The following is an 84,504-nucleotide window of genomic DNA, read 5'->3' as shown; positions in this document are numbered from 1 at the left end:
CAGGGTATACGGTCGGAGCTCCTCCGAACAATGCTGCGACGGTGACGATAACGAGCGAGGATAATACAATTTCGATAGTCTCAGATATAACCCTTGATGAAGGAGATTCTGGACCAACAGCTTTTGTATTTACAATAAATCGTACGGGTAATTTGACAAATGCTTCGACCGTTGATTATACTGTTGCTGGAAGCGGAACTTCGCTTACGGACGATTCTGATTTTGTTGGTGGAGTTTCTCCAAGCGGAACAATCTCTTTTGCAGCCAATGAAGCAAGTACCACAGTTGCTATTAATGTAAATGGGGATACAGATTTTGAGCCTGATGAAACTTTTACGATTACATTAAGTAATCCAAGTGCAGGTTCCACGATAGGTACTGCAACAGCTATAGGTACAATCACTAATGATGATAATGGAATAGTTAGTATAGTTAATACTACTAATGGCTTAGAAAATGGAGCTGGTTCAGTTATCAATGGGGTTTTAACAGTTTCTCAGACAATTGCTACAACTTCAAATACTGTAATTACATATAGCGTTACAGCAACTGCAACTGAAGGGGTTGATTTTTCAACTTTAAGTAGAACGGCAACAATAATTGCAGGTCAAATGTCCACTGAGATAATAGTGCCAATACTTGAAGATACCATTGTTGAAGGTAATGAAAGTGTAATAATAACATTGACGGCCATTACATCTGGTGGTGCATTAGAATTGGATGCTACACCAGCTAACCGTACGGCAACCAATACTATTATTGATGATGATACAGCCACGATTACTATTGCAGATGTGAGTGGTCTAGAAAATACAGGTACAATAACGATAAATGCTAGTTTAGATAATGCTGTGGTTGGTGGCTTTCAGGTACGAGTTACAACTACAGATGGCACTGCAACAGTAGCAAATAATGACTATAATGCAATTACGAATCAGCCATTAAATTTTTTAGGTAATGCAAATGAATTAAGAACAATAACATTGACTACACAAGCTGACGCAGTTATAGAAGCTGATGAAGTTTTAACTATTTCAATGAGTAACTTGTTGCCCAATTCTTTGCCAGTGGATATTTCTGATACAGCTACAATTACCATTTTGAACGATGATTCTTGCCTTGCAGGAGGAACAGCTCCAGTTTTAGATGCTACTGAAGAAACTGCCTTTTGTGATAGTTTCAATAAAGATCTCGATGATTATACAACAAGCACACCTCCGGTTGGTTCAGAGTTAAGGTGGAGTACCAGTAACGTTGGATTGGATGATGACTCCACTCATTTAAGCACGAGTGTAGTAAATGTTGCAAACACCTATTTTGGATTCTTTTATGATACGGTAAATAATTGTGCTAGTCCTGCCCTACAAATAACAATTACTACAAATACCACACCTTCTCCTGGTACTGCAACAAATGTAGCTGCTTGTAGCATTCCTGCAAATGGAGTTTCAATAATAAATTTGGATGACCAGCTAGCAGGAGCTGATGCCGGAACTTGGTCATTGGTTACCGCGCCTGGAGGAAGTGCCACTACTATTAATGGGGCTAACGAAGTAAATTTTACAGGTCAACCAGATGGTACTTATATATTTAGGTACACTACAACTGATGCAGACCCACCATGTTCAAATCAAATAGAAGATTTAACGATAACAGTTTCTCAATGTATATTACCATGTGACGCTGGGAATACAGCTCCTGCCTTAGATACTGCTCAGCCAATAGATTTTTGTGATACTATCAATGTTGATTTGGATAATTATGTAACAAACACTGCACCAGCAGGTAGTACGTTAACATGGAGCACAAATGCTGACCCATTACAAGAAAGTGCGCATAGAAGCAGCGTTGTAAACGCTCCGGGCACCTATTATGGATTTTTCTATGATGATGTAAATAATTGTGCAAGCCCTACATTGGAAATCCCATTAACCATTAATATTACGCCAACAATAAATAGTTCGGTTGGCGGTGTGCGTTGCGGACCTGGAATTGTGACCTTAACTGCATCTTCAAATCAAACAAGTGCTTCCTTAAATTGGTATAATGTTCCTACTGGTGGTGCAATTTTAGGTACTGGGGGTACATTTGTTACTCCAAGTATATCAACCACAACTTCCTTTTATGTAGAGGCAACTTCAAATGGTTGTGCATCTGTAAGAACAGAGGTAATTGCTACAGTTAACGATCAACCATCTGCAGGTACTGCCACAAATACTACTGCTTGTAACTCAACTGGCAATGGAGGAGTCACTACAGTGGATTTGGACACCACTTTAAGTGGTCAAGATGCCGGAAATTGGATTTTTACATCTGGTCCTACAGGCGGTTCTCCTATAATTGGAGGTGATAATGTAGTAGATTTTAATGGGCTTCCTTTGGGGGATTATATATTTACGTATACTACAAATACTGCTGCGTCTCCGTGCACCAATGAATCAATTGATGTGACTGTTACTGTGATAGAATGTGTTTTTGATGCTGATGCTGATGGTTTGACCGATGAAGAAGAAGCTACTATTGGAACCGATCCCAATAATCCAGATACAGACGGTGATGGAATTTTAGATGGTCAAGAAGTGAACACCGATAATACGAACCCACTTGATGATTGTGATTCGGTAGGAGGAATGCCATTAGGGACCAGTGATTGTGATAATGATGGATTGACCACAGACGAAGAAACTGATTTAGGCACTAATCCTAATGATGCAGATTCTGATGGTGATGGTTTAACTGATGGTGAAGAAGTTCTTGTGGTAGATGATCCATCTACAGCAGAAGTACCTGAAAATGCTTCTGACCCTTTAGATCCATGTGATCCATTTTTAACTCCTGATTGTAATCCAGAACCCATTGATTTATTGATAGAGAAAAGTGTTGATAATGATAGACCACTATTGGGGGATAACGTTACGTTTACAATTTCTGCAACCAACCTGACTATGGACCGTGTTCTGGATATTACAATTACTGATATACTTGTGGCTGGATTTGTCTATGTTTCAGATACAGCCTCAAAAGGGTCATATGATATCACTACGGGTATATGGACAATTGATGAACTAGTTGCGGAAGAAGTGATTACTTTAGAAATCATTGTTACTGTTGTTGCCTCAGGTCCTCTGGAAAATACGGCAACCTTGACCAACTCTTTCCCTGTGGACAATATTAATGTCGATAATAATGAAGCTACGGTCACAGTACAGGCGGTGACCAGCCCATGCAGCGATTGTGGTACAATTTGTAATATGTTTTCTCCAAATCAAGATGGAACCAATGATTTCTTGATTTTAAATTGTTTTAATACTTACCCTAACAATTCGTTGCAGATTTTCGATAGGTATGGTAATAACGTATTTGAAGCGGCACCTTATGACAATTCTTGGGATGGAACATATAAGAACGGTGAATTGCCAAAAGGAACCTATTTTTATTTACTGGATTTAGGAGATGGTACCGAAGTTACTAAAGGTTGGATTCAAATAATTAGGTAAGATATGTTGAGGAAAACCTATTTTAGATATACACTCCATTTTATTGTTTTTGCATTTTGGTGCATAAGCTCTACAGCTCAAAGGGAACCGCAATACACTCAATATATGTATAATATTGGCAGTTTTAATCCTGCCTATGTGGGTTCAGTGGAATCTTCAGAATTTTCCGCTCTATATAGAGCGCAATGGATAGACATTCCTGGAGCTCCAAAAACACTAAGATTTGGAGCTAACATACCTATGTCAAACGAAAAAATGGGGGTTGGTTTTAATGTGGTAAGCGATCAATTAGGACCTTCTTCGCAAACTTACATAGATGTTGCGTATTCCTATCAGGTTAATCTTAGTCCAGATTCTTGGTTGTCTTTTGGTCTTGATGCAGGAGGTTCTTTTTTAAATTTGAACTATTCTGATGGGAATTTCCAAAATCCTTCTGAACCTTTGATAGGTGGAGATAACTTTAATCAGTTTTACCCAATTGTGGGAGGTGGATTGTTCATGTATGGTGAAAATTGGTATACAGGCATTTCTACACCAAATTTCCTTACCCTTGGTATTTATGATCAAGAGCTGGAATCTGTTATTGATAATAATATACAATTGGATTTTATTTCAGGTTATGTTTTTGATATATCAGACAATACAAAATTTAAACCAGCAGCTTTAATTAACTATATTGATCAAGGACCGGTAACTGTTAATTTGTCAGCCAATTTTTTGTTTTTAGATGCTTTTACGCTAGGAGCATCTTATCGTTTTGATAATGCGGTCAGTGGTTTGGCTGGTTTCCAAATATCAAATACAATGTTTTTAGGGTATTCGTATGATTACAATACCAATGGTTTGGGAGAGTTCACAAACGGATCCCATGAAGCCATTTTAAAATTTCACCTTGGAAGAGGTGGAGGGTCACGTAGTAAAACCAAACAGAAAAATAATAAGTTAAAAGGAAAACCAAAGCAAGTTGATTCACCAAGATTTTTTTAATTTCATTTAGATGAGAACAACTTTTATTTTATTCTTTATTTCTTGTTCGATTTGTTTTTCACAAAAAAGACAATCCAAGGGTGACCAGTTTTTCTTTCAATATGCGTACAAGAAAGCAATAGTAGCATATGAAGAAGATTTGTCTAAAGGATATTTAAATGCTATACAATACTTAAACTTAGCAGATTCTTACTATCAAATTGGTGAATATGAAAAAGCAAATGATGCTTATCTAAGTGTTTTTTCGGATGATAATTATCTAGACTCTATAATGAGTACAAATCGTTTCAATAAGATGCTTCAAAGCTTAGGGAAAACAGGTGAAACGATTATGATTGATAACTTTCTAAAGTCAAATCAAGACGTTTTTTCAAATGAATTGTTGGAAAACTCCAAGTTTAATAAAGAATTATTAAGTTCTGCAGTAACAAATAGCGGCTTAGATTATAAGATTTTTAATTTAAACAGTAATAGCGACCAAGGAGATTTTTCGCCTGCGTTTTATCAAGATAAATTGTTGTTCACTAGTGGAAGGCCTAAGACTAAAAAGCAAATTTTTTCTCCGTCTGGACAAGTTTACTTGGATATTTTTGAAGGTACGCCCGATTCCGAAGGTCAATTATCCAATGCAACCAAGTTCATTGGTATAAAAGATTCAGATTTTCATAAAGCAACACCATACTTTGCTCAGGAACTAAATAGTCTTATTTATGTTTTGTCAAATACTAGTGAAGGCGAACTTTTATTCGATGATAATGGTAAAAATGCATTGGCAATAGGTATGAAACCCGAGAATGGAGAATTCCGATTTCTATTGAGGGATTTAAGCACTTCTTTTTATTATCCGTTTTACGATGCGGATAGTGGTAAGCTCTTTTTTTCCGCAAAATTTGATGATGGGTATGGAGGTACGGATATCTATTTTGTTTATACCAATAATGGACAAATTATGTCCGCCCCAATCAATTTAGGCCCTCGGATTAACTCACCTGGAAATGAAATAGCTCCTTATGTTTTTGAAAATAGCCTATATTTTTCTTCGGATGTCTTCTATGGCATTGGGGGAATGGACATTTATAAATCCAATTTTGAGTCCGAAGATAGCTTTAGCATACCTGTCAATTTAGGCAAAGAAATCAATTCCGAAAAAGATGATTTTGGGTTTATTATAAAAAATAGAGGAAATGGCCTTCTAGGTTATTTTTCTTCTAATAGAGAAGGTGGTAAAGGCGATGATGATATTTATGGGTTTTTAGTTGACCAAAAGCCTGGGCTAAAAACATTAACGCTACGCGGCAAGGTAATTGAGCCTTACGGTAATAGAAAAGTTATCGCTAATAGTACTGTAAGGCTTTTAAACAGTGACGGTAGTATTATTAGTGAGGTTACTTCAAATGAAGATGGAATGTATCGTTTTGAGATTCCATGGAGAGAAGATGTAATTCTTCAAGCTTCAAAAGAAAGATATTCTTTGTACACTAAAAAGATGGTTGTGGTAACCGGTGATGAGCAGGAAACTACTTTTGATGTAGATGTTGAATTGTCTTTATATGATGATTTAGTTGAAGAAAAAGAAGAGCAAACGGTTATTAAGCTAAGAAAATTCTTTTTTGAAAAAGGGAAAACCACTATCACACCTGAAATTGCCATCGAATTGGACAAAGTAGTCGCGGCAGTTAGCTCTTTTCCAAATATTCAACTTAGGATAGAGACCCATACAGATAGTAGGGGAGGAAGTAGCACAAATTTTAGACTCACGCAAAAAAGATCAGATGCTATTAAAAAATACCTCTTGGACAATGGGGTTTCTGGCACCAATATATTGTATTCCATAGGCTATGGTGAGGATAAGATTATAAATAACTGTACAAATGGAGTATTTTGTCTGGAAATGCTACATAAGCAAAATCAACGTTCTCTTATCGTGGTCTTAAATGATAACGTACTTTTTCAGTAATGAACCAACTATTTCATATCTGGTTTAGAAAATAACAATCCAACAGTAATAAATAGAAAAAAAAGCTAAAAAAATCATGCCTATATAGGAAAGTGATTTTAATGCTTTACTAGGTTGAAATTGTGCACTTATATCTTTCCCAGTTACAGTTTTCAAGTTCATCCAACCAATTATGGGTGCCATAACAAAAGAAACAAAAGTTGCGAGAGCCACTAGATTGGACATATTTCCACTAAAAGCTGCAATTACAATCCAGTTTATTAACGCCAAGAATATCACGACAAAGGCAAAAGATGATTTTTTAGTGAACAATTTATTGGAAGGATATAATTTATTAATAACATCCAAACTAACCCTAGAGACTGCATCATGTGCCGTCATACAAGTACTGAACATGGTAGCAAATGCCGCAACTGCAATTAAAAAGTAGGCCCAATTACCTATGTGAGATGTAAAAAGGGTAACAACTTGATCAGCAAAAGTTACGGCATTTCCGCTTAATTCAATTCCAGTTCCATACAGTGTCATACAACCTATCACTAAAAACAAAACAGCTAACAATGCTGTAAGAAAGTATCCCAAGTTAAATTCGCCCAATGCTTCTTTTAAACTCGGTTTGTCATCCATGGAATTTAATTTTTCCATACTCCACATACTTACCCATCCAGATGCTTCAACAGCGGTTGGCATCCAACCAACCAAGCCAATTAAAAATAAGACTCCAACTTCATTAAAAATCCCTGGACTTTTAAAATTGGAAATGGGAGAAACAGGACCTTTGCTTATTACCAAAATTGTGGTAACCACTAAGGCTATAAATAATATGGAAACTACCAATTTTAAAGAAATTTCTAAAAAGCGATAGCGTCCAAGAATTAAAATTGTGCTAATAAAAATGAAAATACCAAGCGCAATCATACTTACGTTCGCATTGGGGATTTTAAATAGGTTTATGAAAAGTCCTGCAGTCACCACGTACAGTGCTGCTAAAATGGTAAATATGCTTACTAAGGTTATTACTGCATATAGCCAAAGATATTTTCTCCCCATGTTTAAATAACCTTCTATCAAGCTTTTTTTTGTGACGTTGGTATAACGTACACCAAACTCAAAAAAAGGATATTTTAGAATATTAGCCAGTATAATTGGGACAATCATTACCCAGCCATATTGTGCCCCCGCTTTTGTTGATAGCACAAGATGGGAGGTGCCAATGGCCATACTGGCAAACAAAAGACCAGGACCGAGGTTTTTAAGAAGAGCTTTGACTTTAGTCATAATTACATATTGGTCAATAATTAACTAAAATAGTTTTTTTGATGGATTAAAGAAATGTTATATTTCTTGTATGAAGATGATATCAAAAATTCTTAAGGTTCTGGCAATATTAATTGCAGTATTAGTTTTGGTTTATTTTTTGGGTCCTAAAGTAGAAGAACCAGATTTGAATACAGATTTACCAGAAATAACTTCGGATTTGGTGAAATTAGAAGCCAACATTAATAATAGGGAGCTTGAGATAAAAAATATCCGTCCGGATAATCAGGCTAGGATTATTTGGTATGATAGTATCCCAAAAAAGACTAAATATAGTATTGTTTATCTGCATGGCTGGTCTGCAAGCCAAGAAGAAGGAGACCCAATTCATGCGGAAACCGCAAAACGATATGGATGTAATCTATACTTGCCAAGATTAGCTGGACATGGTTTAAAAGAGGAAGAACCCATGCTAAACCTTACAGCTGACCAAGTAATAAATTCTGCAAAAGAGGCAATTGCCGTGGGAGAACAGTTAGGTGAAAAAGTAATTTTAATGGCAACTTCTACAGGAGGTACTTTGGCTTTGCATTTAGCCAGTGGAAATCCTGATATTGCTGCGTTGCTTTTATATTCACCCAATATTGAAATTTTTGATTCCAATGCCAAACTATTAACTAAGCCATGGGGATTGCAATTGGCAAAAATGGTTAAAGACTCGGATTATCATGAGTTTGATACCGATATAGAATTGAAGAACCAATATTGGACCACTAAGTATAGATTGGAAGCACTTACACATTTACAGGTCATGATGGATTATACCATGGTTCCTGAAACTTTTGAAAAAGTTACGCAACCAACATTCTTGGGATATTTTTATAAAAATGACTCTATACAGGATAATGTAGTGTCAGTTTCAGCAATGCAACAAATGTTTGATCAGTTGGGGACACCTGAAAAGAAGAAAAGGAAAATTGCTTTTCCAAACGTTGGCGACCATGTTATGACATCATATATCACATCTAAAGATTTAGAATCTGTTCAAAAAGAAACCAATAAGTTTTTTGAGGAAATCTTAAGCATAAAACCAAAAAATTCTTGGGAGTAAATTGTCAATTTACAAAGCTCATTTAATCGTTAATTTCTGCTTCATCTCATTAAAATTTCTGAAAGGACTAAAATTTTTGTAATATTCCAATCAGGAATATGGAAATTACAATTACTTCGTGAAACTAGCCAACTTTGTAAAAAAGCTAGAAGAAATTAATTCTCTATCTAAGCATGAACAGCTTGTGTTGGGGATTATTGATGCTATTGATTCTGGACATCTAACCGTTGGAAATCAACTGCCATCCATAAATGTAATGGTTGATGAGGTTGGTTTTGCAAGAAAAACAATTGTTAAGGCATATGAGGAATTAAAGGACAGAGGTCTTGTTGAGTCAAAGAAAACCAAAGGATACTTTGTTGTAAGCAATAAAACAAGGGTTTTTTTGAAAATTGCTTTAATAATGTACTCATTTCAGCGTTTTCAGCAAGAATTTTACAACGCATTACGGAATGAGCTTGGAGAGAAAGTGCAAATAGATGTTTTCTTTCATCATAATAATGAAGAAGTATTCCAAACTGTTTTTATGAATATTAGGGCCAAATATGGAATGTATGTTGTTGCTCCAATAGAAAGTGATAGCGTTAAAGAGCTTTTAAAAACATTAAGTCCAGAAAAACTGATAATTGTAGACCGCTTTTTAAATATAGGTAGCGAGTATACCTACATTACCCAAGAATTTGAACAAAGTACTTATACTAACTTAACCAATCTTTTGCCTAAGATAGAGAAGTACAAAGAACTGGTATTGTTCTTCAGAAATGATTTGGACTACCCAAAAGGGATTCTGTCATCTTATCTTAGATTTTTAAAGGACTTCAAAATAAAAGGAAGGGTCGAGGAAAATTATAAGGGTAATAGTGTTAAAAAAGATGTTCTTTATCTTTTTATTAGTGATGCCGACCTGTGGCCACTTCTTAAAGACTGTCGCAATGCTGATTTAAGGGTAGGTAGGGACGTCGGTGTTTTATCTTTCAACGATCATGTAGTAAAAGAGATAGTTTTTGGAGGAATTACTACAATATCCACTGATTTTAACGAAATGGCTGCTTTGACGGCAAACAATCTAAAAAGCTTGCATTATACCAAATCTATTGTGCCAACAAACCTCATAGATAGAGAATCTCTTTAAAAAGGCATATTTTGGATATGCCAATTATTCATTAATATTTTTAATATAATAACATTTTACTATCAATATATTTTGATATTAACAAAACTTTCATATTTTTGTTTAATAGCATAGACTATCATAGCATATAAACTAATCTAAACTCAATCTTTATGAAAAAAAGCCATCTTAAAAAACTTTTGGTTTTGTTGGTCTTTATTTATGCAAATATGGCATTTGCACAACAGACCATTACAGGGACGGTATCTGCTTCAGATGGGCCTTTACCTGGAGTTAACATTATTGAAAAAGGTACTGCCAATGGAGTAACTACCGATTTTGATGGAAATTATACCATCACAGTCGGTGATGATGCAACGCTGGTTTTTAGCTACATTGGTTTTAAAACGCAAGAAGTCGTTGTTACAGGTCAAACTACATTAAATGTATTGCTCGAAGAAGATTCGGCATTATTGGATGAAGTTGTTGTCGTTGGTTTTGGATCACAAGCAAAAGTAGATGTAACGGGAGCAATTTCTCAAATTAAACAAGAAGAAATTAAACAGATTGTAAGTGCAGATCCTACCAATGCCCTACAAGGAAGACTAGCGGGTGTACAAGTTGAAAGTGGAGGCGGGCAGCCAGGTGCTCCTACCAATGTAATCGTAAGAGGTATTAGCTCATTAACAAACACGTTCCCGCTATATGTAGTAGATGGAGCTATCGTAGACGATATAACTTTTTTAAACCCTAAGGATATTATTGATATTCAAGTATTAAAAGATGCTACTTCTGCGGCTATATATGGAACTAGAGCGGCAAATGGGGTTATCATTGTTTCGACAAACAGAGGTGCTTCTAATTCTGCTCCAAAAGTATCCGTAGACATACGTGGTGGTGCTAATACTGTTGCAAGAACGCTAGACTTTTTAGACGGGCCTGAGTTTGTACAATTCTTAAATCAAAGAAGTGCTAATGAAGGGCTACCAGCTAACATAGTAGATAACGGTGTAAATACAGATTTTCAAGATTTATCTCTAAACTCTGGATCAATCCAAGATTTTGGATTTAATATATCTGGTGGAGGTGAAGGCTCATCGTATTATTTTTCTTCTAATTATTATGACGAGGAAGGTATTGTGACGAGTGCTGATTTTCAACGTATTAATATTCGTTTGAATAGCCGTTTCAGTTTTGGTAAATGGAGTATTGAAGAATCTCTTTCTTACAACCAACGAGACTTAAACCAGAATCCATTTTTTGGAAGCGGTACATTTACTGCACCTGTAGTTAGGGCTTCAGCACCTGAAAGACTAGGTGGGTTTGAGGCTATAGACTCTAACTTATTTGGTGGTTCAGGAGGTACTAACAATTATGCGTTGGCACAATTAGTAGATGACCAAACTACGCAGCGTAATGTTCTAGGTAACTTTAAAGTAAAGTACGAAGTGATTGATGGTCTTACACTTGGTTTAAACTATGGTGTAGATTATCGTAATACATATTCAAATTTTAGACGACCTCGTTTTGATATGAGCCCAACGGACGCTCAGGTTAATTTAAACGCTCTAAATGATTTGACAGAAGTACGTGGTGAAATTTTATCCACTAACATCGAACCAACTATCAACTATAAAAATAGCTTTGGTAAGCATGATATAGATGTACTACTTGGGGGTGCTAGACAACAGATAGACAATAATTCTATTGCAATACAAGCTGAGGGCTTGCCTTCTGATGACATTACTAATATAGCAGGCTTTACAGATGCTATTGTGAATTCTGGAGGAGGAAGATTTTTATCAAGAATTTTCTCAGTCTTTGGAAGGGTAAATTATAAATTCGATGATAAATATATCTTTAACGCTATAGTTAGACGAGATGCTTCTTCACGATTCTCGGCGGATGGTGATTTCAACAACATTGTTTTACCAGCTTTCTCTGCAGGTTGGGTAATTAGTAATGAAGATTTCTGGCCTGAAGATTCAGTTTTTAATTTATTGAAGTTTAGAGCAGGTTATGGAGAGTTAGCCTCTCAGAATATTGGCGATTACTTATTTCAATCAGTACTTAACCCGGCATCTAACGTAAGTTTTAATAACACGACTGCAGGTGGTTTTGCTATTACTTCACTGGTAGACCCCAATATTTCATTCGAAACTGCGGAATCTACAAGTTTTGGTTTGGACGCTATTTTATTTGATAATAAACTTTCTGTAGGCATGGACTACTACGTAAGAAACAATAATGATGTTCTTGCTGCAGTTGCTGTACCTTCTACTACAGGGTCAGCTACAGCGGTAACGCAAAATGCCGCGTCCATTAAAAACTCTGGGTTTGAATTGCAAGCCAATTACGACCATGATAACGGAGGGGATTTTAAATTTAATGTTGGTCTAACCTTTGCTACCTTAAGTAATGAGTTAACAGCTTTACCTAATCCGCTAGTTGGCCCATCTATAGATGAAGAAGGTAATACACCTAATAGATTTGAAGTTGGTCAACCTATTGGATTCTTCTTTGGTTTCCAAAATGATGGATTATATAGAAGTCAGGCAGAAATTGATAGTGACCCTGCCTTAGCTAATGATCCGGAAAGAAGAGCTATTCTTCAGCCTGGTGACTTTAGAAGGGTAGATATTAATGGAGATGGTCAAATTAATAACGACGATAGAACTAATTTAGGATCTCCAATACCTGACTTTACTTACGGTATTAATTTTAATGGGACTTACAAGAACTGGGACTTTGGATTGAATTTTAATGGAGTTCAAGGAAATGAAATTTACAATGCACAACTATTCACAGGTACCTTTTTCTTGGATGGTAATAAATTTGGTTTCTTAAGGGATGCATTTGGATCCCCAGGAGCGGATAATGCTACTACAAATATTCCTAGAGCTTCTTTGCCAAATGCAGCTGGTAACCAATTACCATCAGACTTCTTTGTAGAAGATGGCTCTTATTTAAGATTAAGATCTATTGAGATAGGTTATGATTTGACACAGGTAATCGATTTACCATGGGTGAGTAGCGCTCGTGTCTTCTATAACATGCAAAACGTTTTCACAATTACAGGATATAGTGGTTATGATCCTGAAATTGGTTCAACTTTAGTAGGTACTGGAGGCGGATTCTTTGGTTTCCCGAATAATACACCACCAATTCTTGGTAGAGGTATTGATCTAGGTGCGCAACCTAGGCCTAGAACATTTATCTTAGGATTACAGGTATCTTTTTAAATTGTTTATGAATAATTAGAAAATTGACAAAATGAAACTAAAAACGAATAAATTTATGATTGTTACGCTATTGGCAGCCATGCTGGTTCCGCTGAATAGCTGTAATGAGGATGAGCTTAAAATATCCAATCCAAATACAGTATCACAATTAGCTTTCTTTAATAATGAAGAAGATTTTAGAGTTGCTGTAAATGGAATGATACACCCAATTACTGCGGTATTTTTCTGGGGTAGGGTTGTACATACAGGCCCAACCCTAAGGTCAGATGCATTCAACGTAGTACCTTTTGCAAACAATACCACCATGTCTACACTACAAGGTGTTCCTGGTGTTAGTAGATGGTCTGTTGATATGTTCCCGCAATTGTATCAAACTGTATTTAGAGCAAATACTATTTTAGAGGAAGCAAATGATGAAAACTTACCTGCAGGTAATGGAAGGGATGAAGTGCTGGGACAGGCTTATTTTATGCGAGCGTTTGCAAATTGGTATTTGGCGGCTTTTTGGGGTAATGTACCTTTGGTTCTTAGTACACCTGAAAATCAAGAGGAATTTTTTCCATCTCCAGCGACTCAAACAGAAATCTTTAATTCGGTCTTATCGGATTTAGCTATGGCTGCAAGTATGTTGCCAGCGACATGGTCTGATAATGATTTGGGAAGACCAACTTCTGGGTCAGCATTGGCACTAAGAGGGAAGACGAATTTATATATGGGCAACTTTTCGGAAGCTGCAACAGACTTAAGAGCTGTGGTGACCAGTGGAGTATACAGTTTGCTTCCTGCTGAGCAGTACGGAGATAATTTTAATGTGGTAGGTGAAAATAATTCAGAATCTGTTTTTGAGTTGCAATTTGCTGCGCAAGATAATTTTGTATGGGGATCAGATATACCACTTACAGGGTCTCAAAGTAACTATATTATTGATTATGCACCTCCGACTTACAGTTTAGATAGAGGGCACTATATTAATCCCCATATATTACAAGCGTTTGTGGATAATGGAGATACAGTTAGAAGAAATGAAACAATAGCGTTTGATTATCCAGGTGCTACTGGGTATGGTGGAACTCCATTCTTGGAAGACTTTGCGGGAGACATTGAAGCAGCACAAGTAGCAGGCGTTGATCCGTTGTTTACCCGTAAATATGCTATGCTGTTTGCAGGTACTCGTGATCAGATTTCACCGTTTGGAGAAAATATTGGATTGAATTGGAGAATAATTAGATACGCTGATGTGCTTTTAATGTTAGCAGAAGCGGAAAATGAAAATGGAAACACTCCAGAAGCAATCGCATTGGTTAACCAAGTAAGACAACGAGCGGAAATAGCTGACTTACCAAATACATTAAGCAGCACTGAAGTTTTTGATGCGATAGTTGAAGAGCGCATCATGGAGCTTACTGGCGAGGGTCACCGTTATTTGGATTTAGTGCGTTGGGGATTAGCTGAAGAAGTATTAGGAGCAGGTTCAACCATAGCGGGAGGTAGACATCCAAAATCTCTAGCTGGAGAAAGTGCAGTATTCACACCAGGGCGTGACGAGCTAATTTGGATTCCGGTTCCAGAATTGAATGCTAATCCAAATCTGAACCAAAATCCTGGTTATAGTAATTAACACAACCTTTGATTATAAATTTTATAGTTTGATTTAGTTTAAGTTCAGTAGTTATTAAGAGCCAAGTGATGTATTATTGCTTGGCTTTTAATTTAAAAGAACCTCTTCCAATAATGAAAATAAGTGTTCAAATAATATTTTATAGCTGTGTAGTCCTTATGGTTTCTTGCAGTGATTTGCACCAAACAAAAATGTTTGAATACTTAGACTCTGAACAGACTAATGTTGATTTTGAAAACACTATAACCATTGATGAAGAGATTAATGTGATAGATTTTCAATATTGTTATAATGGAGGTGGGGTTGGAATAGGTGATTTTAACAATGACCAGCTACCAGACATAGTTTTTACTGGAAACCAAGTACCTTCAAAAGTCTATTTAAATCAAGGAGAACTAAGTTTTCTAGATATTACCAGTGCTTCTAAATTTCACACCAAAGGTTGGATTACTGGCGTTGCAATTGTAGATATTAATGTAGATGGTTTGGATGATATCTACCTTAATGTTGGCGGTCCAAATTGTAATGATGATTGCAATAACCTATTATATATCAATCAAGGAGTAAATAAAAATGGTATTCCGGAATTTGTTGAGAAAGCAAAAGAATATGCTTTGGATGATGATAAATACTCACAACAAACTGTTTTCTTTGATTATGATTTGGATGGTGATTTAGATGCCTATATTGTTAGAAACGGTAATGTAAAATTTGATAAGAATTCTCCAATACCTAAACGTTATTTTCCAGAACATTTGAGTGATGTGCTTCTAAGAAATGATAAGGTGGAGAATTACGGGCATCCTGTTTTCACAGATGTTTCTAAAGAATTAGAAGGTGCGGAAAAAGGTTTTGGACTTGGTGTTGGCATTAATGATTTCAATAATGATGGTCTAATAGACATCTATGTTGCAAATGATTTTATAACTAATGATCTTTTATATATAAACTCAAGGTTGAAAGATAGTGTTACTTCTAGTTTCAGGGAATCAGCATCAAGCTTATTGGCACATCAAACCTATAATGCAATGGGTGTGGATATCGCTGATATTAATAATGATAGCTATCCAGATATAATGGTTTTGGATATGCTTCCAAAAAGTTATGGTAGATTAAAAACTATGGTAGGGTCAATGAATTACGATAAGTATGAACTTTCCTTAAGAAATGGATATTCTCCACAGTATATGCGAAATACGCTACAACTAAATAATGGATATACAAATGAGAAAGAATCCAAATTCACCGAGGTATCCTTTTTGACTAAACTTGCCCAAACAGATTGGAGTTGGGCTCCGTTACTGATTGATTTAGATGTGGATGGTGATAAAGATATATTTATTACAAATGGTTATGGTTTGGATATTACAAACCTTGATTTTATTAATTACACTCAGCAGAGTAACGCATTCGGTACACCAGAGTCACGTGACAAAAAGATAAAAGAAATAGTGGCCAAGCAAAAATCAATACCGCTTCAAAATTACTTTTTCCAAAATAATGGAGCTTTAAGCTTCAAGGACGTTTCTACAGAATGGGGTAATGAAAAGATCTCATTGTCCAATGGTGCAGCCTATTCCGATTTGGATTTAGATGGGGATTTGGACTTAATAGTAAATAACATTAATGAAAAGGCTTTTGTTCTAAAAAATAATGCTTCATCAAAAGAGAACTTCAACTATTTAAAAATAAAACTTTTAGGAACCGAGAAAAATAAGGATGCAATAGGTGCAAAGGTTATTTTATGGGACGATGGTAATTCGCAAACACATTTTCAATCTGTAATTAGAGGTTACCTCTCCTCTGTAGACCCAACCGTGTTCTTTGGATTAAAAGATAATAAGATTGATTCTTTACAAGTCACATGGCCTAATGGGGACCAAACAAAACTTGTGAATGTTACATCAAATCAAACTTTAGAAATTGATATTTCAAATGCTAAAAGGGAAGATGAAATCAATTTTCAAAAAAATCACACACTATTTGTACATAATGAAAGTGCTTTACAATACATTCATAAAGAGAATTTTTCCAATGATTACCTATCACAGCCTCTGTTGTTGACACAACATTCAAAGTCAGGTCCAAGTATTGCAAAGGCGAACATAGATGATGTGGTCGGGGATGAATTATTTATAGGAGGTAGTAAAGGTAACCCAGGAACTATGTGGGCTTTTAATGAGAATAATCAGTATGAACTTATCCAAAAATTTGACTCTGTTTATGAAGATACGGATGCTTCTTTTTTTGATTATGATTCTGATGGGGATTTGGATTTATACATAGCGAGTGGAAGTAACGAATTCAATGAATCCCATGATAATTTGGTGGATAGACTTTATGAAAACACAGGTGGTTATACTTTTAAACTTACAGAGAATATACTCCCTATTAAGAAAGTCGCGAGTAGTTGTGTAAGACCCTTGGATTTTGATAAAGATGGAGATGTTGATGTTTTTGTAGGGGCTAACATTGTGCCAAACAGCTATCCAGAAACACCAGAAAGTTATTTACTGACCAATAATGATGGTGTGTTTGCTGAAAAGGCAACTGATGGACTGTCTAGTATTGGTATGGTCAAAGATGCGGCTTGGGTAGATGTTGATGGAGACAATTGGGAAGATTTAATTTTAGTTGGGGATTGGATGCCGATTATAATTTTTAAGAATGATTCTGGAACCTTAAAAAAGATGGATGTCCAAATTCAAGATAAACTGGGAAAAAAAATCATTTCCAATGGTTGGTGGCGCTCATTGGCAAGCGGTGATTTTGATAAGGATGGGGATATAGATTTTGTATTGGGAAATCAAGGACATAACAATTTTATTAATCCAACTCAGGATTACCCAGCATATATTATGAATGCTGATTATGATAATAATGGGAGCATAGATCCATTGATTGCTACTTATTACGATACTGTTGAAGGAAAAACGCTAATGCCGTTGCATATGCGGGATGATATAATGAAGCAATTGGTGGTATTAAAAGACAAGTATCAAACTTATGAGCAGTTTGCCAATACAGATTTTAGAAAATTGCTGTCTTTAAATAGTGTAGACAGTGTTTCTTTAAAAGTTGCTGTTTCATCAAGTTCCTATTTGGAGAACTTAGGAAGTGGCAAGTTTGAACTTGTTCCCTTACCTGTAGAGTGCCAAGTAGCACCAATTAATACTTTATTAGTTAAAGATTTTAATAAGGACGGGAACATGGATGTTATAGTGGGTGGTAATGATTTTTATGCAGAAACACACTTTGGAAGGTATGATGGCCTTATGGGGGTTTTTCTAAAAGGGAATGGCACCGGAACTTTTGAAGTAATAAGCTCAAGAGAAAGCGGATTGTATATACCAAACCAAACAAGCAAGTTGCTTGAATTGAAAGATTTAAGAAATAATAGTTTGATTGTTGCTGGACAAAACAATATGGATGCAAAGGTATTTGAGTGGACTAAAAATTAGATGATGAGCAATATTCTTAATAAAGCTAGAGAAGATATCAGAGTTGCAATAAATGAGAATAGCGCTGAATGTAGTCTGCGCATTGTTTCTGAGGAAGATGATTTGGTAATTTATAGATTGGACTTGCAATCCAAAGAGAAGTTTGTACCTGAACCAATTGTTTTAGAGTGGAAAATACCAGCTTTAAATGTAAAAGGCTTGTGGAAACCCACTTCGGATTTTTCAAAACGAATTGAAGCTGATTGGGAATTGGAAAACCATGAATCTAGAATTTCCATAGACTCTCCTGTTTTAGGTTTATTTGGAAATAAGGATGAAAATATAATGTGCTTTTCCTGCTCAAATGCAATCAATAAGGTTGAACTTGGAGCAAAGTATAGAGAAGAGGACGATTATATCTACTGCAAGATCGTTCTTTTTACAGAGTGTAAATATTCTATTTCAAGCTTTAGTATTGATATACGAGTGGATTATAAAAACACCCACTTTTCAAATGCTTTAAAAGAAACATCTAAATGGTGGGAAAGCTTTTCTGCTTTAAAGCCGTGTAATGTGCCAGAGATTGCAAAAAAACCACTTTATTCAACTTGGTATCAGTTTCATCAAAACCTTGATGAAGATTTGTTGCTTAAGGAATGTAGTGTGGCAAAAGATTTAGGGTTTGAGGCTATAATTATTGACGATGGTTGGCAAACAAAGGACAACAACCGTGGATATGATTATACAGGTGATTGGAAATCTGAACGTTTCCAAGATTTTGGTGGCTTAGTGAAGAATATACAAGATTTAGGAATGAAGGTCGGTCTATGGTTTTCAGTTCCCTTTTGCGGTTTTAAATCTAAAGCCTATCAAAAGTTTAAAGGTAAGTTTTTAACAGAAAACCATAGATGGGCACCAGTTTTTGACCCAAGATATCCAGAGATAAGGAATTATTTGGTTGGTATTTATGTAGCAGCAGCTAGGGATTGGGGATTGGATGGATTTAAATTGGATTTTATAGATGATTTCAAGACATACCCAGATACCTGCTTTGAAAAAGACCCGGAAAGGGACTTCTTGTCTATCAATGATGCGGTAGATGCTTTGTTAACCCAAGTAATCAATGAGGTTAAGAAGGTAAATCCAGATATATTTATAGAGTTCAGACAAAAATATACTGGTCCGGCTATGCGTAAATATGGTAATATGCTACGCGCTTTTGATTGTCCTGGCGATTACACAATGAATCGTGTAAGAATTGCAGACATCAAAATGCTATGCGGCAATACAGCTGTACATTCAGATATGGTTACCTGGCATTTTGATGAGAGTGTAGAAAATGCAGCCTTGCATTATGTGAATACAATGTTTGGGGTACCACAAATTTCCGTTATGCTAAATGAGGCACCGATATCGCATTTAAATATGATTAGGTTTTATACAGATTATTGGAATAAAAATTCAGAACTGTTATTACAGGGTGATTTTACACCAATCTCACCTATGGCCAACTATCCTATCAAAAAAGTTGAATCAAATAAGAATGCTATCATTGGAGTTTTTGAAAATTCTTTTGTAGAAATCAAATCGCTCTATGATGATATTCATATTATAAACGCTAAAGCTTCGGAAGAAGTAATCATAAATGCCTCACATCTTCTGGGAAGATTCCATGTTAAAGTTTATGATTGTCAAGGAAATCTAATTGATGATGAAACTAAACTTTTTGGAGAAGGGATAACATTTATGAGAGTGCCTATTTCTGGGCTGGTACAAATGAGACGTGTAACTGATGCCTAATTCTTTTTGAAAATTATCTTTTGTGAATTGGAAAATAACTTATAGAGAGAGTGATGTGGTCATTGAATCTCCGGGCAGAATAAATTTAATAGGTGAGCACATAGATTATAATGGTGGTTTGGTTTTGCCGGCGGCTATTGATAAAAAAGTAACACTCTACTTTAAAAAATCAATTAATAAAAAATGTAGGGTTCATTCGAAAAGTTTTGATGATGATTTTGTGATTGATTTAAATAAAATTAAAGTCAGTGATAAAGAATGGCATAATTATTTTTTAGGCGTAATCTATTTTATACAACAGAAATTCCCAAATAGTATCAATGGCTTCGACTGTGTAGTGGAAAGTGATTTGCCAATAGGTTCAGGGGTAAGTTCTTCAGCAGCCTTGGAATGTGGTATTGCCAAGGGACTCAGTGAACTTTTTGATATTGGTTTGAGTAATGAGGAAATTATTATAATTTCTAGAGATGCGGAACATCATTTTGTGGGTACAAAGTGTGGAATAATGGACCAATTTGCCGTTGTAATGGGGCAGAAAGAAAAGCTGATTAAGTTAGATTGTGAAAATCTATCTTTTGAGTACATACCAGCTTCCATGAAAGATTTCAAAATTGTATTATTAAATTCAAATGTCTCACACAATCTAGCAACCAGCGAATACAATCTTAGAAGAAAAGAATGTGAAATAGGTCTTAAGAAAATTCAAAAGAAATATCCTAAATATAATTCTTTGGCCAAAGTTCCCCTTAAAATTATAGATGAATTCAAAGAAGCTGTTAGTGCTGTTAATTACAATCGATTAAGTTATGTGAGTGAAGAAAATACAAGAACGATTAAGGCTAGCAAGGCTTTGATAGATGGCAGTATAGAAAAATTTGGTTCATATTTATTCGAATCGCATGATGGACTCAAAAACAAATATCAAGTGAGCTGTGATGAACTTGATTTTTTAGTTGGGATAGGGAAAGGTTTTGATGGTGTAGTTGGAGCTAGGATGATGGGTGGGGGTTTTGGAGGTTGTACTATAAACATCGTTCAAGAAAATAAAGTGGAAGCGTATATAGAAGAAGCTTCCAAAAAGTATCATACGAAATTTGGAATAAGTTTGAGTCCATTTATCGTAGGTATTGGGAATGGAGTTCAACGTACAGATTAAATAGTTAAAATGTTATCAGAAAAGCCACATAGGAGATATAATATTCTAACAGGAGAGTGGATTTTAGTGTCTCCCCACAGGACTAAAAGACCATGGCAAGGTAAAAAAGAAAACTTACCAGACGTTAATTTGCCTAGCTATGACCCCGATTGTTATTTGTGTCCTACTAACACAAGAGCAGGAGGGCAGCTTAATGAGGACTACTCCTCCACATTTTCTTTTGTCAATGACTTTGGAGCTTTATTGTACGAGAATGAAACTGAAAACTTTGAGCAAGGACTTTTAAAAGCGGAAACGGAAAAAGGAATCTGTAAAGTAATTTGCTTCTCTCCAGATCATAGCTTAACCTTACCCTTAATGGATGTATCTGCAATTGTCGGTGTAGTGCAGCTTTGGAAAAAAGAGTATAAGGAGTTGGGTGATATTCAAGACATTAATCATGTTCAAATATTTGAGAACAAAGGCCAGATAATGGGTTGTAGTAACCCCCACCCGCATGGTCAAATATGGGCCCAGTCAACTATACCTGGTGAGTGTTTAAAAAAGGGAATGCAACAAAAAGAATATCATAGAAAAAATAATAGAAGTCTATTAGATAATTACCTAGAACAAGAATTAGAAAATAAGGAACGGATTGTTTATGCCAATGATTATTTTGTTGCTTTAGTGCCTTTTTGGGCCACATGGCCCTATGAAGTAATGATTGTTCCCAAAAAGCAATATGCCCATATAGGGCAGCTGGATAGTAAAGAGGAAGTTGCTTTTGCAGAAGCTATCAAGAATGTAACTACAAAATACGATAACCTTTTTAAAACATCATTTCCATATTCATCTGGCATTCACCAGGCACCAACGGATGGTCTTGAACATCCAGAATGGCATTTTCATATGTCTTTTTACCCACCATTGTTAAGGTCTGCAACGGTAAAGAAATTTATGGTTGGTTATGAAATGTTTGCAAATCCACAACGGGATATTACAGCCGAGATGGCTGCAGTAAGATTACGTGAACTATCCAGCGTACATTATAGCAAAGTAGATTAAGTAGTTTGTTGTCCAGGTTAAAGTCGCTTTGCCTTATTTAAAAATTGTATTTTATGCATTAATAAATTATATTCAGCATCTTGTTTGCTAAAAGAGTGGGCAAGTCCTGTAAAATTATAAAGAACGACCAAACCAACTAAAATAAAATACTTATGGGAGCATTGTCCATTATTTCTTTTCTTGGATTTACATTATTAGTAGCGGGGGTAGCATGGTATGCTACTAGAAAGACTAATGAAAAATCTGCTGATGGGTTCTATCTGGGAGGAAGAAGTTTAGGGGCAATCACCATTGCAGGATCATTATTATTGACCAACCTTTCTGCCGAACAAATTGTTGGTTTAAATGGTCAAGCATTTAGTGAAGGTATACTTGTAATGGCTTGGGAAACACTTGCGGCAATTGCCATGGTGATTACGGCTGTCTGGTTTTTGCCTAAGTATATGAAAAAAGGTATTACTACAATACCAGAATTTATCCAAGGCCGTTTTGATGAAAATACTAAGGCAATTTTATCTGTACTCTTTTTAATTGCCTTTGGCATTGTGTTATTGCCTACCATACTTTATGCAGGATCAAAGGCATTTATAACTATGTTTCAATTACCAGAATTGTTGGGTATATCTGAGACTGCGTGCTATTGGGTTTGTGTTTGGAGTATAGGAATTATAGGGATTATTTATGCAATATATGGTGGATTAAAAGCCGTGGCAGTTTCAGATTTGGTTAATGCAGTCGGCCTACTGATTGGAGGTTTGCTTATTCCTTATTTTGGATTGACTATGATTAGTGATGATGGAAGCATAGCTGGAGGTCTATCTAAACTATGGTCTGAAAATCAGGATAAATTTGATGTAACCGGAGATATAACCTCATCAATTCCGGTAGGAACAATATTTACAGGAATGATGATAGCCCAAATGTATTATTGGGGAACCAATCAATCTATTTTGCAACGTGTATTTGGAGCGAAAAGCTTAAAAGAGGGCCAAAAAGGAGTTCTGTTAGCAGCTTTTGTCAAATTCTTAATTCCAGTAATAGTAGTTTTGCCTGGTATTATTGCTTTTAATATGTTTGGGTCGGAATTGAACGATGCAGACGCCTCTTATCCTGAACTGGTTAGACGGGTTTTGCCCGGTAGTTTATTAGGTTTTTTTGCGGCGGTTTTGTTTGGAGCTATTTTAAGCTCATTTAATAGCTTGTTAAATAGCAGTGCTACATTATTTGGGTTTGATTTGTACAAAAAGTTTTTCAGTAAAGATGCTACAGAAATCCAAACTGTAAAAGCAGGAAAGCGTTTTGGATTAGGTCTTGCTATTATTTCTATGTCCATCGCACCATTTATTAGATACGCACCAGATGGCTTATTTTCCTATATCCAGCAAGCATTGGGTAGTTTAAGTGTCCCAATTTTAGCAGTTGTTATAGTAGGAATTGTCACTAAAAAGGTGCCTGCTATTGGAGCAAAAATTGTATTAATTGGAGGCGTATTAATGTATTTGATAAGTCTATTGCTTCTTGGACCAAATATAGTGGAGAATGCACTAGTTAACGCTAAGGTTAACGGTATTACAGACGCAGCACAATTGGCTGTAATTAAAGCGGAGGCATATCCTCATTTTTTACATATAATGGGAATCCTTTTTGTGGTGAATATCATTATAATGCTAGTAGTAGGTCTCATAAAGCCCAAAACTGATGTTTATGTACCTAAGGTCACAGATGTAATTGATACTACACCATGGAAATATGCATGGATTGTGGGTGGTTTAATAACGCTATTGGTTTTAAGTACCTATCTAATTTTCTAAACGTAATAATATAAACCGAAGTTAAGACTTCGGTTTATTTTTACATTAAAATGTAAAGTATATTTGTCATTAAGTAAAATTTATTATACTTTTGGACCTTTAAACTTTACTTTTAGTATTATGAAGGATATATGTGAGTCAGAACGTAATAAGTTGCAGCGTTGGGGTAAATTTCAATTACCAAATAAGTATAAGAAAATAGGATGGAGCATTATCATTGGGGCATTTTTATTAATGATAGCAAAGAAATTTGTGGATGAACCTACATGGGTTAAACCTGTATTACGTAATGTTATGATTCTAGGTTTTTTAATGGTTTCTATCTCAAAAGAAAAGATAGAAGATGAGCTTATGGCTAGTCTGAGGGCAACCTCTTATCGTTTGGCATTGATAATTGGGGTATTGTATGCTTTAGTACAACCTTATATAACCTATGGTATTGAATCTTTAATAGACCCTGGGAATGCTGAATTGGATAATGGATATTTTCAAGTTTTATTGTACATTTTATTGATTCAGATTCTGTTCTTTAATGCGCTAAAACGTACTTCTTAGGTATGAAGAATAACTTAAAGGTACAACGTGCCATAAAAGACTTAACACAAGAAGATTTGGCCAAATTGCTTGGAGTTTCTAGGCAAACCATTAATTCTATTGAAAAGAACCGTTATGTGCCTTCAACCGTACTGGCATTAAAACTCTCTAAAGTCTTTGGAATAACTGTCAACGAGATTTTTGAACTAGAAGATGGCAATTAGAATGGTTAAGTATCTACTTTCTTTAATCATCTTACCCAATTGGATAATACTTTTTAAACCTATAAGATTTTTAAAATATCGATTAACACTATTTTTAAATTAGGCATTGGAAATTTAAACTTTAAAATATTGATCTAACTTCCATAAGTTGTAAAATTCCTCACCAAAAAATTTAGCTCCTTGTATACATAACTTCAAATATTCCTCGTTCCTTGGAGCGTTATTGTTTGTAAGCTTCTGTTTCATATATACTCTGTTGGTAGATGTTAAAGTGTAAGCTTTAAAAATCTTAAAATCACTATCTAATCCTTGACATGTAATTGGCCGCAATGCATAGCCTTTTTCATCATTTTCTAGCTTAATGAAACTTTTCCTACTTAATTCAACGATAATACCAAAAGACTCATTGGCACAAGATCCTGTGTAATCAATATTTAGAATTGCTTTTCCATCCGAAAAAATATCACTTTCTAAATACTGAGTATGCTTTGGTAAAACATGATTACATTTTTTTACTAGACCAAAAGCTTTAACTGGTAGAGGTTTGTTTATAGGATTATATAGCTTTAAATAGTTTTCATTCATTAAAATGCCATAAGCAAAGATTTTCACGGTATCTGTTGGATTAAAGTATTTCCATTGATTTTCGTTTTGGTCTGCATAATATTCATAAGCGCCTTCTTTTTGATTGTCAATGTTATGTTGTATTATTCTTAAGTTATTTTCAATAGTTTGACTTTTAATTAGTTTGCTCATGATTAACGAAATATCTTTTTCTTTTATGTCATCTAGCCCATAGTCAAATAATTCAATCATCTTTTTATTTAAATATTGAATATCTTTTTGTAGTACATAGGTTTGAACTTTAATTTCGACTAATATATAGTTACAGTATAGGTCAAGTGCAGTATATAAGGCTTCGATGAATTCCATATTTTCATGACCTATCTTAATTTTTTCAAGGGTCATTAAAAGCGTTATTGTATTGGAAAAATAACGCACACTTCTGACTGCACCGATTTTTTTATGAAGACTTAAAGCTTCATTTACTATTGCATAGCTTTTATTAAAATCATACTTATCTTCTAGTTCTTTATTAAGGTAAAACCGAGCTAAATCGCCTTTAAGCCAAGATATATTCTCTGGATAACCGATTTCTTCTGATAATTTGACAGCAGTAATTAAGTTTTCTTCGGCACCCACATAATCGGCTATATCTATATTATTTCTTCTCATAAGAGCTCTTCCTTTTCCTCCATATGTCACAGACTGCCATGCTTTTCTACCAGAGATTCTGTGGGTACTAATGTTATCATTAAATGCATCTAATGCTTCATTGAAATTATTGATATCGATCTGAGCTAACGCTTTATTAGTATTGTAAGCTGCTTCCCAAGTTTCATTTTTTAATTCTTGTGCAATCTTTATAGCTTTATCGAATGCCTTAATGCTCTCATTAATGTTTGAGTGATGCCATTCTTTAAGCCCTATTCTACTATAAAGTTGAGCCATTTCATTACTACTTTTTTTATAGCTTAATGCCTTTGCAGTTGTATTAAATTTTGTGAGTTCTCCTAACTGATCAAATACATTTAATTGATTGGAATTGTAAGTAACAATAACACTCTCATCCTGAAAACTATTTTCATTAAGTATCAATGAACAATCATTAAAAAGTTTTAGGGATTCTTTAAGAAAGCCTCGTTCTTTAAATATTTTTCCAAGCTTTAGGTAAGACCTTGCTTTCAGTAAACTATTATTATCTGCATAATATATTGACTTTTTTGCATATGACTCTGCTTTAATCCAATCTCCTAAAGCAAAGTAAATTTCAGATAATCTTAAGCCCAATTTTACCTTTGTCTGGTTAGATTCGTCAGGAAATGGTTCGTAAGAAATCTTAATTAACTTTTCTCTAATACCAGAATCTCCTTTCGCCTCAATGGCTTTGTCTAGTGATAATGTTAAATCTGCAGCTTTATCAACTTCGGAATATCCAATCAAAAACTCTTGAGCTTTAATATAGTTTCCAATTTCCTCTCTAATTTTTTCCTTAGAACTAGTTTTTACCTTATTGGCATAATAATCTGAAAACCTTTTGGTTAAATTGTTGTAATCGACGATTCCGAACTCTTTAAGTTTTTTTTCTCCAAATTCTTTGACATGAATGAAGAGGCTGTAATAACCTTCTTTACCAGCACGTAAAAAAGAATGATTAGTTAACTCTTCAAAGAGAATATCTTTATCCAGTTCTGATTGAACAATACTATGAAAATCGTTAAGATTAAAATCACTATTAAAGATACAGGTCTGAATGAATATCTTTTGCACTTCAGGGTGCATTTCAGCATAACTTCTCTCAAAAAAAAGTTCAATAGTTTTATATAAATTATCTTTTGGGGTAACTATGGTTTTTACAGATTTGGCAAGCTCAGGCAAAGAGTAGTTTTTAGTTTTAAAAATCCCAGCAACAGCATTTATACACCACGGAATACCTTCAGTTTTTTTTGTAATTTCAAATAAAGCAGAATTATTTTCATTTGACTCATCATAAATCCAGCCATCTTTTATTGATTCTAGTTTCTTAATCAAAACTGTGCAGGCTTCGGTTTTTTTATCCTTAGCACTTTTTCTATATAAAAGCGGTTCTAATTCAAATACGCAGTTAATTATTTCTTTATGGCTCAGTCTACTAGTTAAAATAAATCGAATGTTGCTATCTAAATTTTGAGACCATGCCACAACAGTTTCATCTAAATCTTTATTTTCGATTTGTTCTGTATTATCTAATACTATAAGAACATCCCTCATGTCTTTTAACTGGGTGCCAACTTGTGTAACATATGAAACTTGATCATCATGGCCATTCATGAATGCCTTTAGCATTTGCTTTGCAATGTATTCTTGTACACTATTTTCATCTGTCTCAGAAGCTTTTGAATTTTCTAATTTAACAAAATGTGTTTCACTGAATTTAGCTTTCGTTTTTTTATCTCTAACAAGATATTGGGCAAGTGTAGATTTACCTAAACCAGGACATCCTTTTAGTACAACTATTGGGTTATTCTTAAGTAAATCTAGAATATCTTCTATTTCATCATCTCTACCTACAAATATACCATCTGTATTTACCGCGGTGTCAGAAGCTATTAATTTGGAATTTTCTTTTTTACTATTTAGATTTTTGGTGGAAGGCTTATCTTCTTTTTCTTTACAGAAAATTAGAAGTAGAGTTAAAATAACACCAAAAAATACATCGCATATAATTATAAGTATTAGCGTTGTTTTATTATTTCTTATTTCTAAGCTTAAGGGTGAAAGGAGTAAGCCTGTAAAAATGGTTGCAATTATACCGACAATATGACTGTAATTTTTAATTTCCATTATTCAATATAAATAGCATTAAAAATTGTACTAGGTATAAGTGTACACAGTTGCTCATCTATTTCATAGGCATTAGGACAGTAAACATGAGGTCTTCGGGCATAGATACGATCGTTTGCCCAGTATTTATTCCAGTTTGTGGTAGAAGTTATAAATTGCTCAGAAAACCTTTCTTCTTTTGCTTTGTCAAATTCTGTTTCAATTTCATAACAACCAGATATACATAAATCAACATAAGATTGTATTATTGGAAACTCTTTATTTGGCAAAGAGTTAAGGAATTCATTTTCATCATTAAACTCATTGGTATATACCCAAACGGATATTTCTTTGGGCAATTCACTTTGGTAAGGTTCTATATCATTATATTCTATTTTTGTTCTAATATATCGTTTCTCTCTTTTATCTAGAATTGGAAGCTCATCTTTGTTTACCTCATAAAGGACACCATTCACGAAAGGTGATTTAGTATTTTCATTTAAAAAATCTGAGTCATTTCTTAGACATCCCAAAAAAGTAGTAGATAAACCTTTTACTCCTGTACGCGCAAACCAACCTCGTGTATGATTTTTCACTTTTACCGGAATTGCAGAAAAAGCTGAAGGGCTTGTTCCTTGCCTTGACTTTTTATTTATTAGTGAGCCATATCCAAAAATAAAATGTTTTTCCATATACCTAAATTTGACTATTAAAATATAGTTTTTCTTGTTAATAATCATTTTTTATAATTGTGTAATTATATTATAATGCTAAACTTTAGTTTACACTAAAATTAATTGTGGTATAAGACTTTGTTTGGGTAAAGCAAAAGTTTTATTATATCGGTAAAATGAGATTTTTGAGTTACAACAAGAAGATTGAAAATAAAAAAGCCGAAACATTTGTTTCGGCTTTTTCTGTACTCGAGGCGGGACTTGAACCCGCACGGCCACAATGGCCATTGGATTTTAAGTCCAACGTGTCTACCAATTCCACCACTCGAGCCTGATATTGGTATCAGAATAAAAAAAACGCTGACAAGCAGCGTTCTTTTGAGCGAAAAACGGGATTTGAACCCGCGACCTCCACCTTGGCAAGGTGATGCTCTACCAGCTGAGCTATTTTCGCATAATAATGAACGTACACTTTTAATAAGTGCGGATGCAAATTTAAAACAATTCTTTAAATTTGAAAGATTTTTAATTGAAAAGATTAAACATCCCTTTCTTAAAAGACATGCTCATTTTTATGAGCTTGCCTTTTTCTTTTTACTTAATAAACGCTTAATTTCATTAAGCTTCATTAGTGCTTCTACTGGGGTTAGCGTATCAATATCCAAATGGAGAATTTCCTCTTTTATTTCTTCCAACAAGGGGTCATCCAAATTAAAAAAACTTAATTGCATTTCGTTTTGAGCAGCATCAAGATTAGTGGCTAATTCCTCACTTGAATGTGATTTTTCCAGCTTTTTAAGCATTTTGGAAGCTTTTTGAACCACTTGTTGGGGCATTCCCGCCATTTTGGCTACATGTATTCCAAAACTATGCTCGCTGCCTCCAGGAACCAATTTTCTTAAAAACAGTACATTGTCCTTTAATTCCTTGACCGATACATTATAATTTTTAATTCGGCTAAATGTACTGGTCATTTCATTAAGCTCATGGTAATGGGTGGCAAAAAGTGTTTTTGCCCTAGAAGGATGTTCATGTAAGTATTCAGAAATTGCCCATGCAATTGAAATTCCGTCATAAGTGCTCGTACCACGCCCAATTTCATCCAATAGCACCAGACTACGCTCAGAGAGGTTATTTAGGATAGAGGCTGTCTCGTTCATTTCTACCATAAAAGTAGATTCGCCCATAGAAATGTTGTCACTGGCACCAACACGGGTAAATATTTTATCTACAACTCCAATTTTTGCTGAAGCTGCTGGAACAAAACTCCCCATTTGTGCCAAGAGAACTATTAAGGCGGTTTGCCGTAAAATTGCCGATTTACCACTCATATTTGGTCCAGTAATCATGATGATTTGTTGGTCATCCCTGTTCAATATAACATCATTGGTGATGTAACTTTCTCCTAAAGGAAGTTGTTTTTCTATTACCGGATGTCTACCGTCTTTAATCTCAAGAGCATTGGAATCATCTATTTCTGGTAAAATATAGTTGTTGTCTTTCGCAAGTTGCGCAAAACCGCAAAGACAATCCAGCTTAGCAATTAGTTGTGCATTTTTTTGGACTTCTACTATATGGGCTTGCATCCAAACCAACAACTGTTCAAACAATTGTTGTTCTAAACTTAGAATTCGCTCTTCGGCTCCTAATATCTTTGCTTCATATTCTTTGAGTTCCTCAGTGATATAACGCTCTGCACTTACCAAAGTTTGTTTTCGTATCCATGTTTCGGGTACTTTATCCTTATGGGTATTCCTAACCTCAATATAATATCCAAAAACGTTATTTGAAGCAATTTTAAGCGATGTAATACCAGTAGCTTCGGTTTCACGCTCCAGCATTTTATTTAAATAATCTTTTCCAGAAAATGCTAGATTCCTTAATTCATCTAATTCTTCAGAATACCCTTTTGCTATAGTACTTCCTTTTGTAATATTTATAGGAGCTTCTTCATTAAGCATCTCTTTTATTTTGCTCCGTAAAGCTTCACAAGAGAATAATTTTTCTCCAATGTTTTTGAGCGAAAGGTTTGGACTTTCTTGAGCTAGTTGCTTAATAGGGATAACAGCTTCTAACGAATTTTTGAGCTGAACCACTTCTTTGGGATTGATTTTACCTGTGGCCACCTTAGAAATCAATCGCTCTAAATCTCCCATTTGCTTTATCCAGTGTTGGATTTTTTGCAATTGGGTTTCTTCATCTTTCAAAAAAGAAACTACTTGATGCCGCTGTTGTATCTTTTCTTTGTCCTTTAGTGGGAGTGCCAACCATCTTTTTAACAAACGCCCACCCATGGGTGAAATGGTTTTGTCAATAATTTGGAGTAAGGTTACCGCGTTTAAATTGGTAGATTGGTATAACTCTAGATTACGAATGGTAAAGCGGTCCATCCAAATATATTCCTCTTCGGCAATACGTTGTAGGGTATTAATATGCTGTAATTGGCGGTGTTGTGTCTCAGATAAGTAATGTAAAATTGCACCTGAAGCGATTACCCCATGTTGCAAATGCGATACACCAAAACCTTGTAAAGTTTTAGTTTTAAAATGATTGGTTAAACTTTCGTTGGCATAATCTTCTTGAAAAATCCAATCCTCCAGAAAAAAGGAATGTAACTGATTGTCAAAAACCTCTAGAAACTCTTTTTTATGCGCTTTTGAAACCAAAATTTCGTTGGGTCCAAAGTTTTGGAGCAATTTATCTACTTGTTCTGCAGAACCTTCCGAAGTTAAAAATTCCCCTGTTGAAATATCTAAAAAGGAAACTCCTAACTTATTCCGGCCAAAATGAACAGCAGCTAAAAAATTATTGGTCTTAGCATTTAAAATATCATCGTTTAATGCGACACCTGGAGTTACTAATTCCGTAACACCACGCTTAACTATACTTTTTGTTTGTTTTGGGTCTTCCAGTTGGTCACAAATAGCTACACGTTGTCCAGCTTTAACCAGTTTTGGTAAATAGGTATTTAACGAATGATGAGGAAAACCAGCAAGCTCTGTTTTGTCACCTCCGTTGTTTCGGTGCGTTAAAACAATGCCCAAAATCTGTGCAGCCTTAATGGCATCTTCACCAAAAGTTTCATAAAAATCACCCACACGAAAAAGTAATAAGGCATCAGGATGTTTGGTCTTGATGGCATTATACTGTTGCATTAAAGGGGTGACCTTTTTCTTTTTTGTTGAACTTGCCAATGCTGAAAAGTTTAATTTTACCGAAAATAGGTACTAAGCAAGGTTTCTAAAACCATTGTTGATATTATAAGGCTAAAAGTGGATAAATTTATGCGTAAGCTTGCTAATGACGAATTGGAAAGACTGGATATTGAAGAGTTTAAAAATGCTGTAAAAACACCTTTAATACTTATTCTGGATAATATTCGAAGCCTAAATAACATAGGCTCGGTGTTTAGAACGGCAGATGCTTTTTTGATTGAAAAAATTTACTTGTGCGGTATTACGGCAAAACCACCCCATAAGGACATTCATAAAACCGCTTTGGGCGCAACAGATAGTGTGGATTGGGAGTACAGGGAAAGCACTCATGAGCTGATAAAAGAACTTAAGACCGATGGTATTAAAGTAATTGCTGTAGAGCAGACTGAAAATGCCACTATGCTCAATAATTTTAAAGTTGTTAAACATGAAACTTATGCTTTGGTTTTTGGCAATGAAGTAAAAGGGGTTTCTCAGGACGTGGTTTCGGATAGTGATTTGGTTATTGAAATTCCACAGTTTGGAACCAAACATTCTTTAAATATATCAGTAAGTACTGGGGTTGTCGTTTGGGATTTTTGGTCCAAACTAAACAGCTAACTCTCAATTCGAACGGAGTAGAAAATAAAAAACCCCCAACTTGTAAGTCAGGGGCATAACATATAGTTTGAGTTAGTTAGTTTCTGTCTAAGCAGAGTGCTAATAAAATAAAACCTTTCGTTATATCCAAATATTTTCCAAAAATTATCTTAAGACTTTAACTCAATAATACGAGTTTCCAACTGTTCCAAGATAGCCTCATAATCATCTAAATTATCAACAAAATCAAGGGTTTTGAGGTCAATAAGAAGCGTATTCTGTTGTGGATGGCTCTTAATAAAATCTAAATATCCACGATTTATCTTTTCTAGATAATCTGGGCTTATATTCTGTTCATATTCACGTCCACGTTTCTTAATATTAGCTAAAAGCCGTTCTGTGTTTTGGTATAAGTATACATAAATATCAGGTTTTTTTACCTCATTGTACATAAAACTAAACACCTTTTTGTACAACTCAAACTCTTCTTTCTGCAAAGTGACTTTAGCAAAAATCAAGGATTTAAAAATATCATAGTCGCTTACCATAAACTTCTTGAACAAGTCAAATTGAGAAGTATCATCTGTGAATTGCTGGTAACGATCTGCTAAAAAGGACATTTCTAGAGGAAATGCATATCGTGCTTGATCTTCATAGAATTTTGGTAAAAAGGCATTGTCTGCAAATCGTTCCAGGACTAGTTTAGCATTAAAATCTTCAGCTATTTTTTTTGCCAAGGTACTTTTCCCGGCACCAATATTACCTTCAATTGCCAAAAACTGTAATTGTGAAAATAGCTCGGTTCTATCTTTATAAAATTGATAAACGGTCTTCGTTAATTTATTTTTGTCCTTGCACTCTTGGAGAAGATTACGGGTATCTTTTCTGAAAACAGGATGGTAAAATTGTGGAGCAATATCAGCAAGAGGCTTTAAAACAAAATTACGCTCCACCATTCTTGGATGGGGTATGGATAGCCCTGCTCCGTTTGTAATTAAATCGTCAAAATAGAGAATATCCAAATCTAAATTACGAGATGCATAGCCTTCGCCTTCATTCTTTTTTCTTCCAAAGCCTAATTCAATTTGTTTTAGTTGTTTTAATAGCTCAGAAGGGGATAAATGGGTTTCTAATAATACACAAGCATTTAAAAAATCATCACCATTAAATCCTACAGCTCCATTTTCGTAAATGGAAGAAGTTTTTAGGACAACACCAGCCTTTTTAGCAATTAGCAATAGTGCTTTTTGTAGATTTAAGTATCTATTGCCTAAGTTGCTGCCAATGGATAAATATACTTGATTCAAGTTCTTCATATTGCGTTTGGCAAAATAACTAAAACATTTGAACAGATTGGTAAATTTTAATTGTAACATATGGCTAATTGAGTAGACATATGGACAATGGTTATCTTTGTGACCGATTAAATTTATTTGAATGAAATTTTTAAGAAATCTACTAGCAGCTATTATGGGTTGCCTGATTGCATTTGGTATTCTATTTTTTATGTTTTTTGTCTTTGCTGCTTTGGTAGGTAGTGGTGATGATGGAGTCGTAGTTAAAGAAAACTCAATTCTGGAACTAAGTTTAAACCAACCAATAAGCGATTATGAGGGAACTAATGATTCTGACCCTTTTGCCTCATTGTTTGAAGAAGGACAAGGACTTGATAAGATACTACATGCCATTCAAGTAGCAAAGAATGATGATAAAATAAAAGGGATTAGTATGACCACTGGTTTTCTTATGACCGGATTGGCACAAACACAGGAAATCCGTTCTGCTTTAAACGATTTTAAATCTGAAGGAAAATTTATTTTTTCTCATGCTGATTTTTACACTCAAAAGAATTATTATTTGGCTAGTGTTGCCGATGAACTTTATTTAAACCCACAAGGAGCAATGGATTTTAAAGGTTTGGCTTCTGAGGTTTTGTACTATAAAGATTTACAAGAAAAGACTGGTGTTAAAATGGAGGTGATACGCCATGGTAAATATAAAAGTGCCGTGGAACCCTATTTGTCCAACACAATGAGTGAAGCTAACCGTTCACAAATTAAAGAATTGATAACTTCTTTATGGAACAGCATGTTGACAGATATTTCTTCCTCTAGAAATATTGATGTTGCCAGTTTAAATATAATTGCGGACACTTTAGGAGGCCGTACACCGGAATATGCTGTAAAATCTGGCTTAGTAGATGGAAATATTTATTTTGATGAATATGAAGGTTTCTTAAGGGAAAAACTAGATTTTGAAGAGGATAAAGAGTTGAATTATGTGGATTTTGATGACTATATAAAAGTAGCGAGTAAGAAAACGTTAAAAACAGGAGTTGATAAGATTGCGGTTATCTATGCGCAAGGGGAGATTTTCTATGGAGAAGGCAGTAAGGAAATTATAGGTCAAGGGGTTATTAACCGAGCTTTGAATAAGGCAAGGGATAACGAAAATATAAAGGCGATTGTACTAAGGGTTAATTCTCCTGGGGGAAGTGCCTTGGTATCGGATATTATTTGGCGTGAGATTGAATTAACAAAAAAAGTAAAGCCAGTAGTAGTTTCTTTTGGAAATGTAGCTGCTTCGGGCGGATATTATATTGCTGCCGGTGCAGACAAAATTTTTGCTGAGCCAACCACTATTACAGGATCTATTGGGGTTTTTGGGACAATACCAAATATTAATGAGTTAGCTGCCGATATAGGAATAAACGCAGAACAGGTGGGCACCAATAAAAACTCTGTTGACTATTCTTTGTTCGAACCTATGACCGATACCTTTAGAAACCAGGTCCAAGAAGGTATTGAGCAGACCTATGAAACCTTTTTACAACGTGTGGCTGATGGAAGAAAAATGTCCGTTGAACAAGTTAATGAAATTGCTCAAGGTCGTGTATGGAGTGGGGTAGACGCAAAAGCCTTAGGTCTTGTGGATGAAATTGGTAATTTGGATGACGCCATTGCCGCAGCTGCTGAGATGGTAAATTTAGAAAGCTATGGAATCAGAAAATATCCAAAATATAAATCCGATTTTGAACGCTTAATGGAAGATTTAGGTGGCGCAAAAGCAAAATTTGGAGAAAGTATCATCAAAGAAGAATTGGGTAATGAGGCTTTTCAGATTTTAAAAGAAGTAAAACAACTTTCCAGTCAAAAAGGAATCCAAGCAAGGATGCTGTTTACGCTAAAAATTAATTAACTTAACTTTTTAATTTTCTAAAGTGTAAAACTTCAGCTCGAGTGTTTTCTACTTTTCAAAGTAGAAAATGTATCGAGATCAATTTGAAACTTAAAAATCCTATTCTCGATACGTTCACTTGTAGTGAACACTCGAATTGACGAATTTTTTCTTCTATGACCCAAAAAGACAAAAGAGTAGCCTTTCAAATTTACTTATACCTAGGGGCTTTGTTCATTACTTCATTAGTGGTTTCTAACCTCATTTTTCAAAAATTCTTTTATTGGAATCCATTTGGAGAGGTCACTATTTTTGGAGCTTCATTATTTGAAATTTCGGTCGGAATATTGCCTTATCCGATTACTTTTTTGATAACCGATTTAATCTCAGAAATCTTCGGAAAACGAAAAGCGAATCAAGTGGTTATCGCAGGTATTTTTGCCTCCTTCTTCTCCTTGGCAATTGTCTATACTGCTTCTGCAGTTCCTGCAACGGAATGGTCTCCGGTTTCCAATTCCATGTTTTCAGAAGTTTTTGGAAACACTATTGTTGCAGTCTTTGCCTCAATGATGGCCTACTTACTGGCTCAATTTGTGGATATTCAGATATATCACTTTTGGAAAAAATTGACCAAAGGCAAGTATTTATGGCTTCGAAATAACTTTTCAACCTTCTCTTCACAGTTTATAGACACCTTTACTGTAGTATTGCTTCTTTGTGCTTTTGGAGAGATTCCATGGGAGCTTTTTTATGGCTTGGTCATTAGTGGTTTTATTTTTAAGATTTTTATAGCATTTCTCGACACCCCTTTGCTTTATCTTTTCGTATATCTATTGCGAAAAAGATTTAACTTAAAAATAGGAGAGGAAATACAACTAGATTAAATCAGCTTCTTATTTTACTTTAAAGCATAAAAAACATGAAGAAAAAGAAAGTCCTCAAGATTTTTGGAATTATATTTTTAATACTGTTGGGCGTACTCATTGCCATCCCCTTTTTCTTGGAGGGCAAGATTGCAACCATTGTAAAGAATAAAGTTAACCAGAATGTAAATGCAACTTTAGATTTTGAAGATGCGGACTTAAGCCTGATTAAAAGTTTTCCAAATGCTTATGTAGACCTAACAAATACTTCGTTGGTGAATAAAGCGCCTTTTGAAGGTGACACGCTTTTTTCTTCAGGAACTGTTGCTCTAAAAATGTCTATTAAGGAATTATTTAAAAGCGCTGATGATCCTATTGCTATAAAAAGCCTAGCCTTAGACAATGCTAAGCTTCATATTAAAGTTGATATAGAAGGTAATGCAAACTATGATATTGCAAAGGAGACCGAAGGTGATCAACCACAAAATACTTCAGCAGAAGGTTCTAATAACTTTACACTGGCTTTAGAATCGTATGAAATAACAAGTACGGAAATTATTTACGACGATTTTGCAAGCGGGATGCATTTGGTGGTCTCAGAAATGAATCATACGGGGACTGGGGATTTATCATTGGAAAGTTCTGAATTGCAGACCAAGACAGATGCATTAGTCTCTTTAGAATTGGATAGCACGAAATACTTAAATAACAATAAAGTTTCTTTAGATGCGCTTATCGGGATAGATTTGAAAGAGAACAAATACTCATTTTTAGACAATAAAGCATTAGTAAATCAATTGCCCTTGGTGTTTGATGGTTATGTAAAAGTGAATGAAGAAAACCAAGAAGTGGATATTAGTTTCAAAACCCCATCATCTGACTTTAAAAATTTCTTAGCGGTAATTCCAGAGGAGTATTCCAAGAACATAGAAAATGTAAAAACTACAGGCAATTTTGAGGTAGATGGGCAATTTAAAGGCATTGTTGATGAAGAACACATTCCCACTTTTGCTATCAATATAAATTCCGAAAATGCCTCTTTCAAATACCCTGATTTACCAAAAGCGGTAAAGAATGTGTTCATAGATACGCAAATAAATAACGAAACTGGTATTACAGAAGACACCTATGTAAACATTAATAAATTGTCTTTTCAGATAGATGAAGACCGTTTTAATGTAAATGCTAAGATTAAGGATTTACTGGGTAATACGAAGGTAAATGCTCATGCGGATGGTAAAATGAATCTGGCCAATATCTCAAAAGCCTATCCGGTGCCTACTAGTTTGGATTTGTCTGGTTTGTTAGCTGCTGATGTTACTACTGCATTTGATATGGCATCTCTGGAGAACAAAAAGTATGAGAATACCAAGACCAGCGGTAAAATGGACGTAAAAGATTTTAGGTATAATTCGGAGGAATTAAAGAATCCAGTTGCAATAAATACCGCAGCAGTAACTTTTAATCCAGGAACAGTTTCTCTTAATTCTTTTGATGGAAAAACAGGCCAGACCGACTTTAATGCAACAGGGACTATAAATAATCTATTAGGTTTTCTGTTTAATGAGGAAAATGTAGAAGGTAATTTTAAACTACTATCCAACACTTTTGCTTTGAATGATTTTATGGTGGATGAAGCCGTTGCAGAAGAAACAACTACAGAAAACCCAACTGCAACGGAGCGTATAAAAATACCATCTTTTTTAGATGCAACGATAGACGCCACTGCAACCAATGTGCTTTACGATAATTTGAATCTTAAGAATGTTACGGGGAGATTAAAGATAAAAGACGAAACGGCAACACTTCAAAATTTAACTTCAGATTTGTTTGATGGGAAACTAAGCGTAAACGGCTCCGTTTCTACAAAGAGTGAAATCTCCACTTTTGATATGGCTTTGGGGATGGAAAGATTTAAAATTGGGGAGTCTTTTAAAGCATTGGATATGTTTAAAGTTTTGGCGCCAGTTGCGAATGCTTTACAAGGAAAACTGAATTCTACCATAAAACTCTCTGGTAACCTAAAAGATGATATGACGCCTAATCTCGGCGCATTGACAGGAGATGTTTTAGCAGAAATTTTATCTACGAATCTAGACACTAAGAATGCCCCATTGTTAAAAGCGTTGGATACCAAGCTAGGCTTTCTGGATTTAGAAGCGATTGATTTAAAAGGATTAAAAACAGCCTTGTCTTTTGATAATGGAACAGTAAAAGTAAAGCCTTTCTCTTTACAATATAAAGACATTGCCATTAATGTAGATGGTAGCCATTCGTTTGACAGACAATTACAATACAAAGCAACTTTGGATGTGCCTGCTAAGTATTTAGGTGCTGAGGTGAATAACCTAATTGCCAAAATAGATGATAGCAGCCTTAAAGATTTAACCATACCGGTTATAGCTAATATTGGGGGTAATTATTCCAGCCCTAATGTAACCACAGATTTAACTTCTGGAGTTTCTAAGTTGACCCAACAACTGGTAGAAATACAAAAACAGAAACTGCTTAATCAAGGAAAAGACAAAGCCAAGGATTTATTAGGTGGACTTTTAGGCGGTAAAGATTCTACTAAAACCGATTCCACCAAAACTACTACAGCTGATGTTTTAGGTGGTTTATTGGGGAATAAAAAGAAGGACTCCACAAAAACAGATTCTACCGCTAAAAAAGATGCCGTTAAAGATGCAGCTGGCTCAATTCTGGGTGGGCTTTTGGGTAAAAAGAAGAAAAAGGATACGGTGAATTAATTACTCAAACCTTACTAGGCAATACGCCAAACTTTTCCTTAAAGCTTTTTGTGAAATAAGACATGTTGGAGTATCCTACAGAATAGGCTACTTCTGAAACAGAACCCACTTTTTGGGTAAGCATGGTTTTGGCATTGTTCAAACGTATTTCATTCACCAGTTGACCAGCTGATTTATTGGTCAGCGCTTTGAGTTTACGGTGCAATTGTGCCCGGCTAAAACCAACTTTTGAGGCGATGTCTTCAACAGAAAGAAATTCATTATCAATATTATCGTTAATTGTTTTTATCACTTTTTGTAAAAAAGTATCATCGACAGAACTAAGTTGTAAATCCGATACTGCACTTAGGTCTAGGGACTTAAAATGTTCCCAAAACTTTTTGCGGGCAGCAATTAGGTTTTTAGCAAGCAGCAGAAGTTCTTCGGCATCAAATGGTTTGGTCAAATAGGCATCAGCACCTTGAGTTAGTCCAGCTATTTTACTAGATTGGCCAGCTTTAGCTGTCAGCATCATTAGAGGGATGTGACTGGTCTTTACATTGTTCTTTAAAGCACTGCATAGTTCATAGCCGTCTTTTTTTGGCATCATCACATCACTGATAACTAAATCAGGAATATGTTCAAACGCCATTCGTTCGCCTTGCAGACCGTCATTGGCTGTCAATACTTTATAATAGGGGCTCAAAATTTCTGATATAAAATCTTGAAGGTCATGATTGTCTTCAACTAGTAGCACTACTTCTTCATGATTTTGAATTTCAATACCTTTTTCATTACTTTTCTGTATGGGTTCTGAGTTTTCATGTTCTGTTTTTGGCGAAGACTCTGTTTCTTTTGATACCTGAATCGATTCTGGAAGTTCTTCCAATAAAATTGGAAGTCTCACTTTAAATTTAGTGCCTCTATTTTTCTCGCTATGTACACTTATCTGGCCATTGTGTAAGGTAACTAGTTCTTTGGTTAGTGCTAGACCAATACCAGACCCTTTTTCCTCTGTCCCTTCCACTCTGTAAAATCGGTCAAAAATGCGATCAATATCTTTTTTGTGCATCCCTTTGCCAGTATCGCTTATTTCAAGCACTAGATTTTTTTCTGAGTGATTTACGTTTACACTCACGGCTCCTCCTTGTGGTGTATATTTAAAGGCGTTAGATAAAAGATTGTTCAAAATCTTTTCAAGTTTATCCTTATCGTAATATGCTTTATCCAGCTCTGCGGGAAAATGTGTATTAAGACTTATATTTTGGCGTTCCGCTGTACTCTCGAACGAAAAAACGTGTGATCGAAGAAATTGAATCAATCCTCCTTGACTCAAGTTGAGATACAGCTTGCCACTCTCTATTTTAGAAATATCCAACAATTGGTTTACTAATAATTGTAAGCGTTTTGTATTTTTCTTGACAACGGAATACGTTTTATCAGATAATTGGACATGTTGGCTTTTTTCTCTTTCTGCAAGTTTTTTAGCCTGTTGCAAAGGTCCTTCAATTAAAGATAGCGGAGTTCTAAATTCATGGCTAATATTAGCAAAGAATCGTGTCTTTACTTCATCCAAATCCTTCATTCGTTGTATTTCAGCCATCGAGCGTTCACCTTCTATACGCTTCAACTGATTTTGTTCGCTAATCTTTCGACTTCGATAGGCAATCCCGAAGGAATAAATAACAATTTGTAGAAACATTCCTGTTGCATACGGGTCTATTCCAAAAGGAGGTCGTAAAATAGCCATGGACCACAGGGTTCCAAAAATGAAAAATATACTCGCAATCATAGATCCTACGCCAAAATACCGCGCGAAAAGATCTTTCTTCAAGATTAATAAAATAGACACAATCAAACTACCAAAGGCATAAATGTTCAGGAATAGATAATGAAGGCTATGTGGTGCGGTAAAATAGGCATCAGGATTAAAAAGCACTACATAAAGAGCCGTAAGTAGTGTTTCCGTTAAAATAAAAAATGCAAGACCTTTAATGAATTTATCAAGAACTGGAAACTTCTGTTTGGACCCAATAAATGAACGTCCAAAAAACCAAAAAATAAAGAATTGTCCGTTTGCAGCTAATATCCATACAGGATACCTTAATGTTGATAACGAACCAACAATCAATCCAATAGTCATGGAATTGGTTATCATGCAGAAAAAAAGCCACAGCGAAAACCAAAAATATATCTGTTCCTTCAAATAGATAAATTGCAAAAAGAAATATAAAAAAATGATAAAGGTGACCCCAAACATAAAAGCATTGAAAGTTCTGTGATATTGATAGGGGGAATGGTAAAACGATTGTTCTGGACTCCTGGCACTAAGATTAAAATAGGCGGGATATCCAAAACTATTTCCTCTAGCTCGTATAATTAAAGTAACTAAGGTATTGGGAGGAATTTCTTCTAGATTGATACTGTTAAGGACCCAATGGTCATTGGTTGTACGCTCATCTTTTGGATACTCCACGCCAGTTTTCTGATGGAACAACAATTTGTCGTTTGCATAACCGTAAACATCTACCTTACCGTTGCTTTTGGTCCAGGCAGGCGGTCCAATCATAATATCTTCAAATTGGAGCGTCCAGCCAATTAATGAGTCCGTAGCTTTTAGCTGAAGCTTTCCCCAATAGGTAAGGCTGGTCTGTAATAATTTAGGCAGCTTATCTCCTTGAATGAATGAAAGTGTGCTGTCTTTTAAAAGTTTTTGAGCAGAAAGTTGGTTTGTACTATCGGCATAAACTTTTAAAAAGGGATTAACATCATGAACTGGATATTTTGGATCTAACTCATAGACCTCTTGCCCTGATATAGAATAAAGGACCAATAGACAAATCGTAAAGAGATGTAATTTAAGTTTCATGTTATGCATTAAAAGGTACTGAATTTTCTTGTTGTACCTACTGCCACAAAGTTCGATGCTAATGGAGTTTAGTCCTAATAAACATGTTTCATGAAATAACACATTTGTTTCATCGTATCAATTTTGCAACAAAACAGCCAAACCCTGCAACCTTACCAACATTTTTAATTCACCTACTCAAATAGTTTTGTCCTCAAGTAATCTAAAATAAAATACCATGGACAGAAAACGATTTTTAACTCAATTGGGAGGAACAAGTTTGGTGGCCTTGTTCCCTTTAAGTTCTGCAAAAGCATTTTTTAAAAGCAACCCACTATCAAAGTTTTGGTCAAAAGCAAAGATTGTTCGCAAAGAAGAGGGCACGCAACTGCGAGTTTTTGGCAATCCACAATGGCATAAAGTAGTTGGTGCAGATACAGAAAATCAAGTGTTTGAATGGGTAGATGATTTAGCACCAGGTTCTGGAATACCACTCCACATACATACAAAGGAAGATGAGGTTTTTAGGGTTTTGGAAGGTGAAGTGGAAATTATGGTAGGTGAAAACACAACTATTTTAAAGAAGGGAGACATGGCTTTTGCACCTAAAAACTTGATGCATTCTTGGAAAGTTGTAGGCAAACAAAAAGCTAAAATGTGGGTAAGTGCTTTCCCTTCGGGAATGGAGCATATGTTTCATGAATTACATGCTATGCCTCAAGGCCCACCTGATTTAAAGAAGGTAGCGGATATATGTAAAACTTATGGAATTCAATTTGTGTAATAATTAATTTAAAATATGTGAATCATGAAAAAAGGAAAACAACTTTTAAAGAATTTAGTTTGGGTTATCCCATTTATGATGTTAGGTGTTAGCTGCAGCGATGATGAAAATGATGACATGGCATTAACACCATTGGAAATTGAAATAAATCAATTAAAGGCAGCTACTGCAAAGTACGCTGATATTGAGGTGGCGACCAATGAAGGTTTTTTTGATGTTTCTGGATTTGTTCCCAATATGGGACACCATTATTTACTACCACCACGTGTAGACCAAACTTTTGTGTTGGAGGAGCCAGAGATAATATTATATGCGCCCGATGAAAATGGGGTTATGCAGTTTGTTGCTGTGGAATATGTAGCGCCTATTGAAGATTTGGATAACCCTGGAACTCCCCCTGAAGGCTTTACTGGAGAAGAGGATGAATGGGAAATCAACCCAAATCTAAGCCAATGGCAATTGCATGTGTGGATTGTTAAGGAAAATCCTGACGGAATTTTTTCTCCAACAAATTCTACTGTTGGAAATGGTAGTTAATTTGAATTAGTATTAAATAGTGTTTTAAAAACGTTCAAGATTCCCTTGGGCGTTTTTTTAGTATAAAGAAGAAAAAGGATAAGGTAAATTGACTCGAACGGAATTGTGTATGGTCTGTTTTTGGTTGAATCGAGGCTTTCTGAGCGAGACAGTTTTGCTTTTGCAGAATAGCGAAGCAAGCCGAATCCAGTTTCAATTTAAGTAAATTATTGTTGGTTCATTGGTCAAGCAGCGAATGTTTCAGCAAAATAAACTGTACACGGTGTGGTAGCACGTTATTTGTTTTTTAGGATTCTTGGGTCTCCATCAAATTCTTTATTATTCGTTAATCGGGTTTGATTTTCAGTATCAAAATCATAAACATAAATTTCCCAATTGTCATCTTTATTAGTCCCGAAGTACATTTTCCTTCCATCACTTGAAAAACGTGCAATGAGTTCCATTCCTGGGTTTTTCGATAAATTCTTAATATCTCCACTTTCTAAATCTTTAAAAACAATATCTTGGTTTCCTTTCTCAAAATAGTCAGAACTATAAACTAATAATTTTCTGTTTGGCGAAAGCTCGCCTCTTTCATTATTTGAATTGGAATCGGTTAACTGAAGTGTTTTCTTTGAATCAACTTCATATTCGAAAAGTTGATTTGTTCCTAAATGATTACTTGTAAATATTAGACTTTTTCCATCGTGACTCCAGCTTGGATAATTTGCTGCTCCTTCTATATTATCTGTAATATTAATAGTTTGATTTGTTGAAGAGTTGAATATGAAAATATCATTTTTACAAGTATATAATTCTAATTTGTCTGAATAGAGAACATTTTTGTCATCTAATATGCAGTTTTCAGGATGTTTAAGTTTAGTTTCTTTTTTCGTTTTTAAGTTCAGCTTTACTCTAAAAATAGAATCTTCAGTTTGTCTTAAAAAACTAATCTCATCTTTGTTAATCCAAGTTGGTCCCCATTCTTCGAAATCAGTTTGAGTTAGTGCTTTTTTATTTTCTCCATCAGCATCCATAATAAAAACATCCGAATTTCCATTTCGACTTGATGAGAAAAGAAGATGCTCCTTTTTTTGAGAACAACTTGAAATAAGTAGAATTGAGAATGATAAAATGGTGTATTGTTTAATCATTGTGTAATGTTTCTAGTAATGTGTTACAACGGACTTGTGTATGAAACGTAGCGTGCAAGAAGACACTAATTTTTCGGGTCAACACAGAGCCGAATTTTTATATTTTGTTTTTAATTTTTCTATTCTAAAAGCCAAATTAGAAATTTGGCGGTCTTAATAAATAGGCAACAATCTTTCGATTTTCCACTTATCAGCTATGTTTTATACACCGTGTTGGCTTGAGTATATTTTATTTCTGTTTCTCAAATAAAACATTTCTTGCTCTTCCATTTGAAATTCTAATTCCAGTAATTACATTTTCAGCATCGCGAACCACATTTATTAATGCAAAACTTGGAATCTCCAAGACGTCTATACTTAGAAGTTTCATTGGGAAATCACCGTGTCTCCCGTGATGACCAATCAATTGATCTTCTTTAAGATTAATATCTAAAGTGCTTTCAAGTTCAGGACTATAGAATCTGCCTAGATAGTCACTTAAAGAGATACTTGATAAATCTTTTTCTACAAATCTTTTGGCATCAGTTTTTCTACCATTTTGATTTAGGCTAAGGAGTTGTGTTTCATTATCCTTTAACTCAGAAAACGTAAACTGAATGTTAGCTTCTTTTGGAATTTGATATGTGTTATCTTTAGTATTATAAATATTATATTCAGAATTATTCCATTCTTGTAAAACATGTAAAGAGTCATTTTCTATTGTAATATTCGCAATAACTCCCGATTGGATTTCATATTTTCCGGTTAGCTGTTCTAGTGGAAAGCTAATTACACTTTTTGAGATTTCTGGCTTAGCCATTTCAGGAGTTGCTTTCGATTTGTCTTTTAGTAATATGTTGGCAATATTACGTTCAATACCTCCAGAGTTGGAGGACGAAAAATTAGTCAATATGGCAATACTAAGCTGTTCCTCAGGATAAGAGCTCGCAAAAGCTCTAAAGCCACCTATTGCACCTCCATGCTGGACTCTTTTATAACCTTTAACTTCATCAAGACTTACGCCAAAGGCATAGTTGTTTTCACTTCCATCATTAAGTTCATCGGTCGTTTTAAGTAATTCAAAAGCCGAACTCCACTCTGAGGATGGTGTACTAAAGTTACTTAACCAAGTCAATAAATCATTTGTTGTTGAATGTACATTTCCAGAGCCCACGTAACCCCAATATTCTACCGCTCTAAAAAAATCATCTTTTGCGCCATAATAGGAGGTGGCATTATTTGGAACTATACGATCATACCTGTCTTCTACATATGTATTTGACATTCCTAAAGCTTCAAAAACATTGGCTTTCATCCATTGAGGAAACTTTTCTTTGGTTACATTTTCAATAATATTAACCATCAGCATATAACCTGTATTACAATACAAATATTCATCACCAGGAATAAAATTTAGCTCTTTCTGGTTTAGCATAAATCTATACAAATCTTCATTAGTTCTAGAATCGTCGTCTCGCCATCCAGCTAATCCAAGCATTGCATGTAAACTGCGCATGCCACTTGTATGATGTAGCATATGGCGTATGGTAATGGTATGTCCAAAATCTGGCATTTCTGGTAAATGTTTACGAATATCATCATCTATTGATAATAACCCTTTTTCTTGCAGTAATACAATTCCCATAGCAGTAAACTGCTTTGAAACTGAACCTACATTAAATATAGTTTCCGTTGTGTTTGGTACTTGATATTCTAAACTAGCCAAACCAAATGCTTTTGAGTAAATAACTTCCCCGTTTTGCATTATACCAACGGCACCTCCTGGATGATTAGTTTCTGTCCATTCATTAAATAGGCTATCAATTTTTTGAGATTTAACTTCACTCAATTGACCTTGTACAGAAACTAAACTAAAATAGGTTAGTAAAAAAAGTAGGTGTTTTAGTTTCATCTTATTCTGTTTTAGTTTTAATATTTGTAAATATTCAAGCCAACAATTGGCTAAACGTACCTTGGTACGTTTATTTCTATTTTGTAATTACTGTTTTATTTATTTAAAGCACCATAAACGATTTCTTCCAACTTGCCATCAATCTCTTGGTTGTAGGGAGACGATAATACTTGTCGCAATTGAATTACGATTAAGTTATTGGTTGGGTCTATCCAAAAAGTAGTGCTAAAAGCGCCGCCCCAGCTATAAGTTCCATCCGGTCTTGTGGGATGGGCATTGGCTACATCAAAACCAAAACCAAACCCAGCAGTACCCCAAGGATACGTAATGGTATCCAATTGGTTTTTATGCATAGCCTGTGCAGTCTCTGGTTTTAGTAGTTGAGCACCACCTAGTTTTCCATCATTTAGCATAGCTTGGCAAAACAAAAAATAATTTCTAGCAGTTCCCGTCATCCCACTTCCACCAGATAAATAGGTTTTTGCGCCTTCTGTAGGGTAGTTAGGAATATAAAAAGGACCCATATTCTCAGGTGCTTGCACAATGGCACCATCTTGCCCAGTTAAAAATACCTTGGTAAGTTTTTGGGTTAGCGAATCATTAAAATAGAAGTCAAGCTTTTCTACCCCAATAGGTTTGGTAATGTTTTCACGGATATAATCATCTAATTTCATCCCTGAGGCTACTTCTACCACGCGCCCCAAGACATCTGTGTTAAGCCCATACATCCATTTTGCGCCAGGTTCATGCATTAGTGGTAAATCTCCTAATTTATTCGCTGCCTCTTCTATGGTCATTGGCAAATGTGTGCTCAAATCGGGGATTCCATGTTTCGCTAAGATTGCCCCATTCACTTGTGGATTCATAAATCCGTAAGGAACACCAGCTGTTTGAGTCAATAGTTGCTTTACCGTTGGAGTACTAACAGTTGTAGTGCTAGTCCAGGTTGTATCCGCGGGATTAAAATCTGTAAGCATCTCCGTTTCCATAAAAGAAGGAATGTATTTCCCCACAGGGTCATCCAATTTTAATTTTCCGGCCTCAACTAATTGCATTGCGGCAACAGAAACAATTGGTTTGGTCATGGAAGCCATACGAAACAGATGGTCTTTGCGATAAGGTTCTGTTCTAGTGGAATCTGACCAACCCACTTCAGATTCATAAATAATTTTACCATTTTTAGCGATGAGTGTTACAGCTCCTGGATATTTTTTGGCTTCAACATACTCCATGACCATTTCGTCAATTTTTGCTAGGCTGTCAGCAGACATCCCAACTTCTTCAGGAGTTGTAAATTGGAATTTCTCTACTTTAACGATTTCTTTTTTCTCTGTTCTACAAGAAGTGAAAACAAGAATTGTAAGTAGTATTAGTAATGTGTTAAATGGCTTCATTTTTTGGTTGTTTAGTAAGTTAATTAATATCAATTCCAACATAATACCCTTCACTACCACGAACATTAAAAACGGTATTATCTTCAAAAATGAGGTACTGTCCTTTTATGCCTTTAAGTACTCCTTTATAATTTGGGGATTTATCCAAATTCAAGCTTTTTACTTTTTCAGGGTACTGTAACACCGGAAATTCTAAATTGGTTTCCGTGTTAGAGTTGATAAAATACTCAGCAGCTTCTTCAGGTATATGTTTTTTTAGCTTATCCCGCCATTCCACTAAATCCAAGTCTTCAATATCGTTTTGCAACATTTTGCGCCAATTGGTCTTATCACCCACATGGTCTTTTAAAGCTACTTCGGTGATTCCTGCCAAATAACGGTTGGGGACTTCAACAATTTCTATGGCCTCATGGGCACCTTGATCTATCCATCGAGTCGGCACCTGCGCTTTTCGGGTCACTCCCACTTTTACATTACTTGAGTTTGCCAAGTATACAATGTGTGGTTGTAATTGCATCTTTTTTTCATATTCCAAGTCTCGGTCTTCTTTTCCCAAATGTGCTGTACTTAATTCTGGTTTCATAATCCAATCTCCAGCGGCAGGGGTTTCATAAAAACAAGTTTTGCAAAAACCTTGTCGGTAAATAGGCTTGTCCTTTCCACAGTTCAAACATTGGAATTTTATTAATTCTATGTTCAGGGTTTTATCCAAAGCTTGATTAAAATTGATGAAATCATCTTCAAAGATTAAAAAGTACTGGATTGGATTTCCTATTTCGGTTCGCATTTTACGTAAAACACCTTCGTATAACATCAGTTTGGGTTAGATTAAAAGATTTTGAAAATAAAAGCTATTTTAGCTATAAGACCAAGCAAAATTTAAAAGACTAAATATACCTAAAATGCCAATACCTTTATTTAATTCTATTGCATCTTGGCTATTGAAAAAGCGTTATCACCAGATAGAACTTTTTCTTAAATATCCTGCGGATGTACAAGATGAGGTTAGGCAACAGCTGTTATCCTATTCCAGCGAAACAGTTTTAGGGAAAAAGTATGGTTTTGATTCCATTAAAACGTACAAAGAGTTTTCGGAACGAGTCCCAATAGTTAATTACGAACAATTTGCAGACCTCATAGAACGCACAAGAAAAGGGGAACAAAACCTATTTTGGCCAACCAATATCAAGTGGTTTGCAAAAAGCAGTGGTACCACCAATGCCAAAAGCAAGTTTATTCCTGTAAGTTCTGAAGCATTGGAGGATTGCCATTACAAATCGGGCAAGGATTTATTATGCTTGTATTTGAACAATAATGAGAATTCACAGCTTTTTAATGGTAAAAGCTTACGCCTTGGGGGTAGTAAAGAACTATATGAAGATAATGGAAGCTTTTTTGGCGACCTCTCTGCTATTCTAATTGACAATATGCCACTTTGGGCAGAATACAGTAGTACGCCAAGCAATAAGGTTTCGCTAATGAGCGAATGGGAGACCAAGTTAGAGGCTATTATTGAGGAAAGCATAAAAGAAAATGTAACCAGTTTGGCAGGAGTACCGTCTTGGATGTTGGTTTTATTAAATAATGTTCTTGAAAAAACAGGTAAGAACCACCTTTTTGAGATTTGGGAAAATCTTGAGGTGTATTTTCATGGGGGAGTAAGTTTTGCACCTTATCGCGAACAGTACAGAAAACTACTTCCTCGAAAAAAATTTAATTATTACGAGACGTACAATGCTTCAGAAGGTTTCTTTGGTATACAAGACCGTAATAATTCAGAGGATTTGTTATTGATGCTGGACTATGGGATTTTCTACGAATTTATTCCTATGGATTCTTACGGTAAAGAGACACAAACTACTATTCCAATTTGGGAAGTAAAAACTGGAGTGAATTACGCTATCGTAATTACTACCAATGGCGGGCTTTGGCGCTATAAAATTGGGGACACGGTTAGATTTACTTCAACAAATCCTTACCGTATCCGGATTACGGGAAGAACCAAGCACCATATTAATGCATTTGGTGAAGAATTGATTATCGAGAATGCCGAAGAGGCTTTGGAACGTGTCTGCAAAAAAACAAGCTCTGAGATAAAAGACTATACTGCTGCTCCCATATTTATGAAAGAAAATGAAAAAGGGGCCCATGAGTGGATAATTGAGTTTAGAAAAGCTCCTGAGGATATCTATTATTTTACCGAGTTTTTGGACAATGCCCTAAAATCCCTTAATTCCGATTACGAAGCAAAGCGTTATAATAACATTACCCTAAAAATGCCTAAGGTGCATATAGCGCGGGAAAATTTGTTTTATGACTGGCTTAAATCCAAAGATAAATTAGGTGGGCAACACAAAATTCCACGACTATCCAATGAACGTGGTTATGTTGATGAGTTACTGATAATCAACAAAAAATAACGAAAAAAATACCACTGATACATTTTTAGCCAAATCAACGAAAACGTTTTCGTAGGTTTGTGCCGTTCATCGAACAAAATTTTATGTTGAACTAATAAATATAGATTTCCATCGTTATTGGTTGAAGTTTGTTCTAAGATAATTCCCCAATCTTAAAACATAAACCAAACAAAAAATTAAAGTTATGGCTGAAAAACTACTAATTATTTCTGATATGTGGGGAGTCAAAAAGGGGTTATGGATTACCTCTTATTTTGGATATCTACAACAGTATTATGACATTACATTTTATGATTGCCAGCAACTGGCAAACATAGATGAGCTAATCAACACCAAAGAGAATTTGCATAAAGCTTTTGTGGAAGGTGGAATTGATACCGCTGTAGCCCACTTGCTTAAAAAAGAAACTGAAGCTAGCCATGTTTTGGCGTTTAGCACTGGTGGAACAATTGCATGGAAAGCTGCTTTAAAAGGCTTTCCAATGAAATCCCTTACAGCAATCTCAGCTACTAGAATCCGAATGGAAGAAGCTAGTCCTCAAGTAGAGATGAATCTTATTTTTGGGGAATGTGACAAATTTAAACCAGAGATGAAATGGGCTAAAGAAATAGGGGTGGATTTAAACGTTATTCCTAGTTTTGGCCACGAATTATATTCTGATGAAAAAATCATCAGCGAAGTTTGTATGGGACTTTTGCATAAAGTTACCCGAAAGGCAGTTTAAGAACTGAAAATCCAAAAAAATAAAAAAAGAGGCTTTCCAGCCTCTTTTTTATTTAAATGGTTTTGTAACTAACTATGAGACAGCTTTAAGTTTTTTTATGGTTTCATGGGAAAGCTTTTCCTCTGCATAAGCTTTTGTTACCTTAAATTCTTTTTCTTCACTACTAGGTAAACTAAACATCGCATCTGTAAAAACAGCTTCACATAGAGATCGTAATCCCCTTGCACCCAGTTTATATTCCACAGCCTTATCAACCAAATAATTTAACGCCTGCTCTGTGATGCTAAATTGAATCCCATCCATGGTAAACAATTTTTCATACTGTTTGATAATGGCATTCTTTGGCTCCGTAAGAATAGCTCTTAAGGTCTTTTTATCCAACGGATTCATATGGGTCAAAACAGGAAGACGACCAATAATTTCAGGAATCAATCCAAATTCTTTTAAATCCTTGGGAATAATATATTGTAAAATATTTTCATGGTCCAGGTTGTCATCGGCCTTAGAAGCACTATAACCTACAGCCTGCATATTTAAACGCTTGGTAATAATACGTTCTATACCATCAAAAGCACCGCCAGCAACAAACAGGATATTTTCAGTATTTACTTCTATAAATTTTTGATCAGGGTGTTTTCTTCCTCCTTTTGGTGGAACATTTACCATGGTGCCTTCTAAAAGTTTTAAGAGGCCTTGTTGTACACCTTCACCCGAAACATCCCGTGTAATGGATGGGTTATCGCTCTTACGGGCAATTTTATCTATCTCATCTATAAAAACGATTCCTCGTTCTGCTTTCTCTAAATTATAGTCTGCAGCTTGTAACAACCGCGTAAGAATACTTTCTACATCTTCACCAACATAACCAGCTTCGGTTAAAACAGTAGCATCAACAATGGCCAAAGGAACATTCAGCATTCTTGCAATAGTTTTTGCCATTAATGTTTTTCCCGTTCCAGTTTGACCAACCATGACGATATTACTTTTCTGTATTTCTATATCGTCTTCTTTACTTTTAGGTTGTAACAATCTTTTATAATGATTGTAAACGGCAACGGACATCACTTTTTTAGTGCGTTCTTGCCCAATTACAAATGTGTCCAAAAAGTCTTTGATTTCCATTGGTTTTTTTAGGACCAATTCTGAAGAGAGATCATTGTTTTTGGATTGCTTGGATTCTTCGGCAACAATACTGTAAGCCTGCTCAATACACCTGTCGCAGATATGGGCATCTAAACCAGCAATCAAAAGATTGGTTTCTGGTTTTTTTCTCCCGCAAAATGAGCATTCTAGGTTTTCCTTTGCCATAAATTGTATTAAAGTTGATAGTATACTAACGGTAAAAGGTTAATTATGGTTCTTTTTACCGCAAGCATTTGGTCGAAATTATGATTTTTCCCTTACCAAGATTTCATCGATCATACCATATTTCTTAGCTTCATCAGCTTTCATCCAATAGTCACGATCACTATCTTCATAAACTTTATCAAATTTTTGTCCGGAGTGGTTGGCAATGATATGATATAGTTCATCTTTTATTTTCAAAACTTCCTTTGCAGCGATTTCTATATCACTGGCTTGACCTTGTGCACCAGATAATGGCTGATGAATCATTACCCTCGAATGTGTTAAACCACTTCTTTTTCCAGACTCTCCAGCACACAACAATACGGCTGCCATTGATGCGGCAATACCTGTGCAAATAGTAGCCACATCTGGCTTAATAAACTGCATCGTATCGTAAATACCAAGACCGGCATAAACACTTCCGCCTGGCGAATTAATGTAAATTGAAATATCTTTGCTTGCATCTGTACTTTCCAAAAATAATAATTGTGCTTGAACAATGTTGGCCACTTGGTCATTAATCCCAGTTCCCATAAATATGATACGATCCATCATTAACCTAGAGAAAACATCAAAAACAGCAATGTTCATTTGACGTTCTTCAATAATGTTTGGAGTCATATTAGTGGGATACATACTACTTATAATCTGGTCGTAGTACATACTGTTTACACCTTGATGTTGTGTGGCGTATTTTTTAAATTCTTTTCCGTAATCCATAGAATTTTTTGTAGCTGATTTAAATAAAAAACGGTTCTGAAAACCCGAGTTTTCAGAACCGTAAAGATACATATTATTTAGAATGCTATTTGTAAGCCTCTTTTATAAAGTTATCGTAACTAACTTCTTTTACTTTAAAGTTTACCTTCTCTTTGTAAAGGTCCAATAATTTTTGGCTCATTAATTGCTCGGACATTCTTTTTACCTCTTCTTGATTGCCCATTACCCTTGTGGCTACATTTTCCAACTCTTCTTCAGTAGGATTTAAATGTCCGTATTGTGCCATTTGAGATTTAATGAAACCTTTTGCAAATTCTTTCAACTCGTCAAATTGAACCTGAAGGTTGTTTTCATTGATGATTCTACCTTCAATTAATTGATACCGAAGTCCTTTTTCTGACTTTTCATATTCCTCAGTAGCTTCATCTTCGGATAGTGGATTTTCGCCACTAACCTGAATCCATTTTTTAAGAAACTCGGATGGAAGCTTAAACTTTGTTTCTTCTATCAATCTTTCGGTTATATCGTTAAGTAATTTCTGGTCTGCCTGTTGTTCAAACTGTTTTTCAGAATCTGCTTTTATACGATCTTTTAACTCTTTTTCAGATTTGATAGTACCTTCCCCAAAAAGTTTGTCAAAAAGTTCTTGGTTCAACTCCGCTGATTCTCTTTCGTTTATTTCTTCTATAGTGAAAGAAACTTCAATGTTTAATTTATCAGCTTTGTCCTTTGCTAACCCTAAGGCAGATTGTAACAAGTAGTCTTCTTTGAATAAACCTTTGGTTTTTAGCGTAACTACATCACCAACTTTTTTCCCAACTAAAGCATCAATAGCCTTTTTGCTTTTGATTTTATCTAGCTCAATCGTAGTTTTGTTATCAACCTCTTCGGCTTCGTTTTTAAATACACCGGAAACCTCATCAGTTTTTCCAACTTCGGCTTTAGAAATTAGTTTTCCGTATTGTTTTTGAATACGCACTACCTGCTCGTCCACCATTTTCTTGTCCGCAACAATTTTATATTGCGTGATAGCTTTTTTAGTCTTAAGATTTACTTTGAAATCCGGGGCTAATCCCAACTCAAATTCAAAAGCAAATTCTTCATTGTCCCAATCAAAACTTTCTTGTTGTTTTGGTAATGGATTTCCTAAAACATCAAGCTTTTCTTCGGTGAGGTATTTGTTTAAATTGTCTTGTAACAATTTGTTTACTTCATCAACTAAAACGGCTTTTCCATATTGTTTTTTGATAAGCCCCATTGGAACCTGACCTTTTCTAAAACCTGGGATGTTTGCCTGCTTTCTGTAGTCTTTAAGTATGGTATCTACTTTTTCTTGATAGTCATCTTTTGTGATGGCTACTTTTACTACTGCATTTAAATCGTCTATCTGTTCTTTTGTAATATTCATCTATAGTAAACTATTTGCTTTTCTAAAATGGGTGGCAAAAATACTATATTTTGGATTGGCGGACAACTTTTTAAGTGGTTGAAAACCAAAGTATAACTTACTTTTTCTTATCCTCTTTTAAAATAGAAAACAAAATTGACTGCAATAAGGAAAGTAATAGACTAAAAATGATGGCCCATAACACTCCATTTACTGTAAAACCAGCAATAAAGTTGCTTGCCAATAAAATTATAATGGCATTTATAACCAATAAAAACAGTCCAAATGTAACTATGGTTACAGGTAGTGTTAATATGACCAAGATGGGTTTTACTATAAAGTTCAAAAGACTCAAAACAATTGCAACAATTATGGCAGTACCATAGGTGTCTACGCTCACATTAGGCAATACTTTAGAAAGTATTACCACAGCTAATGCACTCAGTAAAATTCGTAGGATTAATTTCATAATCAAGTGTTTCTGTAAAATTACAATTTATGATTTTAATCTTTGTAATAGTACGGGCTAACTAGTTGATTAAGATTTCATCTACAAAAAGCCAGCTTTTGCCTCCAGGGGATTGATGCCAAGAAGGATTCTTTAAAATACTTTCTACCTGAATACGAACATACTTTGTTGAAACTTTCGGCAACTCAATATCAAAGAAATCAATACTGCTGTTGGAAGACGGTTCTTGCTCTGGAAGTTTTACAGAATGCCAGCGTTTAAAATTTTGTCCATTATCTGAAATCCAAATTTTAAACCCTCTTGGGTGAAATATCCAATTAGTGGGATTGGATAGTGCTCCAACAGATATTGATGAGATTTCTTTTTTCTCTTTTAATTTAAAAGTAGCGTTAAAGTGAGAACCCTCGTAGCCTAACCATTTTCCATCTACAAACCGCTCACTCCCCCTTTCTAAATCAATTAGTGTTTCTACTCCTTTTCCTTGGTATTTCTCACTTGGCGGTTTGTTCAAGGCAACATCGTCATAGTCTATGGTGCTCCTTTTAAAATTGGTTGTCACAACCTCGCTTTTGCCCCAACCTTCTTTATAGCTTATAGCTTTTACTGTTGTTGTTTCTTTTAAAATAAATGGTTCTGAATACTTTGTAGAAGTAGTATCTGGTTCTGAATTGTCCGTAGTGTAAAAAATACTAGCATTTTCAAATGAAGTCACCATCTCCACTGAGAGTGAGTCTTTAATGAAATTTGATGCCATAATAAACAGGGGAGGCATTATAGCAGATGCTGAGAATATATCCTTGTTCACTTGATGTGCAACAAGAGTTGGATTGCTTTCTTTTAATTGGGCAATTCCTTCGTCTGTAATATCAGTTTGCCAGAGGTAAAGGTCTTTTAGATTAGGTAGTTTATTAAGTATGCTTATAGCTTCATTAGATACAGATGTGCCATAAAGGTTTAAAGATTCGAGTTTATCTAATTTTTGAATTTTGTCCAGTGTCTTATCTGTAATAGTCGTGTTCTGTAATTGTAGTTTGGTAAGGTTCTCAAAAATTGAAATTGAACTAGCTAATGAATCTTGAAAATTTGAATATCCTAAGTTGAGTTCTACAATATTATCCGAATATTTTTTAAACTTTTTAAAACTATCTTCTGATAAATCTTTTCTATTTGCAAGGTTGAGAACGTAAAGAGGACTTTCTTCTTCCAAAGGGTAGAGAGAAATACCAGCTTGTTTGACCGAATTTAGCCAATCTTCATCTGCAGGTCCTAAATCTTTTGCTAGTAAAGCCCTGATAGAAGTATCTTCTTCCAATTCATTCAAATAACCTTGAATTTTTTTATTCCTTTCTAAGTCTGAAGTAACACAATCAAAACAATTATCATTTTCTATCCACCAATGTAAAAGTGCAATTTCATTTGCTGTTAACTGTACTTTTCCTTTGGGAGGCATATGTTCTTCATCATCCAGAGGTAATTGGACTCTATGCAAAAGTAGCGGAGGTTCTTGAGCTTCAGTATCTAAGAGACTTCCAGATTCTCCTCCCAATAGTAACTCTTGTTGGGTAGTTAATAGTAGCTTTCCTTCGGTTTTTTTAGCATTGTGGCAACTTACACACTTGTTATCTAAAATGGGTTGTATAATATCATTGTAAACCAAAGCTTTGTTTACATCTTCAATTACAACTTTATTTGATGCAATATCTTTAGTTAAAAACCCTTCGCCATGTGTCATGTTACCGCCCCAGTGTCCTGCTATCGTCAGCATTATCATTACTGCCACAAACATAGGAAGGTATAGTTTTGATACAATTTTATTTTTGCCATCTTTAGCAAAAAACAATAGCACAGCTATGACGGTCATGCCAATACCCATCCATTTATGCCTAAAGAGTGCATCCTCATCATATGAACCACTATCTTCTAGAAATAGGCCGGTTATAATTGACCCTATGGCACTCAACACCCCAATAGCAATGGCAAATTTTATAATGTTACTGATATCTTCTTTAGGTCTAAAGCGTTGATATATTTCTAAAAGAAATGCAAAAATCAAGATACCTATTGGTAAGTGCACCAAAATGGGATGAAAATTGCCAATATTTATAGCCATATATGTCATTGATTTATTCTACTAATATTTCATCTATAAAAAAGAATGGAACTGTTCCTTTACCTTGATGCCATTCGGGAATATTCTCCATGGTTAATTGTAAGTCTATTTCTGAATAAACTCCTTTCTCCAAGGGGATTTCAATAAACTCTAATTGTGTTGGTTGTACGCTATCTGGACTTTTTAATTTCAAAACTCCAATATTTTTAGAATTAGAAGCAACCGCAATGGATTTTGGAGAGAAAATCCAAGAATTATGATCTTTTAAAGTGCTTAATACAATTTTAGAGATTGCCAGCTCCCTTTTAAAATTGAGTTGAATTGTTGTTGTAGGTGATAAAAAGCCCAACCAGAAAAATCCATTTCTAAATTGAGTGCTACCTTTTTTTAAGTCTGTTAAGGAATTGGTTCCATTCCCTGCATAGTTAGCGTGGGGCAGTGGCGATGTAATTACCTCAGCTTCTGAAATACTTTGCTTTATCTTAATGACCGCAATTGATACTTGTTCGCTTGCCTGGTAATCTGGATGAAATACCTTGAAATTGTATTTTCCAGATTTATTTATCAGCAATGGTTCTTCATAATTTTTTGAGCTTTCGCCAACATTACTGCCATCGTTTGTATAATGAATTTTTGCTCCATCAACTTCAAAATCTACTGCTATTCTTGCAGAATTTTTAAAAATGGTAGAGTCAATATTAACTCTTGGCGGTGCAAGTTCAAACACTTCATTTTTAGCATATTTTGGTTCGGTGCTTTGTTTACATGACCAAAAACTTAAGCTAAATACAAGCAGTACTATGAAATTGATTTTATATTTCATTAAACTCGGTACAATTTTATGGGATAGGTTTTCCCAGAATTCCATTGCGCAACATATAGATTTTCATCATCATCCACACAGACATCATGTGGGTGTTGAAATACTTTTAGGGTTTGATACATTGGACTTAATTGCTCTCCATCATACTTTGGTTTGCAACCCCCTGGGGCAGAAATAAGCTGGTTTTCTTCATTTAAAATACTAATAAACCCAGTTCCTTCAGAACCGTTTCCAGACCATATTGTAGCTAGGTAGACATTTTTATTATGAATTACTGGCCTGCAAATATAGGCTCCCGGTAAATCAGTGGTACTTAGATATTCCCCATCTAAACTGAAACGTTTTAACTTATTTTGTTGGCGTGCAGTAATAAGTAAAGTGGGTTTTGAGGCATCGCGGTCATCTATACAAATACCGTGTGCATTGTTAAATAGATGGTTTTCTTCGCCTCTGCCGCCAAATACATTCAATAATTCTCCCTTGGCATTATAGTGCATGATATATTGCTCACCGTAGCCATCAGCTACGTATACATCTCCATTTGTTGCAACTGCAGTCTCGGTCGGAATATAACTTTCTTTTTTATCATATTTTCCAGATTCTTTGGGATATGGGAAAACCTGAATAACTTTTCCATCTATCGTGGTTTTTATAACTTCATGACGATTGTTGTCGGCTATATATAGTACGTCTTCCCCGTTTTCAACGTTCAGCGTTAATCCATGCGCGCCAGGATAATCTGTGCCCCATACTTCTAGCAATTTACCTGAACGGTCATAAACAATAATGTTGTTTTTGGTATGATTGGTAAGTAAAATTATTCTTCCTTTAGAATCTTGAACCATTTCATGGCAATCGTTTACGGGGTAAAAGTTGGAGTTAAGGGCACCCCATTGTAAATCTATTTTATACCGATGCGAGTTGTGACCGATTATGGCATCCTTATACGATAAATAGTGACTTGCATTCAATAGTCCAGAAGTTAAACCAGCAGTTACTAAACTGCTATTTCTAATAAAATTTCTTCTTTTCATTAAGCAAGTAAATCATTCATGATATGCCCCTCAACATCGGTCAATCTAAATCTTCTACCTTGGTATTTGTAGGTAAGTTTTTCATGGTCAATTCCTAACAAATGAAGCATGGTCGCTTGAAAGTCATGTACGTGAACAGGGTCTTTAACGATGTTATATCCAAATTCATCTGTTTCACCATAAACCATTCCTGGTTTAATGCCTCCACCTGCCATCCACATGGTAAAACACCTGGGATGATGATCACGACCATAATTTGTATCGGTAAGCAATCCTTGCGAATAATTTGTTCTACCAAACTCCCCACCCCAAATAACAAGTGTGTCTTCTAATAGCCCCCGTTGTTTTAAATCGGCAACAAGCGCTGCCGAAGCTTGATCTACGTCTTTGGCTTGTTTTTCAATAGCATTGGGCAAGTTATCATGTTGGTCCCAACCCATGTGGTATAACTGTATAAAACGAACATCCTTTTCTGCTAATTTTCTAGCTAATAGACAATTGGCAGCATAAGTGCCAGGGATTTTTGCATCCGCACCATACATTTGATAGATGTAATCAGGCTCATCATCAGTATTCATAACATCTGGTACAGATGTTTGCATCTTATAGGCCATTTCGTACTGTGCTATTCTACTCTGAATTTCTGGATCGCCAAATTCATCATACTGCTTATCGTTTAACTCAGCTATTTTGTCAAGAATATCACGCTTACTTTCTTTAGTGATTCCTTTGGGGTCGTTTAAATATAAAACAGGGTCTTTTGCGGCTCTAAACTGAACACCTTGATGTAGTGAATGTAAAAACCCGTTACCCCATAACCTAGTATATAAAGGCTGACCATTAGGTCGCCCAGAACCTCTTGATAAGAGTACTGTAAATGCAGGGAGATTTTTATTTTCACTACCTAGCCCGTAGCTTAACCAAGAACCCATGCTAGGTCTTCCCGGCTGTTGCGAGCCCGTCTGGAAAAATGTAACTGCAGGGTCATGATTTATAGCTTCCGTAAACATTGATTTTACTATACAAAGCTCATCAACCATTTTAGCGGTATAGGGTAATAAATCACTTACCCAAGTTCCATTTTTACCATATTGTTTAAAATCAAAAACTGATCCTGCCAAAGGAAAACTATCCTGTCCCGAAGTCATTCCCGTTAAGCGTTGACCATTTCTGATAGACTCAGGAAGCTCTTCGCCTCTTCTTTTGACTAATGTTGGTTTATAATCGAACAGCTCCAATTGTGAAGGACCTCCACTTTGAAATAAATAAATTACTCTTTTTGCTTTTGCGGCATGGTGCAATACATCTAAGGTTCCCTGATTGCTACCAAAGCTAGACTCTTTAGTAAGTATGCCATTTTCGTCCTTTCTAAAAAAGGAACAGCCCATTAATGTACTTAATGCTGCGCCACCAACACCGAGTGCAGATTTTCCTAAAAAAGACCTTCTATTCAGTAATAGTGAACGTTCATGTATGATTTTCTTCTCACTCATATTATCCTCGTGTAATGGTTTCGTCTAGATTTAAAATGGTGTGTGTAACTAGGGACAAGGCTGCAAGTTTGTCTTGTGGAATATTTTCATCTACTACAAAATCTCCAATTGTCACATATTCAGATGCTATAATTTCATTTAAATTAATTTTAGTCATTATATCATCATAATGTTCCAAAAGCATATTCATTTCTTCGGAATCAGGTAGTCGAGAGGTAGCTTTTTGAAAAATGTGCGATATCTGCTCATTATTTCCTTTTAGCCGTAACTTTATAGTATTGGCGGCCAAAACTCGTGATGCCTCAATCAACTGCGGGTCATTTAATAGTACCAATGCTTGGAGCGGCGTATTAGTTTCTTGTCTTTTTACAGTGCATAAATCCCTAGAAGCTGCATCAAACGTCATCATGCTGGGTGGAGGTACTGTACGTTTCCAAAAAGTATATAAACTTTTTCGGTATAGGTCTTTTCCAGTACTCTGTACATATTGAGCTGTGGTTCCACCTCCACCGCCAGTAGTTTCTTCCCAAATACCTTCAGGTTGATATGGCTTAACACTTGGACCGCCTACTTCTTTGTTTAACAATCCGCTTATAGCAAGTGCCTGATCTCGTATCATTTCAGCAGACAAACGAAGTCTTGGGGCTCTGGCCAAAAATGTATTTTCTGGATCTTTTTCCAATGCCTCAGGGCTTATTTTAGAGCTTTGTTGGTAGGTTGATGATAGTGCGATATATTTCAACATCTTTTTAATGTCCCAGTCATCTTTTTGGAGTTTTAGTGCCAAGTAGTCCAATAATTCTGGATGGGACGGTAGTGCTCCTTGGTTACCAAAATCGTAAGATGAACTTACCAATCCGGTTCCAAACATTCTTTGCCAAAGACGGTTTACGGTAACTCTCGCAGTAAGGGGGTTTTCTGCATCAAACAGCCATTTGGAAAGTCCTAATCTATTCTTTGGTAAGTTTTCCGGAAAGGATAAAACTGATTCTGGAGTATTTGGATATACCTCATCGGTTGGTTGGTCATATACACCTCTATTTAAAATAAATGCTGGTTTTGCTTCTTCCCTTTCGTACATCACCATTACTGGGATCTCTTTTTTCTGGGATTTTTCAAGATTTATAAAATCCAATACACCATCAACTTCTTTTTGTGTAATGGTAATGTAGGGTTCAGGAGTTGTTCCGATAGTTGGAACTTCAATTTTTTCTTTGTTGTTATTAAAGAAACTAAAAAGTTCAAAATGTTCTTTTTGGCTTATAGGATCATATTTATGGTCATGGCATCTTGCACACTCAAAAGTCAATCCCAAGAAAGCAGTACCAAATGTTGTCAGTCTATCTTCAACATATTCCACATGATATTCCTCAGGGATTATACCACCTTCAAAAGTAATTTTATGATTTCTATTAAAACCAGTGGCAAGTATTTGTTCTAAGTTTCTTTCAGGTAATAAGTCGCCCGCTAATTGGTAGGTCACAAATTCGTCATAGGGCATATTCTTGTTAAAAGCATGAATGACCCAATCACGCCATGGCCACATAGTACGTTCAAAGTCATCTTGATAACCATGTGTATCAGCGTATCTGCTTATATCCATCCATTCTGCAGCCATGTGTTCTGCATAATCAATAGTATTTAAAAGTGAGTCTATTAATTTTTCATAAGAATTGGATGAACTACTATCTTTTACAAATGTATTTACTTGTTCTGGGCTTGGAGGAAGACCTGTTAAATCAAAGAAAACTCTGCGAACCAGTTTTTCCCTGCTTTCTTTCTTTGAAGGAGACAATCCGTTGCGCTCCATTTTGGAAAGGACGAATTTATCTATTTCATTAGTTGCCCAATTATTCTCCTTGATTGTGGGAACTTCTTGTGTCTGAGGTGGAATAAATGCCCAATGCTCTTTGTATTCTGCCCCTTGTTCTATCCATTTTTTTAGGATAGCTTTTTCCTTTTCAGATAGTTCCAAATTGGATTCAGGTGGAGGCATCAATAAGTTAGGGTCTTCACTATAAATACGATTTATTAAAGTGCTCTCTTCTGGCTTATTGGGAACAATTGCATAATGGTCTTTCAATTTACCCAATGCCTTGTATGCATCTTCTGGAGTGTTCAGGGAAAGGTCACCTTCAATAGCGTTTTTGTCAGGACCATGGCATTTAAAACAACGATCAGAAATAATTGGCTTCACATCAAAAGTGAAGTCAATTTTTTCAGGAATGCCCTCTAAATCGACTTTAGCAACAACTTTTTCATTAGTTGAACTGGGCTCTTTACACCCAATAGCTAACATCAATAGAAAGGATAAGTGATAATATTTAAAAGTTCCGATAAAAGTATTAATGGTCATTTTCTCGAAAAATAGTTTCATGTAACTAAAAAAGCTTAACTAAATTATACTCCAATTTAGAGATAATTAGCTAAGCTTCTAAATATTTTTCGACTAATGACTATTGGATTAACACCAATGTATTCAATGTCCTAATTTATGTAGAGTCCAGTAAAATTGAGTGGATTTACCCCCGGTAAATTAGATCCATACTTTGTGTTGATAGCTTCGACAAATGCATTGGCTAGAATTGCATAACCTCTTGGTGAAGGATGGACACCATCTAAGGAGAATCCACCACCTGTACCAAAAGTAGCATTTACAACACTACCGTCTGCTAAAGTGAATCCACTTGTTCCCAATTCTACCAATAGAGAATTTGCATCCACAAAAGCAATATCATATTGCGTGGCTAAAGCTTCAATTGCTTGATTGAATGCAGTAACAGCGTTGTTCGCAGTTTCTTGCTCTTCTGGAGTTAATACCCATTGATCGTCCAAAGGCCATGTAACACCATTAATTGCTAATTGTGCTGCACTTGCGGCTGGCAAACCTAAACCTTGTAACGTAGCGATAGCATTTTCATTAGGTTGCGCTATAATTCCACTACTTGTCAATACCAATAAGTCATTAGCATTAGCCTGTCTTGCTTGACCATAAACAAAACCAGTGACTGTTGCAGTTGCTGCATCAACACCAAACATTTGAAGAGCTCCTGTTATTTGAGCGGACAAATCTGTAAGATTTTCATCCTTGATGATTACTGCACTGGCTGCATCTGAAGAAAATACAATTTGCCTTTCTGGGACATTTAATGCAGCAAATACTTGATTTAAACCTGCAAATTGTGCATTAAGAGTTGGTATTTGTGGACCAAAAGCAGGATTGGTTGGGTCTAAGGGATTGTAAGGTACCGTTGTTAAAAATGGTATTGTAGTTACATCTGGAATGTTTGCAATTACACCCTCAGCGTTGTTGGCCGTCATAGTTTGCAATATTCCATCTATTGTACCAGCTACAACATTAGGGTCTGATATATCCGAACCTCCATAAGTGCTTGGGTCTATATTGCCCGTTTGGTCAACACCTGCGCCTCCAGCTGTTACATAGCCGAGTACATCATTATTTCCAATCCATAGTGAGAAGAAAGTAGCACTTTGTGCAGCTGCATCACCTAGAATGGTGGCATCTGGAGCTGAAGCAAAACGTGCAAAGTATGGATTGGCTAAACCAGCTTGTACTCCAGCAACATTACCGTAGCCAGGAGCCAACAAGTGATAGCTTTTTGCTCCAGGAACACCCATATTGTTGAATGGGCCAGATAAAACATTAGATACTTCGGTTGAACCTTGACCTTGAACAGGAACTGGTGTAGGTGAACCTGATTCGAAAGAAAGGATTAGGCGATTACCTGCAATTGGAGTTCCTCCTAGTGTGAGCCCACCTAAATCATCGGTCATTAAAGGAATATTGAACTCTCCTCCTCCTGCTAGTGCAAAGTTTGTTGCCAACATATTAGGAAAAGATGCTGCTTGTCCAGACTGGAAAAGGGCTGCATCTGAGAAACCTGCAGTTAGCGAATTACCTAAAGATACATATTTAGTGAAATCGGCAGAACCACTTGTATAAGTTATTGGATCTGGAGTTGGATCTGGTGTGGTGGTTACAGTGTCATCATCTGAACAGGACACCATTAAAAGCCCAAACATCGCAATAAGGGCAAGGAACTTCTTCATATCAAAAAAATTAAGTTAGTTTAAGTAAATTTTGCGTTAACCGCTTGTTTCCAAAACTATATGAAAATTGTTATCTACACAATTAATTGACTAAAAAAATTATGCATGCATAATAAATTGATGTTAAATTTAACGATTTAGAAATTCTAAAGTCTTAGAAAAGAATTCTTTGGGGTTTTCTGCATGTAACCAATGCCCTGCTTTAGATACAGTTTCTATTTGAGCTAACGGAAAATGTCTTTTGATGGTATCAAAGTCATTTTGGAGAATGTATTCTGACCTATCCCCTCTTACAAACAGTGTTTTTCCAGAAAAAGTGGCTGTAGAACTTATATTTTCGCCTATTTCTTCCATTTTATATTGTAAAACATCTAAATTGAACCTAAAGTCTAGTCTTCCTTTTTCTATCCAATACAGATTCTTTAGCAAAAACTGTCGTATTCCAATTTCTGCAATATGCTTTGACAATTCTTTGTCAGCTTCGCTTCTTGTTTTTATTTGTTCAAAATCTAAGGCCGTTAGACCATTTATGATGGTATCATGATGGGGTGGATAGTATTTAGGTGCAATATCTGCAACAATTAGTTTTTCGACTAGTTCTGGATTGGAACAGCCAAATTGCATTATTGTTTTTCCACCCATGGAATGCCCAATGAGAGCAGTTTTTATAATGCCATGATGTGCCATGTAATTCTTTAAATCACCAGCTAATATTTCATAATCAAAATTCTCTGAATGGAAACTTTTACCATGATTACGCTGGTCGATAAGGTGTACTTGAAAACCATTTTCTGCAAACTGATTTCCAAGTGTTTTCCAATTATCGGACATTCCAAGAAACCCATGTAATATCAATAATGGTTTGCCTTCTCCAAGAATTTTAGAATGTAAAACTTCCATTAATTTAATCGATGTAAATACATGTTGATTACATTTTCCAAACCAAGATAAAGCGACTCGCAGATAAGGGCATGCCCTATGGATACTTCAAGCAGGTTGGGAATGTTCTTTTTAAAATATTTTATATTATCAAGATTTAAATCGTGACCTGCATTGATGCCTAACCCTAGTTCATGTGCTATTTTTGCAGCTTTTGTAAAAGGAATCACCCCTTCTTTATTGCCATCTGAAAAAGCCTTAGCAAAACTCTCAGTGTACAATTCAATACGATCTGTTCCAGTTTTTGCTGCTCCTTCAATCATTTTTTCTTTAGGGTCAACAAAAATTGAGGTACGAATACCATTTTGCTTAAATGTATTGATAATATCAACTAAAAATTTTTGATTTCTAATAGTATCCCAACCGGCATTGGAAGTTATTGCATCCACAGCATCCGGAACTAATGTCACTTGAGTGGGTTTAATAGCCAGGACCAAATCAATAAACTTAGGAATGGGATTACCCTCTATATTATACTCTGTAGATACAACATTCTTTAAATCGTAGGCATCTTGATATTTAATATGCCTTTCATCTGGCCTTGGATGAATTGTAATTCCTTGGGCTCCAAAAGATTCAATGTCTTTTGCTGATTTCAAAAGATTTGGCATATTGCCTCCTCGTGAGTTTCTAAGAGTAGCAAGCTTATTGATATTAACACTAAGTTTTGTCATAAATGGATGTTGTTGAAGTATGCAAAAATACAAATTGGGCACGCCTTTTGCAGTTTAAAATTAGTATTTTGCGCAAGATTTAAGGGAATGGAACTACAGCAACAATTATTAGATACCTTACCGGTTTTTGACATTTCGGAAAACATGGAAAATGTGATAGGTTTTTTTGACCAGACCACTTGTTCCCATGTTGCTGTTATGGAGAACAACGTTTTTGTTGGGGTATTACCGGAGAATGATTTGGCGTGTTTTGAAACTAGCAAAACCATTCAAGATTATCGTCATAATTTGGAACATTTCTTTGTGACCAATGAAACATCGTGGTTGGATGTACTTGAGATTTTTGCAAGAAATGAGGCAAACATAGTTCCAGTACTTGATATGGATAAACATATATTGGGATATTATGATTTGACCGATATTGTTGGGGTGTTTATAGAAACACCTTTCTTTACTGAGCCTGGGGGTATTTTAATCGTGGAAAAAGGTATGAAGGACTATTCCATGAGTGAAATAGGTCAGATTGTTGAAAGTAACAATGCCAAGGTCTTAGGTGCTTTTATTACAGATAGTCAAAATGATGTGGTGCAAATAACGCTTAAAATTAGTTCCACTAGTTTGAACGAAATAACACAAACTTTTAGGAGGTATAATTACAATATTATTTTTGGGAATAGCGATGACCAATTCCTAGAAGATTTGAAGAAACGATCGGCATATTTGGATAAATACCTTAATGTCTAGCATAAATCTTACCTTTTAAGTACCTAAAATATAAACGTGTGAAAGTTGCTATTTACGGTCAGTCTTATATTGGAAATGACATCACTTGTGTCATAGAGCTGTTGGATGAACTGGAAAAAGTTAATGCATCAATCTCAATTGAGTTGGACTTTGCGGATTTAATATCCCAGACACATGCTTTAAAGGTTTATAAAACTTTTACCCTTACTGAAGGTTTGGATGGCTCTTTTGATATGTTCGTGAGTTTTGGAGGTGATGGAACCATGCTGCGTGCTGTAACTTATGTAAGGGATTTAAATATACCGATTGTAGGAGTTAATACTGGTCGTTTAGGTTTTCTGTCCACTTTTAAAAAAGAAGATGTACGAAAAGTGGTTACGGAATTTGTAGCTGACAGTTTTTCTATTGAAGAACGAAGCTTGGTCGAGATTTGCTTAGATCATGACGTGGAGGAGTTTGGGAGTCTAAACTTTGCACTAAATGAAATAACGATCAGTAGAAAAGACACCACTTCAATGATTACTGTGGAAACCTATCTAAATGGAGAGTACTTAACTTCTTATTGGGCAGATGGCCTAATTGTTTCCACGCCTACAGGTTCTACCGGATATTCTTTAAGTTGTGGTGGACCGGTAATAGCTCCATCGACCAAATCATTTGTTTTAACACCGATAGCTCCCCATAATCTTAATGCTAGGCCTTTTGTGATTCCTGATGATACAGAAATTAGGTTAAAAGTCTACGGTAGGGAAGAAAATCATCTGGTTTCTCTAGATTCAAGGATAGCCACAATACCTAATGAAAAAGAAATTGTGGTTAGAAAATCAAACTTTACCATAAAGATGATTGAATATAAATCTGAAAGTTTTCTTAAAACATTGCGTAATAAAATGCTTTGGGGCGAGGACAAACGCAATTGAACCTTCTGCAACAATAAAAAACCTCAAAAACTGTTTTAAAAGAGAACATTATATGGCGGTGAAGCAAGTCTTCTTGTTAATACTCGTTATGACAATAACTTTTGTTTTTTTATGAGGGTATTTTTTTTAGTCTTTTTATTGGCTATGGGTGCTTTGAGTGCACAGACCTATGAAGTGGGTATTTTTGTTGGTGGTGCCAATGTTATTGGTGATGTTGGTAGGACCAACTATATCTATCCTTCAGGTTTGTCTTACGGTGCGTTGTTCAAATGGAATAAAAGTAAACGTTATGCGTGGAGAGCAAGCGTGTTGCGCGGCTCTTTCACAGCGGACGATACCAAATCAAATTTAGCATCAAGGGTGCAGCGTGCGTATGTTGTTGATAACTCGGTTACTGAGTTTTCTGTGGGACTGGAATTTAATTTTGTCGAATATAACTTACATAAACTGGGACCGGCCTTTACGCCATATTTATATACAGGTTTTACTTATTTCAGATATGACTTTAACTATATAGATGCGCTTCAGGTCCAAGATATTAATCAAAAAGATGGAAGTTTTGCAATCCCAATGACTGTTGGTGCAAAATACCGTATAAGTCAGTTTTTTATCATAGGTGCTGAGATAGGTGCCAGATATACATTTACTGACAATCTGGATGCTAGCAATCCTGAAGGTTCAAATTTTGAACAGCTGAGATTCGGAAATATTTTAAGCGATGACTGGTATGTCTTTTCTGGTATCACATTTACTTATACCTTTGGGCGCAAACCATGTCAAGATTGTTTTGAGTGATAATACGAATTCTTTAGCGGATATTAATCCAGATAAATTACCCAGACACATAGCTATGATTATGGATGGCAATGGCAGATGGGCAAAACAACGGGGCAAACTACGCGTGTTTGGGCACCAGAATGGGGTGGAAGCTGTGCGCAAAACCGTAGAAAATTGCGCCAAACTTAAAATTGATTTCCTTACACTTTACGCATTTTCTACCGAAAATTGGAACCGACCTAAAGCTGAGGTTCAGACTCTAATGAAACTTTTAGTGGCTTCTTTACGAAAAGAGCTGAAAACATTAAACAAGAACAATATTCGATTAAACGCAATCGGAAATATAGATTCCCTGCCCAAAAAGGCACATACTGAATTACAAGAAGTAATTTCAAAAACTGAAAAAAATTCAGGAATGACACTCACTTTAGCTCTCAGCTATGGGTCACGGGAAGAGCTGAAAACAGCTGTAAAAGCTATAAGTATCAAAGTTAAAAATAATATAATTTCTCCTGAAAATATTGATGAAACAATTATTAATACTCATCTTTACACGCATGATTTGCCAGATGTGGACCTATTAATACGTACTAGTGGGGAACATAGAATAAGTAATTTTTTACTTTGGCAAATTGCATATGCGGAATTATATTTTATTGACGTATTTTGGCCCGATTTTAGTGAACATCATTTGGTAAGTGCGATAATGAATTACCAAAATAGAGAAAGACGATTTGGAAAGACTAGCGAACAACTCAATTAAAAGGATAACAAAAATCACTTCCTATAATAAATTATTACTCCTCTTACTTTTAACCACCTCAGTAACTTTTTCACAACAAACTTCTTTTGAAGATGGTAAAAAGTATATTCTTGGCGGATTAGAAGTTACTGGACTCCAGAGCTATAATGAGCAAACAGTTAAAACTTATACAGGTCTAAGAGTAGGACAATCCATTACCATACCTGGCGATGAGGTTAGTGCTGTAATAAAAAAGTTATGGAGCTTAGAGCTTTTTAGTGACGTTTCCATGTACCAAACCAAGATAGAAGGGGATAAAATCTTTCTAGAGCTCAATATTTTGGAGAGACCTACGCTATCAAAAGTAACCGTATATGGGGTCAAAAAGCGAAAAATAGATGAAATTATTGATGATACAGACCTTAAAAAAGGCAAAAAAATTACTGAGAGTTTAATTGCGAACACCAAGGGCTACCTAGAAAATAAATACAGAAAACAAGGCTATCTAAATGCCAATGTAAATATCGCAACTGCTAAAGATACTACTGGGACCAATACGGAAAGTATGGTGGTCAATGTAAAAAAAGGGGATAAGGTTAAAATTTCAAGTATCACTTTTGAGGGTAATGAAAAGGTAAAAGCAAAGCGCTTAAGAAAAGCACTTGGTAAAGCAAAAATTAGGAAAAAGAAATTGGGCGCTTTCTGGCAACGTTCCAAATATATGGACGAAGAATTTAAAGAAGGTCTCAAAAATGTTGTTGATGCTTATGCAGAAAAGGGATACCGTGATGCCAGAGTATTGTCTGATACTTTTATAAAAGTCAATGAAAATAATATCGCTCTTAAAATAAAGGTCGAAGAAGGGAATAAATATTATTTTGGAAATATAGATTTTGTGGGCAATTCAGTGTATACAGATCGCCAGCTTAGTCAAGTTTTGGGTATTAAGAAAGGTGATACTTATAATGGGGTGCTTCTTAAAGAACGTATCGCTGATGACTCCAAACCAGATGCCATTGATCTTACTAATCAATATCAAAATTACGGTTATCTCTTTTCACAGATTAATCCAGTTGAAGTTTCTGCCGTTAATGATACCATTGACTTTGAAATTAGAATTATTGAGGGTAAAGAAACATTTTTGGACCATGTTACCGTTACCGGCAATGATAAAACCAATGATCATGTAATCTATAGAGAACTGCGTACCAGACCTGGACAAAGGTATAGTAAGGACAACATTGTTAGGAGTATTAGGGAATTGGGTCAATTGGGCTTTTTTGATGCGGAACAGATTGTACCGGATGTCCAAAATGCAGACCCTAACGCTGGTACTGTGGATATTAAGTATAGCCTAGTAGAATCGGGTTCTAGCCAAATAGAATTGCAAGGAGGCTACGGTGGTGGTGGATTTATCGGTACTTTGGGGCTTTCCTTTAGTAACTTCTCTTTACAGAATATTTTCAATGGCGAAGCATATAAGCCTGTGCCAATGGGTGATGGTCAAACTTTTGCATTACGCTTGCAAGCAAGTAGGACTTTTAGGGTTTATAGTTTAAATTTTGCGGAACCTTGGTTGGGTGGTAGAAAACCGGTACGTTTCAATCTTTCATTCTCAAGAACCCAACAATTTTCTTCAAATTTTAATAATCAAGGTCAAATAGACGTAGATAAAGATCGTGGATTCTCTATAACTGGAATTTCTGCTGGTTTGGCTAAAAGAGTGCAATGGCCAGATGATTTCTTTACTATTTCCCATTCATTGGGCTATCAATTGTATGATTTTAAAGACTACAACATTGGGCTGTTTAACTTTGGAAATGGTACTTCAAATTCTTTTGCATACACTTTTGGGCTATCTAGAAGTTCTCAGGGACCAAGTAGAATTTTTCCATTGAGTGGTTCAAATTTTGAGATTACTGCTAAATTGACTCCACCATACTCATTATTGTCAGGTAAGGATTTTAAGAGTTTAAAAATTAGAAGTGATGAAATTGCTGCATCTGCCAATGATGGTACGCCACTAACCACGGCAGAAACCAATGAATTACAATCCATAGAAGAGGAACGATTTAAGTGGTTGGAATATTACAAAATAAAATTTAAAGGTGATTGGTACACGCGTTTGGCTGGTAAATTGGTCCTTAGAACTAATGCAGAGTTTGGTTTCTTGGGAAGCTATAATAATGACATAGGAGATGTGCCTTTTGAACGCTTTTTTGTTGGTGGTGATGGTCTAGGTAATTTTACCTTAGATGGTAGGGATGTTATACAGTTAAGAGGTTATGAGAACAGTTCGTTAACACCTTTTAGTGTAAACCCCATAACCGGTAGGCAAGAACAAGATGGAGGTACAATTTATAATAAGTTTTCGTTGGAATTGCGCTACCCGCTAACCTTAAAACCTTCTGCATCTATTTATGCATTGTCATTTTTAGAAGCAGGTAATTCTTTTGGCAATTTTAATGAATTTAATCCGTTTGAATTAAAGAGATCTGCTGGAGTGGGGCTACGTATTTTTATGCCAGCATTTGGTCTCTTGGGCATTGATTTTGGTTATGGATTTGATACCGATGCTAATCCACAGTCAGTTGGTCCAAGTGGCTGGCAAACACACTTCATTATTGGTCAACAGTTTTAATCAAAAGAAAATAAGTCAATTAGAAAGAGTTAAAACTCTCATTTTAAATTATTTAGTAATTTTGGCACGATATTTTCTATGTAAAAAGCGGAAGTAAAAATGAAGTTAAAAGTTCTTTTTTCCATAGCTATCACATTATGTTCCTTATATGGATTTTCCCAAAGGGGAGTTCGAATTGGATACGTAGATATGGAATATATTTTGGAAAATGTTGAGGAGTATCGTGATGCATCAGCACAATTAAATGCTAAAGCCCAAAAGTGGAAGCAGGAAATTGAGTTAAAACAAAGTACGGTTGAGCAAATGAAGAAAGATTTAATGGCAGAAAAAGTGTTATTGACAGATGAACTCATTACGGAACGGGAAGAAGAAATACAAATTTTGGAAACTGAATTATTGGACTATCAACAAGACCGTTTTGGCCCTCAGGGAGACTTGGTTTTACAGAAAAGATTGTTGATTCAGCCAATTCAAGACCAAGTATTTAACGAGGTGCAAAAAATAGGTACTAACAAAAAGTACGATTTTATTTTTGATAAATCTGCGGATGTTGTAATGTTGTACTCCCAAAAAAGACACGATGTAAGTGACTTGGTTTTAAGGGAGATAGGTAGAACAAGAAAAATAAGTGCCTCTAAGAAAGATCAAAAGCTTAAAAACAGATTAAAAGAGTTTGAAGCGGAAGAAGCTGAGGAGAATGAAGAAATTAGTGATGCACTAAAAGAAAGACAGGAAAAAGCTGCCAATACAAAAGAAGCGAGGGCAAAGGCTTTTGAAGCCAAGAAGGCAGAACAGCTTAAAATTAGAGAACAACGTAAAAAAGCATACGAGGAGCGAAGAAAGAAGTTATTAGAAGAAAGAGAAGCTAAGCGTAAAGCGAAAGAAGAAAAAGACAATAAAGAAAAAGATTCAAAAGATGAATCTAAAAGTTAAACACTAAAATTAAATTAACACTCGAATTAAAGTTACTCAGAATTATGAAAAATGTTAAGAAGATTGCTGTAGCACTAGTATTATTTGTTGCAGCTACGGGATTTGTAAACGCACAAAGCAAGGTTGCTCACATTAATGTGCAACAACTATTGTCTGAAATGCCCGAAATGATTGCTGCACAGGCTGAGCTTAAAAAATTACAGGAAACGTACAGAGCGGATTTAGAAGGCTCTATGAAAGAAATGCAGAATAAGTACACGCAATATCAAAATGAGGCTGCGTCTAAATCTGCTGAGGAAAATGAAAAGCGTGCTATTGAGCTTCAAGGCTATGATAAAAATATCAAGCAGGCAGAACAACAAGCAATGCAAGAGATGCAGAAAAAACAACAAGAATTGTTTGCGCCAATATCAGATAAAGCAAAAAATGCAATTGACAAAGTTGCTGCAGCACTTGGTTATGATTATGTAATTGATGCAAGCCCAGGATTAAGCCTTATTGTTTCTAAAGGAAAAGACTTGCTCCCAGAAGTAAAGCAGGAATTAGGATTCTAATTTTTTAGAAGAATAAAACTAAAAACCATCTTGATGACTAAATCAAGGTGGTTTTTTTATTTTTGAATATGCACAAACCCATTGGTATTTTTGATTCTGGTGTAGGAGGCACTTCTATTTGGAAAGAACTACACCATCTTATGCCAAATGAAAGCACTATATATCTAGCAGATAGTAAAAATGCTCCCTATGGTGAAAAACCAAAAGAAGAAATACTCCGGTTGAGTATTAAAAAAACGGAGCTTTTATTGGAAATGGGAGCTAAGATTATTGTGGTGGCATGTAATACTGCTACCACAAATGCTATAGAACATCTTAGAAAAAACTATAATGTTCCGTTCATAGGTATTGAGCCGGCAATTAAACCTGCGGCATTGCAAACAAAGACCAAAAAAGTAGGCGTACTTGCCACTAAGGGAACTCTGTCCAGTAGTCTATTTCATAACACTTCAAAACTGTATACATCTGGTATTGAAGTATATGAACAGGAGGGTAAGGGGTTAGTAGAATTAATTGAATCTGGTTTGCAAAATCCAATTGAAGTAAAAAATTTACTTGAAAAAATTTTGGAACCAATACTGTTAGAGGAAGTTGACTGCTTGGTTTTAGGCTGTACGCATTATCCATACTTAATCCCTATACTTAAAGATATACTTCCAAAAGATATAAACATTGTAGATTCTGGAGCAGCTGTTGCCCAACAGACCAAGAATGTGCTAAAAAAAAATGGGTTGTTGAATTTTGAAAAGAAGATTAAGTTGACCTATAGATTCTACTCAAACTCTGATATTGGGGTGCTAAAAAAACTCATCAATAACAATCAGGTAACAGTAAGTTATTTGGACTTTTAATTTTTTCGGGTGTAGGTCAAATAGGTGAAATCAAACTTATGTTTTTCGTCTTTAGGATGATATTCCTCTTTTACTAATTCCCAATTATCAGTATTTATTTCAGGAAAAAAAGTATCCGCATCAAAATTTGAGTGAACTCTGGTCAACTCAATATCTGTAGCAAAATCAAGAGCTAGTTTATATATCTCTCCTCCACCAATAATATAGGCTTGTTCTTCTTTTTTAGTCAGTTCTATTGCAGCTTCAATAGAATTTACAATGGTGCTTTTAAACTTGGGCTGGTAATTTTTGTCCCTTGTAATTACTATATGTTCTCTATTTGGGAGGGCCTTTGGGAAGCTTTCCAATGTTTTTCTGCCCATAATAATTTTATGGCCAGTGGTCAATTGTTTAAATCTCTTAAAATCATCTGGTAAATGCCAGGGTAGGTCATTGTTAATCCCTAGGGCATTATTCTCAGCTGCAGCAGCAATAATAATGAGTTTGCTCACTCTTCTTTTTTTTTATTGAAGTTTGATATTGGAAAATTTGTTTCAATCTCCTTTTGAAGTTCTGCAATCTTTGCTTTTTGCTTTGCTACCAGTTTTTCACGTTGTTTTCTCTCCCAAGTTGTTCCCATAAATTTATGGGTGACAAAAACGTTAAAGGCATGAATTACAAATAGAAAAGCCCATACGGATATGGCTAAAATATACCAGTCATAAGATTCCCACTGTTTAAATATCTTATTGATAAGTACAATGAAAACACTGCCAATTAGGAAGATAACAAAATGAGAAAACAGTCTTTTCTTCTGTTTTATCCTTTTTTGCGCATTTTCAAGCAATTCATGTTGCTCAATATCAACATCGCCCTTTTGCTTATTTTTTGAAAACATCTTACCTAATTTATGACGTGATTATTTCTGAATAGTTTTAAAAACTTGTGCCAAAAGCACGCTATCTTTAATGACAAAGATAACCGATTTAAGATTTCAAAAATTTGAAGATGGAGCAAATCAGAAAACAGTTTCCTTTATTAAATCATTCTATATATGCCAATACTGCGGCAACAGGTCTATTGTATGATGATTTGTTGGAATGGCGACAAGAACATGATTTAGATTACTTGATTGGTGGGAGTAATATGAAGGGGCAATCTAACAAGATGCACTCCAAAACCAGAAAAGTAGTTGGTACGTTCTTTAACTGTGAACCAGACAATGTTGCCCTTGTTCCCAATTTTACTATTGGACTAAATTTTTTAGTAGAGGGATTGTCCAAAACAGAAAAAGTTTTGCTTTTGGAAAGCGATTACCCTTCACTTAATTGGCCGTTTGAGAGCAGGGGATTTATGATAGATTTTGTTTCTGGCACAGATAACCTAGAAGAACGAATATATAATACCTTAAAAGAGAAAAACATTACGGTTCTTGCTTTGAGCATTGTACAATGGCTAGATGGTATCATGATGGACATGTCTTTTTTAAAGTGTTTAAAAGATGATTTTAAAGATTTGATGATAATTTCCGACGGTACACAATTTTTAGGAACAAGGGATTTCAATTTTTCTGAATCATCTATAGATATCATAGGGGCCAGTGCCTATAAATGGTTATTATCTGGTTATGGTAACGGATTTTTATTAATAAAGGATGAAATTAAGCATCGATTTTCATTAGTTGCAAAAGGTTATGGTTCTGGGAGAAATAGCAAAGAATTTCACCATAAGCGAACCTTTTGTAAACATTTGGAACCAGGCCATTTGGATTCATTGAATTTTGGAAGTTTGCAATTCTCCTTAGATTTTTTAAAGAGAATAGGAACAAATAAAATACACGAGCAGAATGAACAATTAAGTAAAAAAGCAAAGGTGGCTTTCACAGATCTAGGCTTGTTGGATGATGTGGTAGTGAATAGAAAAGTACACAGTACAATATTTAATATTAAGGCTAGCAAACAAGTATTTGATAAACTTTTACAGAATGATGTCGTTTGTGTTCAGAGAGGCGAGGGAATTCGACTTAGTTTTCACTTTTACAATACTTTAGAAGAGATAGATAAAATCATAAGAATTCTTAAAAAGTAAGATGAAGTTGTCTTTTTTGATAAAAACAATCAATGAATTTATCAAAATGAACAACTCGTCAAGTTAATTTTATCAAATTGATAAATCGTACGTAACCTATTGACTTATAACAGTTTTATATATTGCTTTGTCCTTTAATTTAACAAGTAAATTAGATTACCATGGCAATAAAAAAACAGTATTTAAAAAGCAAGCCAGTTTGTAAAGTAACTTTTACAGTACCTGCTGAAGAGGCAAAAAAAGTAGCTGTTGTTGGGGATTTCAACAATTGGAACCCAAAAGGCAGCACGCTTAAGAAATTAAAGAACGGAACTTTTAAAGGAACCTTTGATCTTCCAAAAGAAAATTCTTATGAATTCCGTTATTTAGTAGACAATGACTATGTGAATGACAACGAAGCTGATCGTTACCAATGGAATGACTACGCTGGAACTGAAAATGCAGTTTTAGAAGTATAGTAGGCATAAATTCTCCACAAAATAAGAAACCCAAAGCATTTGCATTGGGTTTTTAAGTTTAAGAAACTTATTTATTTTTCTATGGTAACTCCTTTCCAAAAAGCTACCCTTCCTTTAATTTGTTTGGCTAACTCACTAGTTTCTGGGTAATACCAAGCTGCATCTTCGTTGATTTTTCCATCAACCTCAAGGGAATAATAAGAAGCAACACCTTTCCACGGACACGTAGTGTGGGTTTCACTCGATTTAAAATATTCCTTTTTAATGCTATCAGCAGGGAAATAGTGATTGTTCTCAATCACCAAGGTATCATTACTTTCCGCTATAACTTTATCGTTCCAAATAGCTTTCATTTTTACTTCTTTTTAAAAATATAGTTCTTGTATAAGTCGTAATCATCACTAAACTGATGAGCGATTTCAAGTCCAGCTTCCTGGGCTAACCAAGAAACTACGTCATCATCATATTTTTGCGATATTTCAGTATGTATGGTCTCCCAGGCTTTAAAATTAATTTCCAAATCTAGGCTGCTGACCCTAACAATTTGCTGTTCTTTAGAAACCAAGTAACTCTTAGCAGTACCAGTTTCAGGGTCATAAACCTCCCAATGTAAGAATTTTTCCAAATCAAAATCTCCGCCCATTTCTTTATTGATTCGAGTCAAAATATTTTTATTGAAAGCTTCAGTGATACCAGCTTTATCATTGTAGGCATCTAAGATAGTCTGCGGATTTTTCTTTTGGTCAAAGCCCATAAAAATTAAATCGTCCTCATTAAGTATGTCCTTCATATTTTTTAAAAAGGAAATGGCTTGTGGATGTAATAGGTTGCCAATGTTAGATCCTAAAAACAAGATTATTTTTCGCTTACCATTACTTTCTGCAATGTTGGCTAAAGTGTCAAAATAAGTTCCTTGTAAGGTGTTGATTTCAACTTTTGGCAATTCATTGGTAACAGAATTTTCTAATTGGTCAAGTGCATTTTGGCTGATATCTATGGGTCTATAGTCAAAATCGACTTCTTTTTCAGTAAAATGCTTTAAAAGAACTTTGGTCTTTTTACCATCCCCGGCACCCAATTCAAAAAGACTAAAGGGCTTATCGTTTTTAGTAAAAACTTCAGCTATCTTTTCTTTGTGCTTTTCCAAGATATCAAACTCACAATCGGTTAGATAGTACTCTGGCATCGCCATTATATCTTGGAATAGCTTATCACCAATTTCATCATAAAAATACTTGGAGGATAAATATTTTGGGTGTGCTGTTAAACCATCATAGACTTCTTGCTCAAAAGCTGAGGTTAATACGGTAGATTTCTCTTGCATCTGTTCTTTGTCGTGATTATTTGGCTAACCTTAACCCGGTAAATTGCCATCTTAGATTGGGGTGAAAAAAGTTTCGGTATGTGGGTCTAGTATGTTTTTCTGGAGTTGCTACAGAACCTCCGCGTAACACTTTTTGACTGACCATGAATTTACCGTTGTATTCTCCCAATGCACCATCTGCTTTTTGATAGTTTGGATACGGTAAATAGGAACTCTCTGTCCATTCCCAACGTTTCCCCCACGGAAAATAATTTTGTGCAGCTTCCCATTCAAATTCTGTAGGCAATCGGAGCCCTTTCCATTGGGCGTAAGCAAAGGCTTCAAAGTAGGAAATATGGGTTACAGGCGTATTGGAATTTATTTTTTTAAGTCCAGAATAGGAGTAATGATACCATTCTCCTTCAATTTTATACCAGTATAAGGGAGCGGTTATTTTATTTTGATTTACCCAATCCCAACCTTCGGCGTGCCACAAATCAAATTGATGATATCCATTGGCTTCTATAAACTCGATAAACTCTTTGTTAGTAACCAGTTTGTTTGAAATTTTATAGCCATTCAAATACACTTTATGCCTCCCCAGCTCATTGTCATAACAAAATCCTTCCGAATTGTGACCAATTTCATAAACACCTTCATCAATACTTAGCCAGTCTTGTTGATGTTCTTCCTCTGGATGCTCTTGTAAAGCTTTAGAATAGGCTGGAACCAATGGATTATTACCCAATATATATTTAATATCAGTTAATAATAACTCTTGGTGTTGTTTTTCGTGATGGATGCCAATTTCCAGTAAATCATTTACTGTTGATGATTGTTCAGACTCAAATAGTTTGTTGATTGCCTCAGTTACATACTTCCTGTACTCATACACTTTTTGAACTGATGGCCTACTCATATTTCCACGGTCAGAACGTATTACACGTTTACCAACTGTTTCGTAATAGCTATTGAAAACAAAAGAAAAATCGTCGTTGAAGACTTTATAGTTTCCCCCGTGTGGTTTAAGGATAAATTCCTCAAAAAACCAGGTAGTATGTCCCAAATGCCATTTTGGAGGGCTTACATCAACCACAGGTTGTACCACATAATCTTCAGTCTCAAGAGGTTTACAAATTAGTTCTGAATGTTCTCTGGTTTCTAGAAAAAAATCTAGAAGGGAATCAGTGGCAATCATGTAAGCGATTTTACCTTAAAGATAAAGAAATGTCTCTAGGCGAAACATCATAAAACAAATTTTTTATGCCATTTGATAAATAGGTAAACTAAAACTAAAAGAAGTACCTTCATTTGGCTTACTTAATACCTTTATACTTGCATTGTGCAACTCCATGATTTTCTTAACAATTGCCAAGCCTAGCCCAGCACCTTCTTTTTGTTGACCAGTTTTTGTTTGTCGATAGCGTTCAAAAATTAAGGCTTGATTCTCCTGTTTTATTCCAGGTCCAGAGTCTTTGATTGTAATTTCTACATCGTCATCATTAGGAGTTATTTGCATAATAATATGACCATTCTCTGGGGTAAATTTTAGGGCGTTATCCATTAAATTTTGAATAGCTCTTTCCACCAAAGAAATATCGGCGAATACAAGAGGGGTTCCTTTGCCCATTTCCAATTTTAACTTTATGCTTTTTTGCTCTGCTAAAACATTGTAATTTCTATGAATATCGTTAGCGAGCTCACTTATTAAAAAGGGTTCTTTTTGAGGTTCAATCTGATTGGCTTCTAATTTTGAATATTCGAACAGTTGTGCAATTAATTTAGAAAGCCGTTCACCACTGGAATTAATAGTTTTTAAATACTCAATTCGTTGCACTTTGGACAATTCAGAATCCTTCATTTGAAGCGTTTCAATATACCCTTGTATTACAGCCAATGGTGTACGCAGATCATGTGAAATATTTGCTATTAATTCTCTTCTTAGCTTTTCAACCGATTTGATTTTGTCCATATCTTGTAGAATGGTTTCGGCCATATCATTATACGTTGTAGTAACACCGGCCAAATCACTTTTTTCTGCATCTTTTATTCGATATTCCAAGTCGCCCTGCTGAAAACGTTTTGCAGCAAAAACCAATTCTCGTAGATTTTTAGTGAGATACCAAACAGAAAGAACTCCCAAAATTGCAGCAAAAAACAAAGTTAATATAGAAGTTTCCAGGCCTAGTTTAAGCACATAACTTTTAAACAAATTATCTCTTGTAGTGAGATAATCTTCACCAGCCAAAATAATATAAACATATCCTTCTTTCCCACCTTTGTTAAACTTGGCAGCGGAAAATACTTTTTGGGCTTCACTATTTTTTGGATCATCACCCAAAATATAGTTTTGACCTTTATTTTTTATAAACTCTTTGATTGGTGCCAAAGAGATTTTTTTCTGATTGGTCTTTGGTGCATCATGATCCAATACTACGGAATATTGAACATGGCCATCCATATCCAATAAATATACTTCAATGGCCCTGTTTACTGCCATCATATCATGCATGATATCTCCAAAGAGGGCTTTATTTATTCCGCCAGTACTGTCTATTGGGCTAGCATCCACAAATTTTTCATCAATTAGGTCTTGTGCTAGATTGGCATGTAACCGCTGTGTGGTTTCGTAAAAATATTGATTGGATAGATAAATGGTGGCAATAGTATACCCTAGACCTGCCAGCAATAGAATCGCTAAGAAAGAGAAGGTTAATTTTTTTACCAGCTTGTTAGAAAGTATGTTATCGCTCATAATTCTTCATTGAATTTATAGCCTACTCCCCAAGTGGTGAGAATAAATTTAGGGTTGGCCATATCTGGTTCTATTTTGGAACGTAATCTGTTAATATGGGAATTTACTGTATGCTCGTATCCTTTAAAGTCGTACCCCCATATTAGATTGAGCAGTTTGGTGCGGTCATAACTTTTTCCGGGGTTAGAAGATAGGAAAACCAGTAGCTCGAACTCCTTAGGAGAAAGCTCGATCTTAATTCCATCAATAATCACTTTTCGCAGTTCCACATCAATGGATAAATCACCAAAATGCATCATTTTCTCACCAGATGCACCTACCTCTTTTTTGGTTGACATTTTCTGTCTTCTAAAAATTGCTTTTACGCGTGCTATAAATTCCCGAACACTAAAAGGTTTGGTCAGGTAATCGTCTGCACCAACTTCCAAGCCCAATACCTTATCAATTTCTTCCGATCGTGCAGTGAGCATCATTATTGGAGATTTAACGTCATTTGCCCTAATCTTTTGGCAAACCTCAATACCATCCATTTCGGGAAGCATCACATCAAGAATTATTAAGTCAGGAACTTCTTCGATAGCTTTTCGCAAACCATCATCTCCACGTGTTGCAGCAGTAACAAGGCATCCCAAATCTTTCAAGTGTATTTCTAACAAATGAATGATTTCAGAATCATCTTCAATAATCAATACATTTTTCATGCACAACGAATTAAAGGGTAAAATCTCACGGAAAGTTCACAGTTTCAAATTAAAAACTATAAATCCCGATTATTAGAGTCGGTCTACTAACACATTTCTTGCACTAAACTGCTAAAAAATATGTAAAGCGTTAAAAATGAGAGGATAATAAAAGTTGAATTTTACGTGATACTTCTGTTATAGGTTCAGAGTTTCTTTGAATAAAATTTTAAACACTAGAAATGATGAACAACTTAAAAACAATTATCGGTGTACTTTCTTTGGGCATAATGCTTATTGGATGTGAGGCTAATGATGAAAACAATGGAGCGGTAACTTTAGATGCGGGAACCTTATCTGGAGGTCCCTTTACATTTACTGTAGATGGTGAGCCAGATATGGTAAGTGACATTACCTTGGATGATACCAATCTAACAGGGAGTATCCAAAACTATGTGATTACGGATGATTCTAAAAACATTTTAGGATTACCTCCGACCTTAATGGCAGTTGAGGGAGTTAACTTTGATGAAGCTGGTGCTGGTTCTTGTTACATTTACCATTTAACCTATGAAGAAGGATTGACTGGATTAGCAGCGGGAGAAAATTTAGATGATTTGGCAGGAGATTTTGATCTTTCCAATTTTATCACAGTTAACCGTAATTCTTTGAATGCTGGGGTTTTATCTGGTGGTCCGTTTGAGTTTGCTGTTGATGGCGTTCCTGATATGGTAAGTGGAATAATACTGGATGACTCAGAATTAAATGGCGATGTCCAAACTTATGTGATTACCGATGACTCCAAGAATGTTTTAGGGCTACCCCCAACTTTAGAGGCTGTGGAGGGAGTGGATTTTGATGGTGCAGGAGTTGGTTCTTGCTATATCTACCACTTGACCTATTCTGGAGAGTTAACCGGACTGGAAGGAGGAAATAATTTAGAAGATATAACGGGGAATTTTAATCTTTCTAATTTCATAATGGTCAATAGAAGTGCGCTAAATGCAGGAGTTTTATCAGGTGGCCCTTATGAATTTGTTGTGGATGGAATTCCAGACATGGTCAGTGAAATTTCTTTGGATGATTCGGAATTGAATGGTGATAAGCAAACTTATGTAATCACAGATGATTCCAAGAACATACTGGGTATTCCGCCAACATTGGAAGCTGTAAAAGGGATAGATTTTGATGGGGCTAGTGTAGGCTCATGTTACATTTATCATTTAACCTATTCTGCTGAGATTGAAGGCTTGGAAGCTGGAAACAATTTAGATGGACTTGAAGGTAATTTTGGACTTTCCAATTTTGTTGTGGTCAACCGAAATACATTAAATGCTGGTACATTAAATGGTGGACCGTATGAATTTGTAGTTGATGGTATTCCAGATATGGTTAGTGGAATCTCATTGGACGCTACAGATTTAAACGGCGGCAAACAAACGTATGTAATTACAGATGATTCCAAGAATATTTTAGGTATTCCACCAACATTGGAAGCTGTTGAAGGAGTGGATTTTGACGGTGCAGGTGTAGGTTCTTGCTATATATATCATCTAACCTATTCAACTGATTTAACAGGTTTGGAAGCTGGTAATAATTTGAATGGCTTAGCTGGAGAGTTTAATCTTTCAAATTTTGTGGTAGTTAACCGTAATGCTTTAAATGCAGGTAAATTAAAAGGAGGGCCTTATAATTTTATAGTTGATGGAACTCCGGATATGGTCAGCGGTATCTATTTAGATGATTCAGAATTGAATGGCGATAAGCAGACCTATGTAATTACGGATGATTCAAAAAATATCCTAGGAATTCCGCCAACACTGGATGCAGTTAAAGGAGTAGACTTTGATGGAGCAGGTGTGGGTTCTTGTTATATCTATCATCTTACATATTCAACAGGACTAGAAAGATTAGAAGCTGGTAATAATTTGGATGGACTATCTGGACAGTTTGATCTTTCCAATTTTATTGTGGTCAATAGAAGAGCTGCATTAAATGCAGGAACATTATCAGGCGGACCATTTGATTTTATGATTGATGGGATTCCAGATATGGTCAGCGGTATCTATTTAGATGATAGCGAACTAACAGGCAGTAATCAAACTTATGTAATTACTGATGACTCAGGTAACATTTTGGGATTACCACCTACTATAGCGGCGGTTGAAGGTGTTAATTTTGATGATGCTGGAGTAGGGATTTGCTATATATGGCACTTGACTTATGAAGACGGATTGCAAGGGTTGGAAGCAGGTAAAAATGCTAATGATTTAGAAGGTGATTTTGACTTGTCCAATTTCTTAACGGTCACAAGGCATGAACATTGAAAAAGAAAATTAAGTGTGTTTTGTTTATTTTGTGACGAAAGCCCAAGCGAAAGTTTGGGCTTTTATAATTATGAAATACTTAAACTAAAAGATAGTATAGCCAAATATTATGGAAAGGCTATTAAAATTAGAATTAGAATATTGGATTGAACGTTTTGTGAGCGTAATATATCTAAACTCTACACTATATTTATTTTGAAATTTGAAACCCAAACCTGCAGAATAACTTCCAAGGGTTATAAATTCTGCAGAATCAAGAGTTGAGCTATCTGCCCTTTTAAATTCAACTAGACTGTTATTGGTGAAATCAAATGTGTATGCTACGTTTATGAACATAGCATTATTATCGTTTAAAAATGAATAGTGCCTTATTCCTAATGGTACTTCTATGGAGGAATAGTTTATGGATGAGATGACTTGGCCTCCTGAAACATTGTTGTTTTCAGCAGTTTTTCGTTCTTATAATTTTGATATGCAAATTCTGTAAACAATGTCCATTTATTTTTCTTAAAAGGCAATAGTAATTCGGCTTCTATTCCAAAACCAAAGCCCAACTTGTTGTCAA

Annotated in this window: 64 protein-coding genes and 2 tRNA genes (1 of these 66 running past the window's edge); 33 read left to right on the top strand and 33 right to left on the bottom strand. The window is 35.3% G+C overall.

Annotated elements, in window-relative coordinates:
- The 3 genes from AACP56_RS10365 to AACP56_RS10355 form a co-directional block, all read left to right on the top strand.
- Nucleotides 1-3,497: T9SS type B sorting domain-containing protein (locus AACP56_RS10365; RefSeq protein ID WP_339337243.1), on the top strand; the 3,497-nt coding region annotated here is incomplete at its 5' end.
- 3 nt (nucleotides 3,498-3,500) lie between these two features.
- A complete protein-coding gene (locus AACP56_RS10360; RefSeq protein WP_339337244.1) occupies nucleotides 3,501-4,484 on the top strand; it encodes a PorP/SprF family type IX secretion system membrane protein in 984 nt (327 codons plus the stop codon).
- A 10-nt stretch (nucleotides 4,485-4,494) separates the two neighbouring features.
- Nucleotides 4,495-6,441, top strand: coding sequence for an OmpA family protein (locus AACP56_RS10355; RefSeq protein WP_339337245.1), 1,947 nt, complete (start codon nucleotides 4,495-4,497; stop codon nucleotides 6,439-6,441).
- Between the two features lie 24 nt (nucleotides 6,442-6,465).
- On the opposite strand, the gene AACP56_RS10350 is transcribed toward AACP56_RS10355, so the two are convergent.
- Entirely contained in the window at nucleotides 6,466-7,719 is a 1,254-nt protein-coding gene (locus AACP56_RS10350; protein WP_339337246.1) for an NRAMP family divalent metal transporter, read from the bottom strand.
- Between the two features lie 70 nt (nucleotides 7,720-7,789).
- Between AACP56_RS10350 and AACP56_RS10345 the strand changes: the two genes are divergently transcribed.
- From AACP56_RS10345 to AACP56_RS10295, 11 genes are all read left to right on the top strand, one after another.
- The gene (locus tag AACP56_RS10345) at nucleotides 7,790-8,809 is read left to right on the top strand and encodes an alpha/beta hydrolase (protein ID WP_339337247.1); all 1,020 of its coding nucleotides are present in this window, start codon (nucleotides 7,790-7,792) and stop codon (nucleotides 8,807-8,809) included.
- Between the two features lie 118 nt (nucleotides 8,810-8,927).
- Nucleotides 8,928-9,941: a GntR family transcriptional regulator gene (locus AACP56_RS10340; RefSeq protein ID WP_339337248.1), complete on the top strand. Its 1,014-nt coding sequence runs from the start codon at nucleotides 8,928-8,930 to the stop codon at nucleotides 9,939-9,941.
- Nucleotides 9,942-10,093: 152 nt separating this feature from the next.
- Nucleotides 10,094-13,162: a SusC/RagA family TonB-linked outer membrane protein gene (locus tag AACP56_RS10335; RefSeq protein WP_339337249.1), complete on the top strand. Its 3,069-nt coding sequence runs from the start codon at nucleotides 10,094-10,096 to the stop codon at nucleotides 13,160-13,162.
- 31 nt (nucleotides 13,163-13,193) lie between these two features.
- Nucleotides 13,194-14,780 (top strand): RagB/SusD family nutrient uptake outer membrane protein, encoded by a 1,587-nt coding sequence (locus AACP56_RS10330; RefSeq protein WP_339337250.1) that lies wholly within the window; start codon nucleotides 13,194-13,196, stop codon nucleotides 14,778-14,780.
- A 191-nt stretch (nucleotides 14,781-14,971) separates the two neighbouring features.
- Complete coding sequence (locus AACP56_RS10325) at nucleotides 14,972-18,241, top strand: VCBS repeat-containing protein (protein ID WP_339337251.1); 3,270 nt, start codon at nucleotides 14,972-14,974, stop codon at nucleotides 18,239-18,241.
- Between the two features lie 3 nt (nucleotides 18,242-18,244).
- Complete coding sequence (locus AACP56_RS10320) at nucleotides 18,245-20,020, top strand: glycoside hydrolase family 36 protein (protein ID WP_339337252.1); 1,776 nt, start codon at nucleotides 18,245-18,247, stop codon at nucleotides 20,018-20,020.
- A 22-nt stretch (nucleotides 20,021-20,042) separates the two neighbouring features.
- Nucleotides 20,043-21,176: a galactokinase gene (galK, locus tag AACP56_RS10315; protein ID WP_339337253.1), complete on the top strand. Its 1,134-nt coding sequence runs from the start codon at nucleotides 20,043-20,045 to the stop codon at nucleotides 21,174-21,176.
- A gap of 9 nt (nucleotides 21,177-21,185) precedes the next feature.
- Nucleotides 21,186-22,220, top strand: coding sequence for a UDP-glucose--hexose-1-phosphate uridylyltransferase (locus AACP56_RS10310; protein ID WP_339337254.1), 1,035 nt, complete (start codon nucleotides 21,186-21,188; stop codon nucleotides 22,218-22,220).
- 152 nt (nucleotides 22,221-22,372) lie between these two features.
- On the top strand, nucleotides 22,373-24,031 hold the full coding sequence (locus AACP56_RS10305; protein WP_339337255.1) for a solute:sodium symporter family transporter: 1,659 nt from the start codon (nucleotides 22,373-22,375) through the stop codon (nucleotides 24,029-24,031).
- 120 nt (nucleotides 24,032-24,151) lie between these two features.
- Nucleotides 24,152-24,586, top strand: a complete 435-nt coding sequence (locus AACP56_RS10300) for a hypothetical protein (protein ID WP_339337256.1) — start codon at nucleotides 24,152-24,154, stop codon at nucleotides 24,584-24,586.
- A 2-nt stretch (nucleotides 24,587-24,588) separates the two neighbouring features.
- Nucleotides 24,589-24,789, top strand: coding sequence for a helix-turn-helix transcriptional regulator (locus tag AACP56_RS10295; RefSeq protein ID WP_339337257.1), 201 nt, complete (start codon nucleotides 24,589-24,591; stop codon nucleotides 24,787-24,789).
- Between the two features lie 114 nt (nucleotides 24,790-24,903).
- Here the strand turns inward: AACP56_RS10295 and AACP56_RS10290 are convergent, their stop codons facing one another.
- The 5 genes from AACP56_RS10290 to mutS all read right to left on the bottom strand — a co-directional run bounded on the left by AACP56_RS10290 (nucleotide 24,904) and on the right by mutS (nucleotide 31,981).
- Nucleotides 24,904-28,173, bottom strand: coding sequence for an NB-ARC domain-containing protein (locus AACP56_RS10290; RefSeq protein ID WP_339337258.1), 3,270 nt, complete (start codon nucleotides 28,171-28,173; stop codon nucleotides 24,904-24,906).
- On the bottom strand, nucleotides 28,173-28,844 hold the full coding sequence (locus AACP56_RS10285) for a gamma-glutamylcyclotransferase family protein (RefSeq protein ID WP_339337259.1): 672 nt from the start codon (nucleotides 28,842-28,844) through the stop codon (nucleotides 28,173-28,175). The genes AACP56_RS10290 and AACP56_RS10285 overlap by 1 nt, the downstream gene beginning before the upstream one ends.
- Before the next feature lie 228 nt (nucleotides 28,845-29,072).
- Nucleotides 29,073-29,157 (bottom strand) — tRNA-Leu (locus AACP56_RS10280).
- A 50-nt stretch (nucleotides 29,158-29,207) separates the two neighbouring features.
- Nucleotides 29,208-29,280, bottom strand: a tRNA-Gly gene (locus tag AACP56_RS10275).
- 118 nt (nucleotides 29,281-29,398) lie between these two features.
- Complete coding sequence (mutS, locus tag AACP56_RS10270; protein ID WP_339337373.1) at nucleotides 29,399-31,981, bottom strand: DNA mismatch repair protein MutS; 2,583 nt, start codon at nucleotides 31,979-31,981, stop codon at nucleotides 29,399-29,401.
- A 129-nt stretch (nucleotides 31,982-32,110) separates the two neighbouring features.
- On the opposite strand from mutS, the gene AACP56_RS10265 reads away from it, so the two are divergent.
- Entirely contained in the window at nucleotides 32,111-32,641 is a 531-nt protein-coding gene (locus AACP56_RS10265; protein ID WP_339337260.1) for an RNA methyltransferase, read from the top strand.
- 149 nt (nucleotides 32,642-32,790) lie between these two features.
- Here the strand turns inward: AACP56_RS10265 and folK are convergent, their stop codons facing one another.
- Nucleotides 32,791-33,936 (bottom strand): 2-amino-4-hydroxy-6-hydroxymethyldihydropteridine diphosphokinase, encoded by a 1,146-nt coding sequence (gene folK, locus AACP56_RS10260; RefSeq protein ID WP_339337261.1) that lies wholly within the window; start codon nucleotides 33,934-33,936, stop codon nucleotides 32,791-32,793.
- Nucleotides 33,937-34,057: 121 nt separating this feature from the next.
- Between folK and sppA the strand changes: the two genes are divergently transcribed.
- The 3 genes from sppA (at nucleotide 34,058) to AACP56_RS10245 (ending at nucleotide 39,410) form a co-directional block, all read left to right on the top strand.
- Nucleotides 34,058-35,818 (top strand): signal peptide peptidase SppA, encoded by a 1,761-nt coding sequence (gene sppA, locus AACP56_RS10255; protein WP_339337262.1) that lies wholly within the window; start codon nucleotides 34,058-34,060, stop codon nucleotides 35,816-35,818.
- 155 nt (nucleotides 35,819-35,973) lie between these two features.
- Nucleotides 35,974-36,681, top strand: coding sequence for a queuosine precursor transporter (locus AACP56_RS10250; RefSeq protein WP_339337263.1), 708 nt, complete (start codon nucleotides 35,974-35,976; stop codon nucleotides 36,679-36,681).
- Nucleotides 36,682-36,716: 35 nt separating this feature from the next.
- Nucleotides 36,717-39,410, top strand: a complete 2,694-nt coding sequence (locus AACP56_RS10245) for an AsmA-like C-terminal region-containing protein (RefSeq protein ID WP_339337264.1) — start codon at nucleotides 36,717-36,719, stop codon at nucleotides 39,408-39,410.
- Between the two features lie 4 nt (nucleotides 39,411-39,414).
- On the opposite strand, the gene AACP56_RS10240 is transcribed toward AACP56_RS10245, so the two are convergent.
- Nucleotides 39,415-42,258, bottom strand: a complete 2,844-nt coding sequence (locus AACP56_RS10240) for an ATP-binding protein (RefSeq protein WP_339337265.1) — start codon at nucleotides 42,256-42,258, stop codon at nucleotides 39,415-39,417.
- A gap of 217 nt (nucleotides 42,259-42,475) precedes the next feature.
- Here AACP56_RS10240 and AACP56_RS10235 point away from each other — a divergent pair, with 217 nt between their 5' ends.
- Nucleotides 42,476-43,021 carry a cupin domain-containing protein gene (locus tag AACP56_RS10235; RefSeq protein ID WP_339337266.1) on the top strand — a complete coding sequence of 182 codons (546 nt, stop codon included), beginning with the start codon at nucleotides 42,476-42,478 and terminating at the stop codon, nucleotides 43,019-43,021.
- Nucleotides 43,022-43,045: 24 nt separating this feature from the next.
- Nucleotides 43,046-43,558, top strand: a complete 513-nt coding sequence (locus tag AACP56_RS10230) for a hypothetical protein (protein ID WP_339337267.1) — start codon at nucleotides 43,046-43,048, stop codon at nucleotides 43,556-43,558.
- Between the two features lie 275 nt (nucleotides 43,559-43,833).
- Here the strand turns inward: AACP56_RS10230 and AACP56_RS10225 are convergent, their stop codons facing one another.
- From AACP56_RS10225 to AACP56_RS10210, 4 genes are all read right to left on the bottom strand, one after another.
- Nucleotides 43,834-44,691: a TolB family protein gene (locus tag AACP56_RS10225; protein ID WP_339337268.1), complete on the bottom strand. Its 858-nt coding sequence runs from the start codon at nucleotides 44,689-44,691 to the stop codon at nucleotides 43,834-43,836.
- A gap of 229 nt (nucleotides 44,692-44,920) precedes the next feature.
- Nucleotides 44,921-46,582 (bottom strand): serine hydrolase domain-containing protein, encoded by a 1,662-nt coding sequence (locus tag AACP56_RS10220; protein WP_339337269.1) that lies wholly within the window; start codon nucleotides 46,580-46,582, stop codon nucleotides 44,921-44,923.
- Between the two features lie 95 nt (nucleotides 46,583-46,677).
- Nucleotides 46,678-47,976, bottom strand: a complete 1,299-nt coding sequence (locus AACP56_RS10215; RefSeq protein ID WP_339337270.1) for a serine hydrolase domain-containing protein — start codon at nucleotides 47,974-47,976, stop codon at nucleotides 46,678-46,680.
- A 19-nt stretch (nucleotides 47,977-47,995) separates the two neighbouring features.
- A complete protein-coding gene (locus AACP56_RS10210; RefSeq protein ID WP_339337271.1) occupies nucleotides 47,996-48,790 on the bottom strand; it encodes a DUF2797 domain-containing protein in 795 nt (264 codons plus the stop codon).
- 88 nt (nucleotides 48,791-48,878) lie between these two features.
- On the opposite strand from AACP56_RS10210, the gene AACP56_RS10205 reads away from it, so the two are divergent.
- Entirely contained in the window at nucleotides 48,879-50,396 is a 1,518-nt protein-coding gene (locus AACP56_RS10205; protein ID WP_339337272.1) for a GH3 auxin-responsive promoter family protein, read from the top strand.
- 184 nt (nucleotides 50,397-50,580) lie between these two features.
- Nucleotides 50,581-51,120: a hypothetical protein gene (locus tag AACP56_RS10200; protein WP_339337273.1), complete on the top strand. Its 540-nt coding sequence runs from the start codon at nucleotides 50,581-50,583 to the stop codon at nucleotides 51,118-51,120.
- 72 nt (nucleotides 51,121-51,192) lie between these two features.
- On the opposite strand, the gene clpX is transcribed toward AACP56_RS10200, so the two are convergent.
- The 12 genes from clpX to AACP56_RS10140 all read right to left on the bottom strand — a co-directional run bounded on the left by clpX (nucleotide 51,193) and on the right by AACP56_RS10140 (nucleotide 66,187).
- Entirely contained in the window at nucleotides 51,193-52,428 is a 1,236-nt protein-coding gene (gene clpX / locus AACP56_RS10195) for an ATP-dependent Clp protease ATP-binding subunit ClpX (RefSeq protein ID WP_339337274.1), read from the bottom strand.
- Nucleotides 52,429-52,506: 78 nt separating this feature from the next.
- A complete protein-coding gene (gene clpP / locus AACP56_RS10190) occupies nucleotides 52,507-53,187 on the bottom strand; it encodes an ATP-dependent Clp endopeptidase proteolytic subunit ClpP (RefSeq protein WP_339337275.1) in 681 nt (226 codons plus the stop codon).
- A gap of 85 nt (nucleotides 53,188-53,272) precedes the next feature.
- The gene (gene tig, locus AACP56_RS10185; RefSeq protein ID WP_339337276.1) at nucleotides 53,273-54,595 is read right to left on the bottom strand and encodes a trigger factor; all 1,323 of its coding nucleotides are present in this window, start codon (nucleotides 54,593-54,595) and stop codon (nucleotides 53,273-53,275) included.
- 97 nt (nucleotides 54,596-54,692) lie between these two features.
- The gene (locus AACP56_RS10180) at nucleotides 54,693-55,043 is read right to left on the bottom strand and encodes a phage holin family protein (protein WP_339337277.1); all 351 of its coding nucleotides are present in this window, start codon (nucleotides 55,041-55,043) and stop codon (nucleotides 54,693-54,695) included.
- 61 nt (nucleotides 55,044-55,104) lie between these two features.
- Nucleotides 55,105-57,153 carry an FN3 associated domain-containing protein gene (locus AACP56_RS10175; protein WP_339337278.1) on the bottom strand — a complete coding sequence of 683 codons (2,049 nt, stop codon included), beginning with the start codon at nucleotides 57,151-57,153 and terminating at the stop codon, nucleotides 55,105-55,107.
- A 13-nt stretch (nucleotides 57,154-57,166) separates the two neighbouring features.
- Nucleotides 57,167-57,976 carry a chitobiase/beta-hexosaminidase C-terminal domain-containing protein gene (locus AACP56_RS10170; protein ID WP_339337279.1) on the bottom strand — a complete coding sequence of 270 codons (810 nt, stop codon included), beginning with the start codon at nucleotides 57,974-57,976 and terminating at the stop codon, nucleotides 57,167-57,169.
- Nucleotides 57,976-59,010, bottom strand: coding sequence for a 6-bladed beta-propeller (locus AACP56_RS10165; protein ID WP_339337280.1), 1,035 nt, complete (start codon nucleotides 59,008-59,010; stop codon nucleotides 57,976-57,978). The genes AACP56_RS10170 and AACP56_RS10165 overlap by 1 nt, the downstream gene beginning before the upstream one ends.
- The gene (locus AACP56_RS10160; RefSeq protein ID WP_339337281.1) at nucleotides 59,010-60,503 is read right to left on the bottom strand and encodes a DUF1501 domain-containing protein; all 1,494 of its coding nucleotides are present in this window, start codon (nucleotides 60,501-60,503) and stop codon (nucleotides 59,010-59,012) included. Before AACP56_RS10160 ends, AACP56_RS10165 begins: the two co-directional genes overlap by 1 nt.
- A 1-nt stretch (nucleotide 60,504) precedes the next feature.
- A complete protein-coding gene (locus tag AACP56_RS10155; protein WP_339337282.1) occupies nucleotides 60,505-62,880 on the bottom strand; it encodes a PSD1 and planctomycete cytochrome C domain-containing protein in 2,376 nt (791 codons plus the stop codon).
- A gap of 110 nt (nucleotides 62,881-62,990) precedes the next feature.
- Nucleotides 62,991-64,574: an SGNH/GDSL hydrolase family protein gene (locus tag AACP56_RS10150; protein ID WP_339337283.1), complete on the bottom strand. Its 1,584-nt coding sequence runs from the start codon at nucleotides 64,572-64,574 to the stop codon at nucleotides 62,991-62,993.
- A gap of 129 nt (nucleotides 64,575-64,703) precedes the next feature.
- Nucleotides 64,704-65,474: an alpha/beta fold hydrolase gene (locus tag AACP56_RS10145; RefSeq protein WP_339337284.1), complete on the bottom strand. Its 771-nt coding sequence runs from the start codon at nucleotides 65,472-65,474 to the stop codon at nucleotides 64,704-64,706.
- Complete coding sequence (locus tag AACP56_RS10140) at nucleotides 65,474-66,187, bottom strand: pyridoxine 5'-phosphate synthase (protein WP_339337285.1); 714 nt, start codon at nucleotides 66,185-66,187, stop codon at nucleotides 65,474-65,476. Before AACP56_RS10140 ends, AACP56_RS10145 begins: the two co-directional genes overlap by 1 nt.
- An 87-nt stretch (nucleotides 66,188-66,274) precedes the next feature.
- Here AACP56_RS10140 and AACP56_RS10135 point away from each other — a divergent pair, with 87 nt between their 5' ends.
- The 8 genes from AACP56_RS10135 to murI all read left to right on the top strand — a co-directional run bounded on the left by AACP56_RS10135 (nucleotide 66,275) and on the right by murI (nucleotide 74,349).
- Nucleotides 66,275-66,931, top strand: coding sequence for a CBS domain-containing protein (locus AACP56_RS10135; protein WP_339337286.1), 657 nt, complete (start codon nucleotides 66,275-66,277; stop codon nucleotides 66,929-66,931).
- Between the two features lie 38 nt (nucleotides 66,932-66,969).
- Nucleotides 66,970-67,851: an NAD kinase gene (locus tag AACP56_RS10130; RefSeq protein WP_339337287.1), complete on the top strand. Its 882-nt coding sequence runs from the start codon at nucleotides 66,970-66,972 to the stop codon at nucleotides 67,849-67,851.
- Nucleotides 67,852-67,962: 111 nt separating this feature from the next.
- Nucleotides 67,963-68,646 carry a type IX secretion system protein PorG gene (porG, locus tag AACP56_RS10125; RefSeq protein ID WP_339337288.1) on the top strand — a complete coding sequence of 228 codons (684 nt, stop codon included), beginning with the start codon at nucleotides 67,963-67,965 and terminating at the stop codon, nucleotides 68,644-68,646.
- Nucleotides 68,647-68,701: 55 nt separating this feature from the next.
- The gene (locus tag AACP56_RS10120; protein ID WP_339337374.1) at nucleotides 68,702-69,391 is read left to right on the top strand and encodes an isoprenyl transferase; all 690 of its coding nucleotides are present in this window, start codon (nucleotides 68,702-68,704) and stop codon (nucleotides 69,389-69,391) included.
- Complete coding sequence (locus AACP56_RS10115; protein WP_339337289.1) at nucleotides 69,363-72,011, top strand: BamA/OMP85 family outer membrane protein; 2,649 nt, start codon at nucleotides 69,363-69,365, stop codon at nucleotides 72,009-72,011. The genes AACP56_RS10120 and AACP56_RS10115 overlap by 29 nt, the downstream gene beginning before the upstream one ends.
- Before the next feature lie 99 nt (nucleotides 72,012-72,110).
- Entirely contained in the window at nucleotides 72,111-72,944 is an 834-nt protein-coding gene (locus tag AACP56_RS10110; RefSeq protein ID WP_339337290.1) for an OmpH family outer membrane protein, read from the top strand.
- Nucleotides 72,945-72,988: 44 nt separating this feature from the next.
- On the top strand, nucleotides 72,989-73,498 hold the full coding sequence (locus AACP56_RS10105) for an OmpH family outer membrane protein (RefSeq protein ID WP_339337291.1): 510 nt from the start codon (nucleotides 72,989-72,991) through the stop codon (nucleotides 73,496-73,498).
- A gap of 68 nt (nucleotides 73,499-73,566) precedes the next feature.
- Nucleotides 73,567-74,349 carry a glutamate racemase gene (gene murI, locus AACP56_RS10100; protein WP_339337292.1) on the top strand — a complete coding sequence of 261 codons (783 nt, stop codon included), beginning with the start codon at nucleotides 73,567-73,569 and terminating at the stop codon, nucleotides 74,347-74,349.
- Here the strand turns inward: murI and AACP56_RS10095 are convergent.
- On the bottom strand, nucleotides 74,346-74,840 hold the full coding sequence (locus tag AACP56_RS10095) for a dihydrofolate reductase (RefSeq protein ID WP_339337293.1): 495 nt from the start codon (nucleotides 74,838-74,840) through the stop codon (nucleotides 74,346-74,348). The genes murI and AACP56_RS10095 overlap by 4 nt on opposite strands.
- Nucleotides 74,837-75,226 carry a 2TM domain-containing protein gene (locus tag AACP56_RS10090; RefSeq protein WP_339337294.1) on the bottom strand — a complete coding sequence of 130 codons (390 nt, stop codon included), beginning with the start codon at nucleotides 75,224-75,226 and terminating at the stop codon, nucleotides 74,837-74,839. Before AACP56_RS10090 ends, AACP56_RS10095 begins: the two co-directional genes overlap by 4 nt.
- Nucleotides 75,227-75,336: 110 nt before the next feature.
- On the opposite strand from AACP56_RS10090, the gene AACP56_RS10085 reads away from it, so the two are divergent.
- Complete coding sequence (locus AACP56_RS10085) at nucleotides 75,337-76,416, top strand: aminotransferase class V-fold PLP-dependent enzyme (protein WP_339337295.1); 1,080 nt, start codon at nucleotides 75,337-75,339, stop codon at nucleotides 76,414-76,416.
- A 161-nt stretch (nucleotides 76,417-76,577) separates the two neighbouring features.
- The gene (locus AACP56_RS10080) at nucleotides 76,578-76,874 is read left to right on the top strand and encodes an isoamylase early set domain-containing protein (protein WP_339337296.1); all 297 of its coding nucleotides are present in this window, start codon (nucleotides 76,578-76,580) and stop codon (nucleotides 76,872-76,874) included.
- 71 nt (nucleotides 76,875-76,945) lie between these two features.
- On the opposite strand, the gene AACP56_RS10075 is transcribed toward AACP56_RS10080, so the two are convergent.
- From AACP56_RS10075 to AACP56_RS10055, 5 genes are all read right to left on the bottom strand, one after another.
- Nucleotides 76,946-77,227, bottom strand: coding sequence for a DUF427 domain-containing protein (locus AACP56_RS10075; protein WP_339337297.1), 282 nt, complete (start codon nucleotides 77,225-77,227; stop codon nucleotides 76,946-76,948).
- Between the two features lie 2 nt (nucleotides 77,228-77,229).
- The gene (egtD, locus tag AACP56_RS10070) at nucleotides 77,230-78,198 is read right to left on the bottom strand and encodes an L-histidine N(alpha)-methyltransferase (protein WP_339337298.1); all 969 of its coding nucleotides are present in this window, start codon (nucleotides 78,196-78,198) and stop codon (nucleotides 77,230-77,232) included.
- Between the two features lie 16 nt (nucleotides 78,199-78,214).
- Complete coding sequence (gene egtB, locus AACP56_RS10065; RefSeq protein ID WP_339337299.1) at nucleotides 78,215-79,375, bottom strand: ergothioneine biosynthesis protein EgtB; 1,161 nt, start codon at nucleotides 79,373-79,375, stop codon at nucleotides 78,215-78,217.
- 63 nt (nucleotides 79,376-79,438) lie between these two features.
- Entirely contained in the window at nucleotides 79,439-80,932 is a 1,494-nt protein-coding gene (locus AACP56_RS10060) for a sensor histidine kinase (protein WP_339337300.1), read from the bottom strand.
- A complete protein-coding gene (locus tag AACP56_RS10055) occupies nucleotides 80,929-81,633 on the bottom strand; it encodes a response regulator transcription factor (RefSeq protein WP_339337301.1) in 705 nt (234 codons plus the stop codon). The genes AACP56_RS10060 and AACP56_RS10055 overlap by 4 nt, the downstream gene beginning before the upstream one ends.
- Before the next feature lie 224 nt (nucleotides 81,634-81,857).
- Between AACP56_RS10055 and AACP56_RS10050 the strand changes: the two genes are divergently transcribed.
- A complete protein-coding gene (locus tag AACP56_RS10050) occupies nucleotides 81,858-83,939 on the top strand; it encodes a hypothetical protein (RefSeq protein ID WP_339339923.1) in 2,082 nt (693 codons plus the stop codon).
- Nucleotides 83,940-84,023: 84 nt separating this feature from the next.
- Here the strand turns inward: AACP56_RS10050 and AACP56_RS10045 are convergent, their stop codons facing one another.
- Nucleotides 84,024-84,275 (bottom strand): hypothetical protein, encoded by a 252-nt coding sequence (locus AACP56_RS10045; protein ID WP_339337303.1) that lies wholly within the window; start codon nucleotides 84,273-84,275, stop codon nucleotides 84,024-84,026.
- 65 nt (nucleotides 84,276-84,340) lie between these two features.
- Nucleotides 84,341-84,504, bottom strand: the 3' end of a protein-coding gene (locus AACP56_RS10040; RefSeq protein WP_339337304.1) for a hypothetical protein. It continues 733 nt past the right edge of the window; the window shows 164 of its 897 coding nt (coding positions 734-897); its start codon lies beyond the right edge, outside the window — the gene reads right to left on this strand; it ends in the stop codon at nucleotides 84,341-84,343.

Origin of the sequence: Croceitalea sp. MTPC6 (assembly GCF_036985525.1) — a bacterium.
Lineage (GTDB): Bacteria > Bacteroidota > Bacteroidia > Flavobacteriales > Flavobacteriaceae > Croceitalea.
This window is presented reverse-complemented; position numbering and strand designations above follow the sequence as displayed.

Coding starts and splice junctions, on each gene's coding strand:
- AACP56_RS10300 (WP_339337256.1), top strand. CDS start 24,152: ATGAAGGATATATGTGAGTCAGAACGTAATAAGTTGCAGCGTTGGGGT.
- AACP56_RS10220 (WP_339337269.1), bottom strand. CDS start 46,582: ATGAAACTAAAACACCTACTTTTTTTACTAACCTATTTTAGTTTAGTT.
- mutS (WP_339337373.1), bottom strand. CDS start 31,981: ATGCAACAGTATAATGCCATCAAGACCAAACATCCTGATGCCTTATTA.
- AACP56_RS10105 (WP_339337291.1), top strand. CDS start 72,989: ATGAAAAATGTTAAGAAGATTGCTGTAGCACTAGTATTATTTGTTGCA.
- AACP56_RS10330 (WP_339337250.1), top strand. CDS start 13,194: ATGAAACTAAAAACGAATAAATTTATGATTGTTACGCTATTGGCAGCC.
- AACP56_RS10250 (WP_339337263.1), top strand. CDS start 35,974: ATGACCCAAAAAGACAAAAGAGTAGCCTTTCAAATTTACTTATACCTA.
- AACP56_RS10360 (WP_339337244.1), top strand. CDS start 3,501: ATGTTGAGGAAAACCTATTTTAGATATACACTCCATTTTATTGTTTTT.
- AACP56_RS10210 (WP_339337271.1), bottom strand. CDS start 48,790: ATGTTATACGAAGGTGTTTTACGTAAAATGCGAACCGAAATAGGAAAT.
- AACP56_RS10060 (WP_339337300.1), bottom strand. CDS start 80,932: ATGAGCGATAACATACTTTCTAACAAGCTGGTAAAAAAATTAACCTTC.
- folK (WP_339337261.1), bottom strand. CDS start 33,936: ATGAAGAACTTGAATCAAGTATATTTATCCATTGGCAGCAACTTAGGC.
- AACP56_RS10090 (WP_339337294.1), bottom strand. CDS start 75,226: ATGTTTTCAAAAAATAAGCAAAAGGGCGATGTTGATATTGAGCAACAT.
- AACP56_RS10160 (WP_339337281.1), bottom strand. CDS start 60,503: ATGAGTGAGAAGAAAATCATACATGAACGTTCACTATTACTGAATAGA.
- AACP56_RS10180 (WP_339337277.1), bottom strand. CDS start 55,043: ATGAAATTAATCCTACGAATTTTACTGAGTGCATTAGCTGTGGTAATA.
- AACP56_RS10325 (WP_339337251.1), top strand. CDS start 14,972: ATGTTTGAATACTTAGACTCTGAACAGACTAATGTTGATTTTGAAAAC.
- AACP56_RS10085 (WP_339337295.1), top strand. CDS start 75,337: ATGGAGCAAATCAGAAAACAGTTTCCTTTATTAAATCATTCTATATAT.
- AACP56_RS10145 (WP_339337284.1), bottom strand. CDS start 65,474: ATGGAAGTTTTACATTCTAAAATTCTTGGAGAAGGCAAACCATTATTG.
- clpP (WP_339337275.1), bottom strand. CDS start 53,187: ATGGATTACGGAAAAGAATTTAAAAAATACGCCACACAACATCAAGGT.
- AACP56_RS10170 (WP_339337279.1), bottom strand. CDS start 57,976: ATGAAATATAAAATCAATTTCATAGTACTGCTTGTATTTAGCTTAAGT.
- egtB (WP_339337299.1), bottom strand. CDS start 79,375: ATGATTGCCACTGATTCCCTTCTAGATTTTTTTCTAGAAACCAGAGAA.
- sppA (WP_339337262.1), top strand. CDS start 34,058: ATGAAATTTTTAAGAAATCTACTAGCAGCTATTATGGGTTGCCTGATT.
- AACP56_RS10215 (WP_339337270.1), bottom strand. CDS start 47,976: ATGAAGCCATTTAACACATTACTAATACTACTTACAATTCTTGTTTTC.
- AACP56_RS10290 (WP_339337258.1), bottom strand. CDS start 28,173: ATGGAAATTAAAAATTACAGTCATATTGTCGGTATAATTGCAACCATT.
- AACP56_RS10045 (WP_339337303.1), bottom strand. CDS start 84,275: ATGTTCATAAACGTAGCATACACATTTGATTTCACCAATAACAGTCTA.
- AACP56_RS10350 (WP_339337246.1), bottom strand. CDS start 7,719: ATGACTAAAGTCAAAGCTCTTCTTAAAAACCTCGGTCCTGGTCTTTTG.
- AACP56_RS10230 (WP_339337267.1), top strand. CDS start 43,046: ATGAAAAAAGGAAAACAACTTTTAAAGAATTTAGTTTGGGTTATCCCA.
- AACP56_RS10235 (WP_339337266.1), top strand. CDS start 42,476: ATGGACAGAAAACGATTTTTAACTCAATTGGGAGGAACAAGTTTGGTG.
- AACP56_RS10310 (WP_339337254.1), top strand. CDS start 21,186: ATGTTATCAGAAAAGCCACATAGGAGATATAATATTCTAACAGGAGAG.
- AACP56_RS10150 (WP_339337283.1), bottom strand. CDS start 64,574: ATGAAGAAGTTCCTTGCCCTTATTGCGATGTTTGGGCTTTTAATGGTG.
- AACP56_RS10320 (WP_339337252.1), top strand. CDS start 18,245: ATGAGCAATATTCTTAATAAAGCTAGAGAAGATATCAGAGTTGCAATA.
- AACP56_RS10200 (WP_339337273.1), top strand. CDS start 50,581: ATGGCTGAAAAACTACTAATTATTTCTGATATGTGGGGAGTCAAAAAG.
- AACP56_RS10055 (WP_339337301.1), bottom strand. CDS start 81,633: ATGAAAAATGTATTGATTATTGAAGATGATTCTGAAATCATTCATTTG.
- porG (WP_339337288.1), top strand. CDS start 67,963: ATGAGGGTATTTTTTTTAGTCTTTTTATTGGCTATGGGTGCTTTGAGT.
- AACP56_RS10205 (WP_339337272.1), top strand. CDS start 48,879: ATGCCAATACCTTTATTTAATTCTATTGCATCTTGGCTATTGAAAAAG.
- AACP56_RS10345 (WP_339337247.1), top strand. CDS start 7,790: ATGAAGATGATATCAAAAATTCTTAAGGTTCTGGCAATATTAATTGCA.
- AACP56_RS10335 (WP_339337249.1), top strand. CDS start 10,094: ATGAAAAAAAGCCATCTTAAAAAACTTTTGGTTTTGTTGGTCTTTATT.
- AACP56_RS10265 (WP_339337260.1), top strand. CDS start 32,111: ATGCGTAAGCTTGCTAATGACGAATTGGAAAGACTGGATATTGAAGAG.
- AACP56_RS10080 (WP_339337296.1), top strand. CDS start 76,578: ATGGCAATAAAAAAACAGTATTTAAAAAGCAAGCCAGTTTGTAAAGTA.
- egtD (WP_339337298.1), bottom strand. CDS start 78,198: ATGCAAGAGAAATCTACCGTATTAACCTCAGCTTTTGAGCAAGAAGTC.
- AACP56_RS10295 (WP_339337257.1), top strand. CDS start 24,589: ATGAAGAATAACTTAAAGGTACAACGTGCCATAAAAGACTTAACACAA.
- AACP56_RS10285 (WP_339337259.1), bottom strand. CDS start 28,844: ATGGAAAAACATTTTATTTTTGGATATGGCTCACTAATAAATAAAAAG.
- AACP56_RS10120 (WP_339337374.1), top strand. CDS start 68,702: ATGATTATGGATGGCAATGGCAGATGGGCAAAACAACGGGGCAAACTA.
- AACP56_RS10155 (WP_339337282.1), bottom strand. CDS start 62,880: ATGAAACTATTTTTCGAGAAAATGACCATTAATACTTTTATCGGAACT.
- AACP56_RS10135 (WP_339337286.1), top strand. CDS start 66,275: ATGGAACTACAGCAACAATTATTAGATACCTTACCGGTTTTTGACATT.
- AACP56_RS10240 (WP_339337265.1), bottom strand. CDS start 42,258: ATGAAACTTAAATTACATCTCTTTACGATTTGTCTATTGGTCCTTTAT.
- AACP56_RS10175 (WP_339337278.1), bottom strand. CDS start 57,153: ATGGCTATAAATATTGGCAATTTTCATCCCATTTTGGTGCACTTACCA.
- AACP56_RS10140 (WP_339337285.1), bottom strand. CDS start 66,187: ATGACAAAACTTAGTGTTAATATCAATAAGCTTGCTACTCTTAGAAAC.
- AACP56_RS10355 (WP_339337245.1), top strand. CDS start 4,495: ATGAGAACAACTTTTATTTTATTCTTTATTTCTTGTTCGATTTGTTTT.
- clpX (WP_339337274.1), bottom strand. CDS start 52,428: ATGGCAAAGGAAAACCTAGAATGCTCATTTTGCGGGAGAAAAAAACCA.
- AACP56_RS10165 (WP_339337280.1), bottom strand. CDS start 59,010: ATGAAAAGAAGAAATTTTATTAGAAATAGCAGTTTAGTAACTGCTGGT.
- AACP56_RS10305 (WP_339337255.1), top strand. CDS start 22,373: ATGGGAGCATTGTCCATTATTTCTTTTCTTGGATTTACATTATTAGTA.
- AACP56_RS10050 (WP_339339923.1), top strand. CDS start 81,858: ATGAACAACTTAAAAACAATTATCGGTGTACTTTCTTTGGGCATAATG.
- AACP56_RS10225 (WP_339337268.1), bottom strand. CDS start 44,691: ATGATTAAACAATACACCATTTTATCATTCTCAATTCTACTTATTTCA.
- murI (WP_339337292.1), top strand. CDS start 73,567: ATGCACAAACCCATTGGTATTTTTGATTCTGGTGTAGGAGGCACTTCT.
- AACP56_RS10245 (WP_339337264.1), top strand. CDS start 36,717: ATGAAGAAAAAGAAAGTCCTCAAGATTTTTGGAATTATATTTTTAATA.
- tig (WP_339337276.1), bottom strand. CDS start 54,595: ATGAATATTACAAAAGAACAGATAGACGATTTAAATGCAGTAGTAAAA.
- AACP56_RS10110 (WP_339337290.1), top strand. CDS start 72,111: ATGAAGTTAAAAGTTCTTTTTTCCATAGCTATCACATTATGTTCCTTA.
- AACP56_RS10075 (WP_339337297.1), bottom strand. CDS start 77,227: ATGAAAGCTATTTGGAACGATAAAGTTATAGCGGAAAGTAATGATACC.